Source organism: Pseudogracilibacillus sp. SO30301A, assembly GCF_037072025.1.
In the GTDB taxonomy this organism is placed as follows: domain Bacteria; phylum Bacillota; class Bacilli; order Bacillales; family Amphibacillaceae; genus Pseudogracilibacillus.
Genome location: NZ_JAXHDD010000008.1, coordinates 1 through 115,343 on the forward strand (window position 1 = coordinate 1; position 115,343 = coordinate 115,343).

At 34.2% G+C, this 115,343-nt stretch carries 111 protein-coding genes, 1 tRNA gene, 5 pseudogenes and 1 riboswitch (1 of these 118 running past the window's edge); of the genes and pseudogenes, 83 read left to right on the forward strand and 34 right to left on the reverse strand.

The features are described 5' to 3' along the window. Nucleotides 1–347: 347 nt before the first annotated feature. From SPD89_RS06050 to SPD89_RS06070, 5 genes are all read right to left on the reverse strand, one after another. Entirely contained in the window at nt 348–746 is a 399-nt protein-coding gene (locus tag SPD89_RS06050; protein ID WP_336261063.1) for a VOC family protein, read from the reverse strand. Then, entirely contained in the window at nt 743–1,522 is a 780-nt protein-coding gene (locus tag SPD89_RS06055; RefSeq protein ID WP_336261064.1) for a phosphosulfolactate synthase, read from the reverse strand. The genes SPD89_RS06050 and SPD89_RS06055 overlap by 4 nt, the downstream gene beginning before the upstream one ends. Next, nucleotides 1,504–2,211, reverse strand: coding sequence for a 2-phosphosulfolactate phosphatase (locus SPD89_RS06060; RefSeq protein ID WP_336261065.1), 708 nt, complete (start codon nt 2,209–2,211; stop codon nt 1,504–1,506). Before SPD89_RS06060 ends, SPD89_RS06055 begins: the two co-directional genes overlap by 19 nt. Before the next feature lie 271 nt (nt 2,212–2,482). Then, the gene (locus SPD89_RS06065) at nt 2,483–4,192 is read right to left on the reverse strand and encodes a sensor histidine kinase (RefSeq protein WP_336261066.1); all 1,710 of its coding nucleotides are present in this window, start codon (nt 4,190–4,192) and stop codon (nt 2,483–2,485) included. Next, the gene (locus SPD89_RS06070; RefSeq protein WP_336261164.1) at nt 4,192–4,905 is read right to left on the reverse strand and encodes a response regulator transcription factor; all 714 of its coding nucleotides are present in this window, start codon (nt 4,903–4,905) and stop codon (nt 4,192–4,194) included. The genes SPD89_RS06065 and SPD89_RS06070 overlap by 1 nt, the downstream gene beginning before the upstream one ends. 152 nt (nt 4,906–5,057) lie before the next feature. On the opposite strand from SPD89_RS06070, the gene SPD89_RS06075 reads away from it, so the two are divergent. The 10 genes from SPD89_RS06075 (at nt 5,058) to SPD89_RS06120 (ending at nt 13,179) form a co-directional block, all read left to right on the forward strand. Then, on the forward strand, nt 5,058–5,879 hold the full coding sequence (locus SPD89_RS06075; protein ID WP_336261067.1) for a CPBP family intramembrane glutamic endopeptidase: 822 nt from the start codon (nt 5,058–5,060) through the stop codon (nt 5,877–5,879). Between the two features lie 57 nt (nt 5,880–5,936). Continuing rightward, nucleotides 5,937–7,130, forward strand: coding sequence for a DUF418 domain-containing protein (locus SPD89_RS06080; protein ID WP_336261068.1), 1,194 nt, complete (start codon nt 5,937–5,939; stop codon nt 7,128–7,130). Between the two features lie 16 nt (nt 7,131–7,146). Next, entirely contained in the window at nt 7,147–7,758 is a 612-nt protein-coding gene (locus tag SPD89_RS06085; protein ID WP_336261069.1) for a stage II sporulation protein M, read from the forward strand. 648 nt (nt 7,759–8,406) lie between these two features. After that, entirely contained in the window at nt 8,407–9,162 is a 756-nt protein-coding gene (locus SPD89_RS06090) for an SDR family NAD(P)-dependent oxidoreductase (protein ID WP_336261070.1), read from the forward strand. 244 nt (nt 9,163–9,406) lie between these two features. Further along, nucleotides 9,407–9,805, forward strand: coding sequence for a MarR family winged helix-turn-helix transcriptional regulator (locus SPD89_RS06095; protein ID WP_336261071.1), 399 nt, complete (start codon nt 9,407–9,409; stop codon nt 9,803–9,805). Beyond that, nucleotides 9,806–10,147: a DUF3147 family protein gene (locus tag SPD89_RS06100; protein WP_336261072.1), complete on the forward strand. Its 342-nt coding sequence runs from the start codon at nt 9,806–9,808 to the stop codon at nt 10,145–10,147. It abuts the gene before it with no gap. A gap of 98 nt (nt 10,148–10,245) precedes the next feature. Then, nucleotides 10,246–10,668: a FosM family fosfomycin resistance protein gene (gene fosM / locus SPD89_RS06105; RefSeq protein WP_336261073.1), complete on the forward strand. Its 423-nt coding sequence runs from the start codon at nt 10,246–10,248 to the stop codon at nt 10,666–10,668. A 300-nt stretch (nt 10,669–10,968) separates the two neighbouring features. Next, nucleotides 10,969–11,373 carry a carboxymuconolactone decarboxylase family protein gene (locus SPD89_RS06110; RefSeq protein ID WP_336261074.1) on the forward strand — a complete coding sequence of 135 codons (405 nt, stop codon included), beginning with the start codon at nt 10,969–10,971 and terminating at the stop codon, nt 11,371–11,373. 438 nt (nt 11,374–11,811) lie between these two features. Continuing rightward, nucleotides 11,812–12,573 carry a hypothetical protein gene (locus SPD89_RS06115; protein ID WP_336261075.1) on the forward strand — a complete coding sequence of 254 codons (762 nt, stop codon included), beginning with the start codon at nt 11,812–11,814 and terminating at the stop codon, nt 12,571–12,573. Between the two features lie 267 nt (nt 12,574–12,840). After that, nucleotides 12,841–13,179 carry a hypothetical protein gene (locus tag SPD89_RS06120; RefSeq protein ID WP_336261076.1) on the forward strand — a complete coding sequence of 113 codons (339 nt, stop codon included), beginning with the start codon at nt 12,841–12,843 and terminating at the stop codon, nt 13,177–13,179. 272 nt (nt 13,180–13,451) lie between these two features. Here the strand turns inward: SPD89_RS06120 and SPD89_RS06125 are convergent. Continuing rightward, a pseudogene (locus SPD89_RS06125) lies at nt 13,452–13,875 on the reverse strand (helix-turn-helix domain-containing protein); the annotation flags it as partial. Nucleotides 13,876–13,947: 72 nt separating this feature from the next. After that, nucleotides 13,948–14,538, reverse strand: a complete 591-nt coding sequence (locus SPD89_RS06130) for a hypothetical protein (RefSeq protein ID WP_336261077.1) — start codon at nt 14,536–14,538, stop codon at nt 13,948–13,950. Nucleotides 14,539–14,724: 186 nt separating this feature from the next. Between SPD89_RS06130 and SPD89_RS06135 the strand changes: the two genes are divergently transcribed. The 4 genes from SPD89_RS06135 (at nt 14,725) to SPD89_RS06150 (ending at nt 18,354) form a co-directional block, all read left to right on the forward strand. Further along, nucleotides 14,725–15,024: a YcaO-like family protein gene (locus SPD89_RS06135; protein ID WP_336261078.1), complete on the forward strand. Its 300-nt coding sequence runs from the start codon at nt 14,725–14,727 to the stop codon at nt 15,022–15,024. 473 nt (nt 15,025–15,497) lie between these two features. Then, complete coding sequence (locus SPD89_RS06140) at nt 15,498–16,751, forward strand: MFS transporter (protein ID WP_336261079.1); 1,254 nt, start codon at nt 15,498–15,500, stop codon at nt 16,749–16,751. 595 nt (nt 16,752–17,346) lie between these two features. Beyond that, complete coding sequence (locus tag SPD89_RS06145; RefSeq protein WP_336261171.1) at nt 17,347–17,517, forward strand: hypothetical protein; 171 nt, start codon at nt 17,347–17,349, stop codon at nt 17,515–17,517. 114 nt (nt 17,518–17,631) lie between these two features. Continuing rightward, the gene (locus tag SPD89_RS06150) at nt 17,632–18,354 is read left to right on the forward strand and encodes a sulfite exporter TauE/SafE family protein (protein ID WP_336261080.1); all 723 of its coding nucleotides are present in this window, start codon (nt 17,632–17,634) and stop codon (nt 18,352–18,354) included. Nucleotides 18,355–18,551: 197 nt separating this feature from the next. Here SPD89_RS06150 and SPD89_RS06155 read toward each other — a convergent pair. Beyond that, nucleotides 18,552–18,624 (reverse strand) — tRNA-Ala (locus SPD89_RS06155). Nucleotides 18,625–18,847: 223 nt separating this feature from the next. On the opposite strand from SPD89_RS06155, the gene SPD89_RS06160 reads away from it, so the two are divergent. Then, nucleotides 18,848–19,450, forward strand: coding sequence for a phosphatase PAP2 family protein (locus tag SPD89_RS06160; RefSeq protein WP_336261081.1), 603 nt, complete (start codon nt 18,848–18,850; stop codon nt 19,448–19,450). A gap of 139 nt (nt 19,451–19,589) precedes the next feature. Here the strand turns inward: SPD89_RS06160 and SPD89_RS06165 are convergent, their stop codons facing one another. Next, entirely contained in the window at nt 19,590–19,889 is a 300-nt protein-coding gene (locus SPD89_RS06165; protein ID WP_336261082.1) for a hypothetical protein, read from the reverse strand. A gap of 452 nt (nt 19,890–20,341) precedes the next feature. Here SPD89_RS06165 and SPD89_RS06170 point away from each other — a divergent pair, with 452 nt between their 5' ends. Then, a complete protein-coding gene (locus SPD89_RS06170) occupies nt 20,342–20,848 on the forward strand; it encodes a GrpB family protein (RefSeq protein WP_336261083.1) in 507 nt (168 codons plus the stop codon). A 143-nt stretch (nt 20,849–20,991) separates the two neighbouring features. Here the strand turns inward: SPD89_RS06170 and SPD89_RS06175 are convergent, their stop codons facing one another. From SPD89_RS06175 to SPD89_RS06190, 4 genes and pseudogenes are all read right to left on the reverse strand, one after another. Continuing rightward, a complete protein-coding gene (locus SPD89_RS06175) occupies nt 20,992–21,513 on the reverse strand; it encodes a type 1 glutamine amidotransferase domain-containing protein (RefSeq protein WP_336261084.1) in 522 nt (173 codons plus the stop codon). A gap of 93 nt (nt 21,514–21,606) precedes the next feature. Then, nucleotides 21,607–22,335: pseudogene (locus SPD89_RS06180) on the reverse strand (multicopper oxidase domain-containing protein); the annotation flags it as partial. Between the two features lie 78 nt (nt 22,336–22,413). After that, nucleotides 22,414–22,566, reverse strand: coding sequence for a small acid-soluble spore protein P (locus SPD89_RS06185; protein ID WP_336261085.1), 153 nt, complete (start codon nt 22,564–22,566; stop codon nt 22,414–22,416). Beyond that, entirely contained in the window at nt 22,566–22,823 is a 258-nt protein-coding gene (locus tag SPD89_RS06190; RefSeq protein WP_336261086.1) for a DNA alkylation repair protein, read from the reverse strand. Before SPD89_RS06190 ends, SPD89_RS06185 begins: the two co-directional genes overlap by 1 nt. 144 nt (nt 22,824–22,967) lie before the next feature. Here SPD89_RS06190 and SPD89_RS06195 point away from each other — a divergent pair, with 144 nt between their 5' ends. Both SPD89_RS06195 and SPD89_RS06200 read left to right on the forward strand, forming a co-directional pair. Next, nucleotides 22,968–23,945: a diaminopimelate dehydrogenase gene (locus SPD89_RS06195; RefSeq protein WP_336261087.1), complete on the forward strand. Its 978-nt coding sequence runs from the start codon at nt 22,968–22,970 to the stop codon at nt 23,943–23,945. A 912-nt stretch (nt 23,946–24,857) separates the two neighbouring features. Next, nucleotides 24,858–26,147: an NCS2 family permease gene (locus SPD89_RS06200; protein ID WP_336261088.1), complete on the forward strand. Its 1,290-nt coding sequence runs from the start codon at nt 24,858–24,860 to the stop codon at nt 26,145–26,147. Between the two features lie 489 nt (nt 26,148–26,636). Here SPD89_RS06200 and SPD89_RS06205 read toward each other — a convergent pair whose 3' ends face one another. The 3 genes from SPD89_RS06205 to SPD89_RS06215 form a co-directional block, all read right to left on the reverse strand. Continuing rightward, nucleotides 26,637–28,058, reverse strand: a complete 1,422-nt coding sequence (locus SPD89_RS06205; protein ID WP_442961069.1) for an amidase — start codon at nt 28,056–28,058, stop codon at nt 26,637–26,639. Beyond that, on the reverse strand, nt 28,048–28,239 hold the full coding sequence (locus tag SPD89_RS06210; RefSeq protein WP_336261090.1) for a hypothetical protein: 192 nt from the start codon (nt 28,237–28,239) through the stop codon (nt 28,048–28,050). Before SPD89_RS06210 ends, SPD89_RS06205 begins: the two co-directional genes overlap by 11 nt. A 68-nt stretch (nt 28,240–28,307) precedes the next feature. Beyond that, the gene (locus SPD89_RS06215; RefSeq protein WP_336261091.1) at nt 28,308–29,291 is read right to left on the reverse strand and encodes an urea transporter; all 984 of its coding nucleotides are present in this window, start codon (nt 29,289–29,291) and stop codon (nt 28,308–28,310) included. A 301-nt stretch (nt 29,292–29,592) separates the two neighbouring features. On the opposite strand from SPD89_RS06215, the gene SPD89_RS06220 reads away from it, so the two are divergent. The 9 genes from SPD89_RS06220 to SPD89_RS06260 all read left to right on the forward strand — a co-directional run bounded on the left by SPD89_RS06220 (nt 29,593) and on the right by SPD89_RS06260 (nt 41,736). Next, a complete protein-coding gene (locus tag SPD89_RS06220) occupies nt 29,593–31,872 on the forward strand; it encodes a transporter substrate-binding protein (protein WP_336261092.1) in 2,280 nt (759 codons plus the stop codon). A 74-nt stretch (nt 31,873–31,946) separates the two neighbouring features. Next, a riboswitch (SAM riboswitch) is annotated at nt 31,947–32,049 on the forward strand. A 175-nt stretch (nt 32,050–32,224) separates the two neighbouring features. Further along, the gene (locus SPD89_RS06225; RefSeq protein ID WP_442961072.1) at nt 32,225–32,365 is read left to right on the forward strand and encodes a YezD family protein; all 141 of its coding nucleotides are present in this window, start codon (nt 32,225–32,227) and stop codon (nt 32,363–32,365) included. A gap of 127 nt (nt 32,366–32,492) precedes the next feature. Continuing rightward, on the forward strand, nt 32,493–33,620 hold the full coding sequence (locus SPD89_RS06230) for a PLP-dependent transferase (protein WP_336261165.1): 1,128 nt from the start codon (nt 32,493–32,495) through the stop codon (nt 33,618–33,620). Then, nucleotides 33,617–35,464, forward strand: coding sequence for a bifunctional homocysteine S-methyltransferase/methylenetetrahydrofolate reductase (locus SPD89_RS06235; protein ID WP_336261094.1), 1,848 nt, complete (start codon nt 33,617–33,619; stop codon nt 35,462–35,464). The genes SPD89_RS06230 and SPD89_RS06235 overlap by 4 nt, the downstream gene beginning before the upstream one ends. A gap of 539 nt (nt 35,465–36,003) precedes the next feature. After that, nucleotides 36,004–38,292: a 5-methyltetrahydropteroyltriglutamate--homocysteine S-methyltransferase gene (gene metE, locus SPD89_RS06240; RefSeq protein WP_336261095.1), complete on the forward strand. Its 2,289-nt coding sequence runs from the start codon at nt 36,004–36,006 to the stop codon at nt 38,290–38,292. A 704-nt stretch (nt 38,293–38,996) separates the two neighbouring features. Beyond that, entirely contained in the window at nt 38,997–39,164 is a 168-nt protein-coding gene (locus tag SPD89_RS06245; protein ID WP_336261096.1) for a hypothetical protein, read from the forward strand. 171 nt (nt 39,165–39,335) lie between these two features. Then, nucleotides 39,336–39,962: a TetR/AcrR family transcriptional regulator gene (locus tag SPD89_RS06250; protein ID WP_336261097.1), complete on the forward strand. Its 627-nt coding sequence runs from the start codon at nt 39,336–39,338 to the stop codon at nt 39,960–39,962. A gap of 15 nt (nt 39,963–39,977) precedes the next feature. Continuing rightward, on the forward strand, nt 39,978–40,928 hold the full coding sequence (locus tag SPD89_RS06255; RefSeq protein ID WP_336261098.1) for an ABC transporter ATP-binding protein: 951 nt from the start codon (nt 39,978–39,980) through the stop codon (nt 40,926–40,928). After that, nucleotides 40,900–41,736 (forward strand): ABC transporter permease, encoded by an 837-nt coding sequence (locus SPD89_RS06260; RefSeq protein ID WP_336261099.1) that lies wholly within the window; start codon nt 40,900–40,902, stop codon nt 41,734–41,736. Before SPD89_RS06255 ends, SPD89_RS06260 begins: the two co-directional genes overlap by 29 nt. A 558-nt stretch (nt 41,737–42,294) precedes the next feature. Here SPD89_RS06260 and SPD89_RS06265 read toward each other — a convergent pair. Continuing rightward, nucleotides 42,295–42,585 carry a hypothetical protein gene (locus SPD89_RS06265; RefSeq protein ID WP_336261100.1) on the reverse strand — a complete coding sequence of 97 codons (291 nt, stop codon included), beginning with the start codon at nt 42,583–42,585 and terminating at the stop codon, nt 42,295–42,297. 186 nt (nt 42,586–42,771) lie between these two features. Here SPD89_RS06265 and SPD89_RS06270 point away from each other — a divergent pair, with 186 nt between their 5' ends. The 14 genes from SPD89_RS06270 to spoIID all read left to right on the forward strand — a co-directional run bounded on the left by SPD89_RS06270 (nt 42,772) and on the right by spoIID (nt 57,266). Further along, the gene (locus tag SPD89_RS06270) at nt 42,772–44,991 is read left to right on the forward strand and encodes a S8 family serine peptidase (RefSeq protein ID WP_336261101.1); all 2,220 of its coding nucleotides are present in this window, start codon (nt 42,772–42,774) and stop codon (nt 44,989–44,991) included. An 859-nt stretch (nt 44,992–45,850) separates the two neighbouring features. Next, on the forward strand, nt 45,851–46,210 hold the full coding sequence (locus tag SPD89_RS06275; protein WP_336261102.1) for an ATP synthase subunit I: 360 nt from the start codon (nt 45,851–45,853) through the stop codon (nt 46,208–46,210). A gap of 23 nt (nt 46,211–46,233) precedes the next feature. Then, nucleotides 46,234–46,956, forward strand: coding sequence for a F0F1 ATP synthase subunit A (gene atpB, locus SPD89_RS06280; protein WP_336261103.1), 723 nt, complete (start codon nt 46,234–46,236; stop codon nt 46,954–46,956). Nucleotides 46,957–47,046: 90 nt separating this feature from the next. Beyond that, a complete protein-coding gene (gene atpE / locus SPD89_RS06285; RefSeq protein ID WP_336261104.1) occupies nt 47,047–47,259 on the forward strand; it encodes a F0F1 ATP synthase subunit C in 213 nt (70 codons plus the stop codon). Between the two features lie 114 nt (nt 47,260–47,373). Further along, on the forward strand, nt 47,374–47,838 hold the full coding sequence (gene atpF, locus SPD89_RS06290) for a F0F1 ATP synthase subunit B (RefSeq protein WP_336261166.1): 465 nt from the start codon (nt 47,374–47,376) through the stop codon (nt 47,836–47,838). After that, nucleotides 47,835–48,380 (forward strand): F0F1 ATP synthase subunit delta, encoded by a 546-nt coding sequence (locus SPD89_RS06295; protein WP_336261105.1) that lies wholly within the window; start codon nt 47,835–47,837, stop codon nt 48,378–48,380. The genes atpF and SPD89_RS06295 overlap by 4 nt, the downstream gene beginning before the upstream one ends. A gap of 18 nt (nt 48,381–48,398) precedes the next feature. Then, on the forward strand, nt 48,399–49,916 hold the full coding sequence (gene atpA / locus SPD89_RS06300; protein ID WP_336261106.1) for a F0F1 ATP synthase subunit alpha: 1,518 nt from the start codon (nt 48,399–48,401) through the stop codon (nt 49,914–49,916). A gap of 93 nt (nt 49,917–50,009) precedes the next feature. Beyond that, nucleotides 50,010–50,867 carry an ATP synthase F1 subunit gamma gene (gene atpG, locus SPD89_RS06305; protein ID WP_336261107.1) on the forward strand — a complete coding sequence of 286 codons (858 nt, stop codon included), beginning with the start codon at nt 50,010–50,012 and terminating at the stop codon, nt 50,865–50,867. Nucleotides 50,868–50,911: 44 nt separating this feature from the next. Then, complete coding sequence (gene atpD / locus SPD89_RS06310; protein ID WP_336261108.1) at nt 50,912–52,330, forward strand: F0F1 ATP synthase subunit beta; 1,419 nt, start codon at nt 50,912–50,914, stop codon at nt 52,328–52,330. 84 nt (nt 52,331–52,414) lie between these two features. Beyond that, complete coding sequence (locus SPD89_RS06315; protein ID WP_336261109.1) at nt 52,415–52,813, forward strand: F0F1 ATP synthase subunit epsilon; 399 nt, start codon at nt 52,415–52,417, stop codon at nt 52,811–52,813. 686 nt (nt 52,814–53,499) lie between these two features. Next, the gene (locus SPD89_RS06320; protein WP_336261110.1) at nt 53,500–53,796 is read left to right on the forward strand and encodes a DUF1146 family protein; all 297 of its coding nucleotides are present in this window, start codon (nt 53,500–53,502) and stop codon (nt 53,794–53,796) included. A gap of 87 nt (nt 53,797–53,883) precedes the next feature. After that, nucleotides 53,884–54,594, forward strand: coding sequence for a YwmB family TATA-box binding protein (locus SPD89_RS06325; protein ID WP_336261111.1), 711 nt, complete (start codon nt 53,884–53,886; stop codon nt 54,592–54,594). Nucleotides 54,595–54,627: 33 nt separating this feature from the next. Beyond that, nucleotides 54,628–55,959, forward strand: coding sequence for a UDP-N-acetylglucosamine 1-carboxyvinyltransferase (gene murA / locus SPD89_RS06330; protein WP_336261112.1), 1,332 nt, complete (start codon nt 54,628–54,630; stop codon nt 55,957–55,959). A gap of 326 nt (nt 55,960–56,285) precedes the next feature. Beyond that, the gene (gene spoIID, locus SPD89_RS06335; RefSeq protein ID WP_336261113.1) at nt 56,286–57,266 is read left to right on the forward strand and encodes a stage II sporulation protein D; all 981 of its coding nucleotides are present in this window, start codon (nt 56,286–56,288) and stop codon (nt 57,264–57,266) included. Between the two features lie 44 nt (nt 57,267–57,310). Here spoIID and SPD89_RS06340 read toward each other — a convergent pair whose 3' ends face one another. Together SPD89_RS06340 and SPD89_RS06345 are read right to left on the reverse strand one after the other, a co-directional pair. Beyond that, nucleotides 57,311–58,387: a serine hydrolase domain-containing protein gene (locus SPD89_RS06340; RefSeq protein WP_336261114.1), complete on the reverse strand. Its 1,077-nt coding sequence runs from the start codon at nt 58,385–58,387 to the stop codon at nt 57,311–57,313. A 132-nt stretch (nt 58,388–58,519) separates the two neighbouring features. Next, nucleotides 58,520–58,960, reverse strand: a complete 441-nt coding sequence (locus SPD89_RS06345) for a MarR family winged helix-turn-helix transcriptional regulator (protein WP_336261167.1) — start codon at nt 58,958–58,960, stop codon at nt 58,520–58,522. A gap of 173 nt (nt 58,961–59,133) precedes the next feature. Here SPD89_RS06345 and SPD89_RS06350 point away from each other — a divergent pair, with 173 nt between their 5' ends. From SPD89_RS06350 to SPD89_RS06360, 3 genes are all read left to right on the forward strand, one after another. Continuing rightward, entirely contained in the window at nt 59,134–60,024 is an 891-nt protein-coding gene (locus SPD89_RS06350) for a M23 family metallopeptidase (RefSeq protein WP_336261115.1), read from the forward strand. A 720-nt stretch (nt 60,025–60,744) separates the two neighbouring features. After that, nucleotides 60,745–61,011: a sporulation transcriptional regulator SpoIIID gene (gene spoIIID / locus SPD89_RS06355; RefSeq protein ID WP_336261116.1), complete on the forward strand. Its 267-nt coding sequence runs from the start codon at nt 60,745–60,747 to the stop codon at nt 61,009–61,011. A gap of 30 nt (nt 61,012–61,041) precedes the next feature. Next, on the forward strand, nt 61,042–61,179 hold the full coding sequence (locus SPD89_RS06360; RefSeq protein WP_336261117.1) for a hypothetical protein: 138 nt from the start codon (nt 61,042–61,044) through the stop codon (nt 61,177–61,179). Nucleotides 61,180–61,727: 548 nt separating this feature from the next. On the opposite strand, the gene SPD89_RS06365 is transcribed toward SPD89_RS06360, so the two are convergent. Beyond that, the gene (locus tag SPD89_RS06365) at nt 61,728–62,750 is read right to left on the reverse strand and encodes a nuclease-related domain-containing protein (RefSeq protein WP_336261118.1); all 1,023 of its coding nucleotides are present in this window, start codon (nt 62,748–62,750) and stop codon (nt 61,728–61,730) included. 102 nt (nt 62,751–62,852) lie between these two features. Further along, complete coding sequence (locus SPD89_RS06370) at nt 62,853–63,149, reverse strand: DUF4190 domain-containing protein (RefSeq protein WP_336261119.1); 297 nt, start codon at nt 63,147–63,149, stop codon at nt 62,853–62,855. An 803-nt stretch (nt 63,150–63,952) separates the two neighbouring features. Here SPD89_RS06370 and SPD89_RS06375 point away from each other — a divergent pair. The 9 genes from SPD89_RS06375 (at nt 63,953) to SPD89_RS06415 (ending at nt 68,706) form a co-directional block, all read left to right on the forward strand. After that, nucleotides 63,953–64,954 carry a rod shape-determining protein gene (locus tag SPD89_RS06375; protein ID WP_336261120.1) on the forward strand — a complete coding sequence of 334 codons (1,002 nt, stop codon included), beginning with the start codon at nt 63,953–63,955 and terminating at the stop codon, nt 64,952–64,954. Between the two features lie 317 nt (nt 64,955–65,271). Then, nucleotides 65,272–65,526, forward strand: a complete 255-nt coding sequence (locus tag SPD89_RS06380) for a hypothetical protein (RefSeq protein ID WP_336261121.1) — start codon at nt 65,272–65,274, stop codon at nt 65,524–65,526. Between the two features lie 174 nt (nt 65,527–65,700). Continuing rightward, nucleotides 65,701–65,799 carry a hypothetical protein gene (locus SPD89_RS22920; RefSeq protein ID WP_442961073.1) on the forward strand — a complete coding sequence of 33 codons (99 nt, stop codon included), beginning with the start codon at nt 65,701–65,703 and terminating at the stop codon, nt 65,797–65,799. 13 nt (nt 65,800–65,812) lie between these two features. After that, nucleotides 65,813–66,115, forward strand: coding sequence for a hypothetical protein (locus tag SPD89_RS06390; RefSeq protein WP_336261122.1), 303 nt, complete (start codon nt 65,813–65,815; stop codon nt 66,113–66,115). A 293-nt stretch (nt 66,116–66,408) separates the two neighbouring features. Continuing rightward, nucleotides 66,409–66,603, forward strand: coding sequence for a flagellar basal body rod C-terminal domain-containing protein (locus tag SPD89_RS06395; RefSeq protein ID WP_442961070.1), 195 nt, complete (start codon nt 66,409–66,411; stop codon nt 66,601–66,603). Between the two features lie 60 nt (nt 66,604–66,663). Further along, on the forward strand, nt 66,664–66,945 hold the full coding sequence (locus SPD89_RS06400) for a DNA-directed RNA polymerase subunit beta (protein ID WP_336261123.1): 282 nt from the start codon (nt 66,664–66,666) through the stop codon (nt 66,943–66,945). Between the two features lie 218 nt (nt 66,946–67,163). Further along, entirely contained in the window at nt 67,164–67,586 is a 423-nt protein-coding gene (gene fabZ / locus SPD89_RS06405) for a 3-hydroxyacyl-ACP dehydratase FabZ (RefSeq protein ID WP_336261124.1), read from the forward strand. 100 nt (nt 67,587–67,686) lie between these two features. Further along, nucleotides 67,687–67,989, forward strand: coding sequence for a hypothetical protein (locus tag SPD89_RS06410; RefSeq protein WP_336261125.1), 303 nt, complete (start codon nt 67,687–67,689; stop codon nt 67,987–67,989). Nucleotides 67,990–68,244: 255 nt separating this feature from the next. After that, nucleotides 68,245–68,706, forward strand: a complete 462-nt coding sequence (locus tag SPD89_RS06415; protein ID WP_336261126.1) for a competence protein ComK — start codon at nt 68,245–68,247, stop codon at nt 68,704–68,706. A gap of 401 nt (nt 68,707–69,107) precedes the next feature. On the opposite strand, the gene SPD89_RS06420 is transcribed toward SPD89_RS06415, so the two are convergent. Then, nucleotides 69,108–70,748, reverse strand: a complete 1,641-nt coding sequence (locus tag SPD89_RS06420) for an LPXTG cell wall anchor domain-containing protein (protein ID WP_336261127.1) — start codon at nt 70,746–70,748, stop codon at nt 69,108–69,110. A gap of 358 nt (nt 70,749–71,106) precedes the next feature. After that, a complete protein-coding gene (locus SPD89_RS06425) occupies nt 71,107–71,394 on the reverse strand; it encodes a hypothetical protein (RefSeq protein WP_336261128.1) in 288 nt (95 codons plus the stop codon). A gap of 200 nt (nt 71,395–71,594) precedes the next feature. On the opposite strand from SPD89_RS06425, the gene SPD89_RS06430 reads away from it, so the two are divergent. Together SPD89_RS06430 and SPD89_RS06435 are read left to right on the forward strand one after the other, a co-directional pair. Beyond that, the gene (locus tag SPD89_RS06430; RefSeq protein WP_336261129.1) at nt 71,595–72,689 is read left to right on the forward strand and encodes a glycosyltransferase family 4 protein; all 1,095 of its coding nucleotides are present in this window, start codon (nt 71,595–71,597) and stop codon (nt 72,687–72,689) included. Nucleotides 72,690–72,773: 84 nt separating this feature from the next. Further along, entirely contained in the window at nt 72,774–73,805 is a 1,032-nt protein-coding gene (locus SPD89_RS06435) for a hypothetical protein (RefSeq protein ID WP_336261130.1), read from the forward strand. Between the two features lie 5 nt (nt 73,806–73,810). Here SPD89_RS06435 and SPD89_RS06440 read toward each other — a convergent pair whose 3' ends face one another. Together SPD89_RS06440 and tagD are read right to left on the reverse strand one after the other, a co-directional pair. Continuing rightward, nucleotides 73,811–75,004 carry a CDP-glycerol glycerophosphotransferase family protein gene (locus SPD89_RS06440; protein ID WP_336261131.1) on the reverse strand — a complete coding sequence of 398 codons (1,194 nt, stop codon included), beginning with the start codon at nt 75,002–75,004 and terminating at the stop codon, nt 73,811–73,813. Further along, nucleotides 74,997–75,395 carry a glycerol-3-phosphate cytidylyltransferase gene (gene tagD, locus SPD89_RS06445; protein ID WP_336261132.1) on the reverse strand — a complete coding sequence of 133 codons (399 nt, stop codon included), beginning with the start codon at nt 75,393–75,395 and terminating at the stop codon, nt 74,997–74,999. The genes SPD89_RS06440 and tagD overlap by 8 nt, the downstream gene beginning before the upstream one ends. An 864-nt stretch (nt 75,396–76,259) precedes the next feature. On the opposite strand from tagD, the gene SPD89_RS22925 reads away from it, so the two are divergent. Continuing rightward, entirely contained in the window at nt 76,260–76,418 is a 159-nt protein-coding gene (locus tag SPD89_RS22925; RefSeq protein ID WP_442961074.1) for an SH3 domain-containing protein, read from the forward strand. A 66-nt stretch (nt 76,419–76,484) separates the two neighbouring features. On the opposite strand, the gene SPD89_RS06450 is transcribed toward SPD89_RS22925, so the two are convergent. Next, nucleotides 76,485–76,859 carry a hypothetical protein gene (locus tag SPD89_RS06450; RefSeq protein ID WP_336261133.1) on the reverse strand — a complete coding sequence of 125 codons (375 nt, stop codon included), beginning with the start codon at nt 76,857–76,859 and terminating at the stop codon, nt 76,485–76,487. A gap of 609 nt (nt 76,860–77,468) precedes the next feature. On the opposite strand from SPD89_RS06450, the gene SPD89_RS06455 reads away from it, so the two are divergent. From SPD89_RS06455 to SPD89_RS06485, 8 genes and pseudogenes are all read left to right on the forward strand, one after another. Next, nucleotides 77,469–78,290, forward strand: a complete 822-nt coding sequence (locus SPD89_RS06455; RefSeq protein WP_336261134.1) for an ABC transporter permease — start codon at nt 77,469–77,471, stop codon at nt 78,288–78,290. Nucleotides 78,291–78,305: 15 nt separating this feature from the next. Continuing rightward, nucleotides 78,306–79,076 (forward strand): annotated as a pseudogene (gene tagH, locus SPD89_RS22930) (teichoic acids export ABC transporter ATP-binding subunit TagH); the annotation flags it as partial. A gap of 264 nt (nt 79,077–79,340) precedes the next feature. Further along, nucleotides 79,341–79,613 (forward strand): SH3-like domain-containing protein, encoded by a 273-nt coding sequence (locus SPD89_RS22935; RefSeq protein ID WP_442961075.1) that lies wholly within the window; start codon nt 79,341–79,343, stop codon nt 79,611–79,613. Between the two features lie 168 nt (nt 79,614–79,781). Further along, on the forward strand, nt 79,782–80,495 hold the full coding sequence (locus SPD89_RS06465) for an IspD/TarI family cytidylyltransferase (protein ID WP_336261136.1): 714 nt from the start codon (nt 79,782–79,784) through the stop codon (nt 80,493–80,495). Then, nucleotides 80,492–81,517: a ribitol-5-phosphate dehydrogenase gene (locus SPD89_RS06470; protein ID WP_336261137.1), complete on the forward strand. Its 1,026-nt coding sequence runs from the start codon at nt 80,492–80,494 to the stop codon at nt 81,515–81,517. Before SPD89_RS06465 ends, SPD89_RS06470 begins: the two co-directional genes overlap by 4 nt. Next, entirely contained in the window at nt 81,518–82,660 is a 1,143-nt protein-coding gene (locus SPD89_RS06475) for a CDP-glycerol glycerophosphotransferase family protein (protein ID WP_336261138.1), read from the forward strand. Between the two features lie 15 nt (nt 82,661–82,675). Further along, nucleotides 82,676–84,595 carry a CDP-glycerol glycerophosphotransferase family protein gene (locus SPD89_RS06480; protein WP_336261139.1) on the forward strand — a complete coding sequence of 640 codons (1,920 nt, stop codon included), beginning with the start codon at nt 82,676–82,678 and terminating at the stop codon, nt 84,593–84,595. A 47-nt stretch (nt 84,596–84,642) separates the two neighbouring features. Continuing rightward, entirely contained in the window at nt 84,643–86,028 is a 1,386-nt protein-coding gene (locus tag SPD89_RS06485) for a polysaccharide pyruvyl transferase family protein (RefSeq protein ID WP_336261140.1), read from the forward strand. Nucleotides 86,029–86,769: 741 nt separating this feature from the next. On the opposite strand, the gene SPD89_RS06490 is transcribed toward SPD89_RS06485, so the two are convergent. Continuing rightward, nucleotides 86,770–88,251 (reverse strand): polysaccharide pyruvyl transferase family protein, encoded by a 1,482-nt coding sequence (locus SPD89_RS06490; protein WP_336261141.1) that lies wholly within the window; start codon nt 88,249–88,251, stop codon nt 86,770–86,772. A 561-nt stretch (nt 88,252–88,812) separates the two neighbouring features. On the opposite strand from SPD89_RS06490, the gene SPD89_RS06495 reads away from it, so the two are divergent. The 3 genes from SPD89_RS06495 to SPD89_RS06505 all read left to right on the forward strand — a co-directional run bounded on the left by SPD89_RS06495 (nt 88,813) and on the right by SPD89_RS06505 (nt 94,832). Beyond that, complete coding sequence (locus tag SPD89_RS06495; protein WP_336261142.1) at nt 88,813–89,985, forward strand: CDP-glycerol glycerophosphotransferase family protein; 1,173 nt, start codon at nt 88,813–88,815, stop codon at nt 89,983–89,985. Nucleotides 89,986–90,060: 75 nt separating this feature from the next. Then, nucleotides 90,061–91,398, forward strand: a complete 1,338-nt coding sequence (gene tagH / locus SPD89_RS06500; RefSeq protein ID WP_336261143.1) for a teichoic acids export ABC transporter ATP-binding subunit TagH — start codon at nt 90,061–90,063, stop codon at nt 91,396–91,398. 776 nt (nt 91,399–92,174) lie between these two features. Beyond that, nucleotides 92,175–94,832: a CDP-glycerol glycerophosphotransferase family protein gene (locus tag SPD89_RS06505; protein ID WP_336261144.1), complete on the forward strand. Its 2,658-nt coding sequence runs from the start codon at nt 92,175–92,177 to the stop codon at nt 94,830–94,832. A 75-nt stretch (nt 94,833–94,907) separates the two neighbouring features. Here SPD89_RS06505 and SPD89_RS06510 read toward each other — a convergent pair whose 3' ends face one another. The 4 genes from SPD89_RS06510 to SPD89_RS06525 are packed head-to-tail and all read right to left on the reverse strand — an operon-like array spanning nt 94,908 to nt 99,633. Beyond that, nucleotides 94,908–96,305, reverse strand: coding sequence for an oligosaccharide flippase family protein (locus SPD89_RS06510; RefSeq protein WP_336261145.1), 1,398 nt, complete (start codon nt 96,303–96,305; stop codon nt 94,908–94,910). Nucleotides 96,306–96,319: 14 nt separating this feature from the next. Beyond that, on the reverse strand, nt 96,320–97,402 hold the full coding sequence (locus SPD89_RS06515) for a polysaccharide pyruvyl transferase family protein (RefSeq protein ID WP_336261146.1): 1,083 nt from the start codon (nt 97,400–97,402) through the stop codon (nt 96,320–96,322). Between the two features lie 6 nt (nt 97,403–97,408). After that, nucleotides 97,409–98,440, reverse strand: coding sequence for a glycosyltransferase family 2 protein (locus SPD89_RS06520; RefSeq protein WP_336261147.1), 1,032 nt, complete (start codon nt 98,438–98,440; stop codon nt 97,409–97,411). Beyond that, nucleotides 98,437–99,633 carry an O-antigen ligase family protein gene (locus tag SPD89_RS06525; protein ID WP_336261148.1) on the reverse strand — a complete coding sequence of 399 codons (1,197 nt, stop codon included), beginning with the start codon at nt 99,631–99,633 and terminating at the stop codon, nt 98,437–98,439. Before SPD89_RS06525 ends, SPD89_RS06520 begins: the two co-directional genes overlap by 4 nt. A 131-nt stretch (nt 99,634–99,764) precedes the next feature. On the opposite strand from SPD89_RS06525, the gene SPD89_RS06530 reads away from it, so the two are divergent. Then, complete coding sequence (locus SPD89_RS06530) at nt 99,765–100,892, forward strand: glycosyltransferase family 4 protein (RefSeq protein WP_336261149.1); 1,128 nt, start codon at nt 99,765–99,767, stop codon at nt 100,890–100,892. A gap of 90 nt (nt 100,893–100,982) precedes the next feature. Next, nucleotides 100,983–102,032 (forward strand): MraY family glycosyltransferase, encoded by a 1,050-nt coding sequence (locus tag SPD89_RS06535; protein WP_336261150.1) that lies wholly within the window; start codon nt 100,983–100,985, stop codon nt 102,030–102,032. Between the two features lie 159 nt (nt 102,033–102,191). Here the strand turns inward: SPD89_RS06535 and SPD89_RS06540 are convergent, their stop codons facing one another. Then, nucleotides 102,192–103,226 (reverse strand): LCP family protein, encoded by a 1,035-nt coding sequence (locus tag SPD89_RS06540; protein WP_336261151.1) that lies wholly within the window; start codon nt 103,224–103,226, stop codon nt 102,192–102,194. A 238-nt stretch (nt 103,227–103,464) separates the two neighbouring features. Here SPD89_RS06540 and SPD89_RS06545 point away from each other — a divergent pair, with 238 nt between their 5' ends. Further along, the gene (locus SPD89_RS06545) at nt 103,465–104,199 is read left to right on the forward strand and encodes a WecB/TagA/CpsF family glycosyltransferase (protein WP_336261152.1); all 735 of its coding nucleotides are present in this window, start codon (nt 103,465–103,467) and stop codon (nt 104,197–104,199) included. Nucleotides 104,200–104,998: 799 nt separating this feature from the next. On the opposite strand, the gene SPD89_RS06550 is transcribed toward SPD89_RS06545, so the two are convergent. Next, nucleotides 104,999–105,304 carry a hypothetical protein gene (locus tag SPD89_RS06550; RefSeq protein WP_336261153.1) on the reverse strand — a complete coding sequence of 102 codons (306 nt, stop codon included), beginning with the start codon at nt 105,302–105,304 and terminating at the stop codon, nt 104,999–105,001. 119 nt (nt 105,305–105,423) lie between these two features. Between SPD89_RS06550 and SPD89_RS06555 the strand changes: the two genes are divergently transcribed. The 9 genes and pseudogenes from SPD89_RS06555 (at nt 105,424) to SPD89_RS06595 (ending at nt 110,953) form a co-directional block, all read left to right on the forward strand. Beyond that, on the forward strand, nt 105,424–105,648 hold the full coding sequence (locus SPD89_RS06555) for a DUF1659 domain-containing protein (protein WP_336261154.1): 225 nt from the start codon (nt 105,424–105,426) through the stop codon (nt 105,646–105,648). Between the two features lie 38 nt (nt 105,649–105,686). Then, nucleotides 105,687–105,911 (forward strand): DUF2922 domain-containing protein, encoded by a 225-nt coding sequence (locus tag SPD89_RS06560; RefSeq protein WP_336261155.1) that lies wholly within the window; start codon nt 105,687–105,689, stop codon nt 105,909–105,911. A gap of 113 nt (nt 105,912–106,024) precedes the next feature. Then, nucleotides 106,025–106,159 (forward strand): YvrJ family protein, encoded by a 135-nt coding sequence (locus SPD89_RS06565; RefSeq protein WP_336261156.1) that lies wholly within the window; start codon nt 106,025–106,027, stop codon nt 106,157–106,159. A gap of 474 nt (nt 106,160–106,633) precedes the next feature. After that, the gene (locus SPD89_RS06570; RefSeq protein ID WP_336261157.1) at nt 106,634–106,786 is read left to right on the forward strand and encodes a hypothetical protein; all 153 of its coding nucleotides are present in this window, start codon (nt 106,634–106,636) and stop codon (nt 106,784–106,786) included. Between the two features lie 29 nt (nt 106,787–106,815). Beyond that, nucleotides 106,816–107,310: pseudogene (locus tag SPD89_RS06575) on the forward strand (UPF0236 family transposase-like protein). Between the two features lie 191 nt (nt 107,311–107,501). Further along, nucleotides 107,502–107,963 (forward strand): rhodanese-like domain-containing protein, encoded by a 462-nt coding sequence (locus SPD89_RS06580; RefSeq protein ID WP_336261158.1) that lies wholly within the window; start codon nt 107,502–107,504, stop codon nt 107,961–107,963. Nucleotides 107,964–108,199: 236 nt separating this feature from the next. Next, on the forward strand, nt 108,200–109,477 hold the full coding sequence (locus SPD89_RS06585; RefSeq protein WP_336261159.1) for an MFS transporter: 1,278 nt from the start codon (nt 108,200–108,202) through the stop codon (nt 109,475–109,477). 21 nt (nt 109,478–109,498) lie between these two features. Next, complete coding sequence (locus SPD89_RS06590; RefSeq protein ID WP_336261169.1) at nt 109,499–109,711, forward strand: rhodanese-like domain-containing protein; 213 nt, start codon at nt 109,499–109,501, stop codon at nt 109,709–109,711. An 891-nt stretch (nt 109,712–110,602) separates the two neighbouring features. Next, the gene (locus SPD89_RS06595) at nt 110,603–110,953 is read left to right on the forward strand and encodes a DUF2200 domain-containing protein (protein ID WP_336261160.1); all 351 of its coding nucleotides are present in this window, start codon (nt 110,603–110,605) and stop codon (nt 110,951–110,953) included. Nucleotides 110,954–111,238: 285 nt separating this feature from the next. On the opposite strand, the gene SPD89_RS06600 is transcribed toward SPD89_RS06595, so the two are convergent. Beyond that, nucleotides 111,239–111,394 carry a hypothetical protein gene (locus SPD89_RS06600; protein ID WP_336261161.1) on the reverse strand — a complete coding sequence of 52 codons (156 nt, stop codon included), beginning with the start codon at nt 111,392–111,394 and terminating at the stop codon, nt 111,239–111,241. Nucleotides 111,395–111,423: 29 nt separating this feature from the next. Here SPD89_RS06600 and SPD89_RS06605 point away from each other — a divergent pair, with 29 nt between their 5' ends. The 4 genes and pseudogenes from SPD89_RS06605 to SPD89_RS06620 all read left to right on the forward strand — a co-directional run. Continuing rightward, the gene (locus SPD89_RS06605; protein ID WP_336261170.1) at nt 111,424–112,155 is read left to right on the forward strand and encodes a substrate-binding domain-containing protein; all 732 of its coding nucleotides are present in this window, start codon (nt 111,424–111,426) and stop codon (nt 112,153–112,155) included. Between the two features lie 336 nt (nt 112,156–112,491). Next, nucleotides 112,492–112,659: pseudogene (locus SPD89_RS06610) on the forward strand (HAD hydrolase family protein); the annotation flags it as partial. Nucleotides 112,660–112,799: 140 nt separating this feature from the next. Then, a complete protein-coding gene (locus SPD89_RS06615; RefSeq protein WP_336261162.1) occupies nt 112,800–113,342 on the forward strand; it encodes a hypothetical protein in 543 nt (180 codons plus the stop codon). A 671-nt stretch (nt 113,343–114,013) separates the two neighbouring features. After that, nucleotides 114,014–115,343, forward strand: the 5' portion of a protein-coding gene (locus SPD89_RS06620; protein WP_336261163.1) for an ABC transporter ATP-binding protein. It continues 2,342 nt past the right edge of the window; only the first 1,330 of its 3,672 coding nucleotides appear in the window; the start codon lies at nt 114,014–114,016; its stop codon lies beyond the right edge, outside the window.

A 115,343-nucleotide genomic window follows, 5' to 3' on the forward strand; every position in this document is an offset into this window, starting at 1 on the left:
ATAAGATATAACATTCATTTAGTAGCCTCTCCTTAATGCTATACGATTGAACATGTCTATCTTCATCATATACTAGCAATAGGTAAATATTCAATACTTTTTATACTTGTGGAAAAGACTCTCACTTTAATTTAATACAGGTAAAACCTGAAAAAATAGGGAATAGATGAATTGCCTTTTTGTATAGAAAAACATGTTCCTATGGCGTAATAGTCTGTTTTTGTACAGATGTTATTATGATATGAGGTTACGATAGGAAAGACATCTGTCTCTTAAACTTTCAACGATTTAATACAAATAACGTTCTGTTACTTTTTTAATCGTAACAGAACGTTAAGAAGATATTTTTAATAAGCCATATCAGCGTCATGATAATACTTGAATTCTAGTAAATTATTAGCTGGATCAATTAAAAAAAACGTCAAATGTTCTTCTTTTTTTCCTTCAAATCTTACCATCGGTTTATTAAAGAAGGGGAGTTTTTGTTCAGTTGCAAATGCTAATGTTTGCTCATACTCTTCTCTATTCAAAAAGGTAATACCAAAGTGACGTGGATACATTGATGGTTCATTATCAATATTTTCTGGACTTAAATGGCAAACTAGTTGGTCACCGAAGAAATCAAATGTTACACGATCATCATACCTTCTAGCCAACTTACATCCCATCTTTTCATAAAAATCTACTGTTTCATTCAATTCTTTGCATGGAATAGCTAAATGAAATATTTTATTCGTTTCTCTCACTTTATACCCTCCACTTCAAAAATATTAAAGGTGTCAGATCGTAAGCCTAAACGTAACGTTTCAAGTGAGATGACGTCTTGCATGGAAATATTTGCAAGATTGACATTCACTCCTAACTTTTGAATAAAAAATGATTGCATCTTTTTAGTAGGGGCTTCAAATATTAATTTTTCCACTGGGATATGTTCATCTAGTATTAAATCAAGTATATCCATACGTATATTTCCATCTTCCCTACATATTCCACTTGTTCCACTTTCTCTGGATTCTAATATTACTTTTGTCGCCCCAGCGTCAAAGTCTTGTTGTATATATTCAAGCCATGCTGATGAATCTTGTTCATTGGCCTCAGAAATATCTTTTTTGCCAACTTCACTAAATACGATAAATTCTTGTGAAAACTCTGTTATGAATCTAGCTTTCTCCCTATTGTCAAAAGGTACTGTTCCATTAGAAAGTTCAACATAGTTACAATTAAATTGCTTACAGTAATCATAATAATGTTCGACTTTACCTTGACTTAAAAATTTTTCAAATAATGTTCCACCGAAAAAGAACTCAATGTCGTGATGTCGTAAAGATTCTATTTTTTGATATAAATATTCAGTGACAAGGGAGGTACCCCAGCCAAATTTCACCAGATCAATATAGTCGCTTGCACTGTTAATCGTATCTTGAAAATAGTTTAATGGTGTTCCATTGTCAATTAGAATCGTTAACCCTTTCTTTCTCGGTTTCATTTCTCGTGTTGGAAGAATTAACTCTTTTCCTGGCATGCATTTATCCTCTCAATCATCGGTATTTTAGTATCTTTTCTAACCTTCATGACAAATCCCGTTTCTAGCTCCTTGATGCAATACTCAATATCTTCGCGGATAAAGTATGAATTTTTCTCGTCAAAGAACTTGTTTGCTACATGCGAATGTTTAATGCGTTCGGATACTTCCTTAGTTGTAAGTGTATTCGAATCTTCTAGGATACTTTTTACATACTCTGCACATGCTAGATCATCATCACCGCTCGGATGAGAGGCGATTATATTGATACTCTTTTGTTGATCCGTAGTAAATTTGTTCTTTATATAGTTTGCTGTCGTTTTAGCGTTTGAATATCCGGTTACAAATGTATAATCCGATGATAAACAATTTAAGGTAGCTCGAACACCGTTTGTTGTTTTTTGAATAAGTGTTTTTCCAGCCAAATTTTTTGACCTTATATTGTAAGGAGAATTGTCTAAGTCAAACCCTTCAATGGGAAGACCATTAATCTCTCCAGCTAAAAGAAAATCAGGATTTTTCCTTTTTAACTGAAAAGCCTGTTTAACATTTTTTGCAAGAATAATTCGCTTTGCCCCATTTAAAAAAGCATAATGCGCTACCGTAAAAGCACGTATGACGTCAATAACTATCGTAATTTTCGCTACAGTAGGTGGAGAGCTGTTTCCCTGATAGATATGAATATGCATTCGTAAAATTCCCTCCTTACTATTTTCTGCGATTTAGATGGGATTTGCCTAATAAACTTAAGTGATTTATACAAAGTATATTCGCCCAAAGAGAATACGTTACAAATAGAAGGTTAATTCGACGCACTTCATAATAAATGAAATGTTTTGTGTGAAGACAATAAACAATTTAACCTATTAATTGCCAAGGTTTGTGACTCGACAATTAATAGGTTGATAAAAATGTTAGGAAAATAAATTTCGTGATAATCAATGGATAGAATTTAAAAAGTTAGATTATAATCGTAATCGTTGTTCCTAAACCGATTTTCGACTGAACATCGATTTTTCCATCATGTAATTGGATAATCGCATGAGCTATACTCATTCCTAGCCCTTCTCCTCCAACCCGATCCTCTGTACTTGTCCCCCGGTAGTAACGCTCGAAGAAATTAGCCACAAAATCTTCATCCATTCCTTTTCCGTTATCGGAAACTTGAATCATCGCTTTACCGGATTTGTTCGTCACCTTCACTTCCATTGTAGTGTATGGTGGGTTATGTTTTACGGCATTTGAAATAAGGTTATCTAGAACGCGAGTGAACCATTTCGGATCGATGTCTGCATAACATGGATGAGATGATGCGTAAAATCTAAAATGCTTGTCTTGAATCGTTAAATCATTTTTGAATTTCAACACGTTTTTTTCCACAAACTTGTTCAAATCGATGGTTTGTTTCTCAATCGTTATGACGCTATTTTTTAACTGAAAAACTAATGAAAAGTCTTCCAGCAACCGAACCATATAATCACTTTTTTCCCGGATAACTTTTCCCATTTCTGACAATTCAGTTTCAGAAAAAGTATATTGCTCACTTTCTAATAAATGACCATAGCCTTGAACACTCGATAATGGGGTGCGGAGATCATGTGAAATGCCGGTCATCCATTCTGCTCTAGTTTTTTCTAACTGCTCTCTTTCTTTTTCTGCTGCAATAAGCTTTGCTGACATCTTTTCAAAGGATTGAAATACTTCTTGGAAAATCCGATAGCGAAATTTTACTTTGCCATTTTTCTTAAAAATTTTTCGCCGTTCTTTCTCGGTTAAAACGTCTAGATAATGATTTTTCTCCAATCGTTCTAACCAATTGACAAATGTAATTAACGGTTTCCCGTAGCGATAGCCATTCCAAATGGAAACAGAAATCGCAATGAATAAACTGATTAGAGCAATCATTATAAAAATTTGCGTTTCTTTCGCTGGAAACAACCAAAAGCTCTGATCTTTATATTCTTCATTTATTAAATGTAGTACCCACGTAACATTTGCCTTTTCATCATGATGTGTAAAAACTTTTGTGGAATTTTCCCCGGGTTGATGAATTCTTCCAATTAAATCAAGAGGTTTGTTATTTCTTTCACTCGACGCACCGATCGTCTCCACTAAATCTCCATTGACATAAATGTCAAGATAACTATTGTGTGATTGTAACGTTTGAATTAGTTTTTTGTTGTCTGTCCGGTCATTATATGTTTTATACAATTCTTCAAGCATCATTTGCTCATCATTATAAAAGCCAAATATATAATAATAGACGCCATCTTCCCATTTATCATAAGCTGTTTCAACGGTATAATTATCGATTTCACCTGTACTTTCAATTACTAATAAATCATGTTCAGAGTAGGATGATTGCAAAGAATCGGGTGTATTAACAGAATAAAAGACTTCTCCATCTTGATTGACAAGTTGAACCCACATATTATTTTCAATTAAAAGATCATGCCATTTTTCACCAATTGAAAATGTATCTTCATTATAAATGACTGCACTTAAAGGAATGGATTCAATGATCTCTCTTTTGGGATTCGCTTTTAATTCTTCTTTAGTTGCTAAATTGGCAAAAATAAACAGTAATGACAGAGTAATGAAAAAGAGTGCTATTAACAAAGCAACGAATTGGAATGCAAAATGGACAGTAACTCTTCGTTGTAATCTCATTAGCTATAATCCTTTACTAATTTGTATCCAAGACCGCGAATAGTCTGAAGGTAAATAGGGTTGCTAGGATCAGGTTCAATCCGTTCTCGAATTCGTCGAATATGAACCATTACTGTATTATCATCCACCATATGGTCATACCCCCAAACGGCTGTAAATAATTGTTCTTTAGATAAAACTCGATTGACATTTTTACAGAAGTATACGAGGAGAAGAAAAACTTGTGCAGGACAAGATACGAGCTGTCCGTCTACACTTAATTCTCCTGCATCTTCATCAACAGTAAAATGACCAAAATCATATAATTTTTTATTCGGTATCACAGCCCCGGGATGGCTGATCAGTTGTTTTCTTTTTAACTGTGCCTTTATTCTAGCGACAACTTCCAATGGATTAAACGGTTTTGTCACATAATCATCGCCGCCTTTTTCAAACCCTGTTAATACATCAAAATCGGTTACACGAGCGGTTAGAAATAATATATGCACATCCGTATATTCACGAATTTTTGTACATAAATCAAAGCCATTTATGTCGGGAAGCATAACATCTAAAACGATATAGTGAAGCGGAGTTGTTTTCACAATTTGTAAAGCTTCTGCTCCAGTTTCCGCTGTATGTATATGATGAAAACCTTCTTTTTTCAAAACCATCTCTACCATTTGTAAAATAGATTTTTCATCATCAACTAATAATATATGTGTCTCTTTCATTTTATTCACCCAATTTTATCCTACCATAGAAAGCTTACGAGAACCTTAACAGTTTTTGGGGAAAATTAATGTAAAGATAAGGTAGGTGATTAATCGTAGTAAACTTCCTCATTTATTGTATAGATAGACAAAAAATAACGAGGAGGATTCCTATGTTTGAAAAAATGAAGTTAAGAAGTTTTATATTCTATCTAATTATTTTTTTTATTATATTTGGCATTACAATAGGAATAATTAGTCCAGAAAGTGATCTCACCATCGACATTTTAGCATCAATAATTTTATTTGTACTATTTCCACTATTCTGGTTTAAGAAGCAAATGAAAAAATATGATATGCATGTAAAAGAAGTTATAACATGGGAAGGGATGACAAAAAAGTTACCTTCACTTTTTCTCATTACATTAACGGTACTATTATTTTCCTTAGCATTTTTTTGGGTTCAAACGTATTTATTTTCTTTTATCGCACCTAATTTTGCTGAAAATCAATTATTAATTACTGTTGAAATGGTCAAGGAATATGAGCAAGCTTCGAGTGTTCAGATGTTCTGTATATTTATAAGTGCATGTATCATTGCTCCAGTTGCAGAGGAATTTATTTTTCGGGGATATTTTTTAAAACGTATTGCACAAAAAACTAATATCATTTTCAGTTTAATTATTACGAATCTTATTTTTGCCATACTACATATGGATTATATAGGGGCTTTTATGTTCGGTTTTCTTTTATCGCTCATTTATTTAAAAACGAATAATTTATTGTATCCGATTATGATTCATTTCTTAAACAATACATTAGTAAGTTTACTAGATTTGTTTAAAATACCAATACCGGATTTTATTAATTACACAGAAATAGAGCAAGTAGCTAGTTTTATGTTGCCAAATATAATCATCGGTCTTATATCTTTGCCGTTTCTGATCTACTATCTTCACAAATATCGATTAAATTCGCAACTTAAAACAGAGTAAATAATAAAAAAGTGCGGCAAATAGGGATTATTGCTTATTTAAAGGAGAAATTTTAAGATGAATGAACATACAAGAATTCATGCCATTGATGGCATTCGCGGTTTTAGTTTATTCGGAATATTATTGGCTAACCTATTAATATTCCAATACGGATTATGGGGAAAAGATGAAATCCATTTATTTGAGTTGTCGAGGGTAGATCAATACACGTACGCTTTTACCAAAATTTTTATTGAAGGAAGTTTTATGCCAATTTTTACATTTTTATTCGGTTACTCGATGATCATGATGAAAAATAGCCTTGAACGAAAGAAGTTAAGAGTAAAATGGCATTTATTCCGTAGAATGGTAATGTTAATCATTATCGGTCTCCTGCATTCTATCTATTTCTGGGAAGGGGATATTTTACTTCTTTATGGGGCGATGGGAATATTACTTTTAATGTTCGTAAACCGAAAGCCTAAGACAATACTTATTTGGGGAGTCAGTTTATTTTTGTTGTTTGGGATTGGAAGTTTTTTTGGGGAAGAAGAGCTGCAGCAAGCGGATACAGACTTTATAGACGCTTATATAGAAAAAACAACGGAAATTTACAGTTCCGGAACATATGCAGAGATTAAGGATTATCGAAATAACAACGAAGAAGATCCTTTATCAAAGGAACTAGGGGAAGGTAAAATGGTATTTTTGGTTTTACTTACTCCGCTAGTAATTGCACCGATGTTTCTGTTTGGGATGTATGCAGCAAAAAGAAAGATGTTTTTCCGTCCGTATAAGGAGAAGCAGTTTTATTGGATAGGATTTACCCTCTTTCTTCCAGTTGGTCTTTTGTTCAATATAATAGGATATTTTTATTCAGAAAGTAATTGGGGAATGGGGCTTGCGATGATAGGGGAGATGTTGCTAGCTTTCGGTTACATCTTTTTAATTGCGCTATTGTATTGTCGGAAAAGCAAATTTCGAATTTTAACCTATTTAGAGAACATTGGTAAATTGTCGTTAACAAACTATATCATGCAGACGGTGATTTGCACAACAATTTTTTATGGCTATGGATTTGCTCTCTTTGGTCGAGCTGGCGTTACAGATGGCATCTTGCTAGGGATTGTCATTTTCGCACTACAAATATATTTTAGTACAATATACTTAAACCATTTTCGTTACGGTCCATTGGAAAAAATCACAAGAAGTTTCACATATCTGTCGTTTTTAAAATTTAACAAGAAAAGAACAAAGGGAAAAGTCGCTTAAGAGAAGAGGAATTTGCTTGAAAAAATTTTTACAAGACTTGATTAAACCGACCATTATATTTTGCTTGATACTAATACTCGCAATGATCGTTACTTATTTAAACAGCGTAAAATTCGGTTTTGATCCCGAAAAATTATTTACACAGTTTGAAAATCATACAACAGGAGATGTCCGACAACGATCGGAGCTCGAACTTACAGTAGAACTTTTTACCAACAATATTCAAGTACCAATTCAAATCATATTGTTGGCAATTATTCCAATTCCGTTTTTCTATACGATTGTATTGATCTTTAATGGCATCTTGAACGGTATGATTTTTTATATTTACAACACCACCCATTTAGCGACAGGAAAAGGTGACTCCTTATTTTGGATGATTGTAAAAGGTTATTTACCACATTCTATCATTGAATTTCTTGCCTTTATTATAGCTACTGCTTTAGCATATCGAATTAATCAATGGATCTTTAGAAAAATTGGTCAAAAACTTTTTGGGAAAAGCGCTCCTGTATACACTTTTAAGGAATTAATCGTAAATTCATTATTAACGTTTATAACAGTGATCTTCCCATTAACTTTGATTGCTGCGCTGATAGAGGGCTTTATTACTCCACTTTTTTTGTAGAAATTTCTGAGCTGGTGAAGACAATGGAAGCACCGGATCGGCTTTTCCTTGGATACGGTAACTGTTTGTGCAAAGTCTAATGATATTAGCATCTTTAGTTGTTACCCCTTTGACATTTTTCTTGGGTGTGAGGATACATTTGTGCAAGTAATAAAAATAGATAGGGGATTACATCTCCTGTCTATACTATTGGATTACACTAGTAGAATGTATATATTCTTGGTGAAGTTTATGAATGACTTCATCATTAATTATTTTTAATTGATTAATGGTTGACGGGTTATCGGCTACCCATGCTTTGTGATTCTGGATTAATTTTTTCGAGAAGTTACGTGCCCATCTAGCATTTGCTTTTATCATCTGGTAAATTTGCGTAAATATCGATCACCGTTGAATTTAATAATGGAATGTTTACTTCCAGATGATTTGAATGTTCAATTTTACTCATTTAACTATAATGAATTCTGCTATAGTGGCTAGAGTACTACTATAGGCGTCACTTCTAAAAGAACAATAGAAAAGCAAACGAGCCGTCAGAACGGAATAAATGTTACGTTAAAGGGACATTTTAAATAGAAGAATAACAACAGTTAGATATCTATGATAAAGTGTAACTAGGAGTTAATATTACATAAAGGAGAGGATCTTATGTTTGATTTAACAAATAAAATCGCTTTAGTTACTGGTGGAGCAAATGGTATTGGAAAAGGAATAGTGGAAACTTTAGCTAAAGCGGGAGCGAAAGTAATGATCGGTGATATCGATGAAGAAGCAGGTGAAAAAACTGCTAAAGAAGTCGATGGTGAATTTTACAAATTAGATGTTACTGATAAAAATAATGCAGAACAAGTTGTTCAGGATGTTCTAGGTAAGCATGATAGAATTGATATTTTAGCTGCAAATACTGGAATTTATCCGGAAGTGTTGATTGAAGACATGACAGAAGAAGATTGGGATAAAATTCAAAGCATAAACTTGAAAGGAATTTTCTTCGTTGTAAAACCAGTGGTGAAGGTTATGAAAGAACAAAATTACGGTCGTATTATTCTTACTTCATCTATCACCGGAGATATTACAGGATACCCTGGCGGTTCAATTTATGGTGCGACAAAAGCTGGAATCCTTGGATTTATGAGAAGTGCCGCATTGGAGTATGCAAATTATGGTGTAACAGTTAACGCCATTCAACCAGGAATGATTGCTACTGAAGGTTTGAAAAAACAACTGGGAATTTTAAGTGAAAAGGGTGCTGAAGCTGTTCCGATGAAAAGGTTAGGAGACCCGGAAGATATTGGTGTAGCAGTTTGCTTCTTTGCATCAGAGGAAGCTAAATATATTACTGGTCAATCCCTCGTAATAGACGGAGGTCAAATCTTGCCTGAAACTCCTGATGTAATTTTATAAATAAAAGTCATTTTAAACAAAGCCAGGAATTACAAATAGTAATCTTGGCTTTTAATTATAATTATTTTCTTTTTCCCAGAAACTAGAGATTGTCATTTTGGATATTAAAGAAGGTAGATCCTGAATCCCTAGTTCGGTCAGAGTCTGTAAGTATCCTTCCTACTTCTGAAATGTAAATTTCTATTGCGATTATATCGTTATTTACGATATAATCGTTTAAGACGATGAATTGGAGGGTTAATATATGATTGCTGAAATAAATAGATATTTTTCTGATATTTACTTTGAACTTCATCCAGAACAACAAGAAACCATCTCCCACCAAAGTGTCCGTATCTTACAAATGGTACAGAAAAAGCAATTTGTAATGGTTCGAGATATTGCAGAGCATTTATCTATATCACATAATACTGCGTCGGAACACATTAAAAAGTTAGTAAGTAATGGATGGCTATATAAAGAAAGATATGAAAAAGATCAACGCAGGGTTTATTTGCATCTAACGGAACTTGGTATAAAGATATTAAAGAAAAATACAGAATTAGATGAAGAAAAGTTACAAGCAGCACTTGACAGGTTATCAGATAAAGAAAGGATACAGGTTGTTAAAGCCTTTCAGTTACTAAGCGAGGTATCAAAATAAATGCATTTGTTTATAAAAATTGTCGGTTCTGCAGCCATTATTGGCATAGTAACCGAATTAGCAAGACGATTTCCGGTATATGGAGGAATTATAGCAGCTCTACCTTTAATTAGCATTCTAAGTATAATTTGGCTAACAGTACAAGGAGAATCTACAAAAACGATTAATGAATTTATAGGTGGTGTGATTGCAGGTCTTCCAGCAACGATTGTAATGCTTCTGATAATTTATATTGCATGTAAACATTCTATTCATATATCAACAGCAATTTTATTTGGAGTTATCGGCTGGGGATTCTTTTTAATTATTCAAAGATATATAACTGGAATATTCTTCACCTAGAAAAGAGAAATAACGTATGAAACGGAACATTGCATTTTAACAATGTGGAGAAAGTATCTGTCAGATTATTGTTAAACTATTACTCAGAGGTGATGGAGATGTTTGTAAAGGGTCTAAACCATTTTTTATTTTCTGTATCTGATTTGGATAAATCTATAAAATTTTACCAAGAAGTATTTAATGCTAAATTACTTGTGAAAGGAAGAAGTACTGCATATTTTGATTTGAACGGGATGTGGATTGCTCTTAATTTAGAAAAAGACATTCCCCGTAATGAAATAAGTGAATCATATACTCATGTTGCTTTTTCAATTGAAGAGGATGAATTTGATCATATATTTAACAAGCTAAAAAAATTGGATGTAAACATTTTACCTAGTCGTCCAAGAGATGAAAAAGATAAGAAGTCCATTTATTTCACTGATCCTGATGGACATAAGTTCGAATTTCATACAGGTACTTTGCAGGACAGATTAGATTATTACAAACAGGATAAACCGCATATGGAATTTTATGAATAAACTAGCTTCTTATTCAATTGGGTGTTCTAATCGAATAAGAAAATGTGTCTTTTTTGAATCAATCGTGACATTTCAAATGAGTGATTTGTGTTAGATTTCATTGCCCAATATTTTAAATGTCCTATAACTTTAACATTATAAAATGAACCTTGATTCATTTTGCTTGTAATTCTAAAGATTATATACTGGCATTGTTAAGAAACTTAGGGAATAATAGAGTGAATAATAGATTACAATACATATTTTCCATACAATTAAACTAGATTTTCAATATGTAATTAAACCAAGGAGGATTTTAAAATGGCAAAAGATCGTTATCAACAAGGTTTGGAAAAAATAAAAGAGCTCACGTTATCAGACGATGAGAATCCGACTGGCTTTATGGACATTGGTGAAGCGTATAAAGATATTGCTCCAGATTTAAGCAAATATGTTGTTGAATTTGCTTTTGGAGATATCTATTCACGACCAGGATTAGATAACAAACAAAAGGTTCTTACAACCATTACAGCCCTTGTTGCTCAAGGAAAACCACAGATTGAAATGCATATTAAAACTGGGCTTACTGTTGGTTTAAAACCGGAAGAGATTGTAGGTTGCATCATGCACCTCATTCCATATACTGGATTCCCGAGTGTCCTAAATGCGTTAGCGGCCGCTAAAAAGGTGTTTGAAGAACGTGGAATTAAAATGGCTGATGACTGACAGGGTATTTAGTAAGTAGAAATGAATAGAATAAAGTTTAGTAGCTTGCTAGAAAAATAAGAAAAAAATAAAAATAGCCACCGCTCTTCATATGAGTAGGTGGTTATTTTTATATCATTCCTTCTCCTGACTATTAGAAAAAGACCGATTATAAAACTGTCAGCTAATTAGCTAAGAGCCATTAATATTAACAGACGCTTTAGTTTTTCGTTTACTACCAATTTATGCCGATTATTATATTTGGTAGCTCTTAGCGATTAAATTCAATTTTTTAAAAAATTGTTGAAAATACTATGTTAAAATAATTTATATCCAGGTATTAAAAGTCTAACAAATGTGTTTTGGAATCGAGTCATTTAATAGTGTTTTAAATTTATATTATTAAACTAAAACGCGATTATCCAGTGAAATGGGAATTCTAAGGTACTTAAAAAGTGGGTGTATGAAATAGATATAGATAAAGATTTTGAAAAAGAAATGAACCGTACTAAAACACGAGTAAAAACAGGTTGCCTCAGTTTCCTTATTGGTTTTGTCGCACTATTTTTTGGGCTGATTATTTATTTTATTGGAACGTTATTTTTTGAAATGAATTTTAAAGAAAATACACTCGTTGTGAGTGAATCTCCAAAGAACATAAATACAATTAAGGTTGTCGAAATAGGCGCACCCTTTTCCTTTGGTTCTTCTTCTATTCGATTGAAATATAAAGACGATGATTTTGATACTAGTTTATCCAATGATGGAAAAAACTTAGATGAATCCAATATTGAAATCAATTGGATAAATGATAAGGAAGCAACTGTTATATTTGATGGAGAAGAACAACCGCCTGAGGTCATTAAGTTTAAAGTGACAGATAATGAGTCTGCTTCTTTTAAGGTTGAATATATAGAACTAGGTTATATACCCACTACTTCTCAACAAGATCCAAACGGGGATTATGCAATTCAAATAAGGAAATCCACATATTCCAAAGGATCGGAAAAACAATATAATTATAATGCCCCAATCAGGGTATATTACGGTCCAAAAGGTAGTGAACCTGTTCAATTTAAGGATTGGAAGATTGATAAGTTTTCCAATAAAGATAAGTTTGAATTGTATTGGCAAAATGATTATGTTTTGATTGATGTATTGAGTGAAAATGACAACGGGACAATTTATGTGAAAGATTCGTTGAAGTTATCGTTTAATTAATTCTGAAGTTAATCAAAATGCAGTCAAAAGATAAATCTTAGGTGGATTCTCTTTCCCTAAACTGGCTATTTATGGAATAAGGACATGCACCTATATAAGGTGTAAGACCATACTATTTAACATCACGTTTAAAGAAAAGTGATAAACTTATAAAGTGTTTGTGAGTATGATTGATTAAATTAATATGGCAGTTTGGACATGAAGTGGCAAAAACTAGCATGAATGAATCATCATATACGATATTTTTACTAAGGAGGATACTAAGAAATGATTGTAGAACACGTACATTTTTATAATAACAATTATGTTGTCGTTGACGACATAGTGGAGTTTGAAAGAGTTTATATGGTTGATGAATCTAAATTTAGTAATAAAACGTATGAAGACTTATCAAGGGTTTATCAAAAATTGCCATCTTATATGGGTAATACAACCAATTTTCCTTGCTGGTTTGGTAATGAGGAAAAAGGAGATAAATATTTTATAACCGTTTCATTTGAAATGTCTGGCCTACAGTTTTGGGGTACATTGCCTTTATCTAACTTTTTACAATGGGAAAATCTCTTTAATGAAATGATAAAAAACTTCCCATTTAAATATCAATAAGTTCTACAAATAGATGCTTTAACCGAATAACGTATTCGTTTATCGATTCACTTTATGTAGTATCGGGAGGATATTTTTTAGATATCCTAAACAAAATCAGGAAGTAGAGGAAAATGAAGAACTACGATATTATATTTTTTATCATAGATGATACACTTTTTGATTTTACTAAGTCAAGAGCAAGAGGTTTTTAATAAAGTCTTTGTAAATATATTTAAGGCTATTTATTTGATGAAATTGAGCTATATTTGAGGGGGATAAGGATGGAGATTAGGTTTTATATTTCTGCCAGCTAGCTTGTGTTTTTTTAGTAAACGGTTTATAGTAGCGTAAGAGACTTGATTTTTTGTGATCTCTCCTTGTGCTATTAGTTGTTCGTAGAAAACACTAACTGGCATATGGAGAGATTTTTTTCGTATTTCTAGAATATGATCCCTGTCATCCGAAGACAGCCTTCTCGCATTACCTCGGTCGGAACGTCTTTTTGGTTTTAATGCCAAAACCATTTCTTCGATAGTGCAGAAGCCATTCTTGCATCGTCTTAGCCGCAACCTTTCGTTCCCCGTAATATGGAATAGTATGAATTTTTCCCTCCATTTCTTGAAAATAATCCTTTGGTTTCACCTGCCCATTTAAAAGTGGGGCAATTAACCCATAACGAAATAAAGCAATTTCTTCCCGTGTTTTTTCATTCATAAACTTTTCCTCCTTTTTGAAAAGGACAACCGGTTATCCATTGCCTTTATTCTACTTTTTTCGTCAATAGTTTCATAGGCAAGATTTATGTGGGACGAATATATTTTTTTTCTTCGATAAATATGGTAGAATTAATTTGCCCATAAAATAGGATGATAAATGACCCCAGCTCCTTCGATAGAAGGAGGTTGATTCGCCAAAATCTTGGATCATTGTCATATATTTTTGGGCTTCTTTTTTTACATCCTGCGTGAAACCCAATTTATACCCTAAGTCTGTGAAAAAACTATGAATCCAGGGAATTCTCTCACAAAAACGTTTCATATGTTGTTCCAATTGCTGGCGACTTCCTTCTACTTTCTCTCCTTTTAACGCACTACTTAATCGTCCCACCATAGAATCCAAAGTATGTTGAAAATAGGGGATTAGAAAACTAGGTAATATAGAGATATTTACTTTACAAGCTAAACACCTAAAACGGCATATTGGAATATAAAATTCCTCATCATCAATACCATATCGCCAATAGTAGCCGTTTCTGTGTACATTTCCTTGAGCGATGCATTGACACTTGGGACACCGATCAAATACAGGGAAATCATTCTTTTTTCCTTTCGTCTCATATTCTTCTATTCCTATTCCAAAATCGTGTAAAATAATCATAAAAAACTCCCCCTTCTAATATGCAAAAAAATTAGCATATTATTACAGAGAAGTAAAGTAAATATACTGGAGGAATTTGAACAAAACTCCCCTATATTTAACGTAATAAAGTGACGCTTTACAGTATGGTCCGGTAAACAGCTTGTCATTCACTGGTACATTTTGTGGCATTAGTTGGTACAAAAGATGTCACTAGTGGTACATTTCATTGGCTGTAATCAGTTTATCAATTTCAAAGTGATGGAACCATCTGGAATTTATGAAATAAATAGCAATGGATTTAGTTGTCATTTAAATGAAGAACAATCAACTATTAATGGTATATTTGAAGTAATAGAAAGGCATACAGTTATAAACAACTGGGTAAGTGAACGGAAAATTTATAGTTTGAATAAATCTCAGCTTCCAAGATGGTTCAAAGATATTGTACATTCGTTAGAGCAATTAGAGCAAGAAGGTTGGATAATATCAATTAATTTTCTTTAAATGAATTTAGTCTTCCTACCGTTTGGATTTTTGGTTGCAATGAACAGAAGAAAAAAATATTATTTGGTGCTAAAAGTTCATTTAATTTAGAATCATCTATAAAGGGTGCTTTCCTAGAGTTTATCGCTAATTATACCAATAAAAATCAGTTTGACGTTGAGATTGTAACTTATATTCGCAATAAAAAAATAAATTCAGAATATTTAAACCTATTCAATCTATTCTGTATAGCAAAAAAAATGACGATGAATATTCATTGGAAAATCTACAAAATTTTTTGGTTGAAAACCATGCATTTGACTAATTTAAATTGGAATTTAGAGTACCAGAGATAAAAAAACAAGGTAGAGTTGTAAATAGAATAATTGTTCTTCACTTAGATTATTTATACTATCAGTTAAATTTTAAAATAGCTTTAAGTCAAGTATCTCTTAAAATTTTAAGTCCATATTGTTTATAGAAAGGAATAAAAAATGATCAATAAGAATTTCTCTTTATTGTTTATTGCTTCAGTCATATCTACACTTGGAGCGTCCATGACTTATATTTCCTTATACTGGAACTATTTTGAGCAAACTACAGTAGTTTCATTAACATTATTAACGACAGTAACATTTCTTTCAGGATTTATTTTTAGTTTGTTTCTAAGCCCATTTTGTGATAAATACAAACCAAAAAATATGATGATATTTACAATGGTAATGAGAACAATCATATTGATTATATTTGGAATAGGTATGCTTTTTTTAGATATCCATATATATTTCATGATATTTATGATGGTTCTGCTTGTTGCACTTGAATCTCTGTATGATCCTTCTTCGGTAAAGATAATCACTAATATCGTTAAAAAAGAAGAGTATACAACAGCTAACTCATGGATTACTATTTTGGACAGAATTGGCGTATTATTTGGAATGCTATTAGGAGGTATTGTTATTATTAGTTTAAATCTAGGTACTATTTTGTTAATTGAAGCAGGTGCATTCCTTATCGGCGTTATAATTTTATTACAACTGAAAGAAAAATCTGCTGCTGATGATAATAAGAAAGAAATAGAGAGAGAGAATTATTATTTGATGTGGAAAGAAGGTATCGCATATATAATAAAAACAAAATGGCTAATAGGCGTATTATTAGTAGCTATAGCTGCTAATTTAGCCATTACTCCTAGTGTAACTTTATTAATACCATATACTTCAGAAGTACTGCAAGGAGATTCTATCCATTACTCTATTATACAAATTTCAAGTATTTTGGGAAGTATTCTAATGGCTTACATTATCAGTAAGATTAAATTAAAATTACTAGTACAGTCCTTCTTGGTGGCAGCTATATTGCAAAGTTGTATTATCATGTTATTAAGTATGAACTCAAACATTTTAATTACTATTATTCTCATATTTTTATTAGGTTGTTTTGTTGCATTATTTAATGTTCCTTTTGTTACCTTACTTCAAAGACATGTGCCTAATTACTTATTAGGAAGGGTTAGAGGAGGAATGATCGCATTATCAACTGGACTTTCCAGTCTTGGTTACGCGCTTTCCGGAATATTCACAGTACAAATGGGGATCAGATTGACAATTTTTATTTATGGATTAGTAGGGTTTATTATTATTTTTAGTTTAGTATTGTTTAAGCCTTTTTCTTCTATTTCCATTACTAATAATCAAGAGAAAACAGTTGAAACAGATGATAAATTGTTTGTGCAAGATAAAAGTTAAGAGTATTGTAACCAAAATATTAGAAGGTTGCACAAAAAGAAAAGCTTGCCAATCCTCTTAAAATACCCTACCGTTATTAGTGTCGAATCAAAACGGTGGGAGAGTGAAAGGATAGTTAGCAGTTTACTAATGGGGCTTTTATGCAATAAGGCTTTGTCATGGTTCTCAATAATAGGGCGCGCGCGACAAGTTCTGTGATAAACATTTTCAGCGTGAAACACGGGAAGTTACTAAATAAACTTTAACTTTACAACGAAGGATGGGAATGACGAAACCAAGTTTTCGAAAACTATCCCATTGATACTCCTGCGTGCTTTATGCATGACAGTGCATAAGGTTCGAAGCACAATACCGAATGGAATGTGAGCTTGAGAAGGTAGTTTAATTTCACGTCAAAAAGTAACGAAGAACTTATAATCTAGTATACATCGATAGATGGAGCGCCGAATGCTTGGAAACTGGCACGTTCGGTGCGGAGCAGGGGAAAAGCTGGAGATAATCTCAAAGGCTTACCTATTGCTACTATAAAGGAATAACGATTTGCGTCTATTCTTATTGGTAAGTTACAAAAATATAGCAAAGAGGGTGTATGGATATGGTTATGACTACTATTGCTTCTGCATTCATATGGATTGCAGCGATTTACGAACTAATAAAGCCTTCAAAAGAGCAAAATAATCGAAAAATCATTGTTTTAACATCCTTAGGCACTTTATCAACATTAGTTATCACTATTTCATTATTTCAAAATATGTTGGGGGTCTAATAATTCGCTAAACGAGCTATATAATCAAAACGTAGTTGAAGTACAATAGGGTCGAATTGAAGAAGGGAATATATGTTGATTATTTGATATTTGGAGTAGAGTTGGTGACATTGTATGGGGGAAAATTTGATTGTACTTATTATAATTGTACTCGTGGCTTCGTTGTTACAGACAAGTACTGGTTATGGTTTCTCTATTATCGGTACTCCTTTTTTGTTGTTAATTTACCCTGCTCATACAGCGATCCAGGTTAATATTATACTCTCAATTTGTCTTTCTGCTTTTATGATTTTTAAAATTAGAAAAGAAGTAGACAAGTTATTGCTAATTAGATTGATTAAAGGAAGTATCATAGGATTATTTTTTGGTATTTTTATTTATCTGTTTTTAGATATTCGACTACTTAAAATGACTGTTGGTGCTCTTATTCTTTTTTTAACGGTACTTCTTATTTTAAGATTAACGATAGATAGAACGAAGAATAGAGATTTTGTAACGGGCGGAATATCGGGGTTATTAACAACAAGTATTGGTGTACCCGGACCGCCTTTGTTATTATATTTCTCTGGAGCAAGAATAGATCAAACGACCCTCCGTAGTACAACGTTGGCTTATTATCTATTTGTTTATTTTGCTAGCTTGATGATGCAAATATCTTTTGGTGGTACCAGTAAAGAGACATGGATATCCTCTTTTTTAGCTATACCACCTCTGTTTGCTGGAATTATGTTCGGACAGTTCTTGTTTAAATGGATCAGTCAAAAAACATTTCGACTTATTACGTATGTAATTTTGATATTTACAGGGATATATTTATTAGTAACTGGCTTTTTTTAGATTTATATAAAAAATATTGGGCTAAACGGGTGCAATTGTATGTGAAAATGGAGTTAATCTAAAATACCTTGGAAACTTTTCGGCGCTATTTTCACTGTTATTTACAGCTGATAATTAAAATTGGATTACAAAACAACCTGCTAATAATCTTTAAACAAAAACGCTTATACACCTTAATGTATAAGCGTTCCTTTTGATGGAGCATATCGGGCTTGAACCGATGACCTCTTGCATGCCATGCAAGCACTCTCCCAACTGAGCTAATGCCCCAAAAGATTTAACTAATACTTATTATATAATGTTTCTATTTTTTTTCAACAAATTGAGTTAAATTTTGATTACATTTTAATTGAAAGATTGTATATCTAAGTCGATTCTTGTAAAATAATGAGTGACGTTTTGCTATTTATAGAAAGTGTGGTGGGTTAAAATTCGTAAGAAAAAGAAGTCTTTTTTAATTATTTCGGCTATCTTTTTGTTTCTTTTTATGATTATGGCAATGATAACAACAGGAACGACAGGCATTATAATTGATGAAACTGTCGCTTATTGGGCGGATCAAAATAAAACGGCATTTATAGCAGGAGTAATGAAATATGCTTCATTTATCGGCTCTAGTGAAATGGTTTTATTAATAACAGTAATCATTGGAATCGTTTTGTTAATTAAACGAAGCTGGCGAATTCTATTTTTCTTTTTTACATTATCCGTTGGAGGAGTATTCCTTAACTTATTCCTTAAACTTCTCATACAAAGAGCAAGACCAGGGGATGAAGTGAGCTATATCGAAGTATTTAACCTGAATCTGGAAATTCAGTCATACAGTTTTCCGAGTGGTCATACGATGCGCGCAACGATATTGTTTTTATTTTTAATTTACTTAACGTATAAATATATTAACAATACAGGGATTAAAATGGGATACTATTTTGTTTTTGTATTATTAATTTTTGCTGTTGCATTAAGTAGAATCATGCTAGACGCACATTTTGTTACAGATATTGCAGGTGCAATCTTAGTATCAATTTTTTGGTTTTTCTTAATTTTATATTTTTTTCACAAACCAAAAAGAGCTAATTCCCTAATGTTTAGTTAAAAAAAAGTTACGTCTTTTTTGTAGATAGGAAAAAATAAAACTTTCTTTACTCGCAGTGAAACGAAGGCTTTCTCCATTGATTTGCGGAAAGCTTTCGTTTTCACTCATTTCTTTTGCAAGGAATCATTTAAGGATGATTCTAATTTTTTATAATAAAGGGTAAAGCCAAACCAATGCCAATTGGTAAAGCGATGAATAACTTCATTCTTATTTCTAAACGCCGATTATCTATCGCAGCGTATACTTTCCGGTCTTCAGCATAAATAAAGTCGATCTTATCCGGTTGTAATAAAATAGTTTGATCTCCTTCAATTCCAAACAATCGTTCCTGCGTATCCTTTTTAATAAATGACATTATTTGTACGTCTGTCCATTCATTCGTCTGAATCGTAATCGATGTACCTTCATATTGATCGTCGCTATCGACATTTATTTTCATGGTATTTCCCCAATCTTATTTACTAGCTTTTTGCTCGCCTTGAAAATTTAGGATAAGAGATCCATGCGAGCGTGAAACCAATACATCCAAACCCTAGTAAAATAAGCGAGCTCAGTAGAAAATCTGTATAACTTAACGTCCCGCTCATCGCCAGTTTAAAAGCATCATGCGCCGCTGAAAAACTTTATAACAACTTCTAGTAAATTTAAAAGTTCTATCAATAATTTATCCATTGCAGCAGCTGCAACCTTTTTATTTATGGTGAAACCGACCTTTCAAGTCATTCAATTAAGTATTTCAACAATTTTATTTGCTGTAGTTTGAAAGAGCAAAAAGGGCATTAGGTAAGATTGATCCTGTAGATATTGAAGAAAATTATCTGCTAATTTTTGCATTGAAGATGGCAAACCTGGAAGCCCAGGAACAGTTGGATAATAGAGAAGGGGGATAAGATGTTAGGTTTGCCAAAAGGAGAGGTCTTCTTAGTTCCTTGGACGGGGGAATGGAATAAAGAATATTTATTAGAGAAAGAAAAAATACAAGATAAAATAGGTGAATACATAATGAGTATTCACCACATAGGTAGTACATCAGTAAAACATTTAAGTGCAAAACCAATTATTGACATTGCCATAGAAATCAAAGATTTTAAAGATGGTGCGAATATTTCCTCACCCTTAGAGGAGTTAGGATATTTGTATAAAGGAACAAATATTTTGCCTGAAAGACATTATTTTAGTAAGGGTGAACCGAGAACCCATCAAATCCATATGTATCAATGTTCAAATAAATATTTACTTGAACAGCTAAAATTCCGAGATTACTTGAGAGATAATGATGAAGCAAGAATTAAATATGATCAGCTCAAACTTAATTTAGCTAAATTAAATAAAAATAATAAACATAAATATGCAGAAGAGAAAACTGCTTTCGTTAAATCAATTTTAGAAAAAATTTAATGGGTTTGTGTTTTCATGGAGTAAGTTGAAGAAAAAAAGGACATACCATATTAGTCATATAAAATATGTTGTGTCCTTTAATTTATCTATCTTTTTTCAGTTTGGGTCTTGATAAATATATTCCGAGTATTTTTAAGCTGCCATTATTCTGCTAACTTATCAGCAAAAACTTTCATGTAAACTGGTAAATCATCTGGTCGACGGCTTGAAATAATATGTCCATCCACGACTACCTCTTCATCGACCCAAGTAGCACCAGCGTTTTCCATGTCGTCCTTAATCGCAGGCGTACTTGTTACTTTTTTGCCTTCTAAAATATTTGCTGAAATGAGTACCCAGCCAGCATGACAAATTTGTCCAATTGGTTTCTTTGCTTCATCCATTTCTTGAAGGAACGTAAGTACTTCTGGATAGCGTCGTAACTTATCTGGTGCCCAACCACCTGGTACAAGAATCCCATCATAGTCTTTTGCATTAATATCTGAAAACGCAAAATCCGTTTTAGCTGGAGCTCCGTATTTTCCTTTATAAGTCGTATTAGCTTCCGGACCGACTAAATCTACTTGTGCACCTTCTTCACGTAATCGGTAAACAGGGTACCAGTGCTCTAAATCATGCGCATCGTTATCAACAAGTGCGATGACTTTTTTATCTTTTAAACGCATTTTATCCATCCTTTCATTTGTTTCTATTATTAGTGTAGCAGATAAAGGTGCATAAAAAAACTTCCTCACCTGAGAGTGAGGAAGTTTCTAGTTTTATTCAGTTACTTCTATGATACCTGTTGCACCTTTTGTTGCATGGTTGAATTGGTGAGTAACGAATGGATATGTGCCAGGTACTTTTAGTGTAAATTCTACGACAGCACCTCCACTAGCTGGTAACGTGACTGTTTGCATTCCTTTATAATAGTTTACTGGGTTTCCATCCAAGTAAACATCTTCCATTATAGTGCCGATGATGTGGAAAGAGCTTACCTCGTTTGGACCAACGTTGTTTACGTAGAATCTTACTTTTTCGCCAACTTTTGCTCCTAAAGGTGTATCTTTTAGTGCAGTTGTTGTTCCATTTGTATTAGGTTGTCCGTCGTGCAATGCTTTTGCAGAGAATACTACTTGAGAAGGAACACCATTTGTCATATCATCTAAATCATTGTATTTATACCATTCGTTTTGAATAATAACATATACTTCATCATCTGTTGGGAAACCGTCTTTCGGTTGAACAATGATTACGCCGTGCATTCCGTTAGCAATATGAGATAAGACCGGCTCAGTAGCACAATGATACATGAATACACCTGGAGAAGATGTTGGGAAGCTAAATGCTCCTTTTTCATTTGGTTCCAAGTCTGCAAAATCTTCTGCTGGGTTTGTGTGAACAGCGTGTAAGTCAATACTGTGTGGGATGGCGGGATCCATATTATTCAATTCAAAATGAAGTATATCTCCTTCTTCAACTACAATTAATGGTCCGGGAGCTTCACCGTACTTTGACTAATATATTTTTAGCTATAGTTTAATCGGAGGAATTTTAAAAGCGACAGAGTTAACTGTCGCTTCATGTCACATCCCATTATCTGCAGCATTTCTCTCTCGTCCTTGTGTACTCATTTTATGTTGATGGGAGCCGCTTAAAGGTTCACCATATGGTTGCTTTGGACTTTTTGGCAAATCGGGCTTGTCCTTTTGTTTAGGACCTTTCGGTTTTCTAGACATTACAAATTCTCCTTCCTCTGATAAATTGCATATTTTTTAAACATTTCTTCATCTTCTAGTAAACCACAAACGCCACACTGGACTTTTATATGAGGTCCACGATAGGGGAGATGAAATGGTTCCTTATTTTCAATTGTATACTCTTCGACGACGTCTCCAGTTTCAGCATCTAATTTAACGATTTTGGGATGCTGCTCAACAATATTAAAGCGTGTTCGATTCGTTTTGCAATTTGGACAGTGATAGGCATTGCTCATCAAAAATCCCTCCCTAAAAATAAAATTCCCCAAAATTCATTTCATTATGAATAAAATTGTAATAAATCGCTACCATTGCACTTTGTAGCCAAAAACGATAGTATATAGGAAAAATACTACTAAAATATCTAGGTGGGATTATGGATGACGAAAATAAGAATAGGAATTATCGGTTACGGAAATTTAGGACGAGGAGCAGAAATGGCGATTAAGCAACAGCCGGACATGGAACTTGTTGCTGTGTTTTCCCGAAGAGGTGTTGTTCAAACGTTTGATCAAGACGTTATTTCTTTACATATAGATGAAGTAAAAAATTATCAAGACAAAATTGATGTCATGATTTTATGTGGAGGATCAGCAACAGACTTACCTAAACAGACGCCATATTTTGCTTCCATGTTTAATACAGTGGATAGTTTTGATACACATGCGAAAATTCCTGAATATTATGAAGCCGTTAATAATGTAGCTGAAAAAAGTGGTAAAACGAGTATTATTTCTGTTGGTTGGGATCCGGGGTTGTTTTCGATAAACCGTGTAATGTCAGAAGCAGTTTTAACCGATGGTAATACATATACATTTTGGGGGAAAGGGCTTAGTCAAGGACATTCCGATGCAGTTCGTCGTGTTGAAGGGGTTAAAGCAGGTGTCCAATATACGATACCATCTGAAGAAGCGATGAATCGTGTACGTGCGGGAGAAAATCCAGAGCTTGCAACAAGTGAGAAACACAAAAGGGAATGTTATGTAGTGTTAGAGGAAGGTGTAGCTGCTGATCAAGTTGAAAACACAATTAAAACAATGCCAAACTATTTTGATGAATATGATACAACCGTACATTTTATTACGGAGGAAGAATTAAAACGAGATCATGCAGATATGCCTCATGGTGGATTTGTTATTCATAGTGGTAAAACGGGGGAAGGTACCAATCAAATTGTTGAATTCAGTTTAAAATTGGACAGTAATCCGGAGTTTACTTCAAGTGTTCTAGTCGCATATGCTCGTGCCGCATATCGATTACATCAAGAAGGACAAGCAGGAGCAAAAACCGTATACGATATTGGACCAGGTTATATCCATCCAAAATCACCAAGTGAATTAAGAAAGAATTATTTATAATTATAAACTCGGCATACAAGAATACCTGCAAGTTAGCTACTTTGCTAATTGTGGGTTTTCTTTTTTTAATAATAAAAATTCACACTGGTTACGGTCTTTATCAAAGCTATAGATGAATTCTACACTTGCTGTCAGTGGATGGGGTAGTGTTTTGATTGGCTGAGAAAGGTGATAACATTAATAGGTTATAGATTTTATATTTGATTGTTTTCATAAACTAAATTGCTAATACCCATAAACTGCGACATAACTAGGGATAGTAATTATATAACCTCTATGGAAATAGACTAGGTGGCTTACTCACTTCTTATCTAAAATTGTGATTTAAAAACCGCTTCGGCAGAATACTATGCTTTCCACGGGCACGGCTTCAGAATCCGAAGCAGAAAACCACTGCTTGAGACTTCAGACGCGTGCTTTTCCCGTGGGCGGATAGGCCTACGCTAGTTGGAAAAACATGCATCCTTCCAGCGAAGGAAATACACGGAGACTCACGTGGGCGGATAGGCCTAGGCGAGACACAAGTATGTAGCACGAAGGGGCTCATCAGCCGTTCACGGAAAGCGTAGTGTATTTTCGAAGCGGTATTTCGCTTTGCAACTTGTCTACTTTTAAAAGTAATCATCATTAGTACCAAATTTTCATTATTCAACAGTATACTTCAGGAGCCTACCGTTGAAATGGTTAAATTCAATATATCCCATTTTGTAATTGTTTCGACTTTAGGGCAACAAAACTCGTTAACTTATTTACAGATAAATCTAGTATTTTTTAGTTTTAAATTGAATTATGAATATTATTCCCTTATTATATTTCTGGGGTCTGAAACGATAATGCTTATCATGATAATAAAAGCATGAGCAGGAAATAATAAGAGAATAGAACGTCATATACATCATAAAGGGGAAAAACATGGAGAATTTTTTTAGACTAAAAGAATTAGGCACAAATGTGAGAACGGAAATTTTAGCAGGGTTAACGACCTTTTTGACAATGGCATATATCGTTGTTGTTAATCCAGCTATACTTTCAGCTGCAGGTGTTCCATTTGAACAAGTTTTTATAGCAACAATTGTATCTGCTGTTGTTGGAACATTAATCATGGCTTTTTGGGCGAATTATCCGATCGCAATTGCACCCGGTATGGGAATGAATGCGTATTTTGTTAGTGTTGTTGCGACGCAAGGAGTAACGTATCAAGTCGTTTTTGGAGCAGTATTACTAGCAGGTATTTTATTTCTGTTATTAACATTTACTCATCTTCGTGAAATACTTATTGAATCGATTCCGGCTGCTTTAAAATATGGGATCACTGCAGGAATTGGAATTTTTATCGCTTTTCTTGGACTCAAAATGTCTGGGCTTGTCGTTGAAAATGCCGACACGTTAGTTGCATTTGGGGAACTGACAGACCCTAATACATTACTTTCGGTTACAGGTCTACTTATTACATTAATTTTGATTACACGTAATGTAAAAGGTGCTCTGTTTATTGGGATGTTTATTACGGCCTTGATAGGTTATTTTATGGGGATGTTACAGATTGAAGGTATTGCGTCTGTTCCGCCTTCACCTGTCTTTTTCGATTTAGATATTGCAGGTGTTTTTTCTCATTCATTATATACGGTAGTGTTTGCTTATTTACTCGTTACAATATTCGATACTACTGGAACGATGATTGGCGTTGCGGAACAGGCAAATTTAATGAAAGACGGAAAGCTTCCTAAGGCAAAAGCGGCATTAACTGCCGATGCAGTTGCTACAACAGTAGGGGCGACATTAGGCTCAACTCCATCGAGTGCGTATGTTGAATCATCTTCTGGGGTAGCGGTTGGGGGAAAAAGTGGACTAACTACATTGGTCGTCGCTATCTTGTTTCTCATTACATTATTTTTCTCTCCAATCGTTGCAGCAATATCCTCTTTATCAGCGATTACAGCTCCAGCACTGATCATTGTTGGAAGTTTTATGATGACAGGATTAGCAAATGTAAATTGGAAAGAATTTGATGAAGCCTTTCCAACTTTTGCAGTCGTAATTATGATGCCTTTAACGTCTAGTATTGCAACAGGAATCGCAGTTGGCTTTATTACGTATCCGCTTCTAAAGCTTTTCAGTGGGAAGGGGAAGGAAGTTCATCCAATTTTATATGTCTTTGGGGTTATATTTGTGCTCCAAATGATTTATTTTCCAGGACATTAATAAAAAAGGAATCTATGAGCCGTTTTGGTGGCAAGCAGATTCCTATTTTGAATGCCGGATTTTTGTTTATTTCGCTAAAATTTTGCGTCAATCGCTGTATTATCATGAAAGTCGCTGAATGATCATAAATAGCGCTGAATGATCAACAAAAATCGCTGAATGATCGTAAATAGCGCTGAATGATCAATAAAAATCGCTGAATTCCTACGCGTTTCCCGCTAAGGGAAGTACATCCAATTTTATATGTCTTTGGGGTTATTTTTGTGCTCCAAATGATTTACTTTCCAGGACATTAATAAAAAAGGAATCTATGAGCCGTTTTGGTGGCAAGCAGATTCCTATTTTGAATGCCGGATTTTTGTTTATTTCGCTAAAATTTTGCGTCAATCGCTGTATTATCATGAAAATCGCTGAATGATCATAAATAGCGCTGAATGATCAACAGAAAACGCTGAATTCCTACGCCCCCGCATAAATAAAAACTTTTATTTATGCGTTAACCAATAAATCGGGTTTTCTATTTTCAAGTGGGTTTGTCTGTTCAAAAGCATACCCAGCATTTAGAATTGCTGCTTCACCAAAAGCAGGACCCATTAATTGCATACCAACTGGTAACCCTTGGCTAAATCCGCACGGTACAGATAACGCTGGAAGTCCTGTTAAGTTTCCAGGTCCCATAAAGCGGATAATATTATCAATTAAATCAACTTTTTTACCGTTTAGGTCTGCCCAATCATCTCCAATGTCATTAGGCAGGATAGGCAATGTTGGCATCGCAAGGATGTCGACATGCTCAAAAGCTCTTCTGAAATCATGCTTCAATTGTCTTCTAACTTGCTGTGCTTGTAAGAAATCAACAGCAGATGGTAGTTCGCCTAGTTCAAACAACATACGAATATCATGGCCGAAATCATCAGGTCTTGTTAACATATCACTATGATGAATAGCCGAAGCTTCTGATAGTGACGTGATTAACTCTGCCCATTCCGCATATTTAAGGGTAGGGATCTTCACTTCCTGTACTTTAGCACCTTGGTCTACTAATTTTTGAATTCCCGCACGTACGAGTTTTTCAATCTCGGAATCCACTTCTTTAAAGTAGTAGTCTTCCTCCACACCGATAACGAGATCTTTAACATCTCCTGTTATTTTTCCTACGTAATCATCAACAGGTACATCCACCGTAGTAGGGTCGTTTGGATCAAACCCAGCAATGATTTGTAGTAACCCGGCAGCATCTTTTACTGTTCTTGTCATTGGTCCGACATGGTCGAGTGACCAGGCTAAAGGATATACTCCATATTTACTTACACGGCCAAAGGTTTGTTTTAACCCAACAATTCCGTTTGCAGATGAAGGAATACGGATAGACCCTGCTGTGTCAGTCCCTAATGAAGCGACACTAGATCCAACTGCAACTGCTGCACCTGATCCACCACTAGAACCACCAGGGATTTTCTCAAGATTCCATGGGTTTTTTACTGCACCATAATGTGGGTTATTGTTCGTTATACCCCAAGCGTATTCGTGCATACTAACTTTTCCGGTAAAAACAACACCAGCATTTTTTAATTTTGCAACGACCGTTGCATCATAATCGGAAACAAAGTCCTTATGAATTTTCGAAGACATTGTTGTTACTTTATCTTTAAAATATACGTTATCCTTAATACCCATAGGAATACCATGATACATGCCACGATAATTACCGTTCGCGATTTCTTCTTCTGCTTTTTTAGCATCTTTTATTGCGTCCTCGTGGTAGATCTCCATATAAGCATTAATTTTTCCTTCTGTTGCTTCTGCATGGTTTAATATTTCCTCTGTTAATTCAACAGGAGATACTTCTTTCTTTTCAATTAAAGGTGCTAATTCCTCAACGGCTTTTCCTACTAAATTTTTACTCAACATGATCACCTCCAGGGATATTTCGTAAAGCTATGTCTGCATCATCAATGTTTACACCATTTAAGTCTCCACGCAGTTCCGCCATTGCTTTCCAACGTCTGTCCAAAACTTCGAGATGTTCCTCTCTCGGGTTTATTCCCTTGTTTTCCAATAACTCTTTAATTGATAACGACAAATTAACCACTCCTTCTAAATTTATTATTTATCTTAATAAGCTGATGCCTAAAGATAACGTAATATAAAGCATTTAAATCAAAAGTTTGGCATTACTTTTCTTGCACCTAAAAAAATCCAAGAGCTAAGTACAAATGCCATTGTTAGCGCTGGTAAACCAAACGGAACTAGCCAAATGCTTAAGCTTGCTGTAATTAAAATAGTTAATACAGCTCCCGAAATTCCTGAGATTAAAGCAAAACGGTTTTCAGTTTCCTTAAATATGATAGAGATGGCAATAATGGATAAAATTGCATTGTATCCGTATAATCCCAGCGAAATTAAATCATGTTCAGCTCCAAGTAAGAAAGCGGTCAAAAGAGCCATTGCACTTGCAATAATGGCGTATAACCCAAATTTCCATCCGGCCCAAAAAAGTGCAATGAAAAGTAATATGCCTGAAATTATATTCTCTAGAAAGAATATTTGGGCGATCCCCAATATAAATCCACTTAGCCAATCTATGTCCCCAGTGATATTCAATGTCCAATTTGATAAAGTTCCCGGTGTGAGTGTAGAACTCAATTGAAAAACTTCTAACTTATAAGATAGTAGCAACATAAACCAAGTGATAATCACAAAAGGAAAAGTAAGTATTGGTATAGTAGTTTCTTTGATAAAATGCATTAACGCTGCTGTTAAAATTGATGCAATAGCTGCCCCAATAAGAGCGATTATCCAGCTGTAAGGTCCAGTTAGAAATAGCGCGAGTGCAAGACCTGAAAGAGCTGAGTTATATCCGAATAAACCGGAATGAACTGCATTTTTATCAGCTCCACCTATTAATGCAACGAAAGTACCGATAACAACTGATAATAGTGTGACGATACCTAAAAAAGGAGAAGCGACTGTAATAGCAGCTAAAATAATTAAGCCAGTAATGACATTTTCAATCAGAACAATTTGGGATATCCCTTTTACTGAAGCGATTACAAATTGGTATACATCACCCTCTCTAAATGATTTTGTCTCTTCATGGATACTGTCAAACTCTTGACGTAACTTTTTTTCTACATTTTTCATGAAACCTCCCCATCTCACTTACTTTTCTTTTTAAAGAAATCTAAAAGTAAGGAACCTATTTGCTTATAAAATTATGCAACTTTCGTGCCAACTTTATTTTTTATTGAAAAAGGCGTGTTTTAAATGGGGAATGATTTCATCAAACCCATATGGTTATCGCATGAAAAGATTTGATGAATAGTAGATTAATAGATTGAATGTTTATAATAAAAACGTTATTATAATGGAAACGAATATAATTATTGTCTCATTTTGAAACCGCTTTCCCGATTTGGGACATATAAAAGAAGGAGGAACTAAAGTGCAAATAAAGGTTGGCCTCTTATTCTCTTTGACAGGCACGACTTCGATTACTGAAAAAGGACAATATGATGCCGCCTGCTTCGCCATCCATCAATTCCAACGACAAGGACATAACATAGAGATAATTACTAAAGATATTTGTTCTGATCCACATAAGGCTAAAAAGGAAGCAGAGGCACTCGCACGACGAGGTGTTAAGGTGTTTATTGGTTGTTACACGTCTGCCTGCCGCAAAGCTGTATTACCGATACTTGAGAAGTACAATTGTTTACTGGTTTACCCGACATTATATGAAGGACAAGAAGATCATCCGAATGTTTTTTATACCGGAGAAGTTCCAAATCAGCAAGTTCATATATTAATTGATTACTTAATGAGTGAATATGGGAAGCGAATTTACTTAATAGGAAATGATTATATTTACCCTCGTGAAACAAATTCACAAGTGAAATCATATGTTGTAGATATAAAGGGTGAAATAATTGCAGAAGAATACGTACCTTTTGGACATAGGGAATTTCATCGTATTATTCAAGATATTATCGTACAAAAACCTGATGCTATTTTTTCAACGCTAGTAGGACAAAGTGTGCTTTCCTTCTATAAAGCGTATAAACAGATGGGACTAGACCCTAATTCATTACCGATTTTTAGTCCGATTACAAAAGAAACGGAAATAGCAGCCATGGGATCAGATGTCGGAAAAGGACACTATAGTTCTGCAAGTTATTTTCAGTCTTTAGATAACTCATTGAATAAAAAGTTCGTAAATAATTACAATGAATTTTTTAATGAAAAAAAGTCTATCTCCTCTGTTATGTTCAATACATACTTAGGAACAGAGATAGTTCTTGATGCTATCATACACACAAAGAACTTTGATATAGATAAGATTTTTCAATATATAAGTGGTAGAAAAATAGATACTGCGTGTGGAGAATTGCGTATAGATAAAGAAAAACGTCATCTTTCACGCCCGGTTAAAATTGGAAAAGCTCTATCGAATGGTCAGTTTAAAATTGTTTGGGACTCAGCTAATAATATAAAACCTCGCCCGTATAAAAATATTAAAGAATCCAAAAAGAGTCATTTGAATGAAATTGTTCTAAATGCTTGGGGACAGATAAGTGAAGAAGCAATCATTGCGTTATCCGAGGATAGAACTATTCAATATATGAGCTTAAAGGCAAAAGAAATGACTGGCTTTCAAAACGGCGAAACACTCACTCCTCAAATGTTAAAACATATGGAAAATAAATTTGAAGTCAATTCCTATGAAGCAAAATTAAAAACATTGTTTTTACTAAAACCTAACTATCAAAAAACCTTTGATTCAATCTTTCAATTTGGAACTATTCAAACTAAAAATATAAACTTTCAACATGAACTTGAAACGGCAACGATTGCCGCACAAACAACCGCAAATGTTTTAATTCTTGGCGAAACAGGTACTGGAAAAGAAGTAATGGCCCGTGCTATTCATGAAGAGAGCAGTAGGAGAAACGGATCATTTGTTGCAGTGAACACCGGAGCAATCCCGAAAGATTTAATAGCTAGTGAGTTGTTCGGGTATTCAGAAGGTACGTTTACAGGGGGGAAAAAGGGCGGAGCAATTGGGAAATTTGAAAGTGCCCATAACGGTACACTCTTCCTAGATGAGATAGGTGATATGCCAATTGAACTTCAAGTTATTTTATTGCGTGCGATTGAAACGAAAAAAATAATCCGGCTTGGAGATACGATAGAGCGACCAGTCGATATCCGAATTATCGCAGCTACGAATAGAAACTTGCAAGAGGAGATTGCGTATAATAATTCATTCAGATCTGATCTTTATTACAGGTTGAATGTTTTAAATATTGATATTCCACCTTTACGGGAACGACCTGAAGATATTGAAACTCTTGCTTGGACTTTTATGAAACAGTTCCAAGAGCAGTATGGAGATGGACCAACACAGATTGATCAAGAAGCAATGCAACTGTTTATCGAATATCCGTGGCCAGGTAATATTAGAGAACTCAGAAATATTATGGAGCGTGCTTTTTTACTATCGAGAAGAAAATCTAAAAAAATTACAAGTAGCCACTTACCTAGAAATATTAAAGGGTATTATAAGCGGAAAATGCCTTCAGAACTTACATTAAAAGATGTTGAAAAGAAAATGATTACTCAAGCGTTAATGGAGACGAATAGTGTTAAGGAAGCTTCAAAAAAGTTAGGCATAGGAAGAAGTACACTTTATCGAAAAATGAAGGAATTTGAGATAAGTATATAATTTTCTAAAAAAACATTTGACAACAAATAATAAACAGTGTACAGTAGTAGTTACAATTTAATCAGATTTATTTTTTCTTATCCAGAGAGGTGGAGGGACTGGCCCAGTGAAGCCTCGGCAACAGACTTTTTAAGTACTGTGCCAATTCCAGCAAGCTAAGTGCCTGAAAGATAAGAAGAGAGAGAAATGAACGATATATTCAACCTCTTCTTATCTTGATAAGAAGAGGGTTTTTTACTTATTGAACCACCAAAAGTAATATAACTCTTCTCGATAAAGCTTTGCAAGTTCCAATGAAAAGAACTTGTACTTTACATCAATTAGCTAAAGGGGAGATGAGAATTTGAGCAAACTGGATCAAGTGAAACTGGACTATTTACAGGCTGTTTTACAAGAAATTGAGTATGGGTCTGTTGTAATTACGATTCATGATGGTCGTATTACACAAATTGACGCAACAGAGAAAAAACGATTTAGTAAAAGCTTAGTTTAATAAAAATATTGAGGTTGCCGATTAGACAACTAAAGGCATCTTACATCTATCTCTAGCCATTTTAGTATAGAGAGGATGTTGGATGTCTTTTATTTTTGCCAAATTTACTAAGAAAGGGGTTAATAAAATGACGGATTCGTGTAGGAAAGAGACGTTTCTTGTACAAATAGGAAACAGGAAAGAAGAACATTTTCGCGCAGTCAGTACACCTATTTATTTTTCCACTGCATTCCGCCATGAAGAGATTGGCCTTCAAGACGGTTATGATTATATCCGCACTGGTAACCCGACTAGAGATGTGTTAGAAAAAGCAGTTGCAGAGTTAGAAAGTGGAGAAAAAGCATTCGCTACATCTTCCGGTATGGCGGCTGTTCAACTCGTATTTGCTTTATTTGAAGAAGGATCACATTTTATTGCATCTCGTGATATATACGGAGGGAATTATCGTTTATTTGAAGTGTTTGAGAAAAAGTACAATTTTTCTTTTACGTATTGGGACGGGAAAGATTATGAGGAACTTGAAACATTTATTCAGGATAATACGAAAGCGATTTTCATTGAGTCACCAACTAACCCGTTAATGCAGACAGTTGATTTAAGAAAAATCTCAGTGATCACAAAACGTCATGAGATTCTTCATATCGTTGATAACACACTGTACACTCCTTATATTCAGCGACCGCTTGAAGAAGGGGCAGATATTGTCGTTCATAGCGCAACAAAATATTTAGCAGGGCATAATGATTTGTTAGCAGGAGTTGTCATCTCAAAAGGAAAGACAGTAAACGAAGAGTTTGCTTTTTTGCATAACTCAATCGGAGCAGTGTTATCACCATATGACTGTTTTAGCCTCATTCGGGGGATGAAAACACTGGCCCTTCGGATGAGGCAGCATGAAAATAATGCCAAGCGAGTAGTTGAGTATTTGAGAACTCATCCACTTGTAACAGATGTGTATTACCCGGGGAGAAGCGGAATGTTAAGTTTTGAAATAATTGATGAAGCACTTGTTTCGCCGTTTCTAAAAGCATTAAAACTTTTTACGTTTGCTGAAAGTTTAGGAGGAGTAGAAAGCTTTTTAACGTACCCAATTACACAGACACATATGGATATTCCAAAAGAGGTGCGTGAATCATACGGATTATCAAATTGTCTACTACGTGCTTCTGTTGGGATTGAACATGAAGATGATATTATCGCTGACCTTGAGCAAGCTTTCGAAGCAATTACTCAATTGGGGGTGGCAAAGTTTTGAGTTTATTAGCTGATTTAAAGAAACGAATATTAATCGCTGATGGTGCTATGGGGACGATTTTATATTCTCATGGGGTGGATCGTAGCTTTGAAGAATTAAATTTGAGCCACCCGGAGCAAATTCAAAATGTGCATGAAGCGTATATTAATGCAGGTGCTGACGTTATTCAGACGAATACATATGGTGCAAACTATATTAAATTAGCACGTTATGGGTTAGAAGAACAAGTGAAAAATATTAATCAAAAGGCAGTTCAAATTGCTAGAAAAGCGAGTAAAGGAAGCGTGCATGTTTTGGGAAATATTGGAGGAATTCACGGTGCACAAACTTTACTGGAGTCAGATGAGGAAATCAAGCGAAGTTTTCGGGAACAATTATATTGTTTACTACTGGAGGGCGTGGATGGGTTAATCCTTGAAACCTATTATAATCTCGATGAATTAAAAACAGTTTTACAAATTGCTAGAGAAGAAACAGATTTACCGATCATTACCAATGTTTCCATGCATGAACCGGGTGTACTAGAAAATGGGGTTACGCTATCTGATGCGTTAAAACAGTTAGAAGCGCTCGGTGCAGATGTAGTTGGAGTAAATTGTCGACTAGGTCCTTCCCAAATGGTAACTTCACTGGAGTCAGTACCTTTATTGGATCGCGCTTTCTTGGCAGCATATCCAAATGCGAGTTTACCAGCGTATCGGGATGGGGTGCTTTTTTACGAAAATGAACCGAATTATTTTACAGATTGTGCAGTAGCTCTCAGAAATCAAGGAGTTCGATTAATCGGAGGGTGTTGTGGAACTACTCCTGAACATATTAAAGCGCTTGTGGAAGGGGTAAAAAAACTAGCACCAATTACAGAAAAGGAAGTTAAAGTTAAGGAATCGGTTGCAGTTTTATCGAAAAGAAAGCATGAGACAGAAACATTAGCTGATAAAGCAAAAAGACGCCACACTATCATTGTAGAATTAGATGCACCGAAACATTTAGATATTACGGAGTATGTGCAAGGAGCTAAAGCGTTAAAGGAAGCGGGGGTTGATGCAATTACGCTTGCAGATAATTCACTTGCGACTCCAAGAATTAGTAATGTCGCTATGGCAACTATTTTACAACAACACGGAATAGAACCACTTGTTCATTTAACATGTCGTGATCGTAATTTAATTGGTTTGCAGTCTCATCTTATGGGTCTTCACACACTAGGAATTACGGAGATTCTTGCAATTACAGGTGATCCAACTAAAATTGGTGACTTTCCAGGAGCAACCTCTGTCTTTGATGTGAATTCATTTAAATTAATTGAGTTAATTAAAAAGGGGAACAATGGAATTTCATTTTCAGGAAAATCTTTACGAGAAAAAACTTCCTTTAGCGTAGCGGCAGCATTTAATCCAAATGTCGCCAATGTCAAAAAGGGCGTTCAGCGCATGGAAAGAAAAATTAAAAGTGGTGCCAACTACATTTTAACCCAACCAATTTACAGCAGTGAAAAGTTGATTGAATTGAAAAAAGCTACGGCGCATATTGAAACACCGATATTCATAGGAATTATGCCACTAACTTCAACAAAGAATGCAGAGTTTTTGCATAATGAAGTTCCAGGTATAAAGTTAACAGATGAAGTCCGAGCGCAAATGAAAGCAACTGCTGGAAACCGAAAACTAGCAACATCTGAAAGTATTGCAATTTCCAAGGAGTTACTCGACACAGCGTTGGATCATTTTAACGGTATTTATTTAATCACACCATTTATGCGCTATGACATTTGTGTGGAACTGGTGAACTATATTCATCAGAAAACTAAACACACATCAATGGGAGTTGCTCAAGTCGAGGTGTGAGATGCTCAAGTAAGGTTCTTAATTGCAGATGTGCCGTTTTCGTGAAAGATGTGCCAGTTTGGGTGCAGATGAGCCGTTTTCGTGAAAGATGTGCCAGTTTGGGTGCAGATGAGCCGTTTTCAGGTAAGATGTGCCAATTTCAGCGCAGATGAGCCGTTTTCGTGAAAGATGTGCCAGTTTGAGCGCAGATGAGCCGTTTTCGATGCAAAATGTGCCAATTTCAGCGCAGATGAGCCGTTTTTCGTGAAAGATGTGCCAGTTTGAGCGCAGATGAGCCGTTTTCGTGAAAGATGTGCCAATTTCAGCGCAGATGAGCCGTTTTCAATGCAAGATGTGCCAATTTCAGTGCAGATGAGCCGTATTTCAGGAAAGATGTGCCAATTTCAGCGCAGATGAGCCGTTTTCGTGAAAGATGTGCCAGTTTGAGCGCAGATGAGCCGTTTTCGATGCAAAATGTGCCAATTTCAGCATGTTGGGGTGGAATTTTTGCATAAATATATTAATAAAATTCATTTTTATATACAAATGGAGGAGAAATAATGTCAAAAATTAAAAGTTCAAATTTGGGGTATCCACGAATTGGGGAAAATAGAGAATGGAAAAGAGCGTTAGAAGCATATTGGAATGGAAATATATCTGAAAATGAATTAATCGAAAAAACAGACGAGATCCGTCTAAACAATTTAAAGAAACAAAAAGACGAGGGAATTGACCTCATCCCAGTAGGAGATTTTTCATTATATGATCATGTCCTTGATACATCCGCAACGTTTGGAATTGTGCCGAACCGTTATAACTATTCAGGTGGTAAGGTCGATACAGATACATACTTTGCAATCGCTCGCGGAGTGGATGATGCCGTGGCGTCAGAAATGACAAAATGGTTTAACACAAACTATCATTATATTGTTCCAGAATTAAATGATGCAACCCCTGATCTAGTAGAAAATCGTGCACTTCATTATTATAAAGAAGCAAAAGAGAAATTAGGAATAGACGGGAAACCGATAATTCTTGGACCAATCACATACTTAAAATTATCTAAAGGCTATCAGGAAGCAGAGTTTTCACAATTAGTAAACACTTTCCTACCTTTATATGTGCAAATTTTACAAGAGCTTGCAGATGCTGGTGCGACATGGGTACAAATCGATGAACCAATTTTTTCAAGCAGAGTGGATGAGGAAGTGATCGAAGCTGCTGAGAAAGTATATCAAGCTTTTGCCAATGAAGTACCTAGAATTAATATCATTTTCCAAACATATTTTGAAAAACTATTTGCCTATGAAAGAATTAGTAAGCTTCCAGTAAAAGCAATTGGTCTTGATTTTGTACATGGAGATTCCCTAGAGCTTTTGAAAACATATGGATTTCCAAAAGATAAAGTCTTGGCTGCCGGAATCGTTGATGGTCGTAATGTTTGGCGTGCAAGCTTGGAAGATAAATTAACTATTTTAGAAACGATTAAACAATTTGTACATGAGGATCAACTAATTATCCAGCCTTCCTCTTCTTTATTACATGTACCTGTAACGAAAACATTAGAGGGAAAAATTGATTCTGTCATTCTTGGTGGACTGTCTTTTGCTGATGAGAAGCTACAAGAAGTTGTTACATTAACAAAAGGGCTAAAAGAAGGAAGAGCTAGTATTCAGGGAGAAATAAATGAACTGAAAAATGCGCTAAATAATTTACAAGCGACATATCGTTCAAATGATGTAGTTAGAAAAGAAATAACTAATCTAACAGAAAAAGATTCAAAACGAAATACGCCATTTGCTGAAAGAATCAAACTGCAAGAAGAACGTTTACAATTACCATTACTTCCAACAACGACAATTGGAAGTTTACCTCAAACACCTGAAGTAAGAAGCACACGAACAAAATGGCGTAAAGGTGAGATTACAGATTTAGATTATGAACAGTTCGTCAATGACAATATTAATCGCTGGATTGCTATTCAAGAAGAAATTGGCATCGATGTTCTCGTGCACGGTGAATTTGAGCGTAATGACATGGTTGAATATTTTGGTGAAAAATTTAACGGCTTCAGCGTCACAGAATATGGGTGGGTTCAATCATATGGCTCACGTTGTGTAAAACCGCCACTTATTTTCGGTGATGTATCTTGGGAAAAACCGATTACGGTGAAAGAAAGTGTGTACGCTCAGTCTCTAACACACCGCCCAGTAAAGGGAATGCTTACAGGGCCGGTTACGATTCTGAATTGGTCATTCGTTCATGACACTAAACCACGTTATGAAATTATGAAACAAATAGCGTTAGCTTTACGAAAAGAGATTGAGGCATTAGAAGAAAATAATATAAAAATTATCCAAGTTGATGAGCCGGCATTACGTGAAGGATTGCCGCTTGATGCAGATAAGTGGGATGAATATTTAGAAGAAGCAGCTTATGTATTCCGATTAGCGACAGCAACCGTTGCAGCCGATACCCAAATTCATACGCATATGTGCTATTCGAACTTCGAAGATATTTTTGACTGCATTGATGCACTAGATGCGGACGTCATTTCGATTGAAACGTCTAGAAGCCACGGGGAACTGGTATCGACATTCGAAGAAAACACATACACAAAAGAAATTGGCCTTGGAGTTTATGACATTCATAGTCCAAGAATTCCATCTGTAGAAGAACTCAAACAAAATATTAACCGAGCTCTTAAAACAATTTCGCCAAAGCAATTTTGGGTAAATCCCGATTGTGGACTAAAGACTAGAAAAGAAGATGAAACAATCGCGGCACTAAAAGTAATGGTTGAAGCTGCAAAAGCAGTTCGCAAAGATCAATTAGCAACTCAAAAATAAATGAAGTAGGGGCTTCCGTGATCTTGGCGATACTTACAAAATGACAGCATCATCTTGTCATAATGTTGCAAATAAAAAACAATATAAAGTTGCGATGGGTGAATCCCATCGCAACTTTATATTTAAAAGTACCTTTAAAATATATCGGTAAAGTTATGTAACAAATTTTTATCTAAATTTATAGAGATTTATAATTTATATTAAGCATCATATTGTTAATGGGCGAAGGATATCCATTATTGGCGAACAGTCCGGTTTATAAGTATTAAGGTATCTCAAGGATATTCAGAAGAATGGCTAATCGAGTGGTTTTTTCTTTATAGTGCGTATTCAAAAAGGAGAATAAAAAGGATCAAGAAGTTCGAGGCGGCGCAGTTTCGAGCAGCGGAATGTATGCATTTAGATACATGAGTAGCGGAGAAACAAGCCAACGAAGATATTCGCAGTGTCATTTTTACCGGACTTTTTGAACATCCTCTTATAATGTTAAAGTCCGATCTACTTCGGTTTATTTCAAATAAAAAGATAAGCAGATTCTGCGGACTATTTATGATTTTTGAAGTAGTTCTTCCGTTATCAGATACTTTACTGGAGTGCCCATATTGTATAAGTACTGAACCTTTTGTTGTTGCTATTACTAGAAAAAGTAAGTAACTAATCCCTTACTTCGTCAATATATTAGAAGAAAAGGGAGAAAATGAGACATGGAATCGAATGGTAAAAACCGAACGGAAGAGGCGTTACGGATTGCCAAAATGATTAGTGAAGGCGGGCTAGGAGTAGAAGCGTACTATTATTATTGTGATGAAGAAAATGATGAAAAAGAAGATGATGATAACGACCCGCCGAGTATAATTAGCATCGGTGGTTAAGGATTAGGGGTATGCAATAGAAAGAAAAAATAAATGATTAAACCTCTCTAATATTTTTAGGAGGGGTTTTACTTTGAAAAAAAGTATTCCAAATTTACTTATTGACAAAGTAGTTTAATAATGATACTATTTTATTGACTGACAGTCGGTCTATCGGAGGGAGAAATAAATGTGAGAATATCAAAATCACCAGAAGAAAGAAAAAAAGAAATATTAGATGTTGCAGAAGAGCTATTTACAACAAAAGGATATTCCCAAACAACCATCAATGATATCCTTCGAAAAGTCGGTATTGCTAAAGGTACATTTTATTATTATTTCAAATCTAAAGAAGAAGTGATGGATGCAATTGTAGAACGATTTATTGAGATAGGAGTAAAAGCGGCTGAGAAAATTGCTGCAGATCCAACTCTAAAAGCTCCAGAAAAAATATTTCAAATTATTATGGTCCAAAACCCGGATGAATCTGGAAAAGACAAGATGATTGAAGAGCTGCACCAAGTAAATAATGCGGAAATGCATCAAAAGAGTTTAGTTGAAACAATTGTACAATTAACTCCTATATTGACGATGGTTATTGAACAGGGAATTCACGAAGGTATATTTAAAACACCTTATCCGAAAGAAACGGTTGAAGTTTTGTTAGTGTCTTCCAGTTTTTTATTTGATGAAGGTATTTTTCAGTGGGAGCCAGCCGAACTGATGCAAAAAGCAATTGCTTTTACACATATTTTGGAAACAACATTAGGTGCGGAAAAAGGAAGCTTTAGCTATTTACTAAAGAAACTTGGACAGTGAGGAGGAAAGAGAAATATGACTATGCCTATTATTGTTGTGGAAGATTTTGTGAAAAAATATGGCAGTTTTACTGCAGTAGATCATGTTTCGTTTACTGTTGAAACAGGCAGTATCTTTGCTTTTTTGGGACCAAACGGTGCTGGAAAAAGCACTACGATTAGTACGTTATGCACAATAATGGATAAGACTTCTGGCAATTTGTTAATTGACGGAAATGATATTGCAACCGACAAAAATGCCGTAAGAAATGTAATTGGAGTTGTTTTTCAAGATTCAACACTGGATTATAAAATGACGGTGGAAGAAAACTTAAACATGCATTGTGTTTTTTATAATGTACCTAAATCTATTGTCGATGAGCGTATTGATCTTGTCTTAAATATCGTGAATTTGTCGAAATGGAAAAAGGCTATGGTGAGTAGTTTATCTGGTGGGATGAAAAGACGGGTTGAAATTGCTAGAAGCCTTCTGCACATTCCGAAAGTATTATTTTTAGATGAACCTACTACAGGCCTTGATCCACAAACAAGAGCGAACATTTGGGAATATATTCTTAAACTGCAAAAGGAGAGAAATATGACGATATTTTTAACGACTCACTATATGGAAGAAGCTGAAATTAGTGATAAAGTTGCGATAATTGATCACGGTAAAATAATTGCCTTTGATGAGCCGAGCGAACTAAAAAAACAGTATACAAAAGATATTGCTGAGATTATCACTAGTAATGAACGTGGATTAGAAAAGTTATTAGAAAAATATCAGATGGGATATAAAAAACGAGGTAATGTATACGTTGTTGAAGTAAATGAAGTAGCTTCTTTTTTAGAAATGGTTGGTGAGCATAAAAAAATAATTATTAGCTTAGAAGTAAAAAAAGGAACTTTAAATGATGTATTTTTAAAAATTACGGGAAGGGACATAAGGAGGCAAAGTAATGCGAACGATAACAGCTCTTATGTATAGAAATATAAAATTGTTTACGAGAAATCGACTTCAATTAATATTGCTGCTTATTATGCCTTATTTTTATCTTTATTTGATCAGTACTATTTTTAAAAGTGTTTCGATTAATGATTCGATGAATTACGTTTTAGCTGGAATTGTTATCATCGTAGTTTTCCAGACATCATTAAATATTGCTACATCAACAATTGAAGATATTTCTTCTGGATATATGAAAGAGGTGTTAGTAAGTCCTGTCAAGAGAGTGGAGATTGCTATAGGGCAGATATTATCTTCGACAACGATAGCTAGTTTCCAAGGGATTTTAATATTGATTATTGGATATTTTTTTGGAATGAAATATACAACTCCAATTACACCACTTGCGATTATTGCATTCATGATTCTTATTGGAATTGTATTTTCCTCCTTTGGTTTATTTTTGGCTGCATCTGTAAAAAATGCGCAAACTTTTCAGATCATTTCTGTAGCTGTAACTACACCGATAACTTTCTTATGCGGTGTTTATGTGCCGCTTAGCTTACTCCCTAATGGATTACAGTTCCTTTCTTTATTTAACCCAATGACTTATGCGACTGCTTTTTTCAGAGCGTTAAGTTTAGAAAAGTTATCTGTATCCGCAGACGAATTAGTTGCTCAGGAGTTGGCATTTAAAATAGGTAATTATGTTATTACACCTCAAATGAGTGTAATCATTGTTGCATTATTTGGTTTAATATTTATCATTCTTTCAACGATTGTTTTTTCTAAAGTTGATTTTACGAGGGTTACCCGCCCTTCCGGTAATAAAGATATATTTCAGCAATAGTCTGTTAAATTCCAAATCGGCATTTGAAGTGATGGAAATATTACGGGAAATAAATGAGGAGGCGACAACGATCCTTATAGTAACTCATGATGTCAAAGTAGCTGCAAGAACCAAGCGTAATTTTTATATGTTAGATGGTAATCTTATAGGGGAAAAACATCTTTGAAAGTATAAATAGGAAAATGACGATATTAGTTTAAGAAAAAGTATATTATCAAGATGGTTAATGGAACGGAAATTCTAGATATTTCTTTATAGAAGTACGTGTTCAAAAAGGACCAAGAAGTTCGAGGCGGCGCAGTTTCGAGCAGCGGAATGTATGCATTTAGATACATGAGTAGCGGAGAAACAAGCATTCGTGCGAAATTCACAGTGTCATTTTTACCGGACTTTTTGAACATCCTCTAGAAGGAACTTGTTTTTGAATTATGGCTAATCGTTATACGAGGAAAAACTATTTTAAGACATTTAACCTCCCCCGGCGGGCAAGCTACTGGAGAGGTTATTTTTGATGGAATATATTATAAACTTTGAGGCTTTTTGAAAAGGTGTAAAAAATTACGAAAGGGCACTTTTCAGTTCACGCAGCTTTTTCTCATGTTGGATAGTTTTACTAGATAAGAAATCAACTGTTTCTTGTGTTTCTATAATATCTACACGTGTACCGTCAAATTTTTTCTCTAGACGGTCAAGCCGCATTTCAACCTGCTCGAATCTCTTGTCCACTTGTTCGAATTTCTTATCAACTTGGTCAAATCTTTTATCAATTTGATCAAATCTTTTTTCCATTTTGTTTGAGTGAAGTTCTAGTGCTCTTAACACTTCATTCAAAATTGTCTTTTCTTCCATTTTATTCACCTCCTCGTATTTAACTTGCTTTACTAATAGTATAAGCTATGTGATTCATTAAGAAAAGAAGAATCATAATTTTTAACGACAATGTATTTTTAATTTATTTTAGAAAAAAGCTTGCTTTTATTGTTATGAATAGCTTCCCTTTTTTGGTAAAAACTACTTGGAGAAGGAGAGATTAATTTGCGTATAGCACTAATAGTTTTATTATTTACCGGGCTATTTAGTTCTATTGAAGTACCTGATATTGAAATAAAAAATGAAATAAAACCAACACCTTCAAAAGTAAATGATGTATCGCTTATCGTAGAAGTAAAAGGTAATCCAAAAAAACATAAAAAATACATCGAAACATATTATCCATCGATTGAAGTGGTCGCTACATATGATACGTTGTTTTATGGACTTGCTTTAAAAGGACGTCCAGAACGAATTGAAAAAATTACTGATTTACATTTTATTAAAGGAATTCACCCTGTTCAAACTTATACAACACTAACGGAACGGGCGCAAAACTTGTTTAATAATCCAACAGATTTTCGACAAGCAAATGTTTTTATCCCATCGGAGCTCAATACAACAGTATATTCGGGTAAAGGAGTAAAAATTGGAGTTGTAGACACAGGAATTGATTTTAACCATCCAGATTTAAAATTAAATTATCGAGGTGGATATGATTTAGTAGATTTAGATGATGAACCAATGGAAACAACGGAAGAGGAAGGGATGCCAACTTCTCATGGTACTCATGTCGCCGGAATTGCTGCTGCAAACGGAAAATTATTAGGAGTGGCACCAAATGCATCTATTTATGCTTATCGTGCACTTGGCCCTGGAGGGTTCGGTACATCGATACAAGTGATTGCAGCAATGGAAGAAGCGGTCAAAGATGGAGTAGAGGTTATGAATTTATCGCTTGGAAATACGGTGAATGGGCCCGATTATCCGACGAGTAAAGCTGTGAATGAAGCGGCAAAGCACGGGGTAGCAGTTGTAGTTGCGAATGGAAATGCAGGACCAACAGACTGGACAGTTGGTGCACCAGCAACTGCCACATCTGCCCTATCAGTCGGAGCATATCAACCTTCTAGTCAAATACCTTATTTATATGAACCCTCGACAAGGAGAAAAATTCAACTGTCTCCTCTAACGTTTTCTTTGTCTTGGGATTTGACAAGGGACTATCAAATTGTTGCCGCTGTGAATGAAAAAAACGTACAAGGTAAAATTGGTTTAGTTAAACAAATGGATAAACCTGTAGTAGACGAGGTTTTAAAACTGCGAGATGACGGTGCAGTTGCTGTAATTATTTATAACATAAAACCGAATAATCAAGAATGGCTTGCAGGATTGCAAGAGGCAAATTTGGATATACCAATCGCAATCATATCTACAAAAGACGGTAGATGGATTGATAAGCACATTCTAGAGAAAGATGTCTATTTTAAAAATGAACAACAGATTAGAGATGGAACAATTGCACCGTTTAGTTCGCGTGGCCCAGTAACGGTAAACTGGATGCTAAAACCTGATATTATCGCACCTGGTGTAAACATATTAAGTACTGTACCAGGAGGATACGATATGTTAAATGGGACAAGTATGGCGTCACCTCACGTAGCAGGAGCGATAGCTGTTATAAAAGAAGCAAAACCAGACTGGACGAATGAACAAATTTTTGGAGCAATAAAAACGACTGCACAACAAATTCGTTCAGAAGAAGGAGAAGTATTAGAGCCAATTATGCAAGGGGCTGGATTAATTGACATTGCTTCTGCTATTGAAACGGATACGATTATTATGGATCCTCTCTTATCTTTTGGAAAGTTCGGTCACCATATTGATGAAAGAACAATTAATATTACGGTTGAAAATATGTCAGATGAATCGCAAAATTATTATTTTGAGATCCCCAAAAAAGAAAAGGGATTATCCTGGCATTTACCTAAAGAATTTACTGTTGAAGCAGGTGAAAAGAAAGAGATCCCTGTTCAATTAAAAGTGAATACATTGGAGTTAGAAAAAGGAATTTATCAGGGTTGGTTACAATTGAACGCTGGGACAAAAGAGTTTTCTCTACCTTATGTATTCATTAGTGAGACTGCGGAGTATCCAAAAGTAATGGGCTTTACTTTTCAGATAAATCAGCTAGATAAAGACAGTTATAAATATCAAATGTATATACCAGAGCCCGTAAAATCGGTACAAATTCAATTGTATGATCCACATTCTCTTGTATTTGAAGGAACATTAGCTAAATGGAGAAACCTTGACGTTGGTATGAATGAAGGAGAAATAAAAAGACGAAATATAAAACACCGTGGGAAATTTCACGGTATCATAGTTGTGCAGTTAGAAAACGGAGAATTTGTAAATTACGAAACAGAAATAATTTTAGAGTGAAATAGGATAAGAGGCTTCGCAGATAACTCATGTTTTTTGCTGGACAATGGTAACTCTCTTTCGTGGTTAACTCACGTATCGCGTGGTTAAACTGAGTTCTCCGTGGATAAATCGTGTATTAGCTGGACAAAGATTTCTCCCGTGGATAACGCACGTATTGCGTGGTTAAACTGAATTCTCCGTGGACAAATCGTGTATTAGCTGGACAAAGATTACTCCCGTGGTTACTTCACGTATTGTGTGGTTAAACTGAGTTCTCCGTGGATAAATCATATATTGGCTGGATAATGGTTACTCCCGTGGTTAACGCACGTATTGCGTGGTTAAACTGAGTTCTCCGTGGATAAATCGTGTATTAACTGAATAACGGCATCCCTCTGGTTAATTCACTTTCTATGTGGTTAAGTGACGAATTCTGCAGTGAAGAAAACACGATTGAGGAAAATGTTAAACATAATAAGAATAAAGGAATAAAACACGGGTGAACAGGGGATGAAATGCCGGATTTGCTAATCCAAAAAATTGGACGAATTATCATGAATAGTGATGAAAAATCTTGGTGAAAAACACTTGTCAAATGTTCATAAATTTGTCATGAATTTTCAAAAATAAGAGAAGGTTGCCCCTTTCAAGCAAATAGAGTAACTTTATAAGTGAGATAAGTCACAAAAGCTCATCTTGTATGAATTGACATTACCTATTGGCTATTGTAAAATTCTTCGTGTGGATTAATTTATTATAATAAAATTACTGTGTGCATTTTCCCTTTTATGTGAAGAAATCTACATAAAAAAACACACATTCCACACTTTTTGTATGTCTAAATAAATGTTTAGAGTCTTACGAAAGTGAGTACATTATGTCAAATTATCGTACAATGGCTAAAAGGCAAAGGAAATGGATGCTTATTCTTCTTGTTCTATTTGCAATTGGGGCAGGGATTTTGCCGAACAAGCATTTTTTTCTTGGGTTGTTATTGGGAACTAGTATAAGTTTTTACAATTTATGGCTCTTGCAGCGTAAAACAGACCTCCTTGGAGAAGCAGCTGAAAGAGAAGGTTCTCGGAAAGGGATTGGTACGATATCAAGGTTTGCAGCAGCGGCACTTGGTGTGTTAATTGCAATCCGTTATGATTTAAGCATTATTGGTTTTATTATTGGACTAATGACAGCTTATCCAGTTATGATGGTAGATTTCATTTGGTTCAATAGGAAATAATCACTTGAAAGAGGGGTGAGAAAATGGAGCATGGAGCACCAATTATAGAAAATTTATTCGGAATTCCTTGGCTATCTGTTAATTTATCAAACGTATTGATGATTATTGTGACATCCGCTATCGTTTTTATCCTATCTGTATTAGGTGCAAGAAAGTTACAAATGAAACCAACAGGTGCACAAAATGTCATGGAATGGATCCTTGATTTTGTCAAAGGAATTATCAACGATACAATGGATTGGAAAACAGGAAAAAAATTTTTACCGTTAGCAATCACATTATTTACGTTTATTTTAGTAGGAAACATATTAGGTGTTATAACAACTTTCATTTACAATGGGGAAGTATGGTGGAAATCGCCAACAGCCGATCCAGGTTTAACATTAACACTTTCATCACTAGTAATTATTCTATCGCATTATTATGGAATAAAATTACGTGGTACAAACCAATATATTAAAGGTTATTTCACTCCGGTATGGTTCTTATTCCCGATTAAGATTATTGAGGAATTTGCTAACACATTAACACTTGGTTTACGTCTATTCGGTAACTTATTCGCAGGAGAAGTACTACTTGCGTTATTAGTAGGTTTAACAACTTCAGGATTTTTAGGATTTATCGGTGGGGCAGTACCATATTTAGCATGGTCAGGATTTAGTGTATTCATCGGAGGAATCCAAGCATTTATTTTCACCATGTTGTCAATGGTTTACATTTCACACAAAGTAAGTGAAGATCATTAAGGAATCTTAAAATATTAATTAACCAGCTTTATAATTATAAAACTGGAAATTATAAAATATTATATATACTTTTAGGGAGGATTTTATATTATGGGACTTTTAGCGGCGGCAATCGCAGTTGGATTAGGTGCATTAGGTGCAGGTATTGGTAACGGTCTTATTGTTAGTAAAACAGTTGAAGGTGTTGCACGTCAACCAGAACTAAGAGGTCAATTACAGACAATTATGTTCATCGGTATTGGTTTAGTTGAGGCACTTCCGATTATCGGGGTAGTTATTGCATTAATGGTAATGGGTCGATAATAGATTTTTAATTAGGCGAAGCGATTTGGTTAAACTTCGCCACAGTTTTGTTTAAATAGCGTATTATCCTAGAGAGGAGTGAATTGTGTGCTAGGAGGATTTCATATATTAGATATGGTTATCATGCTCATTTTCTTTATCCTGCTTATGTACTTGGTGAGCAAATTTGCATGGGGACCAGTTATGAACATGATGCAGAAACGTGAAGAGTATGTTGCTGGGGAAATAGAGGCAGCTGAAAAAAGTCGAGCAGAAGCAGAGAAAGCATCTAAAGAGGCTGTTGAACAACTAAAACAGACGAAACAAGAAGCACAACAAATTATTGAAGACGCAAAAAATGCTGGAATGAAGCAAGAACAAGACATTGTAGCATCTGCAAAAAATGAGGCAGAAAGAATTAAACAAGCTGCACAAGAAGAAATTCAAAATGAAAAAGAAAAAGCGATTCAAGCACTTCAAGATCAAGTTGCTTCATTATCTGTTCTGATTGCTAGTAAAGTAATAGAAAAAGAAATTAGCGCACAAGATCAGGATAAACTGATCGAAGAATATATTAAACAGGTAGGAGAAGAGCAATGAATGAAGCAGTAGTTGCGAAACGATATGCAGATGCTCTTTTTCAACTTGCTAGTGAAAATAATAAAGTAGATAAGCTTATTTCTGAATTACAATTAGTGAAAACAGTTTTCAAAGATGATAAAAATATTATAAACTTTTTAAATCATCCACGAGTAAAAAACGAAGATAAAATGAAATTAATCGACGAAGCGTTTAAACAGAATGATAAAGATGTAGTGAATACATTAAAAATTCTTGTTGAGCGTCACCGTATAGATACGATTACTTCAATCGTTCATGCGTTTGTAGAACAATATAATGAAGCAAACGGAATTGCAGCAGCAGATGTTTATTCCGTACGGGCTTTATCTGAAGAGGAACAAACAAATATAGAAGCTTCATTGAAAAAGCAACTTGATAAAAAAAGCGTATTAATTAATAATATTGTAGATCCATCGGTACTTGGTGGACTAAGAATCAGAGTTGGAAATACGATTTATGACGGATCGATTAGCGGAAAACTATATCGAATTAAACAAACATTCGCATCTAGTACTATTTAAGGATAGGGGTGACATGGTATGAGCATTACTGCTGAAGAAATCAGTACGCTGATAAAACAGCAAATTGAAAACTACGATTCTGAAATTGAAATCTCAGACATCGGTACAGTTATCGAAGTAGGAGACGGAATTGCACGTGCCCATGGTTTGGATAATGTAATGGCTGGTGAACTAGTCGAATTTTCAAACGGTGTCGTAGGTTTAGCACAAAACTTAGAGGAAAGTAATGTCGGGATCGTTATTTTAGGTCCATATACAGAAATAAAAGAAGGCGATGAAGTTCGTCGTACAGGACGAATCATGCAAGTACCAGTAGGGGAGGAACTAATCGGACGAGTGGTAAACCCATTAGGGCAACCAATTGATGGTAAAGGTCCAATTGAAACAGCAAAAACACGTCCAATCGAATCCGATGCACCAGGTGTTATGGCGCGTAAATCGGTTCACGAACCACTTCAAACTGGAATTAAAGCGATCGATGCCCTTGTACCAATCGGAAGAGGACAGCGTGAACTTATTATTGGTGACCGTCAAACAGGTAAAACAACTGTAGCGGTTGACACAATCTTAAACCAAGCAGATCAAGATATGATTTGTATTTATGTTGCAATCGGACAAAAGGAATCAACTGTTCGTGGAACAGTCGAAACATTTCGTCGTTACGGTGCACTTGACTATACAATCGTTGTAACTGCTGGAGCGTCTGACCCAGCACCACTTCTCTACCTAGCTCCATATGCAGGAGTATCTATGGGTGAAGAATTCATGTATAACGGAAAACACGTACTTGTTGTTTATGATGACTTATCTAAACAAGCTGCGGCATATCGTGAATTATCACTACTTTTACGTCGTCCACCAGGGCGTGAGGCTTTCCCAGGGGATGTATTCTATCTACACTCACGCCTTTTAGAGCGTGCTGCTAAATTAAATGACGATTTAGGTGGCGGTTCATTAACTGCACTACCTTTCGTTGAAACACAAGCAGGGGACATTTCAGCTTATATTCCAACAAACGTAATTTCCATCACAGACGGACAGATTTTCTTGCAGAGTGATCTATTCTTCTCAGGAGTGCGTCCAGCGATTAATGCGGGGTTATCTGTATCACGTGTTGGAGGAGACGCACAAATAAAAGCGATGAAAAAAGTTGCAGGTACACTACGTCTAGACCTAGCTGCATACCGTGAACTCGAAGCATTTGCTCAGTTCGGTTCAGACCTTGATAAAGCAACACAAGCCCGACTTAATCGTGGTCAACGCACAGTTGAAGTATTGAAGCAAGGCTTACACAAACCGCTTCCAGTTGAAAAACAAGTTATGATCATCTATGCATTAACACATGGATTATTAGATGATATTGCTGTTGATGATATCGTTCGCTTTGAAGAAGAGTTCCATATATGGGCAGATACAAATGCCAAAGAAGTGCTTGATACGATTAAAGAAACGGGACAACTAGCTGATGAGGCGGATATGACAGCAGCAGTTGAAGCATTTAAGAAAACATTCTTACCTACTGAAAAGAACGCATAATTTTTCAGTAGAAAGGAACTAAATTTAAATTTATGAAACAGAATTATATGCGAATAACACATATACGTCTGTTTTAGAGGGGTGGTGAAAAGCTTGGCATCACTTAAAGATATTCAAGATCGAATAAAGTCTACAGGGAAAACAAAACAAATTACTAAAGCAATGGAAATGGTGTCTGCTTCTAAATTAAGTAGAGCTGAAGAAAATGCGAAACGTTACGCCTCATACAGTAATAAAATCCAGGAGGTTATTGCTAATATCGCAACTAACAGTACGGATGTTACCCATCCAATGTTAGAACGTCGTGAAGTGAAAAAGACTGGTTATATTATTGTAACTGCGGACAGCGGACTTGCAGGTGCGTATAATAGTAACGTACTTCGAAAACTTCATCAAACAGTCCAAGAAAGACACACATCCACAGAGCAATATACAGTTATTGCGATTGGACGTATGGGTGTTGATTTTTGCCGGAAACAGAAAATGCATGTAGCAGATACTGTTGTAGGTCTACAAGATCAACCGAAATATGCAGAAATTAAGGAAATTGCTTCTAATGCTGTACAACTATATGAAGATGAGGAAATTGATGAACTGGTCATTATTTATAACGAGTTTGTAAGTGCCATATCTCAAGTTGTACAAATAAATACACTTGTACCGATTTCCAATATTGACAGTGTTAAAGCGACAAGTACCTATGAGTATGAACCAGATGAAGAACAAATATTAAAAGTTCTTTTACCTCAATATGCAGAAAGCTTAATTTACGGTGCACTCCTTCAAGCAAAAGCAAGTGAGCATGCTGCACGTATGACTGCAATGAAGAGTGCAACAGATAACGCAGACGAACTAATCGATGAGTTAACGTTATCATTTAACCGTGCCCGCCAAGCTGCTATTACACAGGAAATCACCGAGATTGTTGGTGGAGCAGCAGCATTAGAATAATTTATGAATCGATTATTTGAAAAGGAAGTTAGGAGGGAAATCGATTGAGTAAAGGTTATGTTACACAAGTAATGGGACCAGTTGTCGACGTTAAGTTTGAAGAAGGACAACTACCTGAAATTTATGATGCGCTACATGTTGAATTTGATAATACAGATGAAACTGGACAGAACGAAGCTAGAACACTCGCATTGGAAGTAGCATTACACCTTGGCGATAACTCTGTCCGCACAATTGCGATGTCATCAACGGACGGAGTACAACGTGGAATGAACGTTAAAACTACGGGTGGACCGATTTCTGTTCCTGTCGGTGACGTGACGTTAGGCCGAGTGTTTAACGTATTAGGTGAACACATTGATTTAGGAGAGGATCTTCCAGCAGACACGAAGCTTGATCCAATCCACCGTGAATCACCGAAATTCGAAAGCTTATCAACAGAAACAGAAATTTTAGAAACAGGCATTAAAGTTGTTGACTTACTTGCTCCATATATTAAAGGTGGAAAAATCGGTTTATTTGGTGGTGCAGGAGTAGGTAAAACAGTTTTAATTCAGGAACTTATTAACAACATCGCTCAAGAACACGGGGGAATTTCTGTATTCGCTGGAGTTGGAGAGCGTACACGTGAAGGTAATGACCTTTACTATGAGATGAAAGATTCTGGAGTTATTGAAAGAACAGCGATGGTATTCGGTCAAATGAACGAACCACCTGGTGCGAGAATGCGTGTTGCGCTAACTGGTCTTACAATGGCCGAGCATTTCCGCGATGAACAAGGACAAGACGTGTTACTATTCATCGACAATATTTTCCGCTTTACTCAAGCAGGTTCAGAAGTTTCGGCACTACTTGGACGTATGCCATCTGCGGTTGGTTACCAGCCAACACTTGCAACAGAGATGGGGCAACTTCAAGAACGTATTACATCAACGGATAAAGGTTCAGTTACATCGATCCAAGCGATTTATGTACCGGCAGATGACTATACTGACCCAGCGCCAGCAACAACTTTTGCTCACTTAGATGCAACAACAAACCTTGACCGTGGTCTGTCAGAGCAAGGTATTTATCCAGCGGTTGACCCGCTTGCATCAACATCTCGTGCCCTTGACCCTGAAATCGTCGGGGAAGAGCATTATGAAGTGGCAACAGCGGTTCAACGCACATTACAGCGTTACCGTGAATTGCAAGATATTATCGCAATTCTAGGTATGGACGAGTTAGGTGACGAAGATAAACTTACTGTATCACGTGCACGTCGCATTCAGTTCTTCTTGTCACAAAATTTCCACGTAGCTGAACAGTTCACTGGTCAGCCAGGATCTTATGTACCAGTTCAAGAAACAGTAAAAGGATTTAAAGAAATCTTGGAAGGTAAATATGACGATCTACCGGAAGATGCATTCCGTCTCGTTGGTCGTATTGAAGAAGTAGTCGAAAAAGCAAAAGAAATGGCTTAAGATAAAAGTGGTATGTGATGATAGGGAGTTCCCTATCATCTTCATACAGGGCTAATGATTTAAGGTTTAGGAGGTGTTTCAACTTTGAAAACACTAACAGTAAGTGTAGTTACTCCAGATGGACCTATATTAGAAGATGATTATGAAATGCTCAGCTGCAAAGCAGAAAATGGAGAACTTGGAATATTACCTGGTCATATCCCACTAGTTGCACCATTAACAATTAATGCAGTGCGTTTAAAACGCGAAAATACTGAAGATTTGTTGGCGGTGAACGGTGGATTTTTAGAAGTAAGACCTGATAAAGTAACCATTTTAGCCCGGTCAGCCGAAAAGGCATCTGATATTGACGTTGAACGTGCAGAACACGCTAAAGAACGCGCAAGTAAATTACTTGAATCAAACAATCCGAACATTGATGTGATGCGAGCAAAATTAGCACTTCATCGCGCAATAAATCGGATAGAAGTAGCAAAACATTAAATAAGTATGAAACCTCATGACCGTGTATGAGGTTTTTTTGTTTTTTTAGCATACATTATGCTCTCGTGGATAAACCAGCAAACTCCGTGGTTAAATCGGGAATTGCGTGGATAACGCAACCATCTGTGGATAAACTCGCTTATTTTGGCATTAAAATAAACCGATATCTTGTTTTTATTCCGTTTGTTCTATCGTTAAAAACGATTTTACAATGATGAAAGAAAACCAGCTGGTTACCGGGTTAAACGGTTCCTATATATGCAAAAATACAGACATAATTTACGTTCAATTAAGAATAACGACAAAATCCTCTTATCCAATTTCATTAAAAGAGGATGTTCAAAAAGTCCGGTATAAATGACAACACGAATGCTTGCTTCTCCGCTACTCATGTATCTAAATGCATACATTCCGCTGCTCGAAACTGCGCCGCCTCGAACTTCTTGGTCCTTTTTATCCTCCTTTTTGAACACGCATTAAAAATTATATTTTTTACGCAATATTCGCTATTTCCCGGGAAATGTTTTAATAATTTATTTTTTTCGACGTAAAAGATTAGGTTCACTCGTCAAATAACTATTTAAATGTCGATTTTATATTAAAAATTTTGTAATTTGAAAAGAAAACTTAATAAATAAATACAAGTCATCTCGACCATTTAATGACTTCATTAGTTTATTTCTTCATTGACTTTTCCATATGTTCATGGCATTGTTGACGGTATAAACAAGAAGAAGAAGTTAGGTGATAATATGATTTCAATTGGCTATTTCTCAATTATTGGGATGTTGTCACATGTTATATTCATCTATATTGCATGGACAGCACTGCAAGGAATTAATGTCGAACCATTTGTTCGAAAAAATAAAATTACGGAAGCACGGATTATTCTTATTTTTATCGCAATCGTTATTGGGACTGGAGTAAGTAGATTTGTTTTAGATATTATTCAATGGTCCCAAGATCTAATTTATTTATTTTGATTTAGATGTTGATTTATGTAAATATTTGTTTCGTTTAAAAAAGTTCCTCCTGTACATACTGAATGATAATGATAGGGGGAATTTTTCGTGAAAAAATTTATTTTCTTAATATGTACGTTTATATTGGTAAGCCAAACACCGATTAAAGAAGTTGCACATCAAGAGTTATTTTTACTGGCACAAGCGGGTCAAGAAGAAGGTTGGGATCTAAAAAATTGGCAAGTAGTATCCATTAACGACATTTCTAAAAATGATTTTGACAATATTTCAAACATGTTACAAAATAGTTACTTTATCTCTTTATCAAAATATAAAAATGCGGTAATATATACATTTGAGAGTAAAAAAACGAATGATTTAATCGATCATTCTTTTAGAGCTATCATTCAACAAAATAGCAAGGATCAAGTAACATTACAGACAATAATTTCTGGTGATGAATGGAACGACAATATTTACAATTATTACAGTCGCTTAATAAAAGACTTACAAAGGGATTATAATATAAAATTTACCAGAAATTTCACTTGTTTAAAGTTCAATGTCAGTGGTATAATTAAAGATGGGTCTTTATTTGACGAATTTTGGAAGAAAATGAAAGTTGTACATAGGATAGAACAGTATGACAATGTTCAACAATCAATATACGAAAAAGAATTCTATGGTTATTCTCCTTCTTTAGGAGAAGAAATTATTGTAAATAACGAAAAAATAAATTTCCAAATCGCTTTGAAAAAAATCACACAAAATAAAACAGAAATAATTGTAGGAACGCCTATGATATTGAATGAATATTAATATACTGAACAGAAATTGAAGGAGAATTGTCAGATGGATAAAATCGTTGTAAAAGGTGGCAAGAAATTAAACGGGAATGTTAAAATTGAAGGAGCAAAAAATGCAGTTCTTCCCGTACTGGCAGCAAGCTTAATTGCGAGCGAAGGAAAGAGTGTAATTTATGATGTTCCAACTTTAGACGATGTATTTATAATAAACGAGGTATTAAGAAATTTAAACGCAAAAGTCCAATTCAAAAATAATAAAGTAATTATTGATGCCACAAGTGCTTTAGAGACAGAAGCGCCTTTTGAATATGTCCGGAAAATGAGAGCTTCTGTACTTGTTCTAGGTCCACTACTTGCAAGATATGGCCATGCAAAAGTTGCTTTACCTGGTGGATGTGCGATCGGATCCCGCCCAATTGATCTTCACTTAAAAGGATTTGAAGCGATGGGAGCAAAAGTGAACTTTGGCAATGGCTTTGTAGAAGTTTATGTAGATGGAAGACTCCAAGGAGGAACAGTCTATCTAGATGTTGCAAGTGTAGGTGCGACAGAAAATATTATGATGGCAGCAAGCTTGGCAGAAGGAAAAACAGTCATAGAAAATTGTGCAAAAGAACCAGAAATAGTTGATTTGGCAAATTATTTGAATAAAATGGGTGCTAAAATTGTTGGCGCAGGTACGGAAACAATCCGAATTCATGGAGTAGAGAAGCTTCATGGAGTTGAACATACGATTATCCCAGATCGGATTGAAGCAGGTACGTTTATGGTTGCTGCTGCGGTAACTGGTGGAAATGTATTAGTGGAAAATGTCGTGACAGAACATCTTAGACCGTTAATTGCAAAATTACGGGAAATGGGTGTGGAAATTACAGAAGAGGAAAATGGCGTTCGCGTCAATGGACCAGAAAACTTAAAAGCTACAGATATTAAAACTTTACCACATCCAGGCTTTCCAACTGATATGCAATCACAGATGATGGTAGCTATGTTACGTGCAAAAGGAACAAGTGTAGTAACAGAAACGGTATTTGAAAATCGTTTTATGCATGTCGAGGAATTCCGTCGGATGAATGCGAATATGAAAATAGAAGGTCGTAGTGTAATTGTAGAGGGATTATGTAACCTACAAGGTGCCCAAGTGCAAGCGACAGATTTACGAGCTGCAGCTTCATTAATTCTGGCTGGTCTTTGTGCAGAGGGACAAACAGAAGTAACAGAGCTTTATCATTTAGATCGTGGATATGTAGATTTTGCCGAAAAGTTATATCGACTCGGTGCTGATATTCAACGAATTAAAAATGATAAAAAAGAAACGATAGATAATGTAATTAAACTTGATTTTAAAGCAAAAAATATTGCGATTGAAATCCCATAATTTAGGTATAAAATAACAACTTCATCATATAATTATAATTAGTAAATAACAGGTAGAATTCTATCTGTTATTTTTTTTGGTTGTTCATTTAAAATCTATGAAATCATTTAAATGGGTTCTAAAAACTAGGGAAAGTGTATATATTTTAATATAACAATAGATTAGATTTACTAGACTTAATATTAAGCAAGGAGGGAATACCAATAAAAACGTTTAAAGGAGCTAAGTTAAAAACAAAGCGTCGTCGAAAAAAAATATTAAAAGCAATATCCAATCGTAATAACCCTCTATCTTCTAGTAATACTGCTACTCGAAATATAGTAGGATTGGTATTCTTTACCATCCTCTTGTTTGCGATTGTGTTAATTCCGACTTTAATTGTTATGATTCCGAAGTCGGACACTTATACAGAAGAAAATATTATGGAAGTCACAGTAGATGAAGAGGATATTGAGGTTTCACAGCTGAATGTTTTTGTGGAAAGATCAGATTCAGGGGAAGTTGAAGAGATTCCACTAGAAAAGTATGTAGCATCTGTGGTGGCATCTGAAATGCCGGCTGAATTTGAAATGGAAGCATTAAAGGCACAGGCAATTGCAGCAAGAACATATATTGTAAATCACTTATTACATCAAGAAGAGGAAGAAAAAGTAGTTATTTCTGATACAACAGAGCACCAAGTCTATAAAAATGATGATGAATTAAAAGCAACTTTAGGTTCCGACTATCATTGGAAAATGGAAAAAGTAAATGAAGCAGTAAAAGCAACGAAAAATGAAATAATTACTTATGATAAGCAGCCGATTACTCCTACGTTTTTTTCAATGAGCAATGGTTATACGGAAGATGCAAAAAATTACTGGGGTAATGAGTTGCCATATTTAAAAAGTGTTGAGAGCCATTGGGAAGAAAAGCATCCGGATTTTACAGAACAAATAGTATTTACACTTGATGAAATAAGTAGTAAATTAGGTGTTTCTTTACAGGCAGGTGTATCCATTCCAATAAAAATAGTACGGACTGAAAGTAATCGTGTAAGTGAATTAACCATTCAAGATAAGACTTTTTCAGGACGGGAAGTAAGAGATATGCTCGGGTTAAGATCAAATGACTTTTCGATTAAACAAAAAAATGAACATCTTATTTTTACCACAAAGGGGTACGGCCATGGTGTAGGCATGAGTCAGTATGGAGCCAACGGAATGGCTGAGGAAGGAAAAGGTTATAAAGACATCTTAACTTATTATTATCAAGACGTGGAAATAGAAACAATTACAGAAGCGGCTCCAGCACTCGTGGCAAAATAAATAAGAGAGCAGACATTTATGTTTGCTCTCTTTTAAGATTTTGTTTAAGATAGATGGGATTTAAAAATAGAATCAGCAATATTCACATTTACCATTTCTTCTAATCCAGTAATCATTTTAATTAGTCTTATAAATGGTATCTGTATAGTAGAATAAATAACTACCCCCAGCTTGTGTTCTTTCATAAACCCACAGTAAGTGTGAAAACCTATAGTTGTTCCTCCATGATGAATAACTGGAGTATCAGCCCACTTTTTATTTTCTATCATCCAGCATAATCCCATTTCGATCTGTTTAGTAGCCTTAACAGATTGTTTTTCATGTGTAAGAGCAATCGCTTCACGTAAGGGGCTTTCTCTCAAGCCAATTTGATGTTCTACATATGTTAGCATATCATTCATTGTACTTTTGATTGCTCCAGCACCATTAATTGCAGGAAGTTCGATAGGGGGTACTAAATTACCTTTTTTGTCATATGCTTGCACGTATCGATCGAGATGAGACTTATTTACTGTAATAAATGTATCGTTCATTTCTAATGGTTTTAAAATCTCTGTTTTTATCGCTTCTTCATACGCCATGCCAAGTATGTCGGATAACGTATTTGCAAGTAAGCCAAGGCCAATATTAGAATATACGAATTTTTTTCCAATCTCTCTTTTTATTTTGTAAGTCGTAAAAAATCGATCTAAATCAGCAGGTGAAAAATCTTTATACGGATTACTTTTCCTTTCTTTATTTTCTTTGAGTTGTCTTCGAATCGTCTTCATGTCCTCTCTTGGTAAACCTGAAGTATGTGTTGCTAAATGACGAAAGGTTACTTCTTTTCCATTATAAGTTAGTGCTTGTTTGTACTCCGGTTTAAATTTACTAATTGGTTCATCTAGTGAAATAATATTTTCAGTAAGTAACTTTGCCAATAATAAACTAGTAAATGTTTTTGTTGTTGAGCCGATTTCAAAATATAGATCTCCCAAATCTGTATCAGCACGTTTATTTCCGTCTTCAAGTAGTCCAATATACTCCCGTTCCCCGTTCTTCACCATACCGACGACAATACTTGCTTTTTTAGCTCGGGATGCTTCTTTTCTCATTAAATAGATGGTACTTTCTCTAATCATTTTTACTCCTCCTTAATTTAAAGAACTTAATAATTAATTAAGCTTAACTATTTTACAAGATAAGAAACCAGCATGGCTTCGCATAGCGTAGCCACCATCTATCATGAAAATAGATTGTTTTCATACAAAGTATTATTTCATCGTATCAATTGTAATTTGTTTTAAATCCAATAGTATGTCTCGAAATTGGGTTAATTTTTCCTCGCCTAATTTAGCATATAATTTTTCCGTAATAATCAGATCAATTTTTTCTTGCTTCTTGATATATTCAGCACCTTTAATAGCTAAACTTACAAGGATTTCTCTTCTGTTTTTTTCATTTATTTCCCTTTTTAGATAGTTCATTTCTTCTAGCTTTGAAACTTGCTGACTTGCAGCGCTCGGTGTTATTTCTAATTTATCGGCAATTTCTCGAATTGTTAAATTTTTGTTTGTATCAATGATTGTTAATAGGAGATCTTGAGCAGAGGTAATATTCTCATCAAGTAACTCGTTGTATCTTTGGTAAATTTGATTATTAATAAATTGTGTTGCATCATTAATTTCCTTTACGATTAAATGTAAATTTTTCATCAACAATTAACCTCCTTTAATAATTAAGTCAACTTAACTATATCAAGTTTTATTAATAAAGCAATAGGTATTTTCTCTTAATCTAAGAAAGAATCAATAAAATTTGAAAAATCTATTTATTTCATGTATATATTTTTCAGATTCTGTTCACAATGGTGGATGAGGTGATAAATATGAAAGAAGTTCCAAACGAATCCAAAAAGAAATGGACTCGTATATTCAAGAAGAAATGGTTTTTCCCAGCGCTATATATTGTAATTGCCGCATTTCTTCTAACTGGAGTTGTCTGGTACCAAAATGTACAAAGTAATTTAATAGAAGGACTGGATGATAACGAACAATCAGATAGTTATAATCCAAGTTATTTTGATGAGGATGCAGAATCTGTTTTACAACAACAAGAAGTAATTAAAATGCCTGTAGATGAAGAAGTGCAAACAGAAATAGTAACTAAATTTTACGATTACAACGCAGAACAAGAAGAGCAAGAAAAAGGTCTAACTCTATATAACAATCGCTACTATCAGAGTACAGGTGTTGATATTGCATCAAGTGATGGAAAAGCTTTTGATGTAATTGCTTCCTTAAGTGGAACAGTTACAGAAGTTAAAGAAGATCCACTACTCGGAAATGTCGTTGTAATGTCTCATGGTGAAGATATTACAACATACTATGCAAGTTTAGGAGAAGTAGCTGTTGAACCTGGTGCAGATATAAAACAAGGTGATAAGCTAGGTACTGCTGGGAAAAATTTATTCAGCGAGGAAAGTGGCACACATGTTCATTTTGAAATTCGAAAAGGGGAAACAGAAGTAAACCCAGAAGATTTTTTCAATGAGCCATTAAATAAATTGGTAGATTTTAATGTAGAAGAACAAGAAGAGCCACAAGCTGAAGAAAAAAATGAAGAGGAACCTGAAGCAAATGAAGAAGACGCTGAAAATGGAACAGATTCAGACGTTGATCTAGATGAAGAGGAAGAGAACGAGAAAGACGCTGAAGAGGATTCTGAAGAAAAAGATGCGGAAGCAAACCAAAATTTATCTTTCTCAATTACTGCATAAGTTTTAAAAAAATTATAAAGATAAACATTGGCATATCAGCTAATAAGAATGAGCCCTAAGATATTAAGAGGGGCTTTTTTTTGTCCTTTTAGGAGAGTGAAGGTGAACTACTCCATTAAAATTTATAGAAAATTCAGGTTAAACTCCTTGTCTTTTCCTAGAAAAGCTCAAAATTAATCATAAACAAAATTAATTGTTAATAAAATATGATTAACAGAGTAATCGCTTAATATCTGGGGTGCGAGTTAGTGAATCTTTTTTATAAGTAGAACTGATCGTATTAGCTTTCACTGTTTCATATTTTCCTAAAAAGATGCGGACCCATAGAACTGGGGAAAGCGGATAATGAATCTGAAAATGGTACATGGATATCGCAAAATGGGCAAGTCACGTATTTTGGGTCAATTGACGTAAGAAAAACTTATATTGATGAAATGAATGTTTTAGAAATCAGAACTAGCATTTATACATATTAAACCAAAAATAAGTTTTTCGTATAGAAAATAGACGGTGACTAGTATTGTTAATGAGGAGAGCCCGCTTTCGTTTGTGACAATTAAAAAAAGAAGCAGATCACATTTGGAAAATGAAGCTAAACAAGTGTCGTAGTTTCTAAAACATTGGCGGATACCAACGTCCTTGTTTAATCGTAATAACATGTCAACACCGCACCTTGTCTCACTTAACACCTCAGAAAATCAACATAGGGAGGCGACCGGTGTGCATGATTACATCAAAGAGAGGACTATCCGGATAGGTAGATATGTCGTAGAGACAAGAAAAACCGTCCGTATGATAGCGAAAGAATTTGGTGTTTCGAAAAGCACGGTTCATAAAGATTTAACAGAACGTTTACCAGAAATAAACGCAGAACTTGCAAAACAAGTAAAAGAAATTTTGGAATATCACAAATCGATACGTCATATCAGGGGAGGTGAAGCGACGAGGGAAAAGTATAGAATCGAACGTGAAAGCCAATCCGAGTAGATTTATTATCGAACAAGACTTGGAAGGGGGATGATTTATCGAAAAGGCTTTTGGGTGAATTTGTTTACTTATCCGGCCGGGGAACGTGTATTGTCCTTGGCTGGAGTTTTGATTTTAATGAAAGGAGTCTCTTTTACTGTGCGATTATCTAGAATTAATACGATTTAACCAGCCAATTCCCGGAATAACCACGCAAATTTCAATTTAACCACGGGAAATCCCAAATAACCACGGAGAAGTCCGTTATCCAGCTAATTCTCGAAATAACCACGTAGAATGGGATTTAACCACGGGAGATTTAAAATAACCACGGCGTAATGATTTAACCAGCCAATTCCCGGAATAACCACGCAAATTTCAATTTAACCACGGGAAATCCCAAATAACCACGTAGAAGTCCGTTATCCAGCTAATTCTCGGAATAACCACGTAGAATGGGATTTAACCACGGGAGATTTGAAATAACCACGGCGTAATGATTTAACCAGCTAATTCCCGGAATAACCACGCAAATTTCAATTTAACCACGGGAAATCCCAAATAACCACGTAGAAGTCCGTTATCCAGCTAATTCTCGAAATAACCACGTAGAATGGGATTTAACCACGGGAGATTTGAAATAACCACGGGAACTTCAGAAATAACCACGGGGATTTCAAAATAACAACAAAACTAGAACCGCGCTGTAGGAAACAGCACGGTTCTAGTCAAAAAATTTATTTATCTAATATTGAAGTAGTAAATATTTTTGGAATTGCATCTTGAGGAAATTTGCTTAATTCTGGTGACAAGTATTTTCTGTTTTTCTTCCCACCGATTCTTTTTAAATTCATAGATGTAAGTAAATGATATACAGTGTTTTGAGTAGCAGTTTGTAGCAGGTTAGTGCAAATTCTCGATGTGATTTCTGACTCGTATAAAAGAAAGTAATCTAATATAACTCGCTCATGTGCATCATAATCTGTTTGTCCACATTTGGGACAAATCCAATATCCGCGGTTCCTGTTCAATGGAAAGAAGTCACATTTTTCACAAGCGATTCCCTTGATGAAATGATTACTGTTCAAATTGTAAAAATTTACGAGATTAGAAAATAGAGGTTTATCGTATTTTATCATCAAGTGATACAGTTTTTTTAAATCGTGAAAACTTATAATATATTCCTGGTATGAGTCATATATTTCTTCAAGTTTAAATATTAAATATTCCAAGGGGATGAAACGTTCATTAAAAAGTGAATCATTTTCTTCGTTTCGAATAATGGAACTTGGATTGGTAGAAACGACCAATGTCACAATTGGAATTTTTATACCAAATTGGCTCAACCAATTTTGTAAATGTCGCTTTTGAATTTTTGCCTGAAGAAGTGGATCGTTGTAGCTGGTTTTTTTAACTCCGTCAATTTGGATAAGTTGTTTGTTAGTAGCGTTATATTCCAAAGTGCCTTTAAGGTTTTTTGTTTCTAAATCAAAAATAAGTTTGGGCGTAAGTATGATGGAGTCCATTTGAAAATGTTTGAAGTGATTCTTTAATCTGAGGCTAGGAAGGTGGAAAAAATCTTTTTTCGGAAAAAGAGAAAGCTTGTAATCGACACTTGTTTCACCAAAGTGACCCGCTCGATACCTTTGATAATTTGCCTGAAGGCTTTCGTTATATCTATATTTTGGTTTTAACCTTCTAAATAGCGCTTCATGTGACAATAATTGATGCGATTTATGACGTTTTTTAAATGAAATCAAATAGAAATTCCTCCCTAATTTATGTTGTTATTTATATTAATTCGACATTAACTGATAGAATCCTGCATATTTTTAAAAAAATAAAAAAAGCTTAGCCAAAAGCTAAGCTGAAGCGGCGGCACTAAGTATGACCAAGAGCCACCAACCAATTTTAAAGACAAATGTTAGCACACCCAGAATGATACCTGTTATGGAAAAACCTCTACGTATTGGTTCGGTCAATGCGAATATGCCAAAAATAATAGCTAAGAGTCCTAATATATAAGGTATAAATGGAATTAAATTCAGTACCACGCCGAGAATCCCCATAACTAAAGCGGCGACAGCAAGACCATTTCCTTGCGCTGTCTTTACTTCGATTACTTGTGGTTCATATTGAACTTTCATTTCATCCTCCACGCAATCCCTCCCTCTATCTTTATATACAATATGTATAATCGTAAATTTAGATTACCTTATCATCTTGAGTTTTTCAATACGTTTCATTTAATTGAAAAGTGTTTTCTAACTAAAAAAAATTTACCCATGAGGTGGGAATTAATCATAGGAGAGGGTATTACTTATTCAGATAATTAGTGAAATAATCATGCAGAATACGATTTAATTACAGGATTTCGGAATAACCACGGACAATGCAATTTTAACCACAGGGATTTTGGAATAACCATGGAGAATGCGAATTAATCAGAGAACACGAAATATCCATGGCGGAAGAATTTAATCAGCCAATTCCCGAAATAACCACGCAGATTTCCATTTAACCACTGGAGCAACGGAAAAAACCACGGACAATGCAATTTTAACCACAGGGATTTTGGAATAACCATGGAGAATGCGAATTAATCAGAGAACACGAAATATCCATGGCGGAAGAATTTAACCAGCCAATTCCCGAAATAACCACGCAGATTTCCATTTAACCACTGGAGAACGGAAATAACCACGGAAATCGCAATTTAACCACACAAAATCTGAAATAATCATGTTTAATTAAAAGATTTCAATTCTATCTAAATTCAACATTCACGACTCATTTTTGCCTATTGAATTACATCATATTATTACAAAATAAATTTCTGTATATTTAATTGCAAAATTTGAGGTTTATTGTATTAGTTTGTGGTAGAATGTAATGTTAGAAGTATACTATTAAACAGGTGAGAAAATTAGGAATGATCTGTGATTAGGAGGACTAGTAATTTATGTTTTCGAGAGATATTGGAATTGACTTAGGAACTGCAAATGTATTGATACATCTTAAAGGTAAAGGAATTGTTTTAAATGAGCCTGCTGTAGTAGCGATGGATCGCGTAGCTGGTAAGGTGCTGGCAGTTGGTGAAGAAGCATATTTAATGGTGGGAAGAACGCCCGGAAATATTGAAGCTATTCGCCCACTAAAGGATGGGGTTATTGCAGATTTTGATGTGACTGAAGCAATGCTGAAGCATTTTATTAATAAAATTAATGTTAAAGGATTTTTATCCAAACCAAGAATGCTTATTTGTTGCCCAACAAATATTACAAAAGTGGAGCAAAAAGCGATTAAAGAAGCGGCCGAGAAATCAGGTGGACGTAAAGTTTACTTAGAAGAAGAGCCAAAAGTTGCTGCAATTGGTGCAGGAATGGAAATTTTCCAGCCGAGTGGTAATATGGTCATTGATATCGGAGGTGGTACAACAGATGTTGCGGTACTTTCCATGGGAGATATCGTGACAGCTGAATCGATCAAACTTGCTGGAGATACGTTTGATCACGATATTTTACAGTATATTAAGAAAAAATATAAACTGCTTATCGGTGAACGAACAGCAGAAGATATAAAAATAAATGTTGGAACCGTATTTAAAGATTCCAGACATGAAAGTATCGATATTCGTGGACGTGATATGGTAAGTGGATTACCTCGCACGATTACGGTTAATTCAGAAGAAATTGAAGAAGCGTTAAGAGAATCGGTTACATTAATTGTTCAATCGGCAAAATCTGTTTTAGAACGGACACCACCTGAATTATCTGCTGATATTATCGATCGTGGAGTCATTTTAACAGGTGGCGGCGCAATGATTCATGGAATCGATCAGTTACTTGCAGAAGAATTAAAAGTACCTGTTTTAGTAGCAGAGGAGCCAATGAACTGTGTTGCAAAAGGAACAGGAATAATGCTTGCAAATATCGATAAAATTGATCGCGTAAAAATTGGCTAAATGCAAACAAGAGCTTCGATAAACAAAGGAGTGGAGCCACTTGTTAAGAGGTTTTTATACAGCAGCAAGTGGGATGATTGCCTAGCAGCGACACTAAGAATTAGTTTCAAATAATATAGCAAATGCGAATACACTAGGCAAGCAGACCAGGGTGTTTTGCGTTCCTTTCCGGAAATGTTAATTAGACAGATGTGTTCAACGACAAATGGACTAAAATTACCAGTTATCAGACCGATCGGTAGTTTAAATACGGGATTATATGCACAGGAGTACATTCCAAATTTTCCTAAGAGAGATATTAGGGAAACAGGTTGTTTATGGATTTAGCTCTTGTTGATAATGATACACTTTATAATACAAGTGGAGTCCTTTTTACCGTTCAAAACGCTGACGGGGATGTGCGTTGCACAAGAAATGGTAACTTCACAGTTGATACAGAAGGTTTTATAACAACAAATGAAGGTTATTATGTACGTAACCAAGCTGGTAATCCAATACAAACGAACGGACTTGAGTTTACCGTGACGGCTAATGGAGTTGTCCAAGTGGATGGGATAAATGCGCTATTTTGAATTGTCTATATTGTAAATACGAATGAATTAATAAAAGAGGAAAATGATTTATTAAGTGCAGAAGCAGGGAATGTTAATGCGCTAAATCCAGATGCGGCAGGAGCGAATTTTACCGTTCATCAGCAGTATTTAGAAAGTTCCAATGTAAATACCATGCAGTCTATGACAGATATAATGAACGCATATCATAGTTTTGAAATGAATCAATATGTGTTAAAAGCATATGATGAAAGTATAGGGAAAGCAGTTAACGATATTGCACGATTAAGATAAGGAGGGATAAATAATGACAATACGTACAATGGACCAAGCAGCGGTAACAATGAATCAGTTGCAAAACCAAATTGATATGATTGGTCACAACTATGCAAACAGTGAAACATACGGCTATATATCAAGACAAGCGGAATTTTCAAACCTCCTTACTCAGCAGATTATGAATATGACTGATCCTGAAAATGCTCTAGGTCGGGTTACACCGGATGGAATTCGAGTTGGGACAGGTGCAAGACTTGGAGCGATAAACAATAATTTATCCCTCGGTGCAAATCAAAAATACGCATCGTGCGTTAGATACGTTGTTACGTAATGAACATCATTTTTACCAAATTCAAGGAGAAAATGAAATCCAGTACACGCGGGATGGATATTTTTACTTACAGCCTATTAACAACGGGAAAGAAGTAAAAGATGGAGATCCTGTTATTGGTATAAATGGACTATACAATTTGCAGCAAATTTTGATGATATCCATATCGAAGACAATGGTGTGGTTACGGTAAAGCATGGTACCGAGATTAAACAAGTAGGGGCACTATCTGTTGTTGAAATTTCACGTTCAAGAAGTCTAGAAGCCATCGGTGAATACCGGATGGAGCTGGCGTGAATATAAATGATTTAGTTCATCCGGTCGATATGAATACGGGTTTATTACCAAGCCCAACACTCGAAATGTCGAATGTTAATATCGGTGAACAAATGACTCAGTTAATTAATGCACAGCCCTCCTATCAATTTAATTCAAGAACAATTACGATGGCTAATCAGATGCAAGGACTTATAAATCAATTACGTTAATTTGTGGTAAATTTAATCATTTAAAAAACTTTTTAAATGAATAGTAAAGGTGAAAGTGAAATGGCAACAAACTTAGCGAATAAAGAAGAAACGAATGAAAATACAATAGAAGATAATAATACCAAAAAAGAAGCGAGACGAGCGAAGAAACAAGTTCGCAAACAGTATCAAGTTCGTAAGTTTCCTATATGGTTACGCATTATTGTAGTTCTCATTCTATTTGTACTATGTTTGATAATAGGTGTAATCGTCGGTTATGGTGTTATAGGTGACGGAAATCTAACTGAAGCTCTAGATTTACAAACATGGCAGCATATTTTAGACATTGTTCAAAAAGAATAATTAGAGTCTCCTATCATCAAGGGGCTGTTAGTGAAAAACGTTTTACCTTAGGTATAGCAAAATCGTTGAATAAGACGCACTCTTTATCGATAAAATTAGCCAGGATTATTTTGGGCTAATACATGAGAAAAAGTGCCATTTCAACGGTTTTTTACTTCAAAGGCAATATATCTGTTTCTCATCTTAAAATAATCAATGGAAAAGAGGTAGTAATAACGATGTTAGATGTACAGCAAATTAAAGAAATTATTCCACACCGTTATCCTTTTTTACTTGTCGATAAAGTGCTCGAAATGGATGAAGGAAAACGTGTTGTCGGCGTGAAAAATGTAGCGGCAAATGAACCGTTTTTTGCAGGTCATTTCCCTGAATATCCTGTAATGCCAGGAGTGCTTATTTTAGAGGCACTTGCGCAAGTGGGTGCAATCGCAGTCCTTGATATGGAGCAAAATAAAGGGAAAATTGGATTTTTAGCTAGCGTTGATAAATGCCGTTTCAAACGCGAAGTGAAGCCAGGTGATCAACTACAGTTAGAAGTGGAAATCATTCGCATGAGAGGTGCGATAGGAAAAGGAAAAGGAATAGCGACCGTAAATGGGGAAGTTGCCTGTGAAGCGGAAATAATGTTTGCAATAAAATAAAAAATACTCTCTCTTACAAAAATTAATCCTTTAGCAAGAATGACCTGAAAAAAAATGGATAAGCTAAAAGAGAAGAAATGATGTAAGGGAGGGAGACTTTATGATTAAAAGGATATTTACGGTTATGTTGGTATTAACTTTTATAAGTGCTTGTGGAACGCCAAATAACAATAATAATGATCAGACACCTGGTCAAGATAACAATGCACCTGTAAATGATAATATGGATCAAAACGATAACAACGGTGATCTAAATCGTAACAGAGATATGAATAACAATGATGATAATCTAAATCGTGAGCAAATGGACGATAATGGTGATGTTATTCGTGATGATTTAGACGATAATAATTTAGACGACAACAATAATAACAATAACAATAACAATAATAACACAAGGTAGTAGTTAATAAGAATGCCCCCTCATCGAAGGCATTCTTATTATTTTTTGGCAGATAGGAAAGTATAAAACTTTCCTACTGCATAAGTGCAACTAAAACACTCACCATAAAAGGCTTGGCGAATGCCAAGTTTTAATAAAGGGAAATCCATAAAATAGACAAATTTATTTAAAAGTAGTAAAATATACTTAGTAAAAACCTCCTAATAAAGAAAAACCTTATACTTTAGGTTTTTTTATGCCCGGAAAGGAGAGTAAATGTTTTATAAAATAACTGCCAAAACGCAGGCGATTATGAATGCACATGACAGTTATTATAAAGCAAAAATTATTGAAGAAAAAAATGATATTACATATTCACCGCTTTCACCTGTTAAATTAATCGATTTTAATTGTACAGATAATGGTGCATCATTAGAAGGAAGAGCGGAGACTGTAAAAAAGATTTTGGGAATAAAAAGTAAGTTGCCTATACCAATCTTTCATCAGGAAGGAATATATATGTTTCCAACTACATCGGTAAAAAACAGGGACTGCATTTGGCTCTCTTATTATCACATCAAAAAGTATGTACAGCACGGTGAACAAGCAATGGTTTATTTAACTGATAACTCCAGTATGTTTATTAAAACATCGTTAAACCAACTAGACCTACAAATAAAACGAACAAGCCAAGTAATTGCATATTTTCATTACCTAAACTTTCTTGATCGAAAATAGAAATTTTACGTATGTGGTGTTTTTAAAGAAATTACATAATAGTAAAGGGCATGATCGGATTTTATTAAAAATATAACTTACTTAGATAATAAGAAATTGTTTTATAAACTTTATTAGGAGGTTCACCGCATGCGTAAAGTGTTTTTGATTGATTCATTTAATGAACAGACTCATAATCTTTGCATGTAGTGAGTCAGAACAAAACACCTGTAAAACAGAAGAAGTGAAGATAATAATTTTTGTTGCTAAAGAAATCTCCGTGATGTTTAAATGAAGCGGAGAACATTCAAAGTGGTATCCTTAATAGTTCAACCTAAAAAAGTAGCCAAAAGAAAAATCCGAACTAATCTAGTTCGGACATATTATGGACAAATACTTTTACCTAAGTGTCTTTTTATAACTTAAATTGCTTTTCTGAAACGTATCGCTGTGTAAACACCTAGTCCAATTAAAATGGATAAAATACCACCTAAAACGTAATTCCAGCTGTTTGTAGCCGTGTTAGGAAGGTTACCATCGCCACCACTAGATTCAGACCCAGCCTCTCCAAAAGTTTCAGATTCCTCTTCTTGATTATTTTCACTATTTTTTTCAATATGCTCTAAATTTTCATATGCCTCTTTCAAATGCTCTAATGCTTGATCGACATCTTCTTGTGTAGCATCTTCAGTTTCTAATACGTTTTCGGCATGTGCCAGTGAATTCTCAAATGATTGCCAACTATTTTCAGTATAAGAATTATCATCTAATTCTTTTGCTTTTATTTCATTTACGTATTCCTGAAGCTTTGTTTTATCAACATCTGCCACTTTAGGTTCTTCAAGATCTTTAGGTGGTTCAGGTTCCTTAGGAGTCTTAGGTTTACGAGGAGGCTCCTTAGGGTCTTCTTGAGGAATTAATTCAAGACCGTTATACGCATCCGTTAATACTTCAACCGCCTCATCAACATCTTGTTGTGTTATTAAGTTAGAGCTATATACTTTTTCAGCATTTGTTAAGGCTTGCTGAAATGGTTCCCAACTATCTGCTGTATATAGATCGGAATCAAGACTTTCCTCATAAACGTCGTCTAAAAGATTTTTTAGTTCAGATTTATCCGGAAATGGCTCAACTGGAGGTCGGATAGGTAAATCTCTTATTAAGCCTTCATATGCATTCTTTAAAGCATCTAATGCGTTATCTACTTGTTCTTGTGTAGCATATTTATAAGCCATTACAAGCTCTGCAGTAGTGAGTGCACTAACAAACTTACTCCATGTTTCATCGGTATAATCTTTTTCAGTTAATTCTTTTCCATCTAACTCCTGCAAATATGTTGCAAGCTCTGATTTATCTGCTGTGATAGGAATCGTTGTAAATAGTTCTTCCAATGCTTGAAAAGCACTATATAAATTAGTATAAGCTCTATGAATCTCTAGTTGTGTTGCATCTTCATTTTCTAAAACAGCCTCAGCTTCTTCCATAGCAGCCTCAAGTCTAGCCCAGCTATCTGTTGTATATAGAGTACTATTTAACTCTTTCATTTGGTTCAGATAATCTTCTAAGCCATCCTTATCCACAATTGGAATTATTCCAATTGGAGGGATTGGTATTAGCAAACCGTTTCTAGCAAAGTTTAAATTAATTAATGCGGAATCCACTTGGATTTGGCTGGCGTCTTCATCAGTTAAAATATTTTCAGCATTATTCACCGCTTGCATGAATCGATTCCAGCTTTCCTCTGTGTAGTCGCTTTCATTTAAATTCTCTGCTTGTACCTCTTGTAAAAATGAAGCCAAATCTGATTTGATTACTATCGGTAATGGTTGCTCTTGCTCATTTTCATTTGTATCATTTTGCTTTGTAATATCATCACCTTCTGTATTCATTTCCTCCTCACCTAAATCAAGCTGCTCAATATTAGGAGCCGATTCAGCATGAATTACATTTTTATGTATTCCCAGTGAGGTAGAAAAAATTGGTGAACACAACAATATGAGGGTAATTATTATGAATATAGACCGCTGTAATAAAACTTTTTTGTTTCTTTCGGGCTCTTCCATCTATTCATCCTTCCTTCCTTTCTTTCTAAGGTAGTCACTAAACGTAATCTTATAATTGAAACATATTAGCGTCAATCGGACTAACTGTTCAATGTAAGCATTTGACATTTACGCATACATATTAACGTCATATAATTTGCTTAATGTTGATATAGTAAGCGTTGTGAACATTAATTACTTATAAAGTAGGATGCGCTCGTTTTTATAAATACAAAAAAAGTCCTTTTAGAAACAACTTTTTAATATTGTCTAAAGTGTCTGAGTTACTACCATAGTAGAGAAAGAAGGCCATTGTTGAATATAAAGTACATAAGCCTAAATAACTAATCATTTTACAAAAAAATAAAAATATCCGTATTTAAAACGAATATTTTTCAAAAATTCGTATCCAATTGTTAATTGTTTCTTTATGTTGTAAAGCAGAATGATCATAGTAAATATAGACATACCCTATAGAAGGATCAAATGTAATGGATTGAATATTTGGATCTAGATTTAAATCATCAATCAGCTGGAGGAGATTGTCATAATACTCTCGCCATGTTTCGATGCTGACAATTATTTCACCTGGAGTGAAATGCTCTACTTGAATACCATGCTTCGCTGCGAGTGCAATCAATTTTAATTTCATGACATTGGAAATCAATTCAAAACCGCCCTTCGACATGTTCTACATTAAGCTTATGTTTAAATGAACTAAAAGTGACAGTATAATCTCCTAAAACATTAATTTTTACCTTATTTCAAAATTGGACTAATATTTGCATGAATTGACAAGTATTCGATATAATTTAGCTAGTTCAATATGTTACCCGAAGAACGTTTCTTTCTGTTAAGGAGATTGTTATGTTAAACTATATTGATTTAATGATTGCATCTTTCATTGCTCTCATTGCAACATTTTTTCTTGCTTTTCCAATAAAAAAGCTTGCGATCAAATTTAATATCGTTGATCTTCCCGTTCGACGTAAGATTCATAAAAATGCAACGCCAAGAATAGGTGGTTTAGCAATTTTTCTTGGTGCATCATTAGGTTTACTATATTTGCAACCTTCCCATGTTCATTTACTGGAAATTTCACTTGGAGCTCTAGTTATTGTGATTACCGGAATGTTAGACGATCGTTACGATATTAGACCAATAGTCAAACTTTCTGGTCAATTAATAGCGGCTTCTTTTTTAATATCATCAGGATTAATAATTGAACGGATCACACTTCCGTTCATTGGTATGATTGATCTAGGCGTTTTTAGTGTACTTATTACAGTTCTTTGGGTAGTAGGCATAACGAATGCAATCAATTTAATTGATGGTCTAGATGGACTCGCTACAGGTGTTTCAACGATTGCGCTTTTAAGTATGTTATTTATGGCAATCGTTGATATGCAAGTGTTTGCCGCCTATTTAGCAATTGTAATTATCGGTGCAAATCTTGGCTTCTTATACCATAACTTTTATCCTGCGAAAATATATATGGGAGACACTGGATCAAATTTTTTAGGGTATATGATTGCAGTTATTTCGATGCTCGGTTTATTTAAAAATATCGCTTTATTTAGCTTTATTATCCCGGTTATTGTTCTTGCAGTGCCGATTTTTGATACATTATTTGCGATCATTCGTCGAGCATCTAATAAACAACAAATTATGAAACCAGATAATAAACATATTCATTACCAGTTACTACGTGTTGGATTTACACATCGTCAATCTGTTCTAATCATGTATGCTTTTAGTTTGTTGTTTGGAATTCTAGCTATTCTTTTTTCAGAAGCATCACTTGTTGTTTCGTTACTTGTTACGTTAGTTGTGTTAATTCTCATACATGTGCTAGCAGAAATTGCGGGCTTAGTTGCTGGAGGGAAACGGCCGGTTGTTGACGGAGTTTTGAAGCTTCTGCGGATAAAAAAAGATACAGCAGTGAATGGGCAGAATAAATAAAGTTTTAGAAAGTTATAAAATTTTATTGTTCATTTAGGTGTGGTAAAATAGGACTAAATAATTGGTAAATGGGGGCGTTGATAATTGGAAGCAGTTTCATATATAATGGAAGAACCAAAAACTTATGAAACAAAGGCAATCGACCAAGACGGATTATGGAAAAAGATAATAAGTGAGTTATTTGAGGATTTTTTACTGTTTTTTGTTCCTGAATTATGGGAGCAAGTAGATTTTTCACAAGCATATGAGTTTTTGCAACAAGAACTTTTCCAAGAAATAATAGATAAGAAAAAAGGCAGAAGGTATGCGGATCAAGTCGTAAAAGTACAGTTGAAAGATGGCGATGAAAGGTGGATTATCGTCCATGTCGAGATCCAAGGTGACGATGAAAAAGACTTTTCTGAGCGTATGTTTCGATATTTCTATCGTCTTTACGATCGCCATAAACAAAAAATTGTAGCCCTAGCAGTAATCACATCTCCAACTCAGACCAAACAACCACAACATTTTCATTATAGTTATTTCGGCACAACGCTCCATTATAAATACACTAACCGCAAAATTTTTGATTATGATGAAAGAGAACTGGAACAATCGAATAAACTGTTTAGTAAAATAGTGCTCGCAACACAATATATGCATAAAACGAAAAGCAATGTTGACAAACGATATGCATTTAAGAGGAAGCTAATGCGAGAAATCATTCGAAATAAAGCATATTCACGTGAGTCCGTCCAAGCAATGTTTCATTTCATTGACTATTTGTTAACGTTGCCACCAGAGTTGTCAAAGGAATTAGCGAATTCAATTCGCCCGATTATTTATGAGGAGGAAAATCATATGTTACAAGCGAATAGGGAAGATCCATCACCAACACTTGTTGAGATTTTCAAATTGGAACGTGAAGAAGGGGAACAAAAAGGAAGAGCAGAAGGACGAGCGGAAGGAAGAGCAGAAGGTCGAGAGGAAGGAAAGAAAGATGCGCAACGGAACTTTGCGAAAAAATTACTTATGACCAACAACATGTCAGTCAAAGAAATTGCAGAACTAACAGAATTGACTATAGACGAAGTTGAAAAAATTAAAAATGATTCTAATATAATCAAAAATCCGTGAAGCACTTAAACATGCTCACGGATTCGCTCTTCTTGTTCAGTTGGTGTTTCCTCATATAATGCGCTAATTAAGTTTTTAGTAGAATTGCCAGTAGAATATTTATTCCAGGTTTTAGCGAAGTAATGCACTTCTTCTAAATTAAATTCCATTTTTTCAATCAATTCAATTACTTCTTTAGTTGTTTCAACAACTGGACCAGGCACTTCCTCTTTATAATTAGACCATATTCCACGCTGTTTCGAATATTCTTCCAAATCATACGCATAAAAAATCATTGGCTTCTTGAGTAATGAAAATTCAAATGGTATAGAAGAATAATCAGTGATTAAAATATCTGTACCGAGTAATAATTCGTTTATACTAGAATAATTGGAAACATTATATATAAATCCAGGATACTTATTTTCAAATTCACCGTTTACTGCAGGATGCAGACGTAAAAATAAAACATAATCATATTTAAACTGTTCATACATCTTATCTAGATCAATCGCCAATTTTGCACCATCAAGCTCATCATCCCGATAAGTTGGCGCATATAAAATCACTTTTTTGTTTTTTAAAACAGGAAAATCAGTCAGAAGCTTATTTTCCGCTCTCTTCTTCCTAATATCATCAAAAAAGAAATCCGTTCTCGGTATCCCTGTACGCATAAAGCGTTCCTCTGGTAACCCAAAACTATCCTGGAATATGGTAACCATTTTATCTGAACCAGCAACAACGTGATCAAATTTTTCGTAAACTTGTTTGAACCGCATTAAAGCTTTTTCCGTACGATTTCCATTTGTTAAATCTTCTAATCCAAATTGTTTAATCGCACCTGCAGCATGCCATAATTGAATACATTTTACTTTAGGTTTAAAATTTGTTACAGCTAAAAAGCCATAATAGTTATCTATAATAATATGACTTGATGTTGCAAGATGGTAGATTGATTTTAAAAAGTGTACTAGATTCATTGATTCAAAATATAATACTTCCCGATTTTGTTTATCAAATTTCACCTTGCAATTATTAGCCTTTAAAATGACAACTTGCTGATTTGAAACTTGTTTTTCCAATTCGTCAACTACTGCTTCAATATTTCCGCCAAAGGATACAACAAATGTTGTTTTTTCTTGTAAAGAAAAGCGATTAAAAACAGTAAAAAAGAATCGAAAGACAGCAAGATAGATGCTGATTGCAATTTCTCTACGCATGATTGATCTTGTTCAATTCTTTTTTAATTTGTGTTGTTGAAATACCCACCGTACGAGGAAGGTAAACAACTTCACAGTAACTTTTTAGAAAATCAAACTTTCCTTCCCAGTCATCTCCCATCACAAACACATCGATATTATGTTTTTTTATATCATCGATCTTTTGTTCCCATGTATGCTCAGGAATGACTTCATCCACATAGCGAATTGCTTCTAAAATCGCTTTTCGTTGTTCAAATGAGTAATATGCTTTTTTGCCTTTTCCAGCGTTAAATTCATCAGAAGAAATGGCTACAACCAAATAATCTCCAAGTTCTTTTGCACGTCTCAATATATTTATATGTCCAGTATGGAGTAAATCAAACGTTCCATACGTGATTACTTTTTTCATTAGGAATTCCTCCATATAAAAGAATACTCAATCAATGTTCTATTATACTATAAATCTTATGATAAAGCGAAGAAAAATATAGTAAAGTCTTGATACGAAAACCATATTTCTTCTTTTTTTTAGATTCTTTTTAGAACAGGCAGGACTCAGGACAAAACTAGAAGTTTTCTTATTTTCTGAAGACGAAGAGATTTTCTTGTATGAGAATGAAACGGATGAAACAATTATAGCAACAATACCAAACAATACCATCACATCTCTTATAAACAAAGAAAATGAACATTATTCTTTTATAAGGTATATAGATTCCACGGAAGAAACATTGGAAGAGGATGTAAAAAACATCCTAAGAAGTTAATGACGAAACCGTAGTAGAAGGGGTTATTAAAGCAGAGGATGAAGATAATGAACAGGGACAAGGATAAGAGACAGAAAATGTTAATGAAGATTTTGTTAATGATATTGACAAAGAACAGTTAAAAGAAAAAAAATAGTTGTTCCTGAGGAAGATATCGAACCTGCTGTAGAAGATGGGACATTAAAAAATTCAGACAAAAAAGATAATGCTCAAGCAAAAGAAAAACAAATAATCCAATCAATAAATGTTTCAAATCAAAAATTTACCGAGGGATTGCTCTGAAATCAACAACCAATATCTGTACGAAGGCTTCAACAAACAAAAACGAAAGTATTGACCAATTGCCCTATTGGTTTTGTTTTAGAGTATAAAACTTACAATAACTATTGGGTATGAAGTGATATTAAATATCAACGGAAAAAACACAAACAGGATATACATAAAAACATGTTGAAAATGCTGTTAAAAGTCAGAAAACATTATGAGGAATAGCATCCATTTCTCCAATAAATGTTAGGAGTAGAGCCTCTACTAAAGCTAGCATTCTAACATCGTTTCCAATTGGTTCAGTACTAAACTATCAAACCTTCTCAACACACTGGTATGAAATTTCAACTACAGTAAACGGTAAAAAAGTAACCGGGTATATTCAAAGAAACATGTAGAGAATGTTGAAAGTAACCAAAAGAGGAGTTACTAAAAAATTACCCACGAATGTAAGAGAAAGGGCATCAATGAAGTCTAGCGTAAAAAAATTTAAACTTATGTTCATTTTCAGATGCGTGTTCGTTTTGGTTGTCCTCTTCATTGGTAATATCACTATCTAGCTTAACTTCTAGATATTTATTTTCTATGTAACCTTGCCAGATATATGGTTTCTCCAAACTTACTTCATTCGATTCAGAGAGTGCATCATTAATTTCTATTTCTTGAATAAATTCAATGAAAGAGTATGATTCTAATTCTTCAATAACTTCTACTTGATCATTATTTTCTAAATAGAATAGTATATTGCTAGATTCAATGTTTACTTCATCTGAAATATTTTCTTCCTCTTTGGCATCAACCACAAATTGTTCTGCATCTTTGTATAAGTGCGTGTTCAAAAAGGAGCATAAAAAGGATCAAGAAGTTCGAGGCGGCGCAGCTCCCGTCAGCGGAATGTATGCATTTAGATACATGAGTAGCGGAGAAACAAGCATTCGTGCGAAATTCGCAGTGTGATTTTTACCGGAATTTTTGAACATCCTCTATAACGGGATTTCTTCATTTTCATCTGCAACAATTTTTCCAGTCCTGATAGAACCTCTATTCGAAGCTGTAATGTCTTCATTTGTACTACCCGCTAATGATTCTAAAGGGAATAAAAGCCCATGACTAATGAACACAAATAAGCAAAAATTATACTTAACTTTCCAATCACTCCTTTTAAAATGGCAAATTATACCTATTAACACTTCGACAAATAATATTATATCAAATTAATGGACCTAAAAAGACTGAAAGTATAGAATTGCAACTCAAAATGTAATAATATGAACTAGGCAAAAGTTTGGTTCGGTGAAAAGATGATAAAGTGAAAGGCGAAAAAATCTTTATTAGAAAATAATCTTACAACATACCTATTGTCACATCTTTTTTGTGTTTTAAAAAACTTACATGTATAATTTATGAAGTGACGGAGGATGCAACGAAGGGGTGGAAAGATTTTTCAAATGAAATCTGCAATTACTGTAATAATAGAACAAATTAAAAACTTTTATTTAATTAGAAGGTTATCAATATATGAGATAAAGAGTAATAATCGTAATAACTATTTAGGGACTACTTGGGAAGTAATTAATCCAGGTATACAGCTATTGATATATTGGTTTGTATTTGGAACTATACGAAGCCGAGAACCTATTGAAATGGGGAACGTAGATATTCCTTTTTTCGCCTGGCTTCTAGCTGGATTCTTTTTGTGGACATTCAGTTATCAAGCATTGATCCAGGGATCTAAGTCTATTTATACAAGGCTGCGTATGCTCTCTAAAATGAATTTTCCAATGAGCGTTATTCCAAATATTGTTATATTTTCTAACTTTTATATCCATTTAGCACTATTAGGTATTTCAATTGTTATTTTTCAAATTATGGGCTATTACGTATCGATTTATTATTTTCAATTAATATATTTTATGTTTGCAGCATTTTGCTTATTGTTTGCTATTTCACTAATCACATCAACGCTGTCGACGATAGTTAGAGACTTTCATATGTTGTTGAACTCTATATTAAGAATGTTACTGTATATATCTGGAGTCTTATGGCCAATTACGTTATTGGCGGATTTTCCACTAATAATGAATATTATGAAGTTAAATCCTTTGTTTTACTTAATCGAAGGATATAGAGCTGCGTTTTTTGGAACAGAGTGGTACTTTATTTCCCACTGGCAATACTCACTATACTTTTGGATGCTAGTCATTATTTTGTTTTTGTTTGGTTCGATGTTACATGTCAAATTCAGAAGACATTTCATTGATTATTTATAAAGGCTTGTGATGAAATTGGATAAGGCAATAATAGTTAAAAACCTTATGAAAAAATATAAATTGTATAATAATACGAAAGAGCGCTTTTTTGATATGATCACACCTAAAAATTATGGTGAAGATTTTTACGCACTCTCAAATGTTAACTTTGAAGCAAACCATGGTGAAGTAATAGGTTTTGTAGGGATAAATGGTTCAGGAAAGTCAACTCTATCAAACATTATCTCAGGAATTGTCCCTGAGACATCAGGAACTGTAAAGGTTAATGGCCAAGTTTCATTAATTGCTGTTGCTGCAGGTCTTAACAATGATTTAACCGGGAGAGATAATATTGAATTAAAATTGTTAATGTTAGGATTTAGTAAAGAGGAAATTATAGCATTAGAAAATGATATTATTGAATTTTCAGAGTTAGAAAAGTTTATTGACCAGCCTGTAAAATCATACTCAAGTGGAATGAAGTCACGGTTGGGTTTTGCTATTTCAGTAAATATCGACCCTGATATTTTAGTGATAGATGAAGCACTATCTGTAGGGGATAAGGCTTTTGCTGAAAAATGCTTAGAAAAGATGAAAGAATTCAAGGATTCTGGAAAGACAATGATTTTTGTTAGTCACTCTATCAGTCAAATGAAAAAGTTCTGTGACAAAATCCTTTGGCTAGAGTTTGGAACCGTGAAGGAGTATGGCGATGTAGAAGTTATCATGCCAATGTACGAGGAATTCTTGAATATGTGGAAAAAACTCCCTAAGAAGAAGCGTAAAGAATATAGGGAGCAAGCAATACATCAAAGCTTAGATTACGATGCATTCGTACAAAATATCGAACCTAAAAAAACGGAATACAAAGAGCGCTTGATCAGTAGGATAGGAAGAATCCGTGAAGGAGAGTCAATGATTTATGAAACGCCAAAAGATCTATCCGGGTATAAATCATCTAAAGGCATACAAGGTAATTCTTACTTTATAAAAAAGCAAGCTATGTTTCATGGTGAACGTTTTTATTTATTAAGTAATGAGCCAAGCTATGTTAGAGGAATTATCGGTTGGATGAGAGCGACAGATGTAGTGTCACATGAATTAGTATTTATTGATCAAGATTTGAAATTGTTTAAATTAGTTGGTAAAGGGAAGGCTTACGATCGTCCGTGGGGTTCGAAAAAGAATGTAATCTATAACGATTTAGGTCCATTTAAAAATAGAGAGTTCCATGTGGAAAGAACTGACAAAGTCAGAAATGGTTATTGGTATTATGGGTCCCTAGATAATAAAAAAGTCTGGATTTATCATAAGCGCTTAATAGAAGTACAAAACGAAACTTGACAGCCAGTCAATTTTCGTTTTGTTTTTACCAAATAAGTAAAATTATTAATTAATGCTTTTGCTGTATAATAGTTGCTGTTATTGCATTTTATATTTAACATTAGTATAATCTATAAGGGTATATCTACAAAAGAAGACTATTATTCTATTAATGATGAGGTGTTTATAGTGATTTATGCTGGAATTTTGGCGGGCGGGCAAGGTACTCGAATGGGAAATGTTCCAATGCCAAAACAATTCTTATTATTGAATGACAAACCTATTCTAGTACATACTGTGGAAAAGTTTGTATTAAACCCTCGTTTCGATAAGGTTATTATAGCTTCACCAAAAGAGTGGTTAAACTATACGCAAGATATTTTAAAAAAGTTTCAAATAGATCTCCCCAAAGTGGTAGTCGTTGAGGGCGGTAGTGAAAGAAACGACACTATTATGAATATTATTGATTATATTGAAAACGAAAACGGTTTAGAAGATAATGATATTTTAGTAACACATGATGCAGTAAGACCGTTTTTAACTCATCGTATTATAGAAGAGAATATTGACATGGGACTAGAATATGGAGCGGTAGATACCGTTATAGAAGCAATCGATACAATTGTTGAATCAAGTGACCAAAAATTTATTAGTGATATACCTAGACGAGATATTATGTTTCAAGGTCAAACACCACAAACTTTTTCTATCAAAACGTTGAAAGAACTATACAATGAGCTTTTAGATGATGAAAAAGAAATTTTAACTGATGCTTGTAAAATTTTCACAATTAAAGGTAGAAAGGTAAAGTTAGTAAAAGGGGAACTATTTAATATTAAAATTACTACCCCTTATGATTTGAATGTAGCAAACTCAATAATAAAAGGAAGTTTAGATAAATGATTAACCAAGTGTATCGTTTAGTTTCTCCTAGACAATTTGAGGTAACGTATAAAGATAAGACAATTACAGCCAATCAAGTTGTTGTACGACCTACACATCTTTCAATTTGTGCTGCAGATCAAAGGTACTACACAGGAACACGTGGCGAAAAAGCTATGCGTGAAAAGCTACCAATGGCATTAATTCATGAGGGTGTTGGAGAAGTTGTATTTGATCCTACGAAAACGTTTACTGTGGGAACAAAAGTTGTAATGGTACCTAATTTACCTACAGAATCGAACCAATATATCGCTGAAAATTATTTAAGAACAAGCAGATTCAGATCTAGTGGCTATGATGGATTTATGCAAGATTATATATTTTCAGATGTAGATCGTTTAATCGAACTGCCTCAAAACATGGATTTAAATGTTGCAGCATTTACAGAACTTGTTACAATTACGACTCATGCCCTAAGACGCTTTGAGCAAAAAGCACACGCTCATAGGGAAGTATTTGGCGTTTGGGGAGATGGAAATCTAGGATATATTACTTGTCTGTTTTTAAAAAAGTTATATCCTGAAAGTAAGGTAATTATTTTTGGAAAAACTGATTATAAAATGAATCATTTTTCATTTGTTGATGAGGCGATAAAAATAGATGCGATACCAGAAGACCTTAAAATAGATCATGCTATTGAATGTGCCGGTGGGAAAGGTAGCCAATATGCGGTAGCTCAAATTATTGATCATATCAATCCAGAAGGTGTTATTTGTTTGCTTGGTGTTAGTGAGTATCCAATTGAAGTAAATACAAGAATGGTATTAGAAAAAGGCCTCACTTTAATTGGTAGTAGTAGAAGTGGTGCGGTCGACTTCCAGAAAACAGTAGATATTTATAAAGAGCATTCGGATATTATTCATTATTTAGGGACTTTAGTTGGGGAAGTTCATACTGTACGAAGAATAGAGGATATTACAGGGGCTTTTGAAAGTGATTTATCAAGTTCTTGGGGGAAAACTGTTATGAAATGGATGATTTGAGTGACCACTAAAAAAATTGTTATTATATTTTATAAAGTGCTCATTAAAACATACTATAACCTAATGACGCGAATTAAAAAACATAATAACAAGAAAGCCGTATTTGTTTTATCGCGAGGCAAAGAACTTGAAGGTAACTTGCAATTTATTTATCAAGAATTAATTAAACAATTGGACGGAGTTAAGATTCATTTTGTTTACGCCGAAAACAGGATGAATCTTAAGTTGTTCAGTGAAGTTGCTGTGATAAGTAACGCACAATACCTAATTTTAGATGATTATTATCTACCTGTATATTTAATTAAACCAAATAAACGGCTAAAAATTATTCAATTATGGCATGCTGCAGGAGCGTTTAAAAAAGTTGGTTATAGTACAATCGGCACCCGGTTTGGGCCAAGAAACACTTATTTAAAATTAATACCCATACATTCAAATTATACCCATGTATATGTTTCATCAAAAAATGCTGTACCTTTTTATGCAGAAGCATTTAATATGTTAGAATCCAAGATTTATCCGTTGGGTATTCCTAGAATTGATCTTTTTAAGAATAAAAATCAAATAACGCAGGTTATAAGTAAGTTGAGCATGGAATATCCCATTATTAAAGGTAGAAAATATGTTAATATATTAGTCGCACCAACTTATCGGGCTAAAGGAACTCAAAAGGAATCTGATATCGATATTGTTGGCATACTTTGTAATATTATGAAGAATATAAGAGACGATATACATGTTTTTTTTAAGGCACATCCATATATGCCTAAAAGAGAAATAGTCAAGTTAGAAAGTATAGCTAATGTAACTGTGATTAGTAAATACTCTATTAATGAATGGATGTTAATAGCGGATGCATTTATTACTGATTACTCTTCTTCTATCTTTGACTATTCTTTATTAGAAAGACCATTTGCTCATTTTGTACCAGATATTGATGAATATAGAATGAACCGAGGTTTTTATCAAGATATAGAAACAATCTCAGATGGGACGGTAATAACAGATCAAGAAAGTTTGGTAAACTGGATAAACTCTAGAAGGAAAGACGAACATCTTGATACATCACGTATGGTTCATTTTAACTTTGATAACACAAAAGATGTATCTAAAAAAATAGTAACTCATTTTATTTATAGCTAGAAAGAGGTTGAACTCATGTTAAGTTCCCCAATTGATAACGAAGAAGCAATAATCCGAACAGACTCTCCAGTTATATATGATCTTACTCATTTTTCTATTGTTGGTTCAACTTTAGAAATAGCAGGTTATGTTTCAATTGAAGGATTATATTCATATTCAGAAGACAAAATTAGAAAAACGTTAATGCTTGTTCCTGAAGTTGATATCAAACATTTTCGAAAAGAGCATATAGATAATGAAGAATTTCAAGAGTTATCTGATAAGGAAATTATCAATATGCATATTGTTGAGATACCTCTGGATAATTGTAAACTTAAAGAAGTCACCAATCATATAAAATCTAAAATTAAAGATAAAGATTCATTGGGTGGATTTAGGGTTTCTCTCGATTTAGCTACACTTACAAAGGGTAAGCCATTAGAAAAAGGTCATTATAGTGTTTATATAAAGTTAGAACAATTGTTAAATGAAAATGACGATGTTAAATATGTAAAGACAGTGCCATTATCAACAGTAAAAGACTTTTTAACAAACGGAATGGTAACGACTCATTTACACTATTTTTCATCGACTAGTATAATGAAATACAATTTAATAGCGTCTTTTGATGCTAGGCATAAAACATTAAGACTTGAAAATACCTTACTTCAATCATATAACCCTCAAGAGCTATCTGAAGATAATAGGGTAAGACCTGAAAATAAATATGTACAATCTATAAAGAGAAGGTTCTTTAAACTGTTTTATATTTTATTTAGTATCCTACCGATTAATAAGAAAAAAATCTCATTCGCTTCCGATAGTCGTACGGAGTTAAACGGTAACCTATACTTTGTTTATGAAGAACTTTATAATAGAAATTTAAATTTAGATATAAAATTTATTTTTAATGAGCGGATAGACAATAGGAAATCATTCTATAGACTAATTAAAATGGCGTATCACTTTGCTACTTCAAAAATAATATTATTGGATGACTTTTACCCTTTAATTTATCCCTTAACTATTAGAAGAAACTCCGATTTAATTCAGGTTTGGCATGCTGCGGGTGCTTTTAAAACCTTTGGATTTAGCCGAATTGGCAGGCCGGGTGGTCCATCACCCAAATCTAAAAACCATCGAAATTACACAAAAGTGACAGTAAGTAGCGAGGGTGTACGTGACCATTATGCGGAAGGTTTTGGTATAACTGTTGATAAAGTTTTTCCTACAGGCGTACCGCGTTCTGATATATTTTTTGATGAAGAGTATAAAGAATATGTTAGAAAAACATTATATAATAAATACCCTTTTTTAAAAGAGAAAAAAGTTATACTATTTGCACCTACTTTTAGGGGAAATGGACAAGCTTCTGCCCATTTTCCATTTCACGTTCTCGATTTTAAAAAACTTTATGAAGATTTAAGTGATGAGTACGTCTTTTTATTTAAAATTCATCCATTTGTTAATAATAAACTATTAATCCCTTATGAGTATGCAGACTTTTTCTATGATTTCAGCGATTTTAGGGAAATTAACGACTTATTATTAGTGACTGACGTTTTAATAACTGATTACTCATCTGTATGTTTTGAATATGCTCTTTTGGAAAAACCTATGTTATTTTTTGCGTTTGATGTGGAAGAATATGTGAGAACTCGTGATTTTTATTACGATTATTTTAGTTTTATACCAGGACCACTCGTGAAGTCTACAGAAGAAATAGTGGAAACAATTCTGGATGAGAAGTTTGAGTTGGATAAAATCAAACCATTTGTACGTTATTTCTTTAATGGAACATTAGGAAGGGCTTCTAAAAATGTAGTAGATGAAGTAATTATTCCAAGCTTAGAATCAGAATATGAAAAAGAAGAAAAACCGGATATAATATTGGAACCTCCTAAATCAAGAATTGAGCTTTTTGAAAGATCATTTTATGAAGAAGAAGATGAATAAGTTTTATCTATTTAAATTGCTTTATATAAAATAAGGAGAGTTTTAATTTGAAAAATATATTAATTAGGTCTGGAATTTCCCCATTGGATACTTTTGATGCTGCATATATGATAGATAAAAACTCTATTGGAGGGAATGTAGGTAATTTAATATATGCCTATAGCGTTTATCGAACATTAATGAAAGAAGATACTAAAATAGATCCTGACTATTACAGTACGGATCCAAACAGAGCTGATGAAATAAATGAAAAGTATGACGCATATGTAATACCTTTAGCTGATGCTTTTCGTCCAGACTTTATCCCATTATTACGTAGATATACTAAACTAATTAAGAAGCTTAAAATTCCTGTATTTGTTATTGGAGTAGGGCTTCGAGCGCCATTTGAACCAAAGTTAAATGAAGGTTTTCCGTTTGATAAAGATGTAAAAGCTTTTGTTAGTGCCGTTTTGGAAAAGTCTAATATGATCGGCCTCCGTGGCGAAATCACATCTCAATATCTGACTCGTCTTGGTTTTCGTGAGGGTGTGGACCATACAGTTATAGGTTGCCCATCAATGTATACTTTTGGACCGGACTTAAAAATAAGAGAGACAAATATAACGAAAGATTCAATGATCTGTGTCAATTCATCCATGAGATCGCCTGAAAACATATTAAAATTTATTTCAAGAGGCATGGAGGAATATCAAAACTATTATTTTATCCCACAGTGGCTAAAAGAAATGACATTAGTTTATACTGGCTCTCCATCTATTCCTGGAAATGCAGAAAACTATCCAGCTAAGATGTCACATCCAGCCTATATGAACAATCGGGTTCGCTTCTTCTTAAATGCACCAACATGGATAGACTTTATGAAGCAAGCAGATTTAAGTTTTGGCGCTAGATTACATGGTAATGTAACAGCTACAATTGCTGGAACTCCAAGTATCATTATTCCAAAAGATGCAAGAATGAGGGAGTTAGCTGAATATCATAATTTAACTCGAGTATGGTGGAATGAAATTACAGATGAAACTAAACTTGAAGACTTAATCGAATCCGCTGACTTTAAGGCTCCCGAAAAAGTACAGGCTAAAAACTTTGAGAATTTTATAAGATTTTTGGATAAAAATAAAATTCCTCATATTTATCAGGATGGTATGAATCCAACGAAAATTACATTAGAAGAAAGATTGTCTGAAGTTGAACTCAAACCACCTATCACGCCGGTTAGTGGTATTTCAATGGAAGAAATGGTAGCTAGATGGGAAAAATATTACCCACTAGCAGCTGAGAAGGAAGCGAGAAGAAAGAAAAGACAAGCCAAAAAACACAAAAGAGAAATAGCCCAAAAGAATAAAAGGATAAAGTATCTTGAAGGTACAATGAATAGAAAGTCTGTACGTTTAGCTTTAAAAACTGCAAATATGTTTAGAACTAAATAAGATAATATTTACCCTGTCGATTTAAATAATCGTCAGGGTATTTTATAAAGTGATTTAGTAGTTATTAATATTTACTTCTAAAAATAGTTGCTCACAATAATAGAGGATGTTCAAAAAGTCCGGTAAAAATGACACTGCGAATTTCTTCTTGGTTGGCTTGTTTCTTTGCTCCTTGAAAAAGGAAAGCACTTTTTCTGCGTGCTGAAGCGTTTCCTTGGAAAAGAAGATCACTTTTCTTGCGTGCCAGATCTTTGCTCATGTATCTAAATGCATACATTCCGCTGCTCGAAACTGCGCCGTTCGAACTTCTTGATCCTTTTTATCCTCCTTTTTATACGAAAATTGACTTCTGCTCTAATTTTGGCGCAAAAAAGCACCCCTCCAAAAAAAGTAATTTTACTTTTCTTGGAAATTAATCTTATTAAAACAAATGCTTTTATACTGTCCCTTTCGTATTTGTTAGGACTTGTTTCCGTTCTCTAGACTACTTGTGTCTATCGTAAGTAAAGTTAACATATCATACCTGTTTCGACTAAGGTGCTCACCATGCATCCTCCTAAAACGTGGAGAGGTTGTATGTAACCGTACTTCGCGATAGAGGTGATCTTTAAAAACCTGTATGATCACAGTCTCTGTAATATCATGATTAACAGGTAGCTCAAAATTAAACCGCATGCCCTCATTTTTATACATTGCGGTGTCTGTAAAGATATAGGAGTTTTGAACACGCACGAATAGTAACTATTTAAGCTTTAATTTATTTATAGCTTTTAGCGTTAATTTTACTGGAGTTCGGTTTAATGCATTTTCAAGTTGTTTGATTTTTGTTTCTTTTTTAATCAAGGTATTTCTTAATTTTTTTTCTTGATTTATAAACTTTTTTTCAATAATAATACGTTTAGCTTCTTCTTCCTTCCTAATTTTTTTCTCCATTTTGTGTTTTTCTTCATTTATATTTCTTAGTTGTTTTTTCAGCAGTTTATTTTCTTCCTCGTACATTGAACTAGTTACATTCCAACGTTCGATGATATCCTCTTTCTTACAGCCGGCTATAGGTTGTAGGGGCATTTTTAATGTAATTTCCGTAATGTTTTTATCCAATGGTGCTGGATCAGGGTTCAAGTTTTCTTCATATATATGTGGAATATTATTTTTATTTAAAAAATCTATAAAATGATCAAAATTTTTAGCCTGCACTTTTTCCGGTGCGTGAAAATCTGCAGTTTCTATTAAATCTTCAATGTTAGTTTCTTCCGTAATGCTGTTCCACCATACTCGGGTTAAATTATGATATTCAGCTAACTCCCTCATTCGTGCGTCTTTTGGAATAACGATGCTAGGAGTTCCAGCAATTGTAGCCGTTACATTACCATGTAATCTAGCGCCAAAACTGAAATCAGCTTGCTTCATAAAGTCTATCCATGTGGGAGCATTTAAGAAAAAACGAACCCGATTGTTCATATACGCTGGATGTGAATTACTAGTCGGATAATTTACAAACTCATTAGAAACTAAAGGTGAACCAGAGTAAACAAGCTTCATTTCTTTGAGCCATTGTGGAATAAAATAGTAATTTGGGAATCTAACCATACTCCTTGATATAAAATCTAGTACATTTTTTGGAGAAAGCATTGAGGAGTTTACACATACGATTGAATCATTTGTTAAGGTTGTATCTCTTATTTTTAACTCTCGACCGAAAGTATACATTGACGGGCTCCCTATAACGGTGTGATCCACACCCTCGCGAAAACCAAGACGAGTCAGATATTCAGATGTTATTTCACCCCAAAGACCGATCATATTAGACTTTTCCAAAATGGCACTGACAAAAGCTTTTACATCTTTATCAAACGGAAAACCTTCATTTAACTTTGGTTCAAATGGCGCTCGAAGTCCTACTCCAATAACAAATACAGGAATTTTAAGCTTCTTAATTAATTTAGTATATCTACGTAATAATGGGATAAAGTCTGGACGAAAAGCATCAGCTAAAGGTATTACATATGCGTCATACTTTTCATTTATTTCATCAGCTCTGTTTGGATCCGTACTGTAATAGTCAGGATCTATTTTAGTATCTTCTTTCATTAATGTTCGATAAACGCTATAGGCATATATTAAATTACCTACATTCCCTCCAATAGAGTTTTTATCTATCATATATGCAGCATCAAAAGTATCCAATGGGGAAATTCCAGACCTAATTAATATATTTTTCATTATGGCATCTCCTTGTAATTATGTAATAAAAGAAAAGATGTACTTCTAAAAGACATGAATAATTCGAATTAATATAATTTTATTATAAGCCAAATATAGTAAATTACTATCTATTAAATGATTTATGTCTAAAGTAGTGCGACATATTAATTTATGCCAAATTACGAAGGTGATTGAACATTAATTCCTAGGTAATATGGTAAAATTTTATTAAACTAGATGTTCGGAGTATTTACATCCTGTATATTGGATAGTTCTTTTCTCTCCGCAAATGAAGGGACAATAAATTTCCAATTTATTCAATTATAAATGGTCATTCCAGTTTAGACGGTATCGCGATTTATCTTTAGAAAAGCAATAGTTTATTTCTGTGGATAATTCGAGTATAATTAGAGAGTATTTAAAGTGTAGAAAGATCCAATAAATATTAAATTGCGGAATAATTCAAGACTAAAGGTGCTACTGGATAAAGGTAAGTGCCACATGTTTAACGTTAAGCAGAACATTTTAAAAATAAGGATATTTTCTAATAAGAAGTTGGCAAATATACAGGTGAGTCAGATGAAGTTTATTAAACATATTTTATTGCTTATTTATAAAACGCTTTTTACCGCCATGGGTATATTAATAAAAAAACATAATAAAGTTATTATATTTGAAAGTTTCTTGGGGAAACAATTTAGTGATAATCCCCGTGCTATTTACGAATATCTACTAGATAATTATCCAGATTACAGAATGTATTGGAGTATTGAACGGAAGTCTGTTTATAAATTTAAAGAACATAATATAAAGATTGTTAAAAGATTCTCATTTAAATGGATGTATTTAATGAACCGAGCAAAATTTTGGGTAACAAACAGTCGCTTGCCGTTATGGATACCTAAGCCAAAAGACACAGTATATATACAAACATGGCATGGAACCCCGTTAAAAAAGCTTGCAGTAGATATTGATGAAATTCGTATGCCAGGGACTAGTACCGAAAATTATAAAGGGAATTTTGTCACGGAAGCAAAAAAATGGGATTATTTAATTTCACCCAATGAATATTCAACGGTAATATTTAAGAGAGCATTTAAGTTTGAAAAGGAAATCGTAGAGTCAGGGTACCCGAGAAATGACTATTTAGTAAATGAAAATAATAAAAATGAAATAGAGAGAATTAAATTTGAAACAAACATCCCTTTAGATAAAAAGGTAATTCTATATGCACCGACATGGCGGGATAATCAGTTTTATGACCGTGGTCGTTATAAGTTTGATATTCAAATGGATTTAAATTTATTAAAAGAGAAATTATCTGACGAATATATCATTGTATTAAGATTACACTATTTAATTTCTGAGAACCTTAATTTAACTGATTATGAAGGGTTTGTTTATGATTTATCATGTCATGAAGATATTCGGGAGCTTTATTTAATTGCGGATTTATTGATAACAGATTATTCTTCGGTTTTTTTTGATTATGCTATTTTAAAAAGACCAATGATTTTTTATGTCTATGATATTGAGGAATATCGTGACAATCTACGGGGATTTTACTTTAATATTGAACAACATGCTCCTGGCCCCCTTGTTAAAAATACGGAAGATTTAATTAGAGAGATTAAGAAATTAAATCAAGGTTATATTTTCGATGAAAAAATCAATGCTTTCAATAAAGATTTTAGCTATTTAGAAGATGGACAAGCGACTGAGCGAGTTATAAATAAAGTGTTTAATAGCTAAAGGGATAAATTATTTGGGTCAAAGCTGCATATGAAATTTAGAAGACATTTCATTGATTATTTATAAGGGCAAGTGATGAAAATGGAAAAAGCAATTATTGTTAATAGAATAACGAAAAAATATAAATTATATAAAAATACAAAACAACGGTTATTAGATCTAGTTTCTCCTAATAATTATGGTGAAGATTTTTATGCCTTAACAAGTGTAAATTTTGAAGCGAATCATGGAGAAGTAGTCGGATTCATAGGAATCAACGGATCTGGTAAATCCACCTTATCAAATATTATTGCAGGAATTGTTCCAGAGACATCAGGCTCGGTTAAAGTTAATGGTCAAGTATCTTTAATTGCGGTTGCTGCTGGACTAAAGAATGATTTATCGGGTAGAGATAATATCGAACTAAAGCTGTTAATGTTAGGTTTTAATAAAGATGAAATAAAGGTTTTAGAGCCTAATATAATTGAGTTTTCCGAATTAGAGAAATTTATAGATCAACCTGTTAAATCATATTCAAGTGGAATGAGATCTCGACTTGGTTTTGCTATATCGGTAAATGTTAATCCAGATATATTAATTATCGATGAAGCATTGTCTGTTGGGGATAAAGCCTTTGCAGAAAAAAGTTTAAATAAAATGAAAGAGTTTAAAAGAGACGGAAAAACAATGATTTTCGTTAGTCATTCTATTAGTCAAATGAAAAAGTTTTGTGAAAAAATACTTTGGTTGGAATTTGGCATGGTTAAGGAATATGGTACAGTGGAGAAAGTTATTCCCAAATATGAAAATTTCTTAAAAAAATGGCAAGTAATGAAGAAAAAAGAGCGAGAAGCATATAGAAAGGCAGCAATAGAAAATCAACACAAAATGTTAAATGGTGTAGAAATAAACCATAAGTTAGAAATAGATGATTTTCATCGAAGGAAAATAAAAAATGACTATTTTGAAAGACCAATCAGTGTATTGGGCCATATTCGAGCTGGTGAATCCTATATATATTCATCAGTTCAAGATATAACAAATGGAGAATCATCAAATAAATATAAAAATAAAGTGTACCATGTAAAAAAGCAGGCCACGTATAATGAGCAATTGTTTTATTTGTTAAGTAATAAGCCTAGCTCATTACATGGTATTATTGGATGGATGAAAGCAACGGATTTGTCAGTTCATCGACACGTAGAAGTAGATCATGATCCTAAGTTGTTTATAGTAAAAGGAACCGGTAAAGCATTTAATATGCCGTGGGGTGGGAAAAAAAATTGTCTTATTGAAAAATTAAGCTTATTTAAAGGAGAAGAATTCAAGGTGAATCAGACAGATTTAGTAGGTAGAAATGTATGGTATAAAGGAAAATTAGCACGATATCAAGTGTGGATTCATGAAAACCATTTGGAGAAAATAACCCATTGATAATAAACATTTTGCATAGTTGATTGCCTTGAAAATTCGTTTGACTTTTTCGACTGAACAGTAAATCCTGTTGGCTGGTCAACATCATCGAATTTTTTTGATTACTTTCTCGTTCTTGATTATCTTCTAGTTCGGTATCTTGATCAATTGAGTTGTTGGTTGTGGATTCGTTGCCTTTGTCAGTCGACTGTTCACTCTCTGATTCTTAGGAATATCACTTTTTTTGGAGAGATCATTTTCAATATATAAATTTTTATTGTCAAGGTAACCAGTCAATATGTCATCAATTTTATTAAAGAATAATCGTCAAGAGTTTCAATAACAATTACTTCATCATTTTCTTTAAAAAAGCAAGAACGTTACTATATAGATTCATTGTCATCTTCATATAAAGGAACTTCTTCTCCTTCATCTGTCACAATATATCCTTTAGTTTTTTCTAGACTATTCGGTTCAATCTCTGTAGTTTCACTTGCTAAAATACCGATCGGAAATAGTACTGAATGCAGAATAAAGATAAGAGTTACTATGGTGATGCTAACCTTATTTCTAAAAAATATTAATCACTCCTCCTAAACTATTAATTTGGTATATTAATGATATAATCTCAACACCTCCATTTGTTAAAACTACTATTATCATCGGAAAAATAGAAGAAAATGTTAAGGAAAAGAGCTATAAAAGGAGAATATTGATAACCAGTGTCGTTTGTTAAGAAAAGTAATAATGTATATAATAGGTGTAAGAAATAATAAATGACTACAGGAGAATGGAATATGAAGTCACTAAAAAAAATTATATATAAAATGAAAGAATCATTAGTTAAAAAAGTTGTGGTTAATCAATATAGGTTAAGCAATAGTGAAATTATTTTTGATTTAAAATTAATCAATTTTTTCAGGTTAAAGAAAGAAATTAACGTTTATTTTGAAAATAAAAAAGAATTATTAGAAATTCCTTTTATTTATGATAATAAAACACTTTCGATTAAACTTCCTTATGCATTTCTGGAAAATATTAGGGATAGATCCAATATCATTATCTATATAAACAATCAAAGGATGTGGCTTACTCCAGGTCGGCAATATTCGTTTACACATATCATAGCAAACCAAAAGTATTATAAACCTTACATTAATAAAGATATTACAATTGTAAATAGGTTTTCGGAATATATGTTTAGTCAAAAAACTGTTACAGTAGGCGTGAACAATGTAAGTTATGATAAAATCGTTTGCGAAGTGAAGGATGAATCTTTACATATACCTTCTAATCAAGAGGTTGAATGTTTTGGAATAAGGGGAAGCAAAATAGTAGCAATTTCCACTAATTATGATCCAGATAAAAAAGAATTACAACTGGAAGGTTTTGAATTATTTTCTACCGGATTATGGAGATTTTTTATAAATCAAAATAATAACTTACAACCATTAGAACTATATGACCAAAAATTAATTGAGTTTGATACCTATAACCATATTGTTGAAATAATGAGTAGAAATTTAAACTTTTATTTTCGATTTAAACCACGTATTCTAGAATGTGACCAATTAGTATTAAACCGTAAATCAGATGAAACTATTGAATTGATTATAAAAAATGTCGCAAAAGTGGCTCCTCATTTAAATTTTAACTTTATAATTAAAGATACTACTACTGGAGATGAAATGAACTTTCCTATTGAAGTTATAAAGGAGCATTTAGTAGGGACTATTGACACCAATCATTTGTTGCATTCTTTTTTTAAAAAGAGTTTTTTTATTGAGTTAACTGGAGATACGCCTAAAAGATTTCAGTTTAATTTAAACAAAACAAATTTGGTAGAGGATGGTCTTAAAATTTTAAAGAACAATAAAGATGAATTGTTGACTATCAAATTTTATAAGAGAAAGGATAAATCTTTAGGATTATTCATAAGAAGACCAAGAATTAGAAAATATGTTACCGAAATAAAGGACTTTACTCTAAAAGGTTATTTAGGACCTTTAGATGGCTTTGAAAGACCTAAAGCTTATCTTTGTGTGGAAGAGCGAGATTCCGAAATAAGAGAATTACTTCCAATAAAAGGTAAATTTAAGATTGACTTATTGGACTATGACTTACTAGGTTTACAGAATAAAGATAAGTCTATATTAGATTTATTCGTAGTTATTAAAAACAGGGATAATGAAATTATCAGGAAAGAAAAAATAAAATATATATATGCGGATTATAAAAAGGATAATTATTATGATCGTAAAATAATTATGGATGCAAAAAATAACCAACGTTATTTTCTTATTACTACTACACCATTCGACAATTTAAAAATTGAAGCTTTTATAATTCCGCATTTTATTGATATACCAAAAACAGTAGAAACAAAAGAAGAAGACGTGTGGTTGATTGGCGAAAGGTATAATACAGCCCAAGATAACGGAATAGTATTTTTTGAATGGCTTCGCAGTAATACAAATATTCAAGCATATTATGTTATAGAAAGCGATTCGGAAGATTATCAAAAAATTAAAGACAATCCATATGTGTTAAAGTTTGGATCAAAGGAACACTTTGAAATAGCGCTAAAAGCAAGTGTATTACTAGGGACGCATGATCTGGAAAATTTATTGCCATATAAAGCGGCCGAAGGATTTTATTATTATGAAAATACATTAAAAGTGTTTTTACAACATGGTGTATTAGGAAGAAAGAGTGTAGAGTATAACAAAAAATATTATGATCAACCGTTTGATTTGATAATTGTTAGTAGTGTCCCAGAGAAAGATGATATTGTAGTGAATCAATGGGGGTATGAGCCTAATGAGGTAGCAGTTACAGGGTTAGCTAGATTTGATAGACTAATCCAAGCGGAACCACCGAAAAATTTATTACTTATGCCTACTTGGCGGGATTGGATTAATACTCAAGAAAGGTTTCTGGCAAGTAAATATTATGCAAAGTATTCAAGTTTAATTAAAAATCCACGCTTATTAAAAATATTGGAGGAATATGATGTTTATTTAAACTTCTACCCTCATTATCGTGCGCAGAATTTCTTTGAAAAAGATGCTGAAGAAATAGGTGGAAGAGTGAACTTTATTCCTTTTGGTTCTAAGTCTGTTCAACAACTTCTTATTGAACATGCTTTGTTAATAACGGACTATAGTAGTGTCAGCTTCGACTTTATCTTAATGAATAAGCCTGTCATACATTACCATTTTGATGATAAGCGGTTCTTTAAAGATGGTATCTTACGTCCAATAGAAGAAACTTTCATAGGTAAAATTGCTTATCATGAGGAAGAGTTAATAGATTATATTGAGGATAGAATTAAACATCAGTTTGAAAATTACGATGTTGATATATCTGGTGTAATTAAATATCAAGATCATTCGAATTGTGAGAGGATTTATCAGGCAATTATATCTTCTATAAAGGAAAATAATAAGGTATAGCTTGAAGAGAAAAAGAGTAACTTCTTCAAGCATTTTTGTAACTCTATTCTTGGATACGAAGTGAAGTAAATAAGTCTATCTCTTGATGATAGCGAACCAAATAGAGGTTATTAATTTCCGGTTATATATAAAGAATAGTAAGACACTACCTACAATGCTTACGGCTAATGTGATTTTTTTTGCATAGAACGGTATAAATAAGGCGATGAACATAATAGAAAAAAGAATTAAAAAATCCCATTTATTAAAAGTAATGGTGAATAGTTCTTTTGCGACCCATACCCGAATGATCCAAGTTAAGAAGAAGGCAATTAAAGTCGAAATAGCAACGGCATACAGACCCAGATAGTGAATTAAAAATATATTCAATACTACATTAACGACTGCTCCTACGATAGAGGTAGATAATATGGCAGTCGTTTTTTTGGCTCCATGGAATCCAGCGGACCAAAATAATGCTAGCGAGTGAAAAAGTGTTGCAATTAGAATGAATCCACTATATTTCCATGCTTCAAAAAATTCATTCCCTATAAAAATACGAATAGCTGGTTTTGCAATTAAGATTAAACAAATAACAGAAGTTGCCATAAGCCGAAAGTAGTATTCATATGTTTTTGAAAAAAATGAATCTTTATCCTTAGCTTGAAATGAAAGAATAGCACTGTCTTTCCAAGCTAAAGAAAAGACTGAGTTGATGATTAAGAGAACTGCAGGAATCTTAATCGCAATCGCGTAAATTCCATTTGCAGAAACGCCTAAAAAAGTCGCAATTATCCATCTATCTGCCATGGTCATGACCCACCAGCTTGCCGCAGCTGGAATTATTGGTATCGCGTATGCCAAATAGTCCTTAAGCAACGTCCAAGAAACACTGCTATTAAGGAGATATTGAATAAAATTCATGCGATAACAAGCAAGAATAATGATACATATACCTGCGATACTATTTGCATAAAACAGTGCCTCGATCCCTAATTTGAAATATAGGATAAAAAGTAAATTTAAACTTATCACAATAGATGTCTGAATAATTCCTAATGTCGCAAATAATCGATTATGTCCTAACCCGCGCGCACATTGTTGAACAAAACTACTAAAAATCATCACATTAAGCAATAAGAGAGCTTCCCATTTATAAGAAAAATTACTAAAGAAAAATAACAAGATTGCAAGCAAATTAAACAGAAGTGAATGCCGTAAAACTTGGATAAACCCGGTCGATATGATCGTTTGTATTGAATAATTTGTTTGCTTATCGAGCAGCCAACGATAGGTAGCAGCTGTTAGTTCAAATGTAATAAATGGGATGAGTAAAGTAATTGTTGTAATAGCTAAATCCCATGTACCAAAATCTTTGGGAGTAAAATATCGAGTATATAACGGCAGCATGAGAAAAGTTAATGCAGATGACCCGAAATTGGCAATTCCATATAGAATTGTATCGTTTAATAATTTTTCTTTCTTATTCATCATGTAAACCCTCAACATTAATCTAAAAATTGATCGAGCATGTCAAACTGCTTGTCTGAACTTTTGATAAAATTTTGGATATCTATTGGTTCTTGATGAAATGTGTTCGTTACTTGTGAAGGGGTAACTGAATCGATGTTTCGTACCGTCGAATACAAATTCGGAAACTCTATATCTTCTAAAACCGTCTTCATTTTTTCACTATAAATAATTGGAAACACCGGCTTATGAAAAACCAAGCCGAGGATCATTGCGTGAAATCTTGTTGCGATTATGGCCTTAGACTCGTTTATTTTAGAGAGTGCTTCTGGCAAATTTGTGTGATATGCATAAGTGTTCACTTTATGAAGCAACGCTTTTGGAATGAGCGAAAGAATCTCATCCATTGCTAAATGATCTTTTTCCTTTTGACAAAAAGCCATTAACAACACGTCATATCCTTGTTTTATTAAATGAATACTAACATTGGCTATTCCTTTAAAGTAGGAAGCATCAAATTTTTTTAAGTCGTTTCGTATGGAAGGGTAAATGACGGAAATAAGGATCTGTTCTTTCGGTTTTCCGTGAAAAAATGAATCTTTTAATTGGAAAACGACATCAGCTGCTTGCCGCACAGGTAAATGTGTAAATAATTCTTTTGATTGCTGATCCCGAAAACAAATATCAGTTATTCCATGAAAAATTTTTTCGTATGTCTGATAAAATTTTCTGCTTTGATACGGTCCGAAATTAGCTCCTAAAATGAAAAACGAGTCATGAGAATTTTTCATCGTTTGCACATGTTGAGCTTCTTTTTCCCAACCTGTCTGCTCCATAAAAATAGAACCACCTATATATACGCCAACCTCACAAGTTTTTGCTAATTGCTCCCGTAAGTAAAGTTCTTTGTTAAACGGTTTTAAAGAAGCATGAATGAACTTGTTGAAAAGACGGTTATTTGGAATGATCTCTAGGTTTGGCAAATAGTTAAATGTTGTTTGATAGTTATTAGGTGCATAACATAAGAACTTTGTTTTCGGATAGCGTGTACAGATGGTATGAATGAAAAGATCATCTCCCAAATTATTTGCTGTATAAGCATAAATCATTACCTGAGTCATGTAATCTCACCTCTTATCCACCTGTTGTAGCAGGACAAAAATCCGTCTGAGTCTAGTTCGTATAAATTCTTTTATTTTAAAAAATATAAATGCTTGTCGATATGATTTTTTTCGTATAAAGGTGCCAATTAATTTTGCTTGGACACTACTGGTGAAATAAGGATATTTCGTAATAACATCCGAATGATTACAGATGATCTTTAGCTGATTTTTCTGTTCTTTCGTAGAGAGGGGACTCCCCTGATGAAAGAGATTCGTTATGGAATGAATTACTCCATTAGCAAAGATGGTTTCAAGATGTGTGATGTTATCATGTGTCCAACTATCGTTTTTCTCTAAAAACATTCTCACATCGTTATAAAGCTTCTTCTGCTTTTCAAACATATTATCGATATAAGAATTAGTTAAGGAGTTCGGATTTTGTTCATATACATATAAACTGCTTGGCAATACATAAAACGATGCACTATTCTCGATATAACTCAGATTAAATAATAAATCTTCTCCATAAGAATGGCTAAATGGAAAACGAATTTCATGATGTTTTACTTTTTCCAGACGGTACATCTTATTACATGGAGAAGGTAGAATAATCTGTTTATACAAAAGCCCAATATGATGTAAAAATACTTCTTTAGTAAAAAAACCGGCTATTGAGGGCGAAAGTAGCTGATTTCCTGATTCATACCCACAAATAACTAAATCAGCATCAAAAGTTTCCATGAAATGAATGAATTGCTGTGTCGTTGTTTTTTTTATCCGGTCATCTGCATCAACAAATTGTAAGTAAGTACCAGAAGCTTGTTCGATACCTGTATTTCGCGCAGCAGACGGGCCGGCATTTTCTTGATGGATGACAGTGATTCGTGGGTCAGTGTACTTATATTGATCACAAATGTTCCCACTTTCATCTGTAGAGCCATCATTAACTAAAATAATTTCAAGATTTTTATACGTTTGTCTTAAAATACTTGTAATACATACCTCTAGATAAGCTGCTGCATTATATACCGGAACAATGATGGAGACTTTTTTCATGCAGTTTTCCTCGCTTCCAGACCGATTATAATGACTAAAATGGCAACATACGTCATGACCGCCGGGGCAAACATAACATGGCCTGCGACAAAAGCGATGCCTCCAATGAGTGCAAGCGTTAAAAGCAAAAGAAAATAAGAAATGGTGCACCGATAAATGAGTAGTTTATTTAGCAAAACAGGTAAGGGAAGCAAAATAATGAATGTACCAACCACTCCGTAACTAAAAAATAAATCAAAAAAATCCATTTCGATCATTTTTGGATTTTTTTTATAATCACCTGCATAACCAAGTCCAAACAATTTTCTAATTAAAGGAGCTTGTAAATAGTCCGCTTTTTTTTCTCCAAGATAGATATCTCTGGAACTCATTAGCTGCTGTTTCATTTCTTGTTCCGTATTTTTTGTTTTCTCAACTGGTGAATCAACGGATGTCATATTTGTCATATAAGGTGTCAGTGGCAAGAAAAAGATACTGAAAACAGTGATAGCTAATAAAGGTAAGTTTTGTTTTATTTGTTTCATGAAAATGATTAAAACAATATAGCTTAGGATGATTATGATTGCTCCATAAAAAGCTGTTTTCGTTCCAATCATTGGAGTCATCGTAAGGATAAAGCTAAAAGCAACCAATGAAAGAGCGGATCGGCTTGCATGAAAATGAATGATCGCCAAAGTAAGTAAGATAATCACAATGACGCTTAGTTCGTTTGCTGAATAAAACCATCCTGAATATCCTGCTTTTACATATGTATAACTGGTGATGTCCGTCTTTGTCAAGATTGCAATCCAATAGGAGGCACCTACGATAATGGATGCAATCGCTGTTCCTTGTAAAATGACATCTTTTTTCACCAGTCGCTTTTCTAAAAAGACAAATGCACTGAAAATCATCACGACAAAGTAAGCAGTTTTTACAACAAATTGGATTTCCTCAGTAATATAGAAAGGTTGTTTTAACACAAAATTAATGAGAAAAGTTAAGGTTATACTAAGAAATGGTAAGCTAAATAAAAACAACGTATTAACAGTTGGTCGCAAATAATTAACGATAAAAATAAATAAAAAGAACATGAAGCCTGTTCTTAGCAGTGCCCCGAATGATAATGGCAAACTTGTCGTAAAGGATGTAATAATATCGATAATTGGTAGTAATACAATGAGGCTAAAAAATATTTTTTCCGTTTTTGTCATATCATCAACGCCTGACATAAAATGCTGTATGTTTCATTATCGTCAATTTTAGATTGATTTATTCAGGCATTATATTAGTCCTTCTAATTGGTTATATTGAAGAACGAATGTAACTAGTTGGGAGAGAGATCATGGTGAAAATTTTGCATTTAAATGCAGGGAATGAAACTGGTGGTGGAATGTATCATATTTTGCGTATGTTAGGGAAATTTAAAGAAGCTAATTCTGTTCCTTGCGTTCTTGGTGTCATGGAGAAAAAGGAACTGTACGATCGAGCGAAGGCAGCGAATATTGAAACGGTTTATTTTGAAAATGGAACAAGACTTAGTATGCCTTTACTTCGAAAAATCGAACAATATATTAAAACAGAAAATATTACGCATGTTCACACACATGGTCCAAGAGCAAATGTGTACATGAATATGTTGAAGAAAAAAGTGAAGATTCCTTGGGTCGTAACGGTTCATAGTGATCCGTTTTTTGACTTTAAAGATAAAGGAATATATGGAAAGTTTTTAACTCGCCTTCATCTACAAGCAATCAAAAATGCAGATCGGATTATTTCAGTTTGCCATGCATTTTATCCACCCTTAGTAAATGCTGGGATTAATATTGATAACATGAAAACCGTTCATAACGGAATCGATTTTTTGAATGAGATGAGCACAGAATTTGTTCCAGAATCTCAAAACTTCCGTGAACAGTTAGGGTTTACGAAAGAAGATTTCTTATTTCTTAAAGTTGCAAGGTTAGAAAGTGTAAAAGGTCACGGTTTTGCAATTAGAGCTTTTGCCGAACTGATGAAAAATGAATCGGAAAATATTCATTTATTACTATTAGGTGATGGAAGCTTAAAAAATAAATTAATGGAACTTGTCGAGCAACTAGATTTAAAAGATCATGTTCATTTTTTGGGAGAGCGTAAAGATATCGATCGATTTTATAAAATCGCAAATGTTACTTTATTAACGTCATTAAGTGAAAGCTTTCCTTACGTTTTGTTAGAATCAGCACGTGCGAAAACGCCGGTCATTTCAACAAATGTGGGAGATGTAGGGCATTTAATTTATCAAGATGAATTAGGATGGAAAGTAGCAACGAGTGATATGGATGGTCTCGTTGAAGCGATGAGGGAAGCGGTCTGTTTACATGCAGATGGATTAAGGCAAATGGGACAACGCCTCTATTCTTACGCATCGAGCAATTTTTCATTAGATAAATGTGCTCATGAGGTTTATAATGTATATAAACGCATTTAATTAAAAAATTACTCAATTTATCATAAACATGAATAGTTCTGAATGAAACGTTAAAAACTATTGAAAATGATTTCAAGGTAGAGGTGCCTGATGATTAAAATTATTTATTTATCCATTCTGTGTGCCGTGATCGCTTGTTTAAGTACACCACTCATTATAAAAATATCTTTGCGACTGAATGCTGTGGACAATCCCAATTGGCGTAAAGTCCATATTTCCCCTATGCCTACTTTAGGCGGTTTAGCTATTTTTATTAGTTTTATGGTCGGTTTATTTTTGATTCAACCGCAAAGTCCATACCATCTTGCCATTGTTATTGGTGCTTTCGTCATTATTTTACTTGGTTTTTTCGATGATTTATTTCATTTAACGGCAAAGGTAAAATTTATTGTCCAAGTTGCTGCTGCCAGTATTGTTGTTTTCTATGGCGGGCTGCAAGTAGAATTTATTAATTTGCCATTCGGTGGACAAATTGAATTCGGATGGTTTAGTGCCCTTGTGACGATTTTGTGGATCGTAGGAATTACAAACGCGATTAATTTAATCGATGGATTGGATGGACTGGCCGCCGGTGTATCCGCAATTGCGCTGTTTACGATTGCTGTGATGGCGATCTTTATGGATAATGTGTATGTTCTTAGTATGTCGATCATTTTATTTTGGAGTATTCTTGGATTTTTACCATTTAATTTTTTCCCGGCAAAGGTATTTATGGGGGATACAGGTGCTCTGTTTCTCGGTTTCATGATTGCGGTATTATCACTTCTCGGATTTAAAAATGTTACGATGATTTCCTTTATCATTCCGATTCTTATTTTAGCGGTGCCTATCTTTGATACAGCTGTTGCGATTGTCCGGAGAGTAATTCAAAAACGGCCAATTTCAAGCCCAGATAGTTCTCACTTACATCATCGGCTTGTAAAACTTGGGATGACACATCGGCAGACAGTTGTTTTTATGTATGTACTGAGTGGAATGTTTGGTATTGCTGCAATTTTATTATCGATGTCGACAGTTTGGGGTGCGGTGTTAATTGGAGCGATTTCACTTATTGTTATACAGATTTTAATTGAAACACTTGAATTAATTGACAGTAAATTTAAACCTTTGACGAATTTAGTAAAAAGAGTTAGAGGATAAGTTGATAACACGAATATTGGAAGTAGCTTGGTGTTTATAATGCCAGTTGTTGTATTGATAGTTGATGAAGAGAAGAAGAAGTTCCGTAGAGATATTCGTATTTATTACACGATGAAAGAAAAACGCTTGGGTTCATAAAGACCCAAGCGTTTACATTCTTTAGTATGTTGTTTCTTCGTTTGTTTCATCTTCTTCCGCAAAATCATAACCGTAGTCTGTTACGGGTAGTTCTAAATGTTCTTCCAAAATATTAACTGTTTGCGCGAGCGAGCGCTCATCCAGCTGCCAATAGTAAGTTGAACCTGGTTTATAGTCCTCGCCATCGATATTTAATGTTTCAATATCCATATTCGTTCCGTTTGTTAAATATCCGAAGAAACTTTTCATTTCGGAAAATGTCATATTCGTTTTCAAATTTGCACCGATAGCGTCAATGACATCATCGTATTTTAAAATGGAACTGACGGATAATGTGCGATCAGCTAATGCTTTCATAATTTCTTGCTGACGTTTTCCTCGTTCTACATCGCTATCTTTTTTTCTAGTTCGGGCAAGTGCTAATGCCTCTTCTCCATTTAATTTCTGCACTCCTGGATATAAATGAATAGCGTCCGCATTGTCTTTTGAATCCTGTTCCTGAAGCTCATATGGGACATCTATAGTAATTCCATCGACTGCATCAACTACATCCATGAATGCTTCGAAATTAACTCTGATATAGTAGTCTATAGGAATATTAAGTAAATTTTCAACAGTCTCTATCGTTGCCCGTGGACCGCCATAAGCATGGGCATGGTTAATTTTCGTTTCATAGCCAACTTCAGGGACATATACGTAAGAATCTCTTGGGATACTAAGTAATTTGACGCTTTTTTCATCTTTATTTAATGTAGCTACCATTAGCGCATCTGTTCTTGCCTCATCATCAGAGCCACGCTTCTCACTTGAATCAATCCCCATCAATAAGATAGACACGCTATCGAATTTAGGGTCTACATATTCTTCCCGTAAATCTGATTTATCCCGATTTATATCATCATGTGATTCGGAAATTGCACTGTCGGCTTTAGAATGTAAATACATAGAATATGAAGCAATAGCTATAATAACAATTAAAAATGGGAATAATATTTTAAATCTTTTTTTGAGAACACGCTTCTTCTTTTTAACGATTCTCGAGTTATTTTCAATCATAATTAGATCTCCAATCTTCCTTTGGATAGTTAAATACTATATTTATATTATAAATAATCGCAATGTGTTTTATTACAAATAGAAAAAAAAGATGTACAATGATAAAATTTATAATAATGACGAATTATATCAGTCTCTACATATTCTACTATTTTTTTGTCATTTCGTAAATATAAATAGGTAAAAAGATTAAGATTTTAATAGTATTTTCTAAATATTTTGGAAGGGTTGCAATAATATGGTAAAAGAGAACGAAAAAGTCGAAATAATGGATATATCTTTTATTAATAATAATAAGTATAAATTTTTACATAAGCAAGTGAATGATCATTTCATTTCCAATGAAAAATGTTTTATTGTTACAGCAAATCCGGAAATTGTGATGGAGACTAGAAGAAATAAAACGTATAAAAAGATTGTTCAATCAGCGGATTTTGTCGTACCAGATGGGATTGGGATTATACTTGCAGCTAAACATAAAAAGGAGCCTCTGATAGAAAGGATAGCTGGATTCGATCTAATGAAGGATATGTTAGAGTTTGCAAATGAATCTGGAGCAAAGTGTTTTTTTCTAGGTGCTTCTGAGGAGGTAAATAAAGAAGCGGTGAGTAACATAAAACGACAATATCCGGGAATAAAAGTGACAGGTAGACATCACGGATTTTTTGATAAAACGGATTCAGCCGTCGTGCAATTAGTAAAAGACGGAGAACCTGATTTTATTTTTGTTGCATTAGGGTTTCCTAAACAAGAAGAGTGGATTTATGAAAACTTACCAGCATTTTCAAAAGGAATTTTTATGGGGGTAGGCGGAAGTTTAGATGTGTTTGCGGGAAAAGTTAAGCGGGCTCCTGATTTTTGGATAAAGTTAAATTTGGAGTGGTTTTACCGAATAATAAAACAGCCATTTCGTTGGAAGCGAATGTTACCGATTTTTAAGTTTATGTGGCTTATTTATACAAAAAGGGATTAGAGATAAGAGGTTAGAAAAATTTTATTGTACGATTTTCACTGCGAATAATATCTATAGGTAAACGATCAAATTTCATTTGGAACGGGAAGACATGTGGGTTCATTTACTTGTATCACCAATAACTCATCAAAAGGCAATAAATATTTCCCTTATCCTCCCATAGTTTTAAGGAAATTAACTTTTACGAAGGACGGAATGAAGCTTTTTGAACATCCTCTTTTAAGAAACTTAGTTCTTTAGCAATTGTTATGAAGCTAAGAAGCTGGGACATAAATAGCGTCTGAAAGGGCGAACAATATGATAAGGAAATATACGTAGATTCCTCGTAGGCTAAAACCGTTCACTAGCTATGCTTTCGTCCCACCGAAAAAATTATGTCTAACACCGACACTAGGATTCTGTCGGTTCCTAGAGAACAGTAAATGTTCCGATAGGCGATCATGCAGTCTCACGAGCCCAAAGATCTCTGGAGAGACTTGAAACAAGGGGATACAAAAGCTTTGAGTTGCGCCCATGAAAGTATATTTCTGAAATTGTGGATAGATTTAACATAGTTCGTCTTTTCATGGATAAAAATATTTTTGTCTCCTTGTTTTTTTGGCTCAGCTATTTCTAATTCCCGAAAAAGTTTCTCATTATCTAATTTCCAAGGTTCTATAGGAGAAAGTCTTGAACTACAGAAATTTTTCCTCATAACTTTCTCTTTTATTAGCTTTATTTATTCAATCTTACTTTATTTCAAATTCATGGAAGAGTGGGAGTTCATTAACGACGTTTATGTCAGTTAATTTAATAATTTTTATTTCATCATTAATTTTATTCCAATCCGTTTTTTTAATGGAAGTATTATAATGGAAGTATTTTTCATTATGTTTGCACCTTGCTGCTTAATTCCAGTAACTAACGCTTTCACAATATCTACTGGCTCTCCGCGATTAATAAAATCTTCAAGTTTACCAGCAGCTTTATAAATCATTAATTTGTGTGACAAATCCATTTTATCTGTCAAATCAGTTGTACTACCATAAAAGTGAACACAGAAATGCCCCGGGAAGTTATTGTTTAAGGATCCTGCACCGTGAGATTGTACAACCCTTTGATTCAAAAGGTACAAATCTTATGGATCATGGTACTCTCAATCAAGGATCGTCGATTATATTTTAAAATTTTCACACCTTTTCTTTCTGAATCACGATTGTAGTGGTGAAAGCGAGGTGATGAGGAATGGCAGTAAGCAGAATCATTCGTTCCCAATTGCGTCTTCCCTTAGACAATGGAGTTCATCCAACATCAGGCAATGTCATTATTAAAGTAAAAGCGTTTAACAATGTAAAGACGGACGCAACAGCAGATCAATTGTATGATGTAGCTCATGCATTAGCTGGATTACAGACATTGCCACTTTATGGAGTTGAGCGCTCAGACAGCTCAGAAATCTCCCAAAATTAAGGCAGACGTAGAACAAATAAATAGGGAGGAGGATAATAATGAAGAAATTAGAACTGATTTTTGAAAATGAAGAGGGGAAGTCAGTTACGTATACACTTGACAGCCCGGTTGACCCAGCTGACCCTGAAGCGGTAAATGCAGCTATGGATGAAGTGATTTCTCAAAATTGCTTCGGCTCAACTGGAGGAGATCTAGTTGCGAAAAAGGGAGCTAGAATTGTTGAGCGTAAGGTAACAGATATTGATATTGGAATGGAGGAGTAAGCAGACATTAGAAGAATGTATCTTCTAATGGGTAGTTTGGAAACTCAATATGGTTAAATAAAGCAGGCCAGGGTCACGATCACTCTGGTCTGTTTTTACGAGGAGGAAATGATATGGAAACATGGGTGACATTTATAACAGAACTCAGTTTTCCCATAGCGATTACGTTTTATTTATTACATCGTATTGAAGGAAAACTTGATGTTCTAAATGAATCTATCCGTTTGTTACCAGATAAGATGAAATAAAACATCTGCTAGCCTGACCCTGTTTTCGTGAGAATAAACATTCACGAATTCGGGGTCTTTTCGTCCTCAAATCCTTGTCAGTCTAGTTTTCTTTCAGTTTCCTTTTCAGCCTTCATAACTAAAAATCACAAAAAGGTTATTTTTGAAATCACTATTTGGCAGAACCGAAGCGATCACATTCATAAAAAACTCTGTCATCCTTAGTAATATTCTTGTCTTTATTTGATCTGACTACTTGTATGATCCAGCATAAAAAAGGCCAGAATTAATCATATTCTGAAGTTAGAGTAAAATGTTTATGGGAGAACATATTACCGCATTATTGGAATTTAAGTCGATAGACTTGAATTCCAATAATGCGGCAACCAAGCAAAGCGCGGTAGAAAGAAAAATGTGTTTTGCATGAAAAAAAAGGACCTTCTTTTGTATAGTTAAGTTTACTACAACTACTAATACAAGAAAGAGGCCCTTAAAATGAAAGATATCATAAATTCGCTCACAATGAAAGAATTAGAACAAATTACATACCGTGCATTACAAAAAAGCTTCTCCCAAGTAATGGCTCAAACACTGTTAGAACTTGATGAGGCAATAGCTTTGGGAAGAGATAAAAAAGGTTTTATTTAAAAGATAAAAGACCGTTAAAATTTGAATCTATCTTTGGATCCGTTGAATTAAAACGAAATTATTATCAGGATAGAGAAACTGGAGATTATGTTTATTTATTGGATCAATATTTAGCTTTTGATGACACAAAGGGAATGAGTCCTGTTGTACAAGACTTAGCGATTGAGTTAGCGGTCACAGGAGTGTCTTATCGTCAGGCAAGCGATGCGATGGAAAAACTGTTAGGGTATCCAGTCATCAGCCACGAAGGAATTCGTCAACAGCTTTAGAATACGGAGGTTGTTCCAGAAAAATCTGTTCCACTTGACCAAGAGGTTCTCTTTGTTGAAGTAGATGGACTTTATACAAAGAGCCAAGAGAAAGGCAAAAAAGGCAGAGAAATCAAGATTGCTAGTGTACATCAAGGTTGGGAAATGAATGGAAAACGCGCAAAGTTAAAGGAAAAAAGCTGGATAATGAATACTATGTTTCCATCACAGGATCAAGCCAAGGAGCTAATTGCGATGTCTCTCAATCCCAAGTGAGTCAAGGTCTTTGAGAAAGGGTAAAATTAATTTTCCACCAAAAAAGAACGGTATAATGCACTTTAGTGGGTAGAAAAGAAACAAAAGGTTGAAAATTTACCCCAAGACACAAAAAAACAGCTGAAACCTTGTCCTATATGGTTTAAAATAGTTAATAATCACAACATTTACGAACCATTTATAATGCTAGAATGGTAAAATTTCAGAAAAAAGGAAACTATGTAATTTATGAATTAGCAGATGTAGCGATTGCACACTTTTTAAAATCTTTGCGTGCCTTGGCGGAAAAACAGTTTATGCAGGTTCAACAAATAAAACAAGAATTTTTAAATGCCAATCTTGGGATGGATGGGATACCCCTGTCAGAACTTAATGAACGGATGGAAAAAGGCGAAGTTTTATTGTTAGATGTTCGACCAAAAGAAGAATATGATCATGCTCATATTCCTGGTGCTATTTCTATACCAATTGAAGAATTAAGAGAAAAACTTGCTCCGTTACCAACCGATCGTAATGTTGTTGCCTATTGTAGAGGACCATACTGTTTAATGGCAGCAGAAGCAGTAGATCTTTTAAAAAGTAAAGGAATAAATGCCTATCGTTTAGAAAATAGTGTCCAAGATTGGTATCAATTTAACGAGCAATTAAATTAACGAGCGTTTAATTTGAATTCAAGAATTGCTGGGAAACGACACATTATGTTTGTTAACATGAATTGACGTTTTTTGAGTAAAGGGAAAGTTACTTCTTGCACTCAATCATTCAATGGAGTCGTTGAATACATTATTTAAAAAGTTAATTGTTTAAGAGCGTGATATCATTTCTGTCGGAAAAAAATTCGTATATTGGAATGAACCTTTTTAATTGACTACAGGGGGCGAGGGTGTTTTTGTCTAGTGAACCGAATGTTTTGATAAAAGAGTATATAGATCATCCAGAAAAACAAAAAAAATTATATAAACGTACATTAATCATTGTTGTTATTTCTCAAATATTTGGAGGGGCGGGATTAGCAGCAGGAATAACTGTTGGCGCTTTGCTTGCAGAGAAAATGCTTGGAACAAATGCATTTGCAGGATTTCCAGCCGCTTTATTTACGTTAGGATCGGCAGGTGCTGCATTAGCAGTAGGAAGACTTTCAAATCGTTTTGGAAGACGTATGGGTCTTGCGACAGGATTTATAACAGGTGGTCTTGGAGCGATAGGGGTTGTAATTGCCGCAGTTACAAATAGTGTGCTTTTATTATTCTTTTTTCTACTCGTTTATGGTGCGGGAACGGCAACAAATTTACAAGCTCGCTATGCTGGTACAGATTTAGCAACGAATAAACAGCGGGGAACTGCTGTAAGTATCGCAATGTTTTCAACGACATTTGGTGCAGTTGCAGGGCCAAACTTAGTGGACGTGATGGGAAACTTTGCTCGTTCTGTAGGTGTTCCAGAATTAGCAGGTCCATTTATATTATCGACGGTAGCATATATAGTGGCAGGTCTTTTTTTATTTGTTTTTTTACGTCCTGATCCATTTATCATTGCGTTAAAAATCGATGCGAATAAGCAAAAAAATATGAAACATCAAGAGATACAAGGAAAGAATCTAAGTAATAAAAATGGAATAATCGCTGGTGCATTCATCATGGTACTCACTCAAATTGTGATGCTTGCCATTATGACAATGACACCAATTCACATGGGGGATCATGGCCACAGTTTACGTGCAATTGGACTTGTGATCGGATTCCATATAGGTGCAATGTACCTTCCTTCACCATTAACAGGAATTTTAGTTGATAAGCTAGGTAGATCTACCATGGCGATTGCTTCTGGTGTTACATTGCTCTCATCAGGTGTTGTAGCGGCAGTTGCACCGGGAGAATCTTTATTTCTGATGAATGTTGCATTGATCTTACTTGGCTTAGGATGGAATTTTGGTTTGATAAGTGGAACGACTCTTATTGTCGATTCAACAGAACCTTCAACACGTGCAAAAACACAGGGTACAGTGGATGTTTTTATAGCGTTAGGGGGCGCTTCTGGTGGTGCGATGTCAGGAATGGTTGTTGCTGGTGCTAGTTTTGAAACATTGTCACTTGTAGGAGGGATTTTATCCTTGTTTCTTATTCCAGTTGTAATTAGGTTTATCGGTATAGGTAGTAAAAATAAATAAATGGTGGAAGCTTTTTTGCAAATGACAGCCAAAGATTTAGAACAAAAGATAAATGCTGAGGAAGATGTATACATTATTGATGTTCGTGAAAAAGATGAAGTCCTAAAGGGTAAAATTCCCGAAGCGAAACATATTCCACTAGGGGAAATCACAAAGCGTTTAAGTGGATTTGATAAAAGCAAACATAATTATGTGATATGCACGAAAGGTGCTAGAGGTGTGGATGCCTTGTGAAATATTAATTAAAAAGGGCTACCAAGCAACGAATGTGATGGATGGGATCTAGGGTGGCAGGGTGAGCTTGAATAGCAGCTAAGGGAAGTCGAGAGTTCATGAAAAAAAGACTATTATTAAAACAGAATATTCCATAAACTGATACATTTCTATTTATGGATTTGTTACAGTTTAAAGTAAATAAACTTTGGTGGTGTATAAGTTGACCAAAATAACTCTTCATGTTCCTAGGTTGTTTTTAGGATTTATCTTCTTTATTGCGGGGTGAAATGGCTTTTTTGTTATCTTTAATCTTAAACCATTTATTGAGACTAGTCTGGCTGCGATGTCGATTTTTGAATTTCAGTATTTGTTAATTTTCGAAAAATCTTTAGAGGTTTTTTGTGCTGTTTTATTAATCACTAATCGTTTTATTCCGTCAGCTCTTGAAGTATTATCACCGATCGTAGCCAACATCTTACTGCTACATTTATTCATCGATCATTCATTACTTCTTCTGGCTATAATTATTGTTGGTTCGCATATTTATTTACTGTATTGTTTTAGAAAAAACTTTATAGGAATATTAGAAAAAAACCTTCTTCATAGTTACTGAAAAGTATGTGGCAACTGCACAATATAATTTTTCCATCATCTTTGTTTGATTGTTCAAGAAAGGCATTTATAAAATTAATGAGATGAAGTGTTGGACACATAATAGCAAAGTTTTTTCCTTGAGACTTCCTAAGTTAAAAATTTTAAAAAATAAGTTACAATAGGTCTGACTAATCTCATGCTCTTTTATTTATATGAGATTAAAGAAAAATTATTTTGATAAAGGAAAGAGCGTTTTAGTAGAATAACGATATTCGTTTATTAGTTATTTAATGGACAATTATAGGAGGATGTATCGTGACCAAACATCGAATTTATACAATGAGTTTCGCAAGTGTCTATCCACATTATATTGCAAAAGCAGAAAGAAAAGGACGTACAAAATCGGAAGTCGATGAAATAATTCGTTGGTTGACAGGATATAGCCAGGAAGAGTTAGAAGTACAATTGGAAAAAAAGACAGACTTTGAGACCTTCTTTGCAGAGGCTCCTAAACTGAATCCTTCAAGAGCTTTGATTAAAGGTGTTGTCTGTGGAGTTCGGGTGGAAGATATCGAAGAACCAACGATGCAGGAAATTCGCTATTTAGACAAGCTAATCGATGAGTTAGCAAGGGGAAAAGTGATGGACAAAATTTTACGAAAGTAAGAATGAATGCTTTTCATTCATCTTAATCCCTGTCATCATAAAAAAATGCCAAAAATCCGTATGACAGACAGACGTCATGCGGCATCCAATCAATGTAACAAAATGAGGATTCCAAATATCAATGGGGCAATAAAGGATTTTTTTATAAATCATTATCGTACAGCATAATTCCTGCTATATTGGAGTTGTATTCAACCTAATCAATTCTTAAAAGACTTTTCCGACAACTAACACCATTGTTTGTTACCTTACCTTACCTTACCTCATATTGTTTCCCCTCTTTTTCTAGAGGTATTTTTGTAGTGTCTCTCGAAGTTGCTCCGCCACAGAAACTGCTTTCAGATCTTGAGTTATTTCATCTGATTTGTTTGCATCCCCAATAATATAATCTTCAAATTTGATTCCAATAAAATCAAAAAGACTTAAAATTGGTAATTGCATCTACTCATCCATTTCATTCAGCATTTTCCGTGGAAGATCTAAAGAATGAGACGCTTTTGCTAACAGAGAATGGCTGTTCTTATCGGAATATGTTCAAAGAGGCTTTAAATTCTTTTGGGATATACCCATTGGATCAAATTAAATTTGCAAGTGTAGAAGCGATAAAACAATGTGTCATTGCAGGATTGGGTGTTGCTTTATTACCAGAGATGGTAGTCAAAAAAGAACTGGAAGAAGGAAAAATGAAAACATTAATGTGGAATGCTACTTTATCTCGCCTTTATACTCAAATTGCTTGGCATAAGGATAAACAGATGACATCACCGTTAGAAGCTTTTATAGAATTAACCCGTGAAACATTTAAACCAATCTATGGAATACTACTAATCATACCGTACTTTATGTTTGGTGATGCTCTTAAATCAACGATTGGACTTGGCGGTACACGTACAAATTATTATGCGAGTCTTATTATTAGCTCCTTTCTATTTATCGTATCGCTAATGATTGTTAACAATGTGTTTTTCCAGTTATCTGAGTTTATAACAGAGAATACGAAAAGTACAACGCATGTTTTCCACATTGCCAGTTTGTTTGGAGCATCAAACGCAATATCATATTTCTGGGTGGATGTACTTTTTGGTATCTTTCTCGTTGGAACAGGTACCATTCTTTCAGCTGCTTTATACCGATTTGGTTATCTATGGATGCTAGGTATCGTTGTAGGCTTAGGAGTAGTTGATTTCTGTGGTTTACATTAGGAGATATGAGCGGATTATTCAAATGGACATTAGAAAATATGTATTTGTTCCTTCATTTGTTAGGCGGGTAGGGATTGTATGTATAAGTACACACATATCCGCTCATTAAGTGGGTCACTTTAAAGCTATAATTCACGGTGAATGTTATTTAGTATAAATAGGAACTCGGCATTTTAGCTTCGAAGTTTGTTTGAGAAATCTTAATATCCAAAGCGTGATTTTTAATCCCAAGCATCTTTTTCCATTAATGGATAATTAAATAAGATCGTGTCTTCCATCATCGGGGACAGATTGTGAAAATGACTAGTAAATTAAAATAGACAAGGGGGACTGAATATGCAATTTGTGTTTGATTTGGATGGAACGATATGTTTTAAAGGGAAGCCGGTATCAGACAAAATCCTCGATTCGCTGGCGGAGCTCACAAAAAATGACCATCAGGTAATCTTTGCATCTGCCAAGCCGATTAGAGACATGCTTCCAGTCATACGTGAGGATTTTCACCACTAAAACAAGATGATTGTACGATTCTGTTGATTTCATGGAAGTGCGAATAAATATTATTTGTTATCCCATTATTATGTGTTAGAAAATTAAGTCAGTAAATAGAAATCATATTTTAATAGGATAGGAGGCAGGGGAATATGGAATTCGAATATATTAGAGATTATGCGATGTATGCGGCTGTTTTGGGTTTCTTTAGTTTAGCTTGGTTTGGATGGGCACAAGAGAATCCAAGAAAAACATGGCGAAAATATCTTGGAATCGGATCAGGAATGGCGATACTTGTGTGTATAGTAGGTGTGTATTTGAGCATCACGCATTGGGATGCTCCGTCAACTCTATCTTTGGAGGGGAAGGCTACTTTTATAAGATATATAATTGTATTCTATGCCGAATTCATTATCGGTGGCATCGGTGCATTCGTGTTAATGAGATTGAAACACAAAGATTGGATTGCACCTTGGATTGCTTTTGTAGTCGGCACACATTTCTTTTGGCTAGTCGATATTTTTAAGGATTCTAGCTTGTATATTTTAGCAATCGTCATGATTGGTGTGGCTTTCATTTCTCCTATAGTCGCTAAAAAATATAATGTTGCGAGTAGTGCAATTACTGGGATTGGATCTGGCACAATTTTATTCTGCTTTGCAGTGCTCGGTTTAGTGCGCTACTTATTAAGCTAATGTTTATATCATGATACTCTTTCTTATTTGCTTACTGCCTTATTATCATTGAGCAAAAATCATAAACGATATAATGTGGTGTGTACCAAGATGAAACTTTTGGACTCCAGAAATTTTCAATCGGTATGTCAAGGGATGGCGATCGATAAATGCTATTCGAGTAAAAGATAAAAATAAAAGACGAACGATTATTATAATATGTTGACCAAATCATTAAGAACTAACCACATAGCTACGATAGTTTTCAAAATCTATGTATTTTTCAAAGCTCTCAAACCATGTGTTTGAGGGCTTATTTATTTTTCTCCTTACCAAATACCCCTTTTTTCAAAGATGAAATATGCTTTGTAACAAGAATTATTACCCATCAATTAATTTTAGTTGATAATCTCCGCTCTTTTTAAAAATACATCATAAATATGCCCTGGAGACTATTAGATTACCTCATTCAAAATGTGATAAACTTTTATATTTTTTATTTTAACGAATAAAATCAGTGTTTATTAAGCCGTTTTACAGTCGTGTACATCTTTCGGTAGAGACTTTTGCATCTCCTTTTGCAATCGTTTTCCAATTATTTTCCGAATACTGTTTTACATATTGAAATATACTTTTATATAGTTTACAATGAAATTGATAATCATTCTCAATTATAGGAGGTTGAAAAGTAAATGTCTAAGAAGAACAAAGTTCCAAAACAAAAATCTCCAATGAGCAAGCTTATGCCATATTTAAAGCGAAAGAAAGCATCGTTGTATGGTTCCATCATTGCTTCGTCCTTATCTTCCGTGTTCGGGTTTGTTCCATATTTAGTCGTTTATATATTAAGTATTCAGATTTTACATATAAGCAATTCATTTAGCCCAACGAATTTAACGATATTAGTCGCCATTTCTTTAGGTGCCATTCTATTAAAAGGACTTTTCTTCATGATGGCTGTCAATTTATCGCATAAAGCGGCTTATGATGTGCTTTATGACATTCGGATTGACTTAGCAGATAAACTAACGAAACTGCCGTTAGGTTACTTCGACAAAAACGATGTAGGTTCGATTAAACATACAATGAATGAAGATGTGGAACAATTAGAAGAAGGGATTGCCCATTTAATCCCCGATTTGACAACAGGCATTGTCGTTCCAGTTGTCACATTTATTGTCATGTTTGTATTGGATTGGAAAATGGCACTCGCTGCATTTATGATGATCCCGATTTTAGGAATTGCCTTTGCATTTGCCAACAAAAAACTAGGGAGAATGGGACCTAAATATGGTGAAATAAATCAGCTGTTAAGTTCAACTTTGCTTCAATATGTATACGGCATGAAAGTGATTCGGGCATTTTCCCGTACAGAACGTGCTTATGAAGATTATAGTAAAGTGGTGAATCAAGTTGGTAATATGGGAGAAGAAGTAGAAAAGCAAACGATCTTTGTGAAGACTCTAGCCGCTGGCTTAGCGCAAATGCCACTTCTAATCGTTGTCCCTGTGGGCGTTTGGTTTTATTCAATTGGTGAAATTACACTGTCATTATTTATTATCTTTGTCATGTTAACGATAGGAATTGGTAATACACTTTTGAAGGCTTTTCGTTCCAGTGGATCCGTATCATTTCGGATCGCAAGTGTAACGAATAAAATTATGAATCTATTAGAACAAGCCGAATTACCACGACCGAAACAACCTAAAAAGCCAGAAGGATCTAGCCTAGAATTTCAAAATGTATCTTTCTCTTACGATGCTGAAAGTGAAGTATTAAACAATGTTTCGTTCACAGTACCACAAGGGACATTAACAGCACTTGTCGGTTCATCAGGTGCTGGAAAAACAACAATTGCACGGATGGTTCCACGTTTTTGGGATGTCACGGAAGGCTCTGTTACGATTGGTGGGGTTGACGTTCGTTCTCTCTCAAATGAAGATATGTTACAAAAGGTCTCATACGTTTCCCAGGATATTTACTTATTTGATGGAACGATTATGGATAATATTCGGATGGGGA

What these genes read in the sequence shown, in the direction of transcription:
- SPD89_RS06055 (WP_336261064.1), bottom strand. Translation starts at nt 1,522, where the DNA reads ATGCCAGGAAAAGAGTTAATTCTTCCAACACGAGAAATGAAACCGAGA.
- SPD89_RS06060 (WP_336261065.1), bottom strand. Translation starts at nt 2,211, where the DNA reads ATGCATATTCATATCTATCAGGGAAACAGCTCTCCACCTACTGTAGCG.
- SPD89_RS06065 (WP_336261066.1), bottom strand. Translation starts at nt 4,192, where the DNA reads ATGAGATTACAACGAAGAGTTACTGTCCATTTTGCATTCCAATTCGTT.
- SPD89_RS06070 (WP_336261164.1), bottom strand. Translation starts at nt 4,905, where the DNA reads ATGAAAGAGACACATATATTATTAGTTGATGATGAAAAATCTATTTTA.
- SPD89_RS06075 (WP_336261067.1), top strand. Translation starts at nt 5,058, where the DNA reads ATGTTTGAAAAAATGAAGTTAAGAAGTTTTATATTCTATCTAATTATT.
- SPD89_RS06080 (WP_336261068.1), top strand. Translation starts at nt 5,937, where the DNA reads ATGAATGAACATACAAGAATTCATGCCATTGATGGCATTCGCGGTTTT.
- SPD89_RS06090 (WP_336261070.1), top strand. Translation starts at nt 8,407, where the DNA reads ATGTTTGATTTAACAAATAAAATCGCTTTAGTTACTGGTGGAGCAAAT.
- SPD89_RS06095 (WP_336261071.1), top strand. Translation starts at nt 9,407, where the DNA reads ATGATTGCTGAAATAAATAGATATTTTTCTGATATTTACTTTGAACTT.
- SPD89_RS06100 (WP_336261072.1), top strand. Translation starts at nt 9,806, where the DNA reads ATGCATTTGTTTATAAAAATTGTCGGTTCTGCAGCCATTATTGGCATA.
- fosM (WP_336261073.1), top strand. Translation starts at nt 10,246, where the DNA reads ATGTTTGTAAAGGGTCTAAACCATTTTTTATTTTCTGTATCTGATTTG.
- SPD89_RS06110 (WP_336261074.1), top strand. Translation starts at nt 10,969, where the DNA reads ATGGCAAAAGATCGTTATCAACAAGGTTTGGAAAAAATAAAAGAGCTC.
- SPD89_RS06120 (WP_336261076.1), top strand. Translation starts at nt 12,841, where the DNA reads ATGATTGTAGAACACGTACATTTTTATAATAACAATTATGTTGTCGTT.
- SPD89_RS06130 (WP_336261077.1), bottom strand. Translation starts at nt 14,538, where the DNA reads ATGATTATTTTACACGATTTTGGAATAGGAATAGAAGAATATGAGACG.
- SPD89_RS06135 (WP_336261078.1), top strand. Translation starts at nt 14,725, where the DNA reads ATGTCACTAGTGGTACATTTCATTGGCTGTAATCAGTTTATCAATTTC.
- SPD89_RS06140 (WP_336261079.1), top strand. Translation starts at nt 15,498, where the DNA reads ATGATCAATAAGAATTTCTCTTTATTGTTTATTGCTTCAGTCATATCT.
- SPD89_RS06145 (WP_336261171.1), top strand. Translation starts at nt 17,347, where the DNA reads ATGGTTATGACTACTATTGCTTCTGCATTCATATGGATTGCAGCGATT.
- SPD89_RS06150 (WP_336261080.1), top strand. Translation starts at nt 17,632, where the DNA reads ATGGGGGAAAATTTGATTGTACTTATTATAATTGTACTCGTGGCTTCG.
- SPD89_RS06160 (WP_336261081.1), top strand. Translation starts at nt 18,848, where the DNA reads ATGGCAATGATAACAACAGGAACGACAGGCATTATAATTGATGAAACT.
- SPD89_RS06165 (WP_336261082.1), bottom strand. Translation starts at nt 19,889, where the DNA reads ATGAAAATAAATGTCGATAGCGACGATCAATATGAAGGTACATCGATT.
- SPD89_RS06170 (WP_336261083.1), top strand. Translation starts at nt 20,342, where the DNA reads ATGTTAGGTTTGCCAAAAGGAGAGGTCTTCTTAGTTCCTTGGACGGGG.
- SPD89_RS06175 (WP_336261084.1), bottom strand. Translation starts at nt 21,513, where the DNA reads ATGCGTTTAAAAGATAAAAAAGTCATCGCACTTGTTGATAACGATGCG.
- SPD89_RS06185 (WP_336261085.1), bottom strand. Translation starts at nt 22,566, where the DNA reads ATGTCTAGAAAACCGAAAGGTCCTAAACAAAAGGACAAGCCCGATTTG.
- SPD89_RS06190 (WP_336261086.1), bottom strand. Translation starts at nt 22,823, where the DNA reads ATGAGCAATGCCTATCACTGTCCAAATTGCAAAACGAATCGAACACGC.
- SPD89_RS06195 (WP_336261087.1), top strand. Translation starts at nt 22,968, where the DNA reads ATGACGAAAATAAGAATAGGAATTATCGGTTACGGAAATTTAGGACGA.
- SPD89_RS06200 (WP_336261088.1), top strand. Translation starts at nt 24,858, where the DNA reads ATGGAGAATTTTTTTAGACTAAAAGAATTAGGCACAAATGTGAGAACG.
- SPD89_RS06205 (WP_442961069.1), bottom strand. Translation starts at nt 28,058, where the DNA reads ATGTTGAGTAAAAATTTAGTAGGAAAAGCCGTTGAGGAATTAGCACCT.
- SPD89_RS06215 (WP_336261091.1), bottom strand. Translation starts at nt 29,291, where the DNA reads ATGAAAAATGTAGAAAAAAAGTTACGTCAAGAGTTTGACAGTATCCAT.
- SPD89_RS06230 (WP_336261165.1), top strand. Translation starts at nt 32,493, where the DNA reads ATGACGGATTCGTGTAGGAAAGAGACGTTTCTTGTACAAATAGGAAAC.
- metE (WP_336261095.1), top strand. Translation starts at nt 36,004, where the DNA reads ATGTCAAAAATTAAAAGTTCAAATTTGGGGTATCCACGAATTGGGGAA.
- SPD89_RS06245 (WP_336261096.1), top strand. Translation starts at nt 38,997, where the DNA reads ATGGAATCGAATGGTAAAAACCGAACGGAAGAGGCGTTACGGATTGCC.
- SPD89_RS06255 (WP_336261098.1), top strand. Translation starts at nt 39,978, where the DNA reads ATGACTATGCCTATTATTGTTGTGGAAGATTTTGTGAAAAAATATGGC.
- SPD89_RS06260 (WP_336261099.1), top strand. Translation starts at nt 40,900, where the DNA reads ATGCGAACGATAACAGCTCTTATGTATAGAAATATAAAATTGTTTACG.
- SPD89_RS06265 (WP_336261100.1), bottom strand. Translation starts at nt 42,585, where the DNA reads ATGGAAGAAAAGACAATTTTGAATGAAGTGTTAAGAGCACTAGAACTT.
- SPD89_RS06275 (WP_336261102.1), top strand. Translation starts at nt 45,851, where the DNA reads ATGTCAAATTATCGTACAATGGCTAAAAGGCAAAGGAAATGGATGCTT.
- atpB (WP_336261103.1), top strand. Translation starts at nt 46,234, where the DNA reads ATGGAGCATGGAGCACCAATTATAGAAAATTTATTCGGAATTCCTTGG.
- atpE (WP_336261104.1), top strand. Translation starts at nt 47,047, where the DNA reads ATGGGACTTTTAGCGGCGGCAATCGCAGTTGGATTAGGTGCATTAGGT.
- atpF (WP_336261166.1), top strand. Translation starts at nt 47,374, where the DNA reads ATGGTTATCATGCTCATTTTCTTTATCCTGCTTATGTACTTGGTGAGC.
- SPD89_RS06295 (WP_336261105.1), top strand. Translation starts at nt 47,835, where the DNA reads ATGAATGAAGCAGTAGTTGCGAAACGATATGCAGATGCTCTTTTTCAA.
- atpA (WP_336261106.1), top strand. Translation starts at nt 48,399, where the DNA reads ATGAGCATTACTGCTGAAGAAATCAGTACGCTGATAAAACAGCAAATT.
- murA (WP_336261112.1), top strand. Translation starts at nt 54,628, where the DNA reads ATGGATAAAATCGTTGTAAAAGGTGGCAAGAAATTAAACGGGAATGTT.
- SPD89_RS06340 (WP_336261114.1), bottom strand. Translation starts at nt 58,387, where the DNA reads ATGATTAGAGAAAGTACCATCTATTTAATGAGAAAAGAAGCATCCCGA.
- SPD89_RS06345 (WP_336261167.1), bottom strand. Translation starts at nt 58,960, where the DNA reads ATGAAAAATTTACATTTAATCGTAAAGGAAATTAATGATGCAACACAA.
- SPD89_RS06350 (WP_336261115.1), top strand. Translation starts at nt 59,134, where the DNA reads ATGAAAGAAGTTCCAAACGAATCCAAAAAGAAATGGACTCGTATATTC.
- SPD89_RS06360 (WP_336261117.1), top strand. Translation starts at nt 61,042, where the DNA reads ATGATTTATCGAAAAGGCTTTTGGGTGAATTTGTTTACTTATCCGGCC.
- SPD89_RS06375 (WP_336261120.1), top strand. Translation starts at nt 63,953, where the DNA reads ATGTTTTCGAGAGATATTGGAATTGACTTAGGAACTGCAAATGTATTG.
- SPD89_RS06380 (WP_336261121.1), top strand. Translation starts at nt 65,272, where the DNA reads ATGGATTTAGCTCTTGTTGATAATGATACACTTTATAATACAAGTGGA.
- SPD89_RS22920 (WP_442961073.1), top strand. Translation starts at nt 65,701, where the DNA reads ATGAACGCATATCATAGTTTTGAAATGAATCAATATGTGTTAAAAGCA.
- SPD89_RS06390 (WP_336261122.1), top strand. Translation starts at nt 65,813, where the DNA reads ATGACAATACGTACAATGGACCAAGCAGCGGTAACAATGAATCAGTTG.
- SPD89_RS06400 (WP_336261123.1), top strand. Translation starts at nt 66,664, where the DNA reads ATGGCAACAAACTTAGCGAATAAAGAAGAAACGAATGAAAATACAATA.
- fabZ (WP_336261124.1), top strand. Translation starts at nt 67,164, where the DNA reads ATGTTAGATGTACAGCAAATTAAAGAAATTATTCCACACCGTTATCCT.
- SPD89_RS06410 (WP_336261125.1), top strand. Translation starts at nt 67,687, where the DNA reads ATGATTAAAAGGATATTTACGGTTATGTTGGTATTAACTTTTATAAGT.
- SPD89_RS06415 (WP_336261126.1), top strand. Translation starts at nt 68,245, where the DNA reads ATGTTTTATAAAATAACTGCCAAAACGCAGGCGATTATGAATGCACAT.
- SPD89_RS06420 (WP_336261127.1), bottom strand. Translation starts at nt 70,748, where the DNA reads ATGGAAGAGCCCGAAAGAAACAAAAAAGTTTTATTACAGCGGTCTATA.
- SPD89_RS06430 (WP_336261129.1), top strand. Translation starts at nt 71,595, where the DNA reads ATGTTAAACTATATTGATTTAATGATTGCATCTTTCATTGCTCTCATT.
- SPD89_RS06440 (WP_336261131.1), bottom strand. Translation starts at nt 75,004, where the DNA reads ATGCGTAGAGAAATTGCAATCAGCATCTATCTTGCTGTCTTTCGATTC.
- tagD (WP_336261132.1), bottom strand. Translation starts at nt 75,395, where the DNA reads ATGAAAAAAGTAATCACGTATGGAACGTTTGATTTACTCCATACTGGA.
- SPD89_RS06455 (WP_336261134.1), top strand. Translation starts at nt 77,469, where the DNA reads ATGAAATCTGCAATTACTGTAATAATAGAACAAATTAAAAACTTTTAT.
- SPD89_RS22935 (WP_442961075.1), top strand. Translation starts at nt 79,341, where the DNA reads ATGAGAGCGACAGATGTAGTGTCACATGAATTAGTATTTATTGATCAA.
- SPD89_RS06470 (WP_336261137.1), top strand. Translation starts at nt 80,492, where the DNA reads ATGATTAACCAAGTGTATCGTTTAGTTTCTCCTAGACAATTTGAGGTA.
- SPD89_RS06480 (WP_336261139.1), top strand. Translation starts at nt 82,676, where the DNA reads ATGTTAAGTTCCCCAATTGATAACGAAGAAGCAATAATCCGAACAGAC.
- SPD89_RS06490 (WP_336261141.1), bottom strand. Translation starts at nt 88,251, where the DNA reads ATGAAAAATATATTAATTAGGTCTGGAATTTCCCCATTGGATACTTTT.
- SPD89_RS06495 (WP_336261142.1), top strand. Translation starts at nt 88,813, where the DNA reads ATGAAGTTTATTAAACATATTTTATTGCTTATTTATAAAACGCTTTTT.
- tagH (WP_336261143.1), top strand. Translation starts at nt 90,061, where the DNA reads ATGAAAATGGAAAAAGCAATTATTGTTAATAGAATAACGAAAAAATAT.
- SPD89_RS06505 (WP_336261144.1), top strand. Translation starts at nt 92,175, where the DNA reads ATGAAGTCACTAAAAAAAATTATATATAAAATGAAAGAATCATTAGTT.
- SPD89_RS06510 (WP_336261145.1), bottom strand. Translation starts at nt 96,305, where the DNA reads ATGATGAATAAGAAAGAAAAATTATTAAACGATACAATTCTATATGGA.
- SPD89_RS06515 (WP_336261146.1), bottom strand. Translation starts at nt 97,402, where the DNA reads ATGACTCAGGTAATGATTTATGCTTATACAGCAAATAATTTGGGAGAT.
- SPD89_RS06520 (WP_336261147.1), bottom strand. Translation starts at nt 98,440, where the DNA reads ATGAAAAAAGTCTCCATCATTGTTCCGGTATATAATGCAGCAGCTTAT.
- SPD89_RS06525 (WP_336261148.1), bottom strand. Translation starts at nt 99,633, where the DNA reads ATGACAAAAACGGAAAAAATATTTTTTAGCCTCATTGTATTACTACCA.
- SPD89_RS06530 (WP_336261149.1), top strand. Translation starts at nt 99,765, where the DNA reads ATGGTGAAAATTTTGCATTTAAATGCAGGGAATGAAACTGGTGGTGGA.
- SPD89_RS06535 (WP_336261150.1), top strand. Translation starts at nt 100,983, where the DNA reads ATGATTAAAATTATTTATTTATCCATTCTGTGTGCCGTGATCGCTTGT.
- SPD89_RS06540 (WP_336261151.1), bottom strand. Translation starts at nt 103,226, where the DNA reads ATGATTGAAAATAACTCGAGAATCGTTAAAAAGAAGAAGCGTGTTCTC.
- SPD89_RS06545 (WP_336261152.1), top strand. Translation starts at nt 103,465, where the DNA reads ATGGTAAAAGAGAACGAAAAAGTCGAAATAATGGATATATCTTTTATT.
- SPD89_RS06555 (WP_336261154.1), top strand. Translation starts at nt 105,424, where the DNA reads ATGGCAGTAAGCAGAATCATTCGTTCCCAATTGCGTCTTCCCTTAGAC.
- SPD89_RS06560 (WP_336261155.1), top strand. Translation starts at nt 105,687, where the DNA reads ATGAAGAAATTAGAACTGATTTTTGAAAATGAAGAGGGGAAGTCAGTT.
- SPD89_RS06565 (WP_336261156.1), top strand. Translation starts at nt 106,025, where the DNA reads ATGGAAACATGGGTGACATTTATAACAGAACTCAGTTTTCCCATAGCG.
- SPD89_RS06570 (WP_336261157.1), top strand. Translation starts at nt 106,634, where the DNA reads ATGAAAGATATCATAAATTCGCTCACAATGAAAGAATTAGAACAAATT.
- SPD89_RS06580 (WP_336261158.1), top strand. Translation starts at nt 107,502, where the DNA reads ATGGTAAAATTTCAGAAAAAAGGAAACTATGTAATTTATGAATTAGCA.
- SPD89_RS06590 (WP_336261169.1), top strand. Translation starts at nt 109,499, where the DNA reads ATGACAGCCAAAGATTTAGAACAAAAGATAAATGCTGAGGAAGATGTA.
- SPD89_RS06600 (WP_336261161.1), bottom strand. Translation starts at nt 111,394, where the DNA reads ATGCAATTACCAATTTTAAGTCTTTTTGATTTTATTGGAATCAAATTT.
- SPD89_RS06615 (WP_336261162.1), top strand. Translation starts at nt 112,800, where the DNA reads ATGGAATTCGAATATATTAGAGATTATGCGATGTATGCGGCTGTTTTG.